This is a genomic window from Candidatus Neomarinimicrobiota bacterium, assembly GCA_021734025.1.
GTDB lineage: Bacteria > Fidelibacterota > JAANXI01 > JAANXI01 > JAANXI01 > JAANXI01.
Genome location: JAIPJS010000007.1, coordinates 1 through 115,343, shown reverse-complemented (window position 1 = coordinate 115,343; position 115,343 = coordinate 1). Strand labels below are relative to the sequence as shown.

85 protein-coding genes (1 of these 85 running past the window's edge) are annotated in these 115,343 nt (G+C 50.6%); 16 read left to right on the top strand and 69 right to left on the bottom strand.

Annotated elements, in window-relative coordinates; all coding sequences use genetic code 11:
* The 10 genes from hypF to K9N57_09620 form a co-directional block, all read right to left on the bottom strand.
* Window positions 1-1,834: the 5' portion of a carbamoyltransferase HypF gene (gene hypF, locus K9N57_09665; GenBank protein ID MCF7804445.1), read on the bottom strand. 464 nt of this gene lie to the left of the window's left edge; the window shows 1,834 of its 2,298 coding nt (coding positions 1-1,834); it begins with the start codon at window positions 1,832-1,834; the stop codon falls past the left edge of the window.
* A gap of 231 nt (window positions 1,835-2,065) precedes the next feature.
* Window positions 2,066-2,893, bottom strand: coding sequence for a hydrogenase nickel incorporation protein HypB (gene hypB, locus K9N57_09660; protein MCF7804444.1), 828 nt, complete (start codon window positions 2,891-2,893; stop codon window positions 2,066-2,068).
* Window positions 2,894-2,915: 22 nt separating this feature from the next.
* Window positions 2,916-3,251, bottom strand: a complete 336-nt coding sequence (locus K9N57_09655) for a hydrogenase maturation nickel metallochaperone HypA (GenBank protein ID MCF7804443.1) — start codon at window positions 3,249-3,251, stop codon at window positions 2,916-2,918.
* 611 nt (window positions 3,252-3,862) lie between these two features.
* Window positions 3,863-4,360, bottom strand: coding sequence for a HyaD/HybD family hydrogenase maturation endopeptidase (locus K9N57_09650; GenBank protein ID MCF7804442.1), 498 nt, complete (start codon window positions 4,358-4,360; stop codon window positions 3,863-3,865).
* Window position 4,361: 1 nt separating this feature from the next.
* The gene (locus K9N57_09645; GenBank protein ID MCF7804441.1) at window positions 4,362-6,077 is read right to left on the bottom strand and encodes a nickel-dependent hydrogenase large subunit; all 1,716 of its coding nucleotides are present in this window, start codon (window positions 6,075-6,077) and stop codon (window positions 4,362-4,364) included.
* A gap of 20 nt (window positions 6,078-6,097) precedes the next feature.
* Window positions 6,098-7,309 (bottom strand): Ni/Fe-hydrogenase cytochrome b subunit, encoded by a 1,212-nt coding sequence (gene hybB, locus K9N57_09640; GenBank protein MCF7804440.1) that lies wholly within the window; start codon window positions 7,307-7,309, stop codon window positions 6,098-6,100.
* Window positions 7,302-8,297: a hydrogenase 2 operon protein HybA gene (gene hybA, locus K9N57_09635; GenBank protein MCF7804439.1), complete on the bottom strand. Its 996-nt coding sequence runs from the start codon at window positions 8,295-8,297 to the stop codon at window positions 7,302-7,304. The genes hybB and hybA overlap by 8 nt, the downstream gene beginning before the upstream one ends.
* Before the next feature lie 21 nt (window positions 8,298-8,318).
* Window positions 8,319-9,488 carry a hydrogenase small subunit gene (locus K9N57_09630; GenBank protein MCF7804438.1) on the bottom strand — a complete coding sequence of 390 codons (1,170 nt, stop codon included), beginning with the start codon at window positions 9,486-9,488 and terminating at the stop codon, window positions 8,319-8,321.
* 224 nt (window positions 9,489-9,712) lie between these two features.
* Window positions 9,713-10,198 carry a MerR family transcriptional regulator gene (locus K9N57_09625; GenBank protein ID MCF7804437.1) on the bottom strand — a complete coding sequence of 162 codons (486 nt, stop codon included), beginning with the start codon at window positions 10,196-10,198 and terminating at the stop codon, window positions 9,713-9,715.
* A gap of 838 nt (window positions 10,199-11,036) precedes the next feature.
* Window positions 11,037-11,876, bottom strand: coding sequence for a sulfite exporter TauE/SafE family protein (locus K9N57_09620; GenBank protein ID MCF7804436.1), 840 nt, complete (start codon window positions 11,874-11,876; stop codon window positions 11,037-11,039).
* A gap of 339 nt (window positions 11,877-12,215) precedes the next feature.
* On the opposite strand from K9N57_09620, the gene otsB reads away from it, so the two are divergent.
* Window positions 12,216-13,013 (top strand): trehalose-phosphatase, encoded by a 798-nt coding sequence (gene otsB / locus K9N57_09615; GenBank protein ID MCF7804435.1) that lies wholly within the window; start codon window positions 12,216-12,218, stop codon window positions 13,011-13,013.
* On the opposite strand, the gene K9N57_09610 is transcribed toward otsB, so the two are convergent.
* The 3 genes from K9N57_09610 to K9N57_09600 all read right to left on the bottom strand — a co-directional run bounded on the left by K9N57_09610 (window position 13,002) and on the right by K9N57_09600 (window position 16,208).
* A complete protein-coding gene (locus tag K9N57_09610; protein ID MCF7804434.1) occupies window positions 13,002-14,183 on the bottom strand; it encodes an inorganic phosphate transporter in 1,182 nt (393 codons plus the stop codon). The genes otsB and K9N57_09610 overlap by 12 nt on opposite strands.
* 176 nt (window positions 14,184-14,359) lie before the next feature.
* Window positions 14,360-15,010: a DUF47 family protein gene (locus tag K9N57_09605; GenBank protein MCF7804433.1), complete on the bottom strand. Its 651-nt coding sequence runs from the start codon at window positions 15,008-15,010 to the stop codon at window positions 14,360-14,362.
* A 196-nt stretch (window positions 15,011-15,206) separates the two neighbouring features.
* Window positions 15,207-16,208 carry a hypothetical protein gene (locus K9N57_09600; protein ID MCF7804432.1) on the bottom strand — a complete coding sequence of 334 codons (1,002 nt, stop codon included), beginning with the start codon at window positions 16,206-16,208 and terminating at the stop codon, window positions 15,207-15,209.
* Between the two features lie 188 nt (window positions 16,209-16,396).
* Here K9N57_09600 and gap point away from each other — a divergent pair, with 188 nt between their 5' ends.
* Complete coding sequence (gene gap, locus K9N57_09595; protein ID MCF7804431.1) at window positions 16,397-17,395, top strand: type I glyceraldehyde-3-phosphate dehydrogenase; 999 nt, start codon at window positions 16,397-16,399, stop codon at window positions 17,393-17,395.
* A 737-nt stretch (window positions 17,396-18,132) separates the two neighbouring features.
* On the opposite strand, the gene K9N57_09590 is transcribed toward gap, so the two are convergent.
* The 12 genes from K9N57_09590 to K9N57_09535 form a co-directional block, all read right to left on the bottom strand.
* Window positions 18,133-19,254, bottom strand: coding sequence for a CNNM domain-containing protein (locus tag K9N57_09590; protein ID MCF7804430.1), 1,122 nt, complete (start codon window positions 19,252-19,254; stop codon window positions 18,133-18,135).
* A gap of 778 nt (window positions 19,255-20,032) precedes the next feature.
* Window positions 20,033-22,039 (bottom strand): cytochrome b/b6 domain-containing protein, encoded by a 2,007-nt coding sequence (locus tag K9N57_09585; protein MCF7804429.1) that lies wholly within the window; start codon window positions 22,037-22,039, stop codon window positions 20,033-20,035.
* Between the two features lie 86 nt (window positions 22,040-22,125).
* A complete protein-coding gene (locus K9N57_09580) occupies window positions 22,126-22,701 on the bottom strand; it encodes a cytochrome C554 (GenBank protein ID MCF7804428.1) in 576 nt (191 codons plus the stop codon).
* Window positions 22,702-22,761: 60 nt separating this feature from the next.
* Window positions 22,762-23,496 (bottom strand): hypothetical protein, encoded by a 735-nt coding sequence (locus K9N57_09575; GenBank protein MCF7804427.1) that lies wholly within the window; start codon window positions 23,494-23,496, stop codon window positions 22,762-22,764.
* Window positions 23,497-23,512: 16 nt separating this feature from the next.
* A complete protein-coding gene (locus tag K9N57_09570) occupies window positions 23,513-24,388 on the bottom strand; it encodes a cytochrome c family protein (protein MCF7804426.1) in 876 nt (291 codons plus the stop codon).
* Window positions 24,389-24,404: 16 nt separating this feature from the next.
* Window positions 24,405-25,601: a hypothetical protein gene (locus K9N57_09565; protein MCF7804425.1), complete on the bottom strand. Its 1,197-nt coding sequence runs from the start codon at window positions 25,599-25,601 to the stop codon at window positions 24,405-24,407.
* 153 nt (window positions 25,602-25,754) lie between these two features.
* Window positions 25,755-27,512 carry a hypothetical protein gene (locus K9N57_09560; GenBank protein MCF7804424.1) on the bottom strand — a complete coding sequence of 586 codons (1,758 nt, stop codon included), beginning with the start codon at window positions 27,510-27,512 and terminating at the stop codon, window positions 25,755-25,757.
* A 415-nt stretch (window positions 27,513-27,927) separates the two neighbouring features.
* On the bottom strand, window positions 27,928-29,577 hold the full coding sequence (locus tag K9N57_09555) for a hypothetical protein (GenBank protein MCF7804423.1): 1,650 nt from the start codon (window positions 29,575-29,577) through the stop codon (window positions 27,928-27,930).
* Between the two features lie 93 nt (window positions 29,578-29,670).
* Window positions 29,671-30,927: a cytochrome c3 family protein gene (locus tag K9N57_09550; GenBank protein ID MCF7804422.1), complete on the bottom strand. Its 1,257-nt coding sequence runs from the start codon at window positions 30,925-30,927 to the stop codon at window positions 29,671-29,673.
* Window positions 30,924-31,988 (bottom strand): cytochrome bc complex cytochrome b subunit, encoded by a 1,065-nt coding sequence (locus K9N57_09545; protein MCF7804421.1) that lies wholly within the window; start codon window positions 31,986-31,988, stop codon window positions 30,924-30,926. Before K9N57_09545 ends, K9N57_09550 begins: the two co-directional genes overlap by 4 nt.
* Window positions 31,989-31,995: 7 nt before the next feature.
* Complete coding sequence (locus K9N57_09540; GenBank protein ID MCF7804420.1) at window positions 31,996-32,433, bottom strand: ubiquinol-cytochrome c reductase iron-sulfur subunit; 438 nt, start codon at window positions 32,431-32,433, stop codon at window positions 31,996-31,998.
* Window positions 32,434-32,699: 266 nt separating this feature from the next.
* On the bottom strand, window positions 32,700-33,734 hold the full coding sequence (locus K9N57_09535; protein ID MCF7804419.1) for an MBL fold metallo-hydrolase: 1,035 nt from the start codon (window positions 33,732-33,734) through the stop codon (window positions 32,700-32,702).
* A 470-nt stretch (window positions 33,735-34,204) separates the two neighbouring features.
* On the opposite strand from K9N57_09535, the gene K9N57_09530 reads away from it, so the two are divergent.
* Window positions 34,205-35,368 (top strand): DUF3524 domain-containing protein, encoded by a 1,164-nt coding sequence (locus K9N57_09530; protein MCF7804418.1) that lies wholly within the window; start codon window positions 34,205-34,207, stop codon window positions 35,366-35,368.
* Between the two features lie 138 nt (window positions 35,369-35,506).
* Here K9N57_09530 and cysK read toward each other — a convergent pair whose 3' ends face one another.
* The 6 genes from cysK to K9N57_09500 form a co-directional block, all read right to left on the bottom strand.
* Window positions 35,507-36,439: a cysteine synthase A gene (cysK, locus tag K9N57_09525; protein MCF7804417.1), complete on the bottom strand. Its 933-nt coding sequence runs from the start codon at window positions 36,437-36,439 to the stop codon at window positions 35,507-35,509.
* A 139-nt stretch (window positions 36,440-36,578) separates the two neighbouring features.
* On the bottom strand, window positions 36,579-37,586 hold the full coding sequence (locus K9N57_09520; GenBank protein ID MCF7804416.1) for a hypothetical protein: 1,008 nt from the start codon (window positions 37,584-37,586) through the stop codon (window positions 36,579-36,581).
* Between the two features lie 196 nt (window positions 37,587-37,782).
* Window positions 37,783-39,270, bottom strand: coding sequence for a glutamate synthase subunit beta (locus tag K9N57_09515; GenBank protein MCF7804415.1), 1,488 nt, complete (start codon window positions 39,268-39,270; stop codon window positions 37,783-37,785).
* Between the two features lie 215 nt (window positions 39,271-39,485).
* A complete protein-coding gene (gene gltB, locus K9N57_09510; GenBank protein MCF7804414.1) occupies window positions 39,486-44,072 on the bottom strand; it encodes a glutamate synthase large subunit in 4,587 nt (1,528 codons plus the stop codon).
* A 345-nt stretch (window positions 44,073-44,417) separates the two neighbouring features.
* A complete protein-coding gene (locus K9N57_09505) occupies window positions 44,418-45,269 on the bottom strand; it encodes a ferredoxin (protein ID MCF7804413.1) in 852 nt (283 codons plus the stop codon).
* Window positions 45,262-45,999 (bottom strand): 5-formyltetrahydrofolate cyclo-ligase, encoded by a 738-nt coding sequence (locus tag K9N57_09500; protein ID MCF7804412.1) that lies wholly within the window; start codon window positions 45,997-45,999, stop codon window positions 45,262-45,264. Before K9N57_09500 ends, K9N57_09505 begins: the two co-directional genes overlap by 8 nt.
* Window positions 46,000-46,353: 354 nt before the next feature.
* Here K9N57_09500 and K9N57_09495 point away from each other — a divergent pair, with 354 nt between their 5' ends.
* Together K9N57_09495 and odhB are read left to right on the top strand one after the other, a co-directional pair.
* Window positions 46,354-49,134 carry a 2-oxoglutarate dehydrogenase E1 component gene (locus K9N57_09495; protein ID MCF7804411.1) on the top strand — a complete coding sequence of 927 codons (2,781 nt, stop codon included), beginning with the start codon at window positions 46,354-46,356 and terminating at the stop codon, window positions 49,132-49,134.
* A 137-nt stretch (window positions 49,135-49,271) separates the two neighbouring features.
* Window positions 49,272-50,576, top strand: a complete 1,305-nt coding sequence (gene odhB / locus K9N57_09490; GenBank protein MCF7804410.1) for a 2-oxoglutarate dehydrogenase complex dihydrolipoyllysine-residue succinyltransferase — start codon at window positions 49,272-49,274, stop codon at window positions 50,574-50,576.
* Window positions 50,577-50,936: 360 nt separating this feature from the next.
* Here odhB and K9N57_09485 read toward each other — a convergent pair whose 3' ends face one another.
* A complete protein-coding gene (locus K9N57_09485) occupies window positions 50,937-51,398 on the bottom strand; it encodes a PaaI family thioesterase (GenBank protein MCF7804409.1) in 462 nt (153 codons plus the stop codon).
* Between the two features lie 125 nt (window positions 51,399-51,523).
* Between K9N57_09485 and K9N57_09480 the strand changes: the two genes are divergently transcribed.
* Window positions 51,524-52,486: a hypothetical protein gene (locus tag K9N57_09480; GenBank protein ID MCF7804408.1), complete on the top strand. Its 963-nt coding sequence runs from the start codon at window positions 51,524-51,526 to the stop codon at window positions 52,484-52,486.
* 94 nt (window positions 52,487-52,580) lie between these two features.
* Here K9N57_09480 and K9N57_09475 read toward each other — a convergent pair whose 3' ends face one another.
* Together K9N57_09475 and K9N57_09470 are read right to left on the bottom strand one after the other, a co-directional pair.
* Window positions 52,581-53,555 carry an aldo/keto reductase gene (locus tag K9N57_09475; protein ID MCF7804407.1) on the bottom strand — a complete coding sequence of 325 codons (975 nt, stop codon included), beginning with the start codon at window positions 53,553-53,555 and terminating at the stop codon, window positions 52,581-52,583.
* Between the two features lie 101 nt (window positions 53,556-53,656).
* Window positions 53,657-54,196 carry a DUF309 domain-containing protein gene (locus K9N57_09470; GenBank protein MCF7804406.1) on the bottom strand — a complete coding sequence of 180 codons (540 nt, stop codon included), beginning with the start codon at window positions 54,194-54,196 and terminating at the stop codon, window positions 53,657-53,659.
* A 216-nt stretch (window positions 54,197-54,412) separates the two neighbouring features.
* Here K9N57_09470 and K9N57_09465 point away from each other — a divergent pair, with 216 nt between their 5' ends.
* The 3 genes from K9N57_09465 to K9N57_09455 all read left to right on the top strand — a co-directional run bounded on the left by K9N57_09465 (window position 54,413) and on the right by K9N57_09455 (window position 61,700).
* Window positions 54,413-55,393, top strand: a complete 981-nt coding sequence (locus K9N57_09465) for a hypothetical protein (protein ID MCF7804405.1) — start codon at window positions 54,413-54,415, stop codon at window positions 55,391-55,393.
* Between the two features lie 49 nt (window positions 55,394-55,442).
* Window positions 55,443-61,073, top strand: coding sequence for a pyridoxal phosphate-dependent aminotransferase (locus K9N57_09460; GenBank protein MCF7804404.1), 5,631 nt, complete (start codon window positions 55,443-55,445; stop codon window positions 61,071-61,073).
* Window positions 61,074-61,181: 108 nt separating this feature from the next.
* A complete protein-coding gene (locus tag K9N57_09455) occupies window positions 61,182-61,700 on the top strand; it encodes a ferritin (GenBank protein ID MCF7804403.1) in 519 nt (172 codons plus the stop codon).
* A gap of 396 nt (window positions 61,701-62,096) precedes the next feature.
* Here the strand turns inward: K9N57_09455 and K9N57_09450 are convergent, their stop codons facing one another.
* The 22 genes from K9N57_09450 to K9N57_09345 all read right to left on the bottom strand — a co-directional run bounded on the left by K9N57_09450 (window position 62,097) and on the right by K9N57_09345 (window position 86,489).
* Window positions 62,097-63,353, bottom strand: a complete 1,257-nt coding sequence (locus tag K9N57_09450) for an aminopeptidase P family protein (protein ID MCF7804402.1) — start codon at window positions 63,351-63,353, stop codon at window positions 62,097-62,099.
* A gap of 380 nt (window positions 63,354-63,733) precedes the next feature.
* Window positions 63,734-64,633, bottom strand: a complete 900-nt coding sequence (locus tag K9N57_09445) for a proline dehydrogenase family protein (protein MCF7804401.1) — start codon at window positions 64,631-64,633, stop codon at window positions 63,734-63,736.
* A 214-nt stretch (window positions 64,634-64,847) separates the two neighbouring features.
* A complete protein-coding gene (locus K9N57_09440) occupies window positions 64,848-68,201 on the bottom strand; it encodes a CPBP family intramembrane metalloprotease (protein MCF7804400.1) in 3,354 nt (1,117 codons plus the stop codon).
* 338 nt (window positions 68,202-68,539) lie between these two features.
* Window positions 68,540-68,773 (bottom strand): Rdx family protein, encoded by a 234-nt coding sequence (locus tag K9N57_09435; GenBank protein ID MCF7804399.1) that lies wholly within the window; start codon window positions 68,771-68,773, stop codon window positions 68,540-68,542.
* Between the two features lie 3 nt (window positions 68,774-68,776).
* The gene (locus K9N57_09430; protein ID MCF7804398.1) at window positions 68,777-71,374 is read right to left on the bottom strand and encodes a M1 family metallopeptidase; all 2,598 of its coding nucleotides are present in this window, start codon (window positions 71,372-71,374) and stop codon (window positions 68,777-68,779) included.
* Between the two features lie 209 nt (window positions 71,375-71,583).
* Window positions 71,584-72,837, bottom strand: a complete 1,254-nt coding sequence (locus K9N57_09425; protein ID MCF7804397.1) for a hypothetical protein — start codon at window positions 72,835-72,837, stop codon at window positions 71,584-71,586.
* A gap of 4 nt (window positions 72,838-72,841) precedes the next feature.
* Entirely contained in the window at window positions 72,842-73,546 is a 705-nt protein-coding gene (locus K9N57_09420; protein ID MCF7804396.1) for an ABC transporter ATP-binding protein, read from the bottom strand.
* 312 nt (window positions 73,547-73,858) lie between these two features.
* Complete coding sequence (locus tag K9N57_09415; protein MCF7804395.1) at window positions 73,859-75,085, bottom strand: FtsX-like permease family protein; 1,227 nt, start codon at window positions 75,083-75,085, stop codon at window positions 73,859-73,861.
* A 10-nt stretch (window positions 75,086-75,095) separates the two neighbouring features.
* Complete coding sequence (locus K9N57_09410; GenBank protein MCF7804394.1) at window positions 75,096-76,307, bottom strand: ABC transporter permease; 1,212 nt, start codon at window positions 76,305-76,307, stop codon at window positions 75,096-75,098.
* 93 nt (window positions 76,308-76,400) lie between these two features.
* Window positions 76,401-76,772, bottom strand: coding sequence for a GxxExxY protein (locus K9N57_09405; GenBank protein MCF7804393.1), 372 nt, complete (start codon window positions 76,770-76,772; stop codon window positions 76,401-76,403).
* A gap of 97 nt (window positions 76,773-76,869) precedes the next feature.
* Window positions 76,870-77,616: an outer membrane lipoprotein-sorting protein gene (locus K9N57_09400; GenBank protein MCF7804392.1), complete on the bottom strand. Its 747-nt coding sequence runs from the start codon at window positions 77,614-77,616 to the stop codon at window positions 76,870-76,872.
* Between the two features lie 71 nt (window positions 77,617-77,687).
* Window positions 77,688-78,317: a TetR/AcrR family transcriptional regulator gene (locus tag K9N57_09395; protein MCF7804391.1), complete on the bottom strand. Its 630-nt coding sequence runs from the start codon at window positions 78,315-78,317 to the stop codon at window positions 77,688-77,690.
* A gap of 122 nt (window positions 78,318-78,439) precedes the next feature.
* Complete coding sequence (locus K9N57_09390; GenBank protein MCF7804390.1) at window positions 78,440-78,805, bottom strand: VOC family protein; 366 nt, start codon at window positions 78,803-78,805, stop codon at window positions 78,440-78,442.
* Window positions 78,806-79,071: 266 nt separating this feature from the next.
* The gene (locus K9N57_09385; protein MCF7804389.1) at window positions 79,072-79,998 is read right to left on the bottom strand and encodes a YihY/virulence factor BrkB family protein; all 927 of its coding nucleotides are present in this window, start codon (window positions 79,996-79,998) and stop codon (window positions 79,072-79,074) included.
* A 196-nt stretch (window positions 79,999-80,194) separates the two neighbouring features.
* The gene (locus tag K9N57_09380; GenBank protein ID MCF7804388.1) at window positions 80,195-81,490 is read right to left on the bottom strand and encodes a citrate (Si)-synthase; all 1,296 of its coding nucleotides are present in this window, start codon (window positions 81,488-81,490) and stop codon (window positions 80,195-80,197) included.
* 436 nt (window positions 81,491-81,926) lie between these two features.
* Window positions 81,927-82,436, bottom strand: coding sequence for a TlpA family protein disulfide reductase (locus tag K9N57_09375; GenBank protein ID MCF7804387.1), 510 nt, complete (start codon window positions 82,434-82,436; stop codon window positions 81,927-81,929).
* 5 nt (window positions 82,437-82,441) lie between these two features.
* Window positions 82,442-82,804, bottom strand: a complete 363-nt coding sequence (locus tag K9N57_09370; protein ID MCF7804386.1) for a hypothetical protein — start codon at window positions 82,802-82,804, stop codon at window positions 82,442-82,444.
* 81 nt (window positions 82,805-82,885) lie between these two features.
* Window positions 82,886-83,086, bottom strand: coding sequence for a DUF2892 domain-containing protein (locus tag K9N57_09365; GenBank protein ID MCF7804385.1), 201 nt, complete (start codon window positions 83,084-83,086; stop codon window positions 82,886-82,888).
* The gene (locus K9N57_09360; protein MCF7804384.1) at window positions 83,083-83,361 is read right to left on the bottom strand and encodes a zf-HC2 domain-containing protein; all 279 of its coding nucleotides are present in this window, start codon (window positions 83,359-83,361) and stop codon (window positions 83,083-83,085) included. The genes K9N57_09365 and K9N57_09360 overlap by 4 nt, the downstream gene beginning before the upstream one ends.
* Window positions 83,354-83,950 (bottom strand): sigma-70 family RNA polymerase sigma factor, encoded by a 597-nt coding sequence (locus tag K9N57_09355; protein ID MCF7804383.1) that lies wholly within the window; start codon window positions 83,948-83,950, stop codon window positions 83,354-83,356. The genes K9N57_09360 and K9N57_09355 overlap by 8 nt, the downstream gene beginning before the upstream one ends.
* Window positions 83,951-84,315: 365 nt before the next feature.
* Complete coding sequence (locus tag K9N57_09350; GenBank protein MCF7804382.1) at window positions 84,316-85,011, bottom strand: hypothetical protein; 696 nt, start codon at window positions 85,009-85,011, stop codon at window positions 84,316-84,318.
* A 152-nt stretch (window positions 85,012-85,163) separates the two neighbouring features.
* Window positions 85,164-86,489 carry a T9SS type A sorting domain-containing protein gene (locus K9N57_09345; GenBank protein MCF7804381.1) on the bottom strand — a complete coding sequence of 442 codons (1,326 nt, stop codon included), beginning with the start codon at window positions 86,487-86,489 and terminating at the stop codon, window positions 85,164-85,166.
* Between the two features lie 515 nt (window positions 86,490-87,004).
* On the opposite strand from K9N57_09345, the gene K9N57_09340 reads away from it, so the two are divergent.
* The 4 genes from K9N57_09340 (at window position 87,005) to msrB (ending at window position 93,748) form a co-directional block, all read left to right on the top strand.
* Entirely contained in the window at window positions 87,005-88,696 is a 1,692-nt protein-coding gene (locus K9N57_09340) for an acetolactate synthase (GenBank protein ID MCF7804380.1), read from the top strand.
* Between the two features lie 919 nt (window positions 88,697-89,615).
* Window positions 89,616-91,238, top strand: a complete 1,623-nt coding sequence (locus K9N57_09335; GenBank protein MCF7804379.1) for a peptide chain release factor 3 — start codon at window positions 89,616-89,618, stop codon at window positions 91,236-91,238.
* Window positions 91,239-91,897: 659 nt separating this feature from the next.
* Window positions 91,898-93,154 carry a hypothetical protein gene (locus K9N57_09330; protein MCF7804378.1) on the top strand — a complete coding sequence of 419 codons (1,257 nt, stop codon included), beginning with the start codon at window positions 91,898-91,900 and terminating at the stop codon, window positions 93,152-93,154.
* Window positions 93,155-93,325: 171 nt separating this feature from the next.
* A complete protein-coding gene (msrB, locus tag K9N57_09325; GenBank protein ID MCF7804377.1) occupies window positions 93,326-93,748 on the top strand; it encodes a peptide-methionine (R)-S-oxide reductase MsrB in 423 nt (140 codons plus the stop codon).
* Here the strand turns inward: msrB and K9N57_09320 are convergent, their stop codons facing one another.
* From K9N57_09320 to K9N57_09285, 8 genes are all read right to left on the bottom strand, one after another.
* Window positions 93,749-94,711 carry a DUF4249 domain-containing protein gene (locus K9N57_09320; GenBank protein MCF7804376.1) on the bottom strand — a complete coding sequence of 321 codons (963 nt, stop codon included), beginning with the start codon at window positions 94,709-94,711 and terminating at the stop codon, window positions 93,749-93,751.
* Window positions 94,701-97,181 carry a TonB-dependent receptor gene (locus K9N57_09315; protein ID MCF7804375.1) on the bottom strand — a complete coding sequence of 827 codons (2,481 nt, stop codon included), beginning with the start codon at window positions 97,179-97,181 and terminating at the stop codon, window positions 94,701-94,703. Before K9N57_09315 ends, K9N57_09320 begins: the two co-directional genes overlap by 11 nt.
* A 108-nt stretch (window positions 97,182-97,289) precedes the next feature.
* Window positions 97,290-98,786 (bottom strand): DASS family sodium-coupled anion symporter, encoded by a 1,497-nt coding sequence (locus tag K9N57_09310; GenBank protein ID MCF7804374.1) that lies wholly within the window; start codon window positions 98,784-98,786, stop codon window positions 97,290-97,292.
* 458 nt (window positions 98,787-99,244) lie between these two features.
* Window positions 99,245-99,526 carry a Ykof family thiamine-binding protein gene (locus K9N57_09305; protein MCF7804373.1) on the bottom strand — a complete coding sequence of 94 codons (282 nt, stop codon included), beginning with the start codon at window positions 99,524-99,526 and terminating at the stop codon, window positions 99,245-99,247.
* 175 nt (window positions 99,527-99,701) lie between these two features.
* Window positions 99,702-100,154 (bottom strand): hypothetical protein, encoded by a 453-nt coding sequence (locus K9N57_09300; protein MCF7804372.1) that lies wholly within the window; start codon window positions 100,152-100,154, stop codon window positions 99,702-99,704.
* The gene (locus K9N57_09295) at window positions 100,144-100,635 is read right to left on the bottom strand and encodes a rhodanese-like domain-containing protein (protein ID MCF7804371.1); all 492 of its coding nucleotides are present in this window, start codon (window positions 100,633-100,635) and stop codon (window positions 100,144-100,146) included. Before K9N57_09295 ends, K9N57_09300 begins: the two co-directional genes overlap by 11 nt.
* Window positions 100,636-100,643: 8 nt before the next feature.
* On the bottom strand, window positions 100,644-102,386 hold the full coding sequence (locus K9N57_09290; protein MCF7804370.1) for a GAF domain-containing protein: 1,743 nt from the start codon (window positions 102,384-102,386) through the stop codon (window positions 100,644-100,646).
* Between the two features lie 138 nt (window positions 102,387-102,524).
* On the bottom strand, window positions 102,525-104,615 hold the full coding sequence (locus K9N57_09285; protein MCF7804369.1) for a chloride channel protein: 2,091 nt from the start codon (window positions 104,613-104,615) through the stop codon (window positions 102,525-102,527).
* 398 nt (window positions 104,616-105,013) lie between these two features.
* Here K9N57_09285 and K9N57_09280 point away from each other — a divergent pair, with 398 nt between their 5' ends.
* Window positions 105,014-107,128 carry a T9SS type A sorting domain-containing protein gene (locus K9N57_09280; protein ID MCF7804368.1) on the top strand — a complete coding sequence of 705 codons (2,115 nt, stop codon included), beginning with the start codon at window positions 105,014-105,016 and terminating at the stop codon, window positions 107,126-107,128.
* Between the two features lie 353 nt (window positions 107,129-107,481).
* On the opposite strand, the gene arsC is transcribed toward K9N57_09280, so the two are convergent.
* Window positions 107,482-107,832: an arsenate reductase (glutaredoxin) gene (gene arsC, locus K9N57_09275; GenBank protein MCF7804367.1), complete on the bottom strand. Its 351-nt coding sequence runs from the start codon at window positions 107,830-107,832 to the stop codon at window positions 107,482-107,484.
* An 83-nt stretch (window positions 107,833-107,915) separates the two neighbouring features.
* On the bottom strand, window positions 107,916-108,638 hold the full coding sequence (locus K9N57_09270) for a DUF72 domain-containing protein (protein MCF7804366.1): 723 nt from the start codon (window positions 108,636-108,638) through the stop codon (window positions 107,916-107,918).
* A 94-nt stretch (window positions 108,639-108,732) separates the two neighbouring features.
* On the opposite strand from K9N57_09270, the gene K9N57_09265 reads away from it, so the two are divergent.
* Both K9N57_09265 and K9N57_09260 read left to right on the top strand, forming a co-directional pair.
* Window positions 108,733-109,518, top strand: coding sequence for a hypothetical protein (locus tag K9N57_09265; GenBank protein MCF7804365.1), 786 nt, complete (start codon window positions 108,733-108,735; stop codon window positions 109,516-109,518).
* Window positions 109,519-109,551: 33 nt separating this feature from the next.
* Window positions 109,552-110,427 (top strand): PhzF family phenazine biosynthesis protein, encoded by an 876-nt coding sequence (locus K9N57_09260; GenBank protein ID MCF7804364.1) that lies wholly within the window; start codon window positions 109,552-109,554, stop codon window positions 110,425-110,427.
* Between the two features lie 539 nt (window positions 110,428-110,966).
* Here the strand turns inward: K9N57_09260 and K9N57_09255 are convergent.
* From K9N57_09255 to K9N57_09245, 3 genes are all read right to left on the bottom strand, one after another.
* Window positions 110,967-113,087, bottom strand: coding sequence for an endonuclease (locus tag K9N57_09255; protein MCF7804363.1), 2,121 nt, complete (start codon window positions 113,085-113,087; stop codon window positions 110,967-110,969).
* A 505-nt stretch (window positions 113,088-113,592) separates the two neighbouring features.
* Window positions 113,593-114,084: a Mut7-C RNAse domain-containing protein gene (locus K9N57_09250; GenBank protein MCF7804362.1), complete on the bottom strand. Its 492-nt coding sequence runs from the start codon at window positions 114,082-114,084 to the stop codon at window positions 113,593-113,595.
* A gap of 17 nt (window positions 114,085-114,101) precedes the next feature.
* On the bottom strand, window positions 114,102-114,686 hold the full coding sequence (locus K9N57_09245; protein ID MCF7804361.1) for a GNAT family N-acetyltransferase: 585 nt from the start codon (window positions 114,684-114,686) through the stop codon (window positions 114,102-114,104).
* Between the last annotated feature and the right edge of the window lie 657 nt (window positions 114,687-115,343).

Genomic DNA, 115,343 nt, shown 5'->3' with positions numbered 1-115,343 from the left:
CACCGGCGATGGCGCCGATGCCGTCGAATAGCCGTCCGCAGCTGGAAGTCATCGGTGCGTTGATTCCTTTGTCCAGCATCTGCTTGACCTGCGGAATCGGAAATCCGCTCCACCGATACGGCGTAAAACTGAGGGCATCTTCGCCAAACGTCTTCCAGAGATACGCCAGTCCCATGCGCCACGGCTCCTGCACGGCTTTATCCCCACCAGGCTCCGGCACATTCTCGATATGTGCGAACCGGTTCACCTTTGTGTAATCGCCGATCAGTACCTCGCCGCCCCAGATCGTCCCGTCCGTCCCGTAGCCGGTGCCGTCCATAATCAGACCGATCACCGGATCGTCCAGACCGTGCTCAACCATCACGCTCGCCATGTGTGCGTGGTGATGTTGAATCCCAAAAGCCGATAAGTCTTGCTCATCTGAGTAGCTCTTCGCCCATTGAGTTGCCAGACATCCCGGATGCAGATCATACGCCACGTAATTGGGCTCAACTTCAAGGATTTTTCCCAGATGTTCCCGGGTATGATTGAAGAAATCCATGGCGCGCGTATTGGACAAATCCCCGATATGCTGGCTCGGGAACGCCCGGTCTTCTTTGATGTAGCAAATTGTATTTTTCAGTGCCCCGCCGACGGCCAGGACAGGATCGGTGGAATGAAGAATATTGATCGGCCGCGGGACGTATCCCCGGCTGCGCCGCACGAATCGTGGCTTATCCGCGAGCATAATAACCACGGAATCGTCCACCCGTTGGAGGATCTCCCGGTTGTGCACTAAGGTATAATCAGCGATGTCACCTAGCCGGTTAAATGCATCATTGTTTTCGATGCAGATCGGCTCCTCGGAATAGTTGCCGCTGGTCATCACCAGGGCATCCAGCGTGCTGGCGAACAACAGATGATGCAGCGGCGTGTACGGCAGCATGATGCCGATCCGGGGGTTGCCAGGCGCGATGTTCGGGCTGATTTCCTCCCGCTTTTTCGCCAGAACAATCGGCGCCTGCGGTGAAGTCAATAACGCCAGTTCATCTTTGGAAAAATGGGCGTACTTTTTGGCGGTTTCCACATCCTTTACCATCACCGCCAGCGGCTTCTCCTCCCGGTTCTTGCGCTGTCGCAACTCACGGACAGCCAACTCGTTGTGAGCGTTACACGCCAGGTGAAATCCTCCCAAGCCTTTGATAGCCATGATGGCCCCCCGCCTGAGTGACTGATTCGCTAAAACTACCGCATATTCCCTGTTCTGAAGGCGTCGTCGATCTGTATCGTACACCTCCACCCACGGCCCGCACTCTTCACACGCATTTGGCTGAGCGTGGAACCGACGGTTACCGGGATTTTCGTATTCAGCCCGGCATTCGGGACACAATTCAAACTTTTTCATGGATGTGTACGGCCGGTCGTACGGAATATCGTAGATGATACTGTACCGCGGCCCGCAGTTGGTGCAGTTGATAAACGGATAGTGATACCGCCGGTCGAAATCGTCTTTGAGTTCTCTGGCACAATCCTTACAGATAGCCATATCCGGCGAGACCAGCGTATCCATCTTCTCGCCTTTCACCGACTCCTCAATATGAAAGCCGTCAAAAGTGATTGAGGCAATCTCCTCAGCTTTTACCGAATCAACCTGAGACAGCGGCGGCGGGGAATTCTCCAGCGCGTCCACAAACTCCGAGAGATTCTCATCAGTGCCCTGCGCCTCCACGAACACGCCGTCGGAATCGTTCCCCACGAACCCGGAGATTCCCTTTTCCTCCGCAAGATTATACACAAACGGACGGAACCCCACCCCCTGGACAATACCCGTGATTCGTATTTTGAGTCGTTTCATAATGACGGCAGTGTTCGCGTGTTAAGGTGTTATTGTGTTATAGTTGGTTTGTTGCGGACTCAATATCCACCATCACCGACGCTGTCAGCGATCGGCGATGGGATTATATCTCGCCTTTGAATGGAATTCAAAGGCTTCCCAATTTAGCCTCGCAATCTCATTGCGAGGCAGGTTCCAGTTTCTATACAAATCATTTCCTCTGCGCTCTTTGCGTCTCTGCGGTGAGGTTTTTTAATCATTCCCAGCTGGCTTCACCCACTCCAACCACGCGTCCATGCCTTCGCTGGTGGTGGCGGAAAGTTCGAAGAAGGTGAGATCCGGGTTCACCTGTCGCGCGTAATCCTTGCAGGCTTCCACGTCGAAGTCTACGTACGGGAGCAGGTCGATCTTGTTGATGACGCAGACGCTGGATTCCGCAAACATGGTCGGGTACTTCACCGGCTTGTCCTGCCCCTCGGTCACCGAGATAATCACCACCTTATGATGCTCGCCGAGGTCGAACAGCGATGGACAGACCAGGTTACCGACGTTTTCGATCATCAGAATGCTCTCGTCAGGCAGTTCCAGCTTCTGGATGGCGTCGTTCACCATTTTTGCGTCCAGGTGACACCCTTTTCCAGTGTTGACCTGTACTACGTCCACGCCTGTTTTATCGATGCGGTCGGCGTCCTGCATGGACTGCTGATCCCCTTCGATGACGGCGATGGAGACGTCATCTCTGAGTGCTTCGACGGTCTTCTCAAGAAGCGTCGTCTTCCCGGAGCCGGGAGAACTCACCAGATTCAGTGCAAATATTTTCCTGGTTTCAAAGATGCCCCGATTTCGCTCGGCCAACAGATTATTCTCCCTGAGTACGTCCGTTTCCACATCAATGGTTGTCGTATGACTGTTTCCGTGATCATGGGAATGGCCGTGCGAATGGTTATGATCATGGTCGTGCTCATGATCATGATTGTGTGAATGTTCGATGCCCTCGGCGTGCATTTTCGCATGCTCCCGGGCTTCTCCGGGAGTCTGAATGGTAGTTGTGCCCTCTCCGCATCCACATGTGTCACACATTTTGGTACTCCTTTTCCTGCAATTATTCGACTTCGATTGACGTGACCCGTAATTCCTGCCCCTGCGACGGCTCTACGGTGTATCCCCCGCATTCCGGGCAGACGGCGAACCTCTCCTTCATCGGAACGGACACACCACATTTCCTACAATTCCCTTTCCCCGGAATTCGCGTGATGTCCAGGGTAAGATCGGGATATCGTGAGGACTGCTTCAGCGCCTCGAAGCAGAACTCCAGCGCCTCGAACTCGATGCCCGCCAGCTCACCGATTTCCACGGAGATGGAGAGCAGCTGATCGTGCCCATCCATGGACTGCTCGGCGATCTCCAGAATATTAGTGGCGATGGACATCTCATGCATGAAAAACAGGCCTCACTTCAATCATTACAAATATACTCTTATTCTGCATATTTCTGCTCTATAGTACTTTTGCAAAACGTGTGCCGGTAGTAACCTTGCGGTTTTTACGGGCAGAAACAGAGACGATTTTCCAGATCTGAGAACCGGAGATGCTAAATGAGAAAAAGGGAATCGGTTTTTTATTCGATTTTATCATCAAAACGGTAATATGGATCGAATAAATTACCTTTATGTAAGTTTTAGTTAATTGTAACTATCAATCTTTACAAAATGCAGTATGGTCAACAGAAAAAGTCTGAGAAAATTTACATGTAGGGACGCGGTTTACCGCGTCCGTCTGTACCATTCAGCCAATTGTTTCGGACGCGATGAACCGCGTCCCTACTTTCTAATTCTTCGTGTAGAGACGTTTCCCCGACATCTCGGGACAGGTATGAAACGTCTCTACCCCAACGGGTAACTGCTTGTTTTATAGTACCGAAAATCCCACAGGTTCAAGAGCAAAGAAGCTATCAACCTGGCATTCTAAAACGACCTCCATGCTACATCTCTGCAATGTTGGTGAATGTATTTTCGCCTCGTTGTAGAAAGATACCAAGGCGCCTATCCACTCAAACCTGAATACCTTCCGTAGCCTCAACCGCTTCAACTCCCCATTCACCCAGCTGCGCGACCACAGCTTCCAGCACCTGCGGAAAGACCGAACGCATTTTCGGCGAGAGTTCCAGGGCAACTTCCATTGAGTCTGGTTGCACTCCAATGAGGTGGATTGCCGGGGGCCGGATGTCCAGGAGTTCCGCAGCGCTGAGGACATCAGTTAATCCCAGGTGATGCAGGGACATTTTCTCCTTCAGTTGAGATTGCACCTGCCCGTTGCCAAGTTTCACAATGCTGCCGGGCGCCAGATCAAAGTCCACCGCGTCGACGATCAGCACTTTTTCCCGGCCGTCCAGCTTGTCGATGAGTTCCAGGCCGGCGGTGCCACCGTCCACCAGATCCACCGCCGGCTCGAATTGGTATCGCTCTTCCAGCGCCCGGATGGCGTGAATTCCGACGCCTTCGTCCTGCATCAACAGGTTGCCGACGCCCAGTACGAGGATATCGTTCATATCAGACGCTGCACGCGTTGTTGGTCTGGACCCGGGCGATATTCTGCTTCTTCTCGTCGTACAGATGGATGGCACACGCCAGGCACGGATCGAAGGAGTGTACCGTCCGGAGTACCTCGAGCGGCTTGTCTTCCTGTGCCACAGGATTCCCGACCAGCGAGGCCTCATACGGCCCCAACTCATCGTTCTGGTTTCGCGGGCCGGCGTTCCAGGTTGACGGTACCACCGCCTGGTAGTTTTCGATCTTTCCGTTGTTAATCACGATCCAGTGGGAGAGGGTTCCGCGCGGCGCTTCGTGGAAGCCGAAACCGGTCTGGGTTCCCTTGGGGAAGGTCGGCTCGTTAAAGGTGTCCATGTCGCCGGAACCGATGTTCTCCACAAGCATGTTGTAGTTTTCCTTGAGCTGGTTGTACAGCACCGCACAGCGGACTGCCCTGGCAGCGTGCCGGCCGATGGATGAATGCAGCGCGCTGATCGGTACCTTCGTCCCGGCGATGGCGCTCACCTTCTCCAGTGCCAGGTTCGTATACTTCTGCGTTGTCGGATCACCTGCCGCATACATCCCGAGTACGTTCGCCAGCGGGCCGACCTGCGCCGGCTTCCCGGCAAAGCTTGGTGATTTCACCCAGGAATATTTCCCGTTATCATCGAAGTCGGTGTACTTCGGCACGGTCTCCTCGTCGTACGGATGCCGCGTCCAGTCACCGTCGTACCAGGCGTGCTTGATGCTCTCCTGCACGTTCTCCCGGAAGAAGTCATCCTGAAACGACTTGATGGCCTGAAACGAGCCAACGTCACCGTTCTTAATATAGCCGCCGGGAGTACCGAACTTCGTCCCCGCCGGGTCGATGGGAAAATCCGGAACACTCAGGTAATTCATGACGCCGGATCCGTAATTCAGCCAATCCTTGTAGAAGGCGCCAACTGCGGCCACATCGATGAGATATACCTGCTCAATAAAAGCCCCGAGTTCATCGATGAGTTTCTTCACATAGGTCAACCGTTCCAGATTCAGCGCGTCCTCGCTGTCGGGATTGATGGGATTCGCCACGCCGCCGACTGCCAGGTTCTGGATGTGCGGCGTCTTGCTCCCAAGGATGGTAACGATCTGGTTGGCCTTGCGCTGGAACTCGAACGCCTGCAGGTAGTGTGCGGCTGCCAGCAGATTCACTTCCGGCGGCAGAATCATGGCCGGATGGCCCCAATATCCATTGGCAAAAATGCCCAGCTGGCCGGAGTCAACAAAGCTCTGCAGTTTCTTCTGGACAGCAGTAAACTCTTCTACGCCGTTCATATGCCAGCCGGACAGACTCTGCGCCAGAGACGATGCCTTCTTCGGCGACGCTTTCAGTGCGGAGACTACGTCCACCCAATCCAGCGCAGACAAATGATAAAAATGCACCATGTGATCGTGGACGCCGTGGGCGGCAATAATCATATTCCGGATGTACTGGGCGTTCACGGGAATTTCCATCTCCAGCGCGTTCTCAACCGCCCGTACCGAGGTGATCGCATGCACCGTGGTACAGACGCCACAAATTCGCTGGGTATAGATCCAGGCTTCTCTGGGATCGCGTCCCTGGAGAATGGTCTCGATGCCGCGCCACATCTGTCCGGACGACCAGGCGTTGGTGACTTCGCCGTTATTTACTTCGCAGTCGATGCGCAGGTGTCCCTCTATGCGGGTGACCGGATCGACAGTTATACGCTTTGCCATAGTATATTCCTCCTGATGGATTATGCTGTTTTGTAGAGAACTTTCGGGAGTATCGGCAGCCTTTTTACCACAATCATGTAAATCATGATTTCAAAGCTGATAAGCCCGATGGTAATAAAAATTTCGGAAAATGCCGGAAAGTAAACCCAGCCCGGCCCCGGATCGAATCCGATGAGATAGGTATTAAACCGGTAAATGCTGCCTGCCAGGACGATCCCCACCCCAGAGATAAACAGGTTGAATCGCTTGGATCTGGCTTCTTTGGAAAACAGGATGAGCATCGGTACGACGAACAACAGGTTTTCCAGAATGAAGGAGGTGCCCTCAAGCGGATCAACGAACAGGGCCCCGAATGCTCCGCGATAAATCAGATCACCGGCGCGGAACAAGAGATAGATCAGAATGAGATACGGTACGAAACCGGTGAGTTTCACCAGGAGCCGCTTCTCCAGGCGCGTTCCAAGGATGGTAGAAGCCGCGAACGATTCCACTACTACGGCAGCGTATCCCATAATCAGCGCGGTGAACAGGAAAAACGCCGGGAGCATCATGGTCTGCCAGAGCGGTGAAAGTTTGTCGCCGGCCGACATCATCATGCTGCCCAGTGAGGACTGATGCAGTGTCGGCAGCAGCACGCCCAGGGCGATGAAAATGAAAATCACTTTTTGTAATCGCTGCCGGAGTTTGCTGGAACCGTATTTCTCCAGGAATGCCGGGGAGATTTCCACGATCAGCACCAGCGTGTATGTGGCCACGCTGAGCGCCACCTCCACCATGATGGAACTGGTGATGTTCGAGTACTGCGGCAGGAACATGTTAATCAGGTTCCAGTACCGGCCGGTATCGATGACAATCGACGCACCGGCGAACAGATAACCCAGAAATGCCGTCAACAGCGCCGATCGCACCAGCGGATCGTATTTGCCTTTATTGAAGATGTAGACCAGCAATGCCATGGCGTATCCGCCGCTGCCTATGGCCGTACCGACTACCACGTCGTAGGCAATCCAGACACCCCAGGGATAGCCGTGGGACAGGTTGGACACCGCGCCGATACCGAAGATGAAGCGCTTCGCCATGAAATAGACACCAATGGCGGCGATGGCCATAATTATTTTGAACGGCGTCGTCATAATCGGCCCGCCCATGGCCACACTCTTGTGCAAATCCGTGTCGGATGAGGTAGTATTCCGAACCCGGATTGTCCGTTTTCCAGATTTATCGTCACTCATTAGTGGCCTCCTCGTCTGAACGGTTGTGATATTTCACGCTCTGATGGGCCGCATAGAGTAATCCCACGAACAGCGCCGCCGGGGCGATCATTCCCCGATACAGCGTGTGCTGTAAACCCGCGGTAACCGATGCATTGGAGTGATCCGGAAGATCAGGGAATCCGAGTTTGCCAAATGGCACTGCCGAGAGTATCAGATACTGGGTACCGCCGCCCTCTTCTTCGCCATACACGTAGTTCACATATTCATGAACCTCGTGAGATGTTGTCTTCCTGGAATCCACCGTACTGACGGGAAAGTCATATTTATCTCCGGGCGTCAATTCCAGGCGTTTGTGAGCTTCGTTCAGCAGTTCATCAACACTCCCATAGATGGATGCGCCGGTGGGACACGCCTCGCAGCAGCCGGGGATTCCGCCTTCGGCGAGCACGTGATTGCAGAGCTGGCACTTCTGTATCTGTCCGAACGGATCGTCGTATTCGAATTTCGGTATTCCATACTGGCACGCGATCTGGCAGTACCGGCAGCCGCAGCAACGCGTCTCATCGTAGCTCACGATGCCAGTGACCGGATCTTTGGTCAATGCCGTCACCGGGCAGACCGATACGCAGTCCGGATCGATGCAGTGCATGCAGTGGCGCTTGATATAGGAAAATCCGTTCTTCTCCCGATCCTTCACAGCGCCGTCACCATCCTTGTACAGTTTAATTTTATTCAGAGTCTTGGAACTGAGATCTTTTGGTGAATCCCAAACCTTCCCGACGTCGAGTTCATCGTTGACGTATGAGGACTCCACCGGCATACTGTTGTTTTCCTTGCAGGCAACTTCACAGGCTTTGCACCCTATGCAAACCGTGGCATCGTACAGAATGCCTACGGCGTCCTGCGACAATGCAGCGCGGGCTTCCGACCGCACGGTTCTGGCCGTGGTCGCAGTTACCGCCCCGGCGGAAATCACCCGGAAGAAGTCTCTTCTTTCAAGTTTCATGGTTGATTCCTTTCGTTGCGGTTATTCATCGGACTGTTCGGCCTGTTCATCCTCAGCATCCTGCTTTCGGAGTTCCTTGGCCATCATGGCCCCCGCTCCGGCGGCCACGCCAGCCGCGCCACCGACTAATGCGGCGGCACCAATGGAAAGCCCGTTACCGCGTTCTTCAGCCACCCTCGGATAAAATGCCGGCGGGACAATCTCCGCCACGCTCGCCTGCTGGTGAAGCGGCTTGGTGAAGGCAACTTCCTCCTCGGTACAGCCGAAGCAGGGATGTCCGGTGCCCACCGGCCAGGCGCCCGAACCGACGTCACCGTAGAGAATCGATGGACAGTTGGCGTGGGTTTCCGGCCCCTTGCAACCCAGCTTGTAGAGGCACCAGCCCTGCCGGTGGCCGGAATCGCCGAACTGCTCGGCGAATCGTCCGGCATCGAAGTGGGCCCGGCGCTCACAATTCTCGTGGATAATTTGTCCGTAGGCGAACTTCGGACGGCCTTTTTTATCGAGTTCAGGGAGCTTTTTCAGGGTGAGATAATGGACGACGGTCTGCGTTAAATTATAGGGACTCGGCGGACATCCCGGCAGGTTGATGACGGGCGTCTTGGCGTCCGGCATTACTTCTGTTACACCCTTGGCGCCTGTGGGATTCGGTCCGGAAGAGGGAATTCCACCCCAGGAGGCACAGGAACCGATGGCGACTGCGGCAGCGGCTTTCGGGAGCGTCTCTTCCAGGATACTGACCGCCGTTTTATTGCCGATCTTGCAATAGATTCCGCCATCTTTGGTGGGAATGGAGCCTTCTACCACCAGCAGAAATTTTCCGGCGTAATTCTCAATGGTCGCCTGTTTGGCAGCTTCCGCCTGGTGACCCGCCGCCGCGAGCAAGGTTTCGGAATAGTCTAAAGAGATAATGTCCAGGACCAAACTCTCCACAGTAGGATGGGTCGCGCGCAACAGACTTTCGGTGCAGCCGGTGCAGTCCTGAAAGTGCAGCCAAATCACCGGCGGTCGCGCCGGATCGGTTACAGCTGCGGCAACCTTATCGGCTAACGTAAACGGAAGTGCCATAGCCGCGGACATTGCGGTGCAAAACTTGATAAACTGGCGCCGGGAGACACCCCGGGCCTCCAGTTCTTCCGTGTGGTGAACGGAAATTCTATCGTGAACTTCTGAGACATTTGGTCTGGCCATGGAGAGCTCCTTCGCGTTGAGTGAAGTTGGCTTTGTTCCGAAACCGGTGTATTACTGCAACTAAACGAATTACGGATCCCGCTTCATCCGGGCAAAACCTCAAGGCGAAAACGGTGCCGATTCAGATATTCGAATCAACGGATACCGATCTGTATCGGAATGCGGCCTGATACCAATGTGCAGCAATCGTCCGGTTTTTCTGTATCTATATCCAAAAATTCTGCTCAGGATGATGCAGAATTTTGAAAGAGCTTTCGCAGGTACGTCTTGCTGTGAACCAGTTCTTTGATGTTTTTACAGTCAAAGTACGTTTGATATACCTGACATGTATAACATTGATCTGAACGACAGATGTCTGGTTTGTTTTCCAACGCCCAGCAGGGGAGTCCGACCTGTTCAAAGGCCTCGCAGTTTTCATATTTTTCCCGGGTGCAATCTTTTTTAATTCCCCAGCACGGGATCATGGAACAAAGCCGCTTTATCCCCTCCAGATTCAGTCCCTTCTCGGTGATCATCCGCCGGATACATTTCAGCTTCTCCACGTCGTTATCGGAGAATCGCCGGTGTCCGGCGGTTGTTTTCCATGTGAGGATCAATCCTTCCCGCTCGTAGAGGCGGATAGTGTGCTCACTTACGTCCAACATTTTTGCCACCACGCCGATGGGATAAAGAGGCTCCAGTGAATTGGATTGCTCAACTGTGTCTTCCATATATTTCTTCGATTTGAAAATAGAACGAAGGTTAGATTTCAAAATATAGATTTACAATTTGTATGCCACGGGATGAGATTTGTGGTTTTCGGACACTCTGACTGGCTGCAAAGCCGCTAAATACGGTTTTCGGAAGGCTTTCTCCGAATAAATCCGGAAAACCCGGATATTGTTTATATTTTCAACACCTCAACTTCACTACTATTAAAAATAAGAACACTTTTTCCGAATTTTTCTCAGATTAAAGAACGATACATTTAATTATTGTAGATTTTTTCAACGTTTTAAATAAGATTATTTAGTCCGAAATATTGACTCAAATTGTTTCGTGATAGAAATTCCGATGACACAGATTATTGTGAGAATTTTATCTCGTCTGCTTAATACATGGATTACTCATCAGCAACAATTTCTGAAGCGTCACACACCAGCCCTGTAGGTGTCTGCCACCCTTCCGACAAGATCTTAGTGACAATCCGGGGCGTCAACCTGGGGCTGTCACCCTCAAGCGATTCCCATAGGGAGAGGTAAACACCGAAACGGGTGCTACCAAAATTCTAGCCTGGATTATTCATAAATTCGAAGAAGAACGAGCGCGCCGTACACTCCAACCTTCCGGGTCGCTGGCTTTTCCCGGAAGGTTACTAGCCTAATAAGCTACCCGCCAGGAAAAACCGAGCTGCCTGGCGGGTAAATCATTGGCTCTCCCCTTTCGGGCCGCCTCTCCTGCCAGGAAGGGGGGCTTCCCTGATTCCGTTCAAATTCATGAATAATCCAGGATAGGATAGTTATCTCGGTTTATGTTGGTCAATTTTTTGAATTTTATGAACTATTCAGGCTAATTAAACGACTTATAGATAATCAGTATTCCCATTGCCATGGTGAGGATGCCGATGATAATCTTCAGGTGGTCTTCATTGGACTTATTGATGGCAAACACGGAAAACGGAACGGAAATCAGCGCCCCGGTGAGCATCGGAATAATTATGCCCAGGTTGATATATCCCCCTTTTAAGAGAAACAGTGTAACTGCGATCAAACAGGTAAACGCCTCGGCAAATGAGGTGATGCCCACTGCAGTTTTCCCCTGCACCCCACTGAGGATCTGCCCGCTGGTGACGAGCGGGCCGTATCCGCCGCCGCTGACTGCCTTGTTGAATGACGCGATACCGGACAGGCTCAACATCTTCCAGTTCCGATAGGCGAGGATCCTGCGGGACAACAAAACAACAAAAAATCCCGACAGTAAAATGATACTGCCGATGACCGGCTTTAAAATGTATGCAGGTAATTGCAGGGCGAAAAGGACGCCGGCAGTTACACCGACTAAACTCCCGCCGGCAAGCAGGAGTGCGGGTTTAAAATCTTTGCCTTTCGGGCCAAAATCGACATTTTTGATCTCGTTATGAAAAAATGAGGCACTGAACCCACTAAGCAATTCCGAAAACAAAATCGTAGGCACAATTTCCGCTGGCTGGTATCCGACAAGCAACAATGTGGGAGTCAAAATCGTGCCATATCCCATCCCCAAACCACTATCAATAAGTTCGCAGGCAAAACAGAGCCCCAACAGCAACATTGTTTCCCTCGGTTTGAATTCACCGTACAGAATTCCGGCAATCACAAAAAATACTATAAGACATCCGATCCACACCATCCCCTTTGACCGATAGCTCATATCTCACTCCCCTTCCATACATTTGGAAGAATACCCTGACATTGTTATGCTGTGTGTAATTTTCCCGGAGAAATATGCTGTAAAATCATCTGTCTCACAACTGTTATTTTTACTAATAACTCTATTTTTTTAAGATGAAATGGGAATTTTTAGAATATTATAATTTTGTAAACTATTTAAACGTTAATAATATTATTTATGTTGATATTATACACAGTCCATCCCTCCCGATTCACTCATAGTACACCAGCTCAAACAATTTCAAATTTTCCCTTTTGCTCTCATCTTTGATTTGTATTTTCAAGAATTGTCAAAAATTTATCTGCGGAGGGAATTGCGATGAAATCGGAAGCCTTACCATCTGCACTTGATCATTTCGAATCAATCGAGTCAAAATTTATCGGAAGCCGTCTCTTCGTTTTTCTTGATTATGACGGGACACTGACACCAATTGTGAACAATCCGGAAGACGCGCAGTTGTCCTCCGAAATGCGACATACATTGAGTGAACTGGCCGAGCTGACTACCGTGGCTATCGTCAGCGGTCGGGATCGCATGGACATCGAAAACTTGATCCGTCTGGAAAACCTGATATATGCAGGAAGTCACGGATTCGATATCTCCGGGCCGGACGGTCTTCAGTTACAATATTCCGGTGGTGAGGCCGCACTTCCCGCTCTGGAGGAGGCTGAAGAATCATTAAAGTCTCAACTCTCCGAAATTTCCGGTGCTCAGGTGGAGCGAAAAAAATATGCCATTGCCGTCCATTACCGGAATGTTGCGGAAGATGATGCTGAGCGGGTTATCGATATTGCCACATCCGAAGCGGAGAGTCATGACACGCTGAAACCAAGTCCCGGTAAAAAGATTTTGGAGCTGAAACCCGCTATCGACTGGGATAAGGGCAAAGCCCTTCTCTGGTTGCAGGATGAACTGGCGTCAGGAACGGGGGACACTGTTCCAATGTATATCGGGGACGACAATACCGACGAAGATGCACTAGCAGTGATACAGGATGAAGGGATCGGAATTTTAGTCGGAAGTCATGGAGCCAGAACTTATGCGAGATACGGATTAAAAAATGTAAAAGAAGTTTACGACTTTCTGCGGTGGTTGAACGAAGCGCTACGGGAATAAGCCGCTTTTGACATCTTTGGGCGGGTTTTCCATCCTTACTGTCAGCGTTGTTATTTCCCCTGGGTAATCTTTGGCAATACTGTTATTGAATTCCGATTCGAGAATTTCAATCTTTCGGGTCTGAGTTACTTCCGCAACCACTTCTTGCTCAAACAGGTTTTGTGCAAAAAAGAGCGCAATAAAGCTGATAACACACGCAATTACCGGCGCCATCACCCAGCCCATGGCAATCCGGCCGAAGACGCGATAGCGGACACCCTGAGCGCCTTTAGCCAGTGCTAACCCGAGCACTGCTCCGATGACGGCCTGCGAACTGGAGAGTGGTACCAGCGGGATGGTCGGCAGCCCATGAGAGGCCAGCCACTGTTCCAATCCCTCGGACGCAAATAAAAACAGAACTACCGACTCGGCCAACACGACGATGAGCGCGGTAATTGGCGTCAGTTTAAACAGATCGTTCCCCACTGTTTTCATCACCTTATCGGAATAGGTATAAATTCCAACACCAATAGCCAGGGCACCCAGCAGAAAGAGTTGTTGGGTTCCGGACAGTGAGATACCGAGTATTTCCATCGACTGAAACGGTGATGCCGGTACAAACACCCCCATCACATTTGCAATATTATTTGCACCCAGACTATACGCACCGAATGCACCGATAACAATGAGGCCAAGCCGGTTGTAGGCATCCCGGCGAACCAGGTGAATTTTGATACGAAAAATGGTCTTCTTTGCGAGAAAAAATAGTCCGAACGAAAACACACCGGCCAGCAGAGGCGATGCCACCCATGCACCCAAAATTTTGGTAAGCGATCCCATATCCGTGGGCCGGCCCGTAAACAGATTCCAGCCAATAATGGCTCCGACAATAGCCTGGGTGGTAGAAACCGGGATGCTTAACCGGGTCATCCAGGTGACGGCAACCGCCGCCGCGACAGCAACGGTAAACGAACCGGCCAAGGCATTCACGGCTCCCAGCCGACCGAGCGTTTCTGTGGCGCCGGCACCGCTGAATACCGCTCCAAGGATCACGAAAATTGCGGCAACAATAGCGGCAACCTTAAACTTGACCATCCGGGTTGCCACGGCAGTACCAAAGATGTTTGCAGCACTGTTGGCACCAAGTGACCATCCCAGAAAAAGTCCGCCCAGCAGATAGAACCAGATCATAACGACAGTGTGAAAGTGTTCATGTGTTCAAGTATTCAAGTTAAAAAATGTGTTACAGTGTTAATGTGTTATAGTGTTATAGTTAAAAACGGTCATGCGTCTGGAGTCCTCAGGGCAGTGTCTGTTTCCCCGGATTCGTATTGCACACGTAGCAATACGTGTCCCCCTCCTGTACCTCATATACTCAGCTTGATGGCAGCGATACCCAAACGATCACTCACGACTTCCGCGGTATCGGAGATGCCTTCGATTTTGACGATAAAATCCCGGATGTGCATTTTCTCTGCCAATTCGGGTATCTCATCGGACTGAAATATCGCCCTTTTGATCTTGTCAGCGATTTTATCTGCTTCCTTTTCGTAGAACAGCACTTTGTTGATACTGTCCCGAACACGACTCACCTCTTTGAAATAAGCACGGATAGCAGAGACAATTTCATCAGATGCCGAGACCGAAGCATCTGCCAGATTACGGATCTGCTGATGGTATTTCTCCGGGAAAGACGGCTGCTCCACAGAAAATTGCATCAGGGATTCAGCCGTCACGTTGATGACTTCATCGGTATTTTCGATGATCCCAAGTACATCTCCGCGGTGTTCCGGAATTAACGTGTGTTCATATAACATATTTTCGATATCCCGGCGCAGGGTATCCGCTTCGCTTTCCAGGTCATCCAGGTCATCCAGGTGCTCCTGAAACGCCTTCCGATCCTCTGTGAGGTAATATTTGATCCCTTCCTTAAACAGTAATCCACCCCGGATGACGAAATCCAGGTAGCTCTCGATCCCTGATTCAAGCTGTTTGGATTTTTTAAAGAGAATCGGCATGGAGTCCTCCTTCCGGCTCACGGTTATTATTTCTCAAAGTTACGTGAAATCCGGGTAATAATCAGATGAAGAATGAAACAGTATGAATATTGAATCACAAATTTCGAATGTGAGATCTCGAAGTTTCAATTCACTCCTTCAGCAGAAGACCGATACTTCAACGGTTGGACTTGGACACTCATCATTTGTTTCTTTCTCACTCCCACGCTTCCGGCAGCACGGTATTCTCAAAAATATCGCTGGCCTGATCCCGGAGATATTCAGGGCCCTGGTCTTGATACCGTTCGGACATGTGTATGAGTACCAGCTGTCCGGCATCCGATTGCCGCGCAATTTCGGCTGCTTGCTTTGATGTCAGATGGTAATTTTGTGCGGCTAATTCTTCGTCCTCAGCAGCATAGGTACTTTCGCAGATCAGCGTATCCACCCCGGCAATCAGACGAACCAATTTTTCTGTGGATTCTCCTTCAAAGACGCAATCAGTGACATAGGCAATAGTTGCGCCCTCTTTCTTTCTGAGCAAGATTTCCCGGAGTTCCCCCAGCGTTCGTTCTTTCCCGCCGGATTCTATTTTTTCGGCATCATCTCTGGAGAAATCTTTCACTTCTTCCAGCCATTCCCCGGGTTGCAACTGAAGGGTGTCGAGTGCATTTTTGTCAATATTCCATCGCGGTGGCTCTTCTACATAGTAGGCAATTGACGGTGTCCTGTGCGACAGATGGACTGCGTGAACCGTGAAGCTACTCTCATCGATAATCGCGGAATCGAACTGTTTGGATTCCATCGGATGCGGACGGCGAAATTCTTCTCTGGCATAAAATTCTGTTGGGTACAGAGAATCTGCAGCGATATCGGTCACGCGCCAGACGGTTGGACTGTCTCCGATCAAATCCCAGGAGACTCCCTGTAATCGGTGGCCGATGATGTCGGCTGCGCCTTCCGGGCCCCATACCCGCACCGGGTTCGACTCCCGGTTATAGTTCATCCGGAGGAACCGATCGAACCCGGCGATATGATCCAGGTGAAAGTGAGAAAAGCAGAGATGATCTATTACCATAATCTCTGATGGTCGAAAAGCATTCAGGCAGCCACCTCCGCAATCAAAAAGGAGATGACGGCGCATTTCCCCTGAATCTACCTCTGCGAACAACGCATTATCCCCAAACGGTTCACCCAACACCCGAAAATTGATACTCATGCTTCTACAGCGCCTTTCAGCTTGTCATTTCATTAACATTCTGAGCGGAAAATTACAGAATGTCCAGTAAATGTTCAGGAAAAGTACAATTTATCAATAAATAATTCCCTTAATAGTTGATGTTCGACCCAAACTCTCGTATTTTTTTCAGATGGAATTTTGAACAGTATAAACAAGGAGGAGGAACAATGCCAAATGTAGCAATTAACGGTATGGGACGGATTGGCCGTGCCCTGCTGAAAAACCTGTTGGACAAGCCGGAATTTGACGTCGTTGCTGTCAACGATATCGCCGATATTGAGAATATCGCTTATCTGTTGAAGTTCGATTCTGTTTATGGTCGGCTTGGCAAATCCGTGGAAACGGGCGACAAAAAACTGATTATCGATGGTGAATCATTTGACTATCTGAGCGAGAGGGACCCGGGTGATCTGCCATGGGCCGACAAAAATGTAGATCTGGTATTCGAATGTACCGGTCTGTTCACTACGAAGAAGGCCTCATCGGCGCATGTGGATGCCGGCGCGAAACATGTTATTATGTCCGCTCCCGCCAAAGATGAAGACACGGCTATGGTCGTCCATGGCGTGAATTCCGAAGCCGGTGACGGGCAGAATGTCATCTCGTGCGCCAGCTGCACAACTAACTGTATTTCGCCGGTCGTTGAAGTCCTGGATCGTCATTTCGGCGTAGAGAAAGCCACAATGACGACTATCCACGCTTACACGTCGAGCCAGGCAATCGTTGACGGTCCGCACAAAAAGTTCCGTCGCGGTCGTGCAGGTGCTGTGAACTTTGTTCCGACATCAACCGGTGCCGCCATTGCAACTACCAAGGCGCTGCCACAGTTGAAGGGCAAATTCGATGGCGCCGCAATTCGCGGTCCGATCCCCGTTGGCTCTATCGCCGATATCGTGTTCCAGCTCAGCAAAGATGTCACGGTTGAGGAAATCAACGATGTCTTTGCCAAAGAAGCCGAATCCGACCGTTACAAAGGAGTACTCGGGGCTTCCGATGAGCATCTGGTTTCCTCAGATATTCTGAAGGATTCCCGCGCATCAATCGTTGACCTGACCATGACTCAGGTTGTGGGTGGCGATCTGGTAAAGGTGATGTCCTGGTACGATAACGAATGGGGTTACGTAAACCAGATGATCCGGGAAGCGTCACGGATTTTGTCCGTATAAACTCTCGGAGCAATTGACGTTTCATCTTCAAAGACGAGGATGAACAAAAAAAGGCGGCTCGGATGAGTCGCCTTTTTTGTTGCAGGTATTAACCTGCCCGGAAAGTAATTGTGAAATGTCACTCGCCGCGACGAAGTGTGACATGAGATAGAACAGTAAATAATCGTTTGCCTGGAACCACCGGACACTAATATTGATTTGTGAAAGGTGGCTCCGATTTAGTTGGTATTCCCCTCTTTAGAGGATATTATGTATATGTCACCTTCGTGATATCTTGCTTTTTAACGAAAGGTGTTTCAGAACACATTTTTTAACCTGAGACAACACAACTCCATCCCTCCCGTAGGGAACCCCTTTGGGTCTGGCCCCTTCCTCTTTGAAAGAGGAAGGGGAACGCGTCTCCACACCTTCGATATCGTGTCTCTCTCTTCCGAAGAGAGCGAGAACAAGTAGGTGAGTTGTGTTGTTTATTTATTAGTGCCGCTGAAAAAAGAGTGCCTTGGAATGATTTATTAGCCGCGCAATCTTCACAGGGGCGGAATTTCGCGCCGGAAGTATATCACCAGCTTTCTTAAAACGGCTAAAGCCGTTACTACCAACAGCTCAGGCCAGAATTATAAATGGAGAATACTTTAGACTGGGGACAATGGATACACGACTCTCGACACCCTGGACCATAACACGTGAACACTGTTTTTCCTTATACCTTATACCCTAATACCCCTATACCTTTTACCTTATTCCCCATCCCCTTTCACTGGTGGTTCTTCGATTTCCGTCAGGTCTTTGGCGTCCCGGCCATCCTCATCAAAATCTTCCGGAACAATGCCCAGACGCTTGGCACGTTTGACCCATTCCTGCCGGGCCAGCACCTGCATATCCTCCACAGAATCTGCCTCGTCAACAATTTCCATTCCCAGCAGAGTCTCTACCACATCTTCCATGGAAACCACGCCAGCAGTACCACCGAACTCGTCCACAACCAGTGCGATATGTTCCAGGTTGTCCAGCAGGCGCTCAAACAGTTCCGGCAGCGGCATCATCTCCGGTACGACAATCATCTCCCGTTTAAATTCTCCCAGTGGAAGGTCTTCTTCATCCCGGGCCGCATGGAGCAAAATTTCATCCTTGAGCACGTAATCGGTGATGTCATCCCGGCTTTCGGCATAGACCGGAATCCGGGAAAACCGCAGTTGGTCATGCTCATCCACCATTTCACCGACGGTCATCGATTCCGGCAGCGCAAACAAAACAATCCGTGGCGTCATCACATCTTTCACCCGCACCGATCGGAACCGAAACAGGTTCTTCAGAATCCTGGATTCCTCCTCGTCGAATAACCCTTCCTCCTCCCCCATCTTCGCCAAGGCGGTAAACTCCTCCCGGCTCATCGACGTTTCCCCGGAATCGCTGGACAGTAGGGCCGTAATCCCCTGGGACACCTTTACCAACGGCAGTAGCACCCAGATGATGGGGATGAGCGTCCGGACCACAGCGGGCGTTAATTTCCGCCAGTACACGGCGCCGATGGTCTTTGGGATAATCTCTGACAGCACCAGTATTAACAGGGTAAGAATCGCAGAAAAGATCCCCACATAGGCGTTCCCGAAAACGATGGCGGCCTGCGCACCTGCGCCGGCAGCGCCAACAGTGTGGGCAATAGTGTTCAGACTTAATATTGCCGATAATGGTCGGTCGATATTTTCCTTTAAATCCCGGAGTCTATCGGCGACGGCGTGTTGTTTCTGTTCCATAGAAGCCATATACGATGGCGTCACACTTAGCAGGACCGCCTCCATGACCGAGCAGAGAAAGGAGACACCAAGCGCCAGCAGGACGTATATTATAAGAAGAGTCATGAACAGTTCGCGTGGGATCGTATTTTTTTATCCGGATTCATGGCATTCCATTGAAAATAGGAAACTCAGAGATGAGTATTAATTAATATTTTTGGGCTTTTTCAAATCTTGCAGCATACGTTTTCCCGTACTTTCTCCCGATATTGGAAAATCGAAACCGGGTACTGTAATTCTAATCTGCTGTCTTTACCCACTTTTCCTTTATGGGCTTGTGTGGACTTGTATGTTTCACCAGAATCATCTCAGATGAGGTAGAATAGTCGGAATTAACACCTGCATCACAAGGCTTTATGGGGAAAACCACTATTTTATACGCATTTCAATATCAGTAAAACTAATTCTTTTAAACACTTTTTTTGATAACCTCGATAAGTTACCTACAGGAGAGGTGAGAAAAAAATCCGGCGATGAAAACTGGTATAAAAACGCAAGTAGTACACTTCAGGTGAGAACTAAAACGGTATCTTATTTACCCGTTTTTTCTTGATATCCCATAGAGATCCCTCTGGGGAAAAAATCAAGCCCCAACGGGATCCCCATGGGGAAAACTCAGAACTCGCACGCGTATGCTAAAAATTGCCTTTCATAAAAAGTATCCTGTATGGAATTCATCTGATCAAATTTTATGTGGGTGCTCAGACACTGAGTTTCCGTTAAAAATATATCCAAACCGTTTCGCGCCTTTTAGTATCCAAGTGTACCACGCGAGTACCTTGATGCAAAACAGGGGGCTTGAAATCAAGCCCCCTGTTACATTCTACCTGGTCGTGAAAATCAATTATTCTCCCGCCGGTGGTTCCTCAGTTCCGTATTTTTCCACGTATGCCTGCGCACCGATCGACAGGTCATCCAGAGATTTCTTCTCGTTTTTATACTCCTGCACTTCCCTGAGCATGGCCTGGTACTTATCCGGATGCTTCTCCCGCCATTCCTCCAACGTCATCTCACCATTGAGCCATATCATACTCATAGGATATTCGTCCGGATGGAAGATCGTGAAGAAGAAGTGCCAAATCACAATAGCCAGAGTGGCCAGAATAGCTTCATAATAATGGATGGTCTCGGACACCTTAATCAGCCACTGCGGCGTATTTTCGCCCAGCATGGTCGGGAACCAAAGAATGAGCCCGGTAGCGGCCATTACCGCTGTCCCCCATATCAGCGCCCAATATTCGGCTTTTTGGGTATAATCGTAGTGTCCATACGAAGGAGGTGTCGGGCGTTTGCCAAAATAGTATTTCATCGCCTGCCAGAACTCCTTCACATCCCTGATACCGAACATCAGTTCCCGGATCTCTTCCCGGCCGCGTTTTGTGAATATCAGGAAATAGAGATGGTACAGTGACAGTGCGATCATAACTACGGCTGCCACCCGGTGAGTTGTTCCCCGGACAGCTTCGTTTATACCGATACTGCTAAAGAGTTGTACCCACCCGGCTTCCGGAAACTTGAGCATAAATCCGGTGATGACCAGCAAGGTAAACGAAATAAACAGAAGCCAGTGCTGATTCATTTCATTACTGGTCATCCGGGTAATGGTCGCTTCTTTCTTCTCATGGCGATATTTTTGCCGGGTTTTCTTAATCCAGATGATCAGGTTATGAAAAAACATGCCGCCGATGACCAGAATGATCAAGGCAATGTAAATCCATTTCACGATATCTTGAACCGGGAACCGCCCCAGCATCACGGATTCGTGGGTATAGGACATACCGAACTGGGTCGTGGCACCTTCGTGACAATCGCCGCAGGTTTCGGCAATGTTCGAGCGGGCAATAGATGATTCTGGATCGTCCTGGGGGAGGATCAAATGGGCGTTGTGACAATCAGCACAGCTAGCCGCATCTTCCGCCCCTCTCAGCACGGCCAACCCGTGATAACTATCCTGGTAGGTACTGACCTGATTGGCCGCACCAAAACCGTATTTTGCCGCCAAATCCGGATCATTATGGCAATCGGCACACGTCTGCTCAGCCTGGCGCTTTTTACTGACACGTGACCCTTCCGTCTCCGTCCGTTGGATGGAGTGTTCTCCATGACAGTCGGTACAGGATGGCGCTTCCCAGTTCCCGTCCGACAGTGATTCGCCATGAATACTTTGTTCGAATTTCGAATAAATTTCCGAATGGCACTGTCCGCACGTCTCCGGAACGTTCATCTTGTGCATTGTTGATTCGATATTCCGGCCGGCCAGAATTTTATGCGAACCGTGACAATCGCTGCAGGATGCCGCCTCCAAATTCCCCTGATCGATGAGCTCCCGGCCATGGACGGTGGTTTTATACATCTCCACTGCTTCCGGCTGCGGGATATCGTATTCCTCGATCAACTCTTCATTTTCATGGCATTTGGCACAGGTTTCCCATTCATTGGATCGGCTGACCGTTGACAGACTGTCTGAAGGCGGGTAGACATAGTGGGCGGTATGGCAACTAGAACAGGTCGCGGCATCTTCGTGGCCGGCCTGGACGGAGAGGCCATGGCTGCTATTCTGCCACTGTTCCTGCGTATCGTAATGGCACATGCCACAATCGACATCAGCCGGATCTTCCGGATGGGGAAATTCGGTGATGTCAGAGTGACAACTCACGCACCCGCCCATTTCAGCATGGGTCGAACCGCCATATTTCTCGCTATCAACAACCAGCGATTCATATTCTTCGACACCCATGGATTCCATCATCGAAGCATCGCCGTGACACATCAAACATTCGTCATCAGTCTGTCCGAAAAGGGGAACAGCCAGGAATAGTAGTCCCAGAATTAGTACTCGTCGGGGTAACATTCGTCTTGTCTCGCTTCTGTATATAAAAGATGCCACCCCGTTAAGACGGGATGGCATCAAAAGTGTTTCAGATTCTACCTTCGCACCTATCCCTGATTTTGCGGGTTCGGATGCGCGATCTTTTTGTACGATTCTTCGTAATTAAATCCGTCAAACGTCGGGCTTTCGTCGTTGTGGCACTGGATGCAAGTCTCTTCATCCGGATATTCCAGCCCGTGTACCGCAGCCTCCATGGTGCCCTTTGAAATACCCATCATCACCGGCATCTTCCAGTAATCACTCCCCGGGCCATGGCAAGATTCACAACTTACGCCCTCGGTCATGTCATATTTTTCGACCTTTCGGTCATCGGATGCTTCGTATCCGGTCACATGACATTTTAAACATTCGGGCGCTTCCTGGGGGTTATCAATTCCTTCAGGCGCAGCTTCCTTGGCCGCTTCGGTTCCGAGAGTTTTGTAGGCATTTGAATGCGGTGAAGACATCCACTGCTTATACTGTGCCCCTTTTGCCGGAGACATATGACACGGCATACATTTCTTTGCACCTACATATTTGAACTGGTTCGCGTCCGTTTCCGCATCATCCTGCGCAAAAACCATACTTCCCAGCACAAACACAGACAGTGCAAATACACCAATTGCTCTGAACTTTTTGCCCATTGATATTAGCTCCTTTCGTCTCATGTATTCAGATAAAATGACTGGATATGAAATCCAATATTAATATGTCCACTGCATTTCTTCAAATTCGCCGTTCACCATATGGCAAACCGCCGTACAGGTTCCTTCTTCCCTATCCCAGGAATTCATAAACGTTGAGTTAATCTCAGCAACCCCATCGCCGTCGATATGGGTATCCTCGTCAAAATGATCTACATCATCGGCATGGCACCCGATACAGGTTAAGCCTTTATCCAAATGGAATTGATGCAGACCGACGCCTGCATACACCGGTCCGGTTTCGCCGCGGAGTGCCGGCGGCGGTGCGATGTCCTGCTTGGTCAGCTCGCCCTCGGCGTCAAAATCACCGTGGCAGGTATTACAGGCTTCAGGTCCTGCCTCCCGAGTATGGCAGGTGGTGCAATCTTCCGTTATCTCGTTGCCAGTGTAATCCGATCCGTGGCAATACGTACAGGTTTCAATTTCCCAGCCTAGTTGCTGAACACGAACATTATGCGTCGCTTTCTGCTCTACCTGACCGGAATTGTGACAATCAGTACAGGCCACGCCGCTTTCGCCCCCTTCATCCAGAGTTTCACCGTGGCAGGTCATACAGTTATCTATACCGTGATTCGCGGCAACTTTCTCGCCGTGAAACACCTCTGAGTTTACGTCATTCCATCCCTGGGGATGCGTTGCAATATCGGTGGGAGATTTCTCTTCGCTGCAGGATAATACCACAGCCACACAGAGGATCCCCGCAATCGCAATCCTAAGAAACCGAAAAATCTTCATGAAGAGCCCTCTCATTCTAATTACTATGGCATTCCAGGCAGGTAGGATCGTCTGCCGGATTCGTGTGGCATGATGCGCAATTATCTATATCCATGGTGGCTTCCTCCGCGTGACGGCCTCCGCCTGCTTTCGTTGCCCAACTCGGTACCGAGTGTGTAATCGGCATCACCAGATTGGCCTGATGGCAATCCGCACAAAATTGTTTGCTCTCGTGGCATGTGCTACAATCCGTGGATTGCCGGCGTGCTTCAATCCCGTGCGTATACTCCCAGTTCGTGGGATGGGTCTGCTGCACCACATTATCGCCAAAATGGCAATCCTGGCAGAACGATTCCTCTACGTGACAGGTAGCGCACTCTCCCCGGTTTCCGGTACTGCTCACCTTCATACCGTGATAATTTTCCCAGGTCGCGGTATGGGTTTTCGGCGTTAACCGCTCTTCCGGACCGTGGCACATTCCACAATCTTCCGGCACCTGCTTCACATCCTCCATATGGCAGGAATAGCAGTCGTTCATCGTTGGCAGATGATCAGCTGTAATTGCCTCATCCTCGAGAATACCTTCATGGCATGAACTGCACTCAATTTCCTCATCTACCGCGTGGCGCTTGTGCGAAAAAATTGTCTGATAATCTGTGATACGCTTGAGATTTGTCGGTGGAGTCACCGCATCGCCATGGCACATGGTGCAGGTTTCTGCGTTGGGGAGTAAATCATCAGTGCCGGTGGTGCTTTCGGTGGCACTCATATGACATGTAGAGCAGTCGCCGAGTCCCATTTCGTTATGGTACTTATGCGAAAATTCAAAATTCGTTGTATCGCCATCGGAGGCGCCGAAGACAAGCGTCAACGGGAAAAGTACCAGCAAGCAAACCTGTACAAGAATTTTCATATGCGCTTTCACCTTCCTAGAACTGGTAACTGAGTTCACCCAACAGCCGGACGTCATTGGAATATTGCGGATTGGTTAAATAATACAGCCGCAGGCCCGTTGTTAAGGCATTCCCAAACCGATACCGTGCAAAAACATTGGAACCGAACGCATTGAGCGGTTCTTCATACGTTTCGTTAAAGACATAATCAAAGTAATCAACGCCAGCGCCCACTAACAGACTTTTTCCGAAGCGATGCTGGATGCTGCCGTAAGCGTTCCATTCTTCTGATGTGCCATCCTCGTTGGCCGCATAGACTACTCCGGCTGTCCAGTCGGAGGCAACCCATCCCAATTTGTATCGCCGGATGGTTTCATCCGTCATCATCCGGGTAAAATATTCCAGAGAAAGACTTCCGGTACGAGTCAGAAACCAATCAAATCCCGCCCTGACATTCGTATAAGGCTCGACGGCAAACTGCCAGTACCATTCCGGCAGGTCGAAATTCGGATCCCGGTATTTATATGCGGCGGAAACCGAGAAATTTTCACCGAACTGACGCCGGAGCTGTCCCTCTGCCTCCTGTACAAAATTTTGTGTGATATTATATTTAAAAAATCCGTACAAATTTATTCCCCAGAGATCGGCATAGCGTCCGTCCATTCCAGCGAAATTTAAAATCCGTCCCTGGCTCACCTGCTGATATCCGGACGCCCGAAGCGTGGAGTTCTCATTCCCGGTGTACCGTAGTCCCATGTAATATCCGTGCTCATCTTCCGGGTTCTCGATTAAACCGGCCCGATCGTACGGAGTGTACAGTCCCCAAATGCCTTCAATCGACCAGTGCGGCATCACCTGCCAATCCAGGCTGAGTCCATCAATTGCCCGCCGGATCATCTTGTTATAGGGATATTGCCGGCCAACCATCACTCCAATATTTTGGGTGACAGCCCAGTCGGCATACGCATAGTACAGATGCGTATTCCCGATACTTTCCTGAAAATAGTCTGCGCGTCTCAGTGCTGTTTTTAATGCAAAATTTTCTGATGGTTCATACTGTAACAGGATACGATTATACAGACGCATTTGCTGTTCTGTTGCCCCGTCATCGGCCCCCCGTTCCTGGGTTGTAAACTTTCCGATATACGCACCGGAAAACCCGGATTGGGCCTGCCCGATTATAGGCAGCAACACCAGCAGCGCCAACACGAATACAAGTCCGTTCTTTCTCATAATTGTCCTCAAATCGTAGTCCCGGATTCCTGTTTACTTATCCTGCCATGGAATTTGTTATTCGTCATCCAAATTAAATTTTAGGGGGGCTCTTAAAAGTGCTGCCCCCCTAAAATTCTTATTTCTCGTTCACTCAGAAACTACAGTATGCCGCTATTGCATCGCTGTGGTAATCCGGTCGGCTGCACCAAGAGTGGTGGCTTTTCCTCCAACCAGCAATCCGCCATCATCAAATGCGTTTGGATCGTAATACAGCACACTCTGCTGCAGCAACTGAATGACATACGCCGGATTATGGATACCCGTGCTTCCGTCGTCATACGCATAGAAGAGGTTGAAACCCCCTTTACGAAGTTCAACGGCACCAGACTCGGTACTGTCTGTGTAGGTATTGTTAATGGAATCCATAACCGTGGTCAGGAAACCGTCAGCGTTCGGGTCAGGATTGTCAAGATATTTCCCGCCGTTATTCGCGTTGTCATATTCCACCAGTTTGACGGCCAGCAGATGGATCAGACCTTCCACTTCATCCTGAACGGGTTCGATGGAATTGTCGTTATCGAAATCGTTCTTGGCCTGAATATCTCTGAAGGAATCGGTGATATCCGATCCGTGACACTGGCTACAGGATTCGACACGCGGTTCAAATGTATGTCCCACATTGGCGAAGTCCGTCGTCTCATCATATTCGGTCATGTAGACGTGACATGCTGCACAAGCGTCTTCCACCAGACCGTGACCGGTGCTGGCGAACTGAAAATCAGGTGCAACTTCTTCATAACCAGTGGTTCCGTAAACAACATCACCCTGGGTCGAACCGTGCGGCCCAAAGTGTTCGTCGCCTGCCGGAATCTGTTCTTCGCCATCATGACGTGCATGGTGACACTGAACACAGAGCTGACCTGCGCCGCCTTCATCGGCAACTTCACCGCCGAGGAATTCGTACGACGCAACCGTTCTCAACTGTCCGACATTGTCGCTATTGTGTGAATCATGGCAAACACCACACGTGATGCCCATCTTGTTTTCGGCGTTTGCATACAGATCGGTGTATTCATCGTCAAACGCTTCGACAAAACCGGTTCCGCTATGGCACGGCTGGCAGTACGAACGTGCACCAGCTCCATGAGCAGCGGTAGCCGGATCAAAGTTGTGAGCCGATTCTGTCCACTGTTCATGATACGGATGGTGCCCGCCTTCATGACAGACCGCACAGGTTTCTTCAGCTAAAATTGCTTCCTGGCTTGTGATGTTATCAGCGGATGGACCGCTAATGTGGTCACTACCGGGTCCGTGACAGCTTTCACACTGCACATCAACGAACTTCGCTGTCGGTACTTCATCGTAGCCGGAATTGCCGTCGGTATCCACCTGATTAACTGTATGGCACGGTTCGCAATACGGTGCGGGATGCCCACTGCTCTGCAGGCTGGCCCACGCATCGGCATGGCCCGTTTCAGCCCAATCCGTGTGCGTATCGCCATGACACTGGCCACAAGCTTCATCGCCGACATAGTAGACATCTGCGGAAGGTGCATATTCGTTTACACCCAGATCCCGCATACCGATGGCGATATTTTCTCCGTCGGTGGCGTGGACAGTCACCCGATAAACGCCATCTTCCGCCGGCGCTTTCCAGGTCACGGTATCACCTTCACTGACGTGTCCTACGAATTCGCCGTTCGCCGCAAACCATTTCAGTTCAATGGATGCCGCGTCGACTTCTTCATCGGTTTCGAGTGTTGCTGTCAGCGTTACCGTCTTACCCTGGGTAACCATGGTATCAGACGCAACAACTTCGGTGACTTTGATGGCCGGTTCAGCTTCAACGATCTTCTCTTTTTCACAGCTGACCAGACCTGCAACCACAAAACCGAGTGCGAGAATTAAAATTAGAGGCAACCTTTTCATTAAAAATCCCCCTTCAAATTGAAAAGATACAAAATTGCCAGAAATCGGATTCCAAACATCAATGGTCAGAACCGATCTCCGGCAAAAATTGGTTGCATTCTTCGAGAGCAACAGCAAGTCTGCCGCCAACAATCCAATATTTGACTGTACTGTTGTCTTCTCATTACGCAATATAATGTTTCAAATAATGTGCCAAGGGCAGAATTCGCAGAACCCCTGTGGGTTCTTATCTTTTTAGGCAGAATTGTTGAAAATATCAACACTATTTTTTACAAATAGGAAATCGGTTTCAAACTTTTCTCAATAATTGGACTTCTTTCCCCTACGTTGACTAATTCAACGAAAATCCGTGACATCACAACAGGGAAAGTAAATTTTTTCAACGAAATCCGATTGATGCTCATTTCCGGGAAAGTCACCCTTTTCGCGTATAAAATATCGCGATAGCCATCAGGCCGGCTCCGATGGCCACAAAGGAGAAAACCCGATAAATCGGCTCAAGTGCGGCCAAATCAATAATAAAGATCCGGAATACAGGTGCAACGATGCTGCTGAAACCAATCCACTTATAATATCGCAGATCCAATACATATCCCACGGCCATGATACCGGCGGACACAATAAACCAAAACATACTCACGTAACCTGGCGGTAAAAGGAGGGCTAAACCGTAAACAAGCATAGCATATCCCGTAAACACGTATATGTAATGGAAGAAAACCGGGGTCTTTTTAATCCGCACCGTTCCTACAGTCAGCAAGCGTTCGCTGAAAAATGCAACAATGGCAAAATGGACATTCACCATCCCTGATTCCGCCGGTACGAACAGATAGGCAAGGAGAACAATCAAATAAATTCCCATATTCGCCCAGATGATTATACCGGATTTGAACCAAATCGCTGTCCCGATAACAATCGCACTTTGCCATACTAAATACAGGAAAATATCGGGAGCTTCGGCTGCGGATAGTATACCGATAGTTAACGCAATGTAACTAAAGCTCGCATAGAAAGAGGTCGAATACTTACTCTGTCGGATTGTCCAGTGAGCTGTGGCGATAGCAAACAGCACTCCAGCAAAAACAAAATTCCAGAACGCTAAATTCTGATGAAAAAAGTGAAAGGTCACTAGCAGCGCCACGAGATAAAATCCACTGGAATTTACGGTAGTAAGGGCAATCCGGGTTACACGGGTTAGATACTCATTGACCCGGGGACGGAAACTGACCAAGGTGAAAACAATCAGTGTAGCCACGAGGTACACTAGCATCCAGTCATGCCGGGGGAGTAATTGAATCTCTTTTCCGAGAATGGGGTTATTTAAGAGATATATCAAGAATGATACATAGGTAAAACCTATGCTAGCAATTCCAAATATCTGCCAATGTTTGATCGAAAAGAGTAGTGCTGCCACAACAGCTGTTGCCACAATCAGGATAAGTGCAAAATGATGAGTATCACTCAACAATGCCGTTAAGAAGCCAAGAAGTACCGGCATAAACGCTAATAACTGTGAATCCTTTTGCCAGGTAATCCGGAGCTGGATGCCAAGAATGATTAACAAGAGCGTAAGGGCGATCGCCTTATTCGATATAATTGGCTCCGCATGGAAAAAATGGAGTCGCAGGGTCACATAGTACAATAAGAGCAAACTGCCCGGAAAAAGGATCTCCGACAAAAAGGTGAACCGCTTTTGCATCAGCCGGGAAAGGCCAAAGATCAAAAACGTGATCCCGTAACCTGTGACTGCTTGCCAAAATGGACGGAACTCGGTAAACGTATAGCTGATCAGAAAAATAAGTCCTAATATGAAGATTACGATCCCGGCCTGGGCAAACCAATATTCTCCGATACGCTGTTCAAGACTAATTTTAGGGGCGGAAGGCGTCCCGGCCAAAGCCTCCGCTTCCGTTGATCTCGGTTGTTCAGGAGTTGTTATCTGCCCTGGCCTGAATCCTGCGGCTCGTTCAAGCCGGCGGACGCGCTCATGCACCTTTTCCACCATCGTACGGAGGGTGGAGAGTTCACGAGCCAGATCCTGATAATCCGGTGCGTCGTCGCCCATGTTTCCTTCATTGTTATTGCCGGTTCGGCTCTTGAGCCGGCATTTTAGAAATGCAGAACAATGCGAGTCCCGGAATCCCGGGTCTATTTAAAATTAATCGGAAGGTTTTTGCTGTTCCATATGTCGTATCTTCAGATAAAGTGCAATCACAACGAGTGTGATGACCAGAGTAAAAATCCCCAACCCTTTTCGTCGGTAGTAAAATTCATCAATAAGCTCCCTGGCTGAACGGATAATTTCTTGTCCCACGGACAGCCCTTCATTTTCTATCTCCTCAACCCTGGATACGTCAAAACTGTGGATCATTGTACGGGTTTGAATCAATGACTGGCGAACTTCCCGCAGGGAATACTCCAGATCGCTGACCCCCATATCTTTCTCTTCAGCTCGCTGAATCATGACTTCAGCCGAATCGTAGACCATTTTCAGGGAGTCGATAGACTCAGACATGGCTGCCGCCATTTTATAGCCGCTGTCTCCTTCGCCGTGACAATTCAGGCAGACAGATTCCTCCCCGGTGCCAATCATCGCATCGGTGGGATGTTGGACCCCGTGATTTCCATGGCACGTTTCGCACTCAGGCAGATCCATCATGTCGAAGATCGGCTCATGCTTACTTTCCTGAAACAGATCCATATTATTGATATGGCATGTTCCGCACACCCGGGATATGGAAACTATCCCCGGAGGAGTAGCGCCGTGATTTCCGTGACAGTCATTACATGCCGGCGCACCGATATCCTTGTTCTCGAGAAGTGCTTGCCCGTGCACACTCCCGGCGAATTCTTCGTACTGGTCCGTTGGAATATTGTATTCAGCCATGTACTGTGAATTGCCGTGGCAGGTGTTGCATGTTTCCGGGACCCGTGTTGGATATACCGGCGAGCGGGGATCGTCTACCGGCAGCACACCATGGGCACCGTGACAGCTCGCGCACTCAGCAACTTTCGCATCCCCCTCCCGGAGTTTCTCTCCGTGACGACTCGTCCAGTATTTCGCGAGCTGGTCGACCGCCAATCCCGGATCAAACTGGCGCATATATTCCGGATCAGCATGACACGATCCACAAAGATCCGGAATTTCCGCGGGATCGGGTTTCCCGCGAAATCTTGTTTCCGGCGCCTTCGCTGCCTCAAAATCCATCGTAGTCGGATCCCCGCCATGACAATCGGCACAGGTCACATCCTTCTGGGCATGGATATCCTGGGATTGCGCATGGACGATACTATCGTAGGGCGCCCCCATCATCTCATGACAGTCAGCGCAGGTATTTATTTCTTCCTCCTGTTGACCGGAAGCGATTGATACAAATAACAGGCTCAATACAGTGACAATGAGTATTCGTTTCATGAGAGCGTATATCCTAAAATTGTCATGACGAGAATGAAGATGACGACAATTATTCCTATGTACGTTAACAGTTTCGATTTATGTCCCCGCTGGGAGGAGCGATCGAAAAACGGAATCAAAATCCAAAAAATACCTGCGATAGCAAACGCCATGACGCCAACGGTTTCTCCTTCGAGCCCAGCGATGTGTGCGGGCAACATCTTGAGCGTTTGGAACATAAACATAAAATACCATTCCGGGCGGATGCCCGCTGGCGCTGGAACGAAGGGATCAGCCTTTGCTCCGAGCTCCCAGGGAAAGAAGACGGCCAGGATGGCCAGTACGTTGAGCACGATGAGCCAGATAAGAAGATCCCGCAAAACAAAATTCGGAAAAAACGGCATCGTTTTCAGCTCTTCCTCTTTGGCACCGATGGGCTTACTCATACCCTGGACCTGGACAAACGCAAGATGTATAACTAGGAAGAGAGTAAAAATTCCCGGAAACAGCGCTACATGAAATCCGAAAAAGCGTGAAAGCGTAGCCCCGGTCACGTCGCTCCCGCCGCGTAACAGGGTGAGCAGAAAATCTCCTACGAACGGCACAGCGCCGACGATATCGGTCCCGACTTTAGTCGCGAAAAAAGCTAACTCATTCCATGGGAGCAGGTAGCCACTAAATCCAAATGCCATAGCCAGCAGGAATAACACCATCCCCGTTATCCAGGTCAGTTCCCGTGGTTTACGATACGCCCGCGTAAAAAAGACGCTGAACATATGGATAAAGGCAGAGAGCACCATCAAATTCGCCGCCCAGCTGTGAATAGAGCGGATCAACCAGCCGAAATGGACTTTTGTCATTAAAAACTTCACACTCTCATACGCCTGGTCGGCACCGGTCCGGTAGTAAAACAGGAGTAAAATGCCGGTCGCAACCTGAATCAGGAACAAAAAGAGGGTGATTCCGCCGAAGTAATACCAGATAGTCCCCTGAAACAGAGGCACCTTTTTCTTTTGGGCAAATTCCGTGACGGAATCAACGGGATATCTGTTTTTTAACCAACTTAGAATTGACTCTTTCATAATATATTTACGTCCTTTTCGATACGTAGACGTCTTTTCCCTGAATATTAACGTCGTATTCTTCCAGCGGTCTGGGTGGCGGTCCGGAGATATTACGCCCCTGCAGATCGTAATGGCCGTTATGACAGGCACACCAGATATGCTCCAGGTCGTCCCGATATTGGACAATGCAATCCAAATGGGTACAGATGGCCGTAAAAGCACGCCACTCTCCTGCAGGCGTCTTGATCAAGAGGCCCGGTTTATTTCCGAATTTGAATATTTTACTGGAGTTATTTGCTAGTTCATTAACAGTTGCAGCCTTGACCGAAGAAACCACCGCTTCCGGAATACTCGGCGGTTGGAGGTATTTTAATACCGGGAAAAATATTGCGCTCAGCCACGCAATTACTCCCCCTCCGAGCAACCAGTTTACTATAGTCCGACGCTTGAAATCCTGGCTCATTGAATCCTCATTTTCACTTGTATGCTTTAACAGAGACTGCCGGGATAAGTATCAAAACCGGCGATAAAAAAAGAAGGTCGTTTAATTATTTTACAAATTTGATGCCAGGAGTGTTGAAATATTTTACAACTACTGATATATGGGCATTATATCAAAATGTGACTTCGGCTCTCATTCATAAAATAAGATGAGAACAACGCTCTCATTTCTCATAATTAAGAGAGATTATCGTGGTGTATTACCGGTTTTGAAAACGCCTGTAACCTTTAGGGGAGGGAAAAATTCCTGAGAGTTTTCTGCGCCTCAGTACCCTGCAGTATACGCCATCCTTCTTCCATCATCCTCCTGGTTTCACCGTGGGCAAACACGGGAAATCGCTCAGAAGGGATCCCCGCAGATTTCAAGGATTCTTTCAGCAGGATTGGTGGTTCGTCCATGGCTTCGTCTGTCAGTTTAATCGTGCCCCAGTGCATGGCAATCGCATATTCTGCCCCCAGGTCGGTAAAAACCTGCACAGCCTGCGACGGATCAAGATGCACTGGCCCCATAAACCACCGGGGCGCATAGGCGCCGATTGGGAGGAGCGCGACATCAATCGCGGGGAAACGATTTGCGATTTCTTTGAATCCTGGAAAATAACCGGTATCCCCGGCGAAGTAGCAGACATGATCAGTCGATTCGATCACCCAACTGGCCCAGAGAACGTCATTCCGGTCGAACGGCGTTCGGGCACAAAAATGCTGTGCCGGAGTCGCATGAAATGTAAGACCATCATTGGAAAAACGCTGCCACCAGTCCAGAGCAGTAACATTCGGCATCCCGTGGCCCCGGAACCATTTATCCATTTCCAGTGGCACGATAAAGTGGCTGCCCCGGTCTGCTAAATATTTGACAGTGTGATAATCCAGGTGATCATAGTGGTTATGGGAAATCACTACAAAATCGATTGGCGGCAGGTCCTCGAGTGGTAAAGCAGGCGGCACCATTCGCTTTGGGCCGGCCCATTGCACCGGACTCGCACGGTCGGAGAAAAACGGATCGGTCAATATCGTCTTACCATCGATTTCGATGAGGAATGTAGCGTGGCCTATCCAGGTATAGGACGGACTACTGTTTTCTCCAAGGAAGGAAAGATTATTTTCAACCCACGGGAGCGTATAGGTTTCCGGAATCTCTGGCTTATCGCTGAAACTCCATTTGAGCATATCCCGGAATCCATGGTCTTCCCAGGTAGAATACGGATTCCGGAAGCCGTTCTCAGTGTGATGGGCCGGTGATGTCGAGTGTACAGTGCTATCCATGGAAATTCCGTTAATCGTAAGATTGAGCAGTAGCATTATGAAAATCATGAGCATGTATTTAATGTTTTATTGGTAAGTAGTACGTAATGCGAAAAGACCGTGTTAGGGTGTTAAGGTGTTATAGTGCTACAGTGTTATCGTTGTACACCTTCTTAATCCTAATCTCCCTTTTAATCCCTTTTGTTTGTTGTTGAGATTTATTGCGAATCCTTAATATTTATAATACTGATGCAATCCCGGGAAGGAAAGTTTCCCACAACAACCAACGACCACCTTTTTCATTCTAAATTTTTCGTTTTTCCCGATCACCCCTCTAAAGAGGGAACCACCAACAGACGATACATTTTGGATATAGGATTGAGTACGCTCGATGCATGTTCTTTTTAACGATAACACAAGTAACACTTTAACACTCCTGTTCTCATACCATATACCCTTATACCCCTATTCCCTCTTCCCGCAGGAAAGGTTTGAATAATACTCCGGAAAATAGTAAGGTTCCAGAGATTTCACTCGCAACGAAATTTCAGGAGCAGAAAGTGTCCCGGCCCATCTATGGACTCGAACCGTTTTTCGGTGGCTCCCACAAGGAGTTTCTCCAGGGGTTGAAAAATCACCTGGATTGGCCCTTCCGGATCCTTCCCATGTCCCCTCACCACTGGAAATGGCGGATGCACAGGTCAGCGCAATACTACGCGGATGTTATCCGGAAGGAGCAGCTGGAGCCGGGGATTATCTTCGCCTCTGATTTCACTCATCTGTCAGCGCTCCGGGGTTTGATGGATTCTCCGTCACAATGGACCTGGCTGCTTTACTTCCATGAAAACCAACTAACCTATCCGTTCCGGGATAAGAGGGAGCGGGATCTCACTTTTGCCCATATGAATATTCAGTCGGCGATGGCGGCGGATCGGGTTTACTTCAATTCCGCATTTCACCTCCGGGATTTCCTGGAAGCCATTCCGGAGTTCTACCAGCGATTCGTGGATTATAAACCGCGGGAGCTCGTCCAGCGAATCCGGTCAAAATCGATTGTGATGCCGCTCGGCCTTGACCTGCAACGCTTTGATTCCGTATCACCTCCATCCAATGAATCCGATGCCGGTACCATTCTCTGGAATCAACGGTGGGAGCACGACAAAAATCCAGAGCTGTTTTTCAGGAGTCTCTTTCAGCTGGCTGAGGACGAGATCCCGTTTAATTTGATTGTTTGCGGAGAACGATTCGAAGATTATCCGGCAATTTTTGATACCGCCAGGGAGCGTCTCTCCGGCCATATCCTTCACTGGGGATACGCCGAAGAATGGGCACGGTACGCCGAACTGCTCCATCACGCCGATATTGTTCTTAGTACTGCACAGCATGAATTTTTCGGCATTGCGGCTTTAGAGGCACTTTACTGCCGGTGCTATCCGCTGTTTCCAAAGCGGCTCGTCTATCCGGAATACGTACCGGAAGCCCGTCAAGGCCAAAACCTGTACACCTCTGATCGTGACTTATATCGCAAGTTGAAATTTGCGCTTACCAGGCTCGAGGGCACCCGGAATATTCACTTCAGAGATATTGCGGGAGAATTCGACTGGACCCGGATGGCCCCCAGATGGGAACAACTTTTCTCTTCCTGGGACAGATAATGCGGAATCCAGACGGTACCGTCGCGCTGGCGTTTTCATCAAATCGTTTTTTAGGTGGAGAGGGATGCAGAGTATTCTTTATCCGCCAGCCATAAAGGCAATACCACGCAAAATATAGTGAATACTACCGGTGAAAACCTATTTGTCGAACAGCGGTGTAGAAAGATAGCGTTCGCCCGAATCGGGGAGAATTGTGACAATGGTTTTGCCGGCATTTCCTTCTCTGGCAGCCACGTTTAGCGCTGCAGCCATAGCGGCGCCGCTGGAAATCCCGACGATAATTCCTTCCTTCTGAGCAAGATCTCTGGCAGTGCTCCAGGCCGTTTCGTCATCAATAGTCACGACTTCATCAACGACATCCACGTCCAGAATCTCCGGCTTGAATCCAGCGCCAATGCCCGGAATCTTATGGGACCCGGGTTCCCCGCCGGACAATACCGGCGATCCGGCCGGCTCCACCGCGACGGACTGGATCTGTTTTCCCTGGTCGTGTTTGATGAATCGGCTGATTCCGGTGATGGTGCCGCCGGTCCCAACACCCGCTATCAGTATATCGATTTCTCCGTCCGTGTCTTCCCAGATTTCCGGCCCGGTGGTTTTTTGGTGAATGTCCGGGTTGGCAGGATTTTCGAACTGATTCGGCATAAAATATTTATCCGGATCGGAATTCAGAATCTCTTCCGCTTTATCAATTGACCCACGCATACCTTGATCGCCGTCCGTTAAAATCAGCTCCGCGCCAAACGCATGCATCATTTTCCGGCGCTCTTCATTCAAAGTTTCCGGCATGGTCAGAATCAGCGGAATTCCTCTTGCGGCGCAAACGTATGCCAGCCCAATCCCGGTATTCCCGCTGGTTGGTTCAATCACAGTCGTTTTATCAGTAATAAGTCCGCGTTCTTCAGCATCCCAAATCATGTTGGCGGCTATACGACACTTCACGGAATAGGCGGGATTCCGGCCTTCCACCTTGCCATAAATTTTTGCGTCCACTCCATCTGCCAATCTGTTGATACGAACCAGTGGCGTGTGTCCGATGCTTAAACTGTTATCCTGATACAACCGTGCCATGATTTTCCTCTGTTTTTATTGAATTCATTATTGTGTTAAAAACCATTCCAACCCATTTCAAAACAAAATATAACGGGTGATATGCAAAATCACATCCCTGGAATCATAACAAAAAAGATTGTTTACCCGGAGAAGGGTGCTACAAATTTCTCAACAACGGGACCCATGGGAGGAAACTGAGAAAAGCACTCCGGGTTTGAAATCCGATGGAAGGAAAAAGCATTTCATGTTCAATCCCGGGGGTATATAGATATCGTACTTGTCCGACCAATTGAATAAAGAGGATATTGACCGAGGCCTCAAATCCGGAGGTATAGGTCGGCCCGACATTTTCATCTTCCATTGCGAAATCACCGTATTGAAAGGTCGTATATTTATAATAGCCCGGGCCGATCCCCCCGAATACTCCAAAACTAAAATCGGGTTCTTCGAACCTGACCTGCAATTCGGCCAAGCCCATATATACATCCTGTTCGTAGCTATTAAACCCGAAGTATTCATTAGTGTGGTCTACCTGTTGTCGAAAATAGCCGAGTGTCACAGCCGGGCGGACTGTAAATGATCCCAAACCAAAAAATCGGGAGAGGTATCGGGTGGTATAAATCAGGTTTTCGCCGGACGGCTCGGTTATATTTTCTTCCAGATTTTTATCCGTTTCCAGCATCACCAACGTTTGCCACGGATAATGCGGGAGTGAACTGGATTTTTGGGGCGTTGCCGTCGGAATCGGCTCCGGTATGGGTTCCGGTTGGGGTGGCTCCACAAATGTCTGGCCGGCAAGTTCATGCGCGACGGCTTTCATCCCGTTTCGGAGCAATCCGTCGATCTGGCCTTCATAATCGTAGGTCGCCACCCCGGTAATTTCAGCCGATTCCACGTTGACAAATCGTGCGGCAATCGAAAACGTATTCCCAACCCGGCTAACACTTCCGCCAACCATCTTCTCCACGCCCAACACGCGACCGACCTCTACCAGGCATTCGGTTGAAGTACAGCCGGACAGTTGAAAATTCTGTTCCTGGAAAATGGTCTCCATCATACCGCGCTCTACCACCTTGAATTCGCCGGTGAGGAACAACTCGGTTCGCAATCGATCTGAGAGGGCACTTGCCTCGGTTGCCGGTACTCCCTTCGCATCGAATTCCATAACAGCAATGTTGGTCTCCGCGCCAAAACACTGCGTAGCAATAGCAACACATATGACAAAACAGATAAAGTTCTTCATGGCTGTGCCTGATTTACGGGTTTACTACATCAAAGATATTTTATCGCCTATCCAAAGAGAAATCCAATGATAAAAGTCACACCTTGAGGTGTATCAGGTAGGTTTTCACAATTTGGGTTTACCGAAATTGCCGGTTCACCGGCGGGTTGGCCGTCCGCAGACTACTCGGCAGATGAGTCTCGCCCATCAAATATTTGTCGATATTTCTGGCGGCATCCCGGCCTTCCCCGATTGCCCACACGACCAGCGATTGTCCGAGATGGGCATCACCAGCAGAAAATACGCCCTCCACCGAGGTCATCATATTGTCGTCGGTAGTGAAGGTGCCGTTATCATTGAATTCGAACCCGCTCTCCGCAAACGGGCCGGACTGCGGTCCCGAAAATCCTATAGCAACCAGAACCAGGTCCGCAGGTATATGGAGATTTGGCTCCAATGTGGTTTTATCGATACGGCGCCGGTTTTCATCGTAGGTCCATTCGACCTTTTCGGCGTGGAGGTGATCCACCCGGCCGTCGTTATCGATATCGGTGAATCCGAGCGTATTCAAACTGAATTCTTCCTTGCCGCCCTCTTCCTGGGCATACGTTTTCCGGTAAATCAGCGGCTGAAACGGCCACGGCGTATCCACGGAGCGATCCAGCGGCCGCCGCGGATTAATACTGATCTGTACCACCTGTTTCGCGCCCTGGCGATGAGCAGTCGCCACACAGTCGGCGCCGGTATCACCGCCGCCGAGTACGACCACGTTCATATCTTTGGCAGAGATGTCCTTATCAACGGCCTTGCCGTTTTGGCGGCGGTTCTCTTCAATGAGATACTCCATGGCGAAATGGATACCGTCCAGCTCCCGGCCGGGGATCCGGACATCCCGTTGCCGTTGGGCGCCGATGGCGATGCATGTGGCGTCGTACTCGTTGAAAACATCCTCTGTGGGTAGATCCACGCCGACTTCTGTATTGATCTTGAACTCGATCCCCTCTTCGATAAGGATATTTACCCGGCGCGCCACGAGTTCTTTGGCAAACTTAAAGTCGGGGATCCCGTAACTCATCAATCCACCGATCACATCATCCCGTTCGTAGACCGTCACATGATGGCCGGCTCGGTTCAACTGCTGAGCCGCGGCAAGGCCAGCCGGCCCGCTGCCTATGACGGCCACGTGTTTCCCGGTCCGGGTCTTCGGCGGCTGCGGTTTAATCCAGCCTTCCTCCCAGCCACGATCATAGATAGCCCGCTCAATATTTTTAATGGTGACCGGATCGTCGTTGATGGCAAGAACACAGCTGTCCTCGCACGGCGCCGGACACGTATAACCGGTAAATTCCGGAAAATTATTCGTGGCATGGAGCATCTTCAGCGCCTGTTTCCAGTCACTCCGGTAAACCAGATCGTTCCAGTCGGGGATCAGGTTTCCAATAGGACACCCGCCCATACAGGTCGGCACACCGCAATCCATGCAGCGCTCCCCCTGATCCCGCAGCTGCTGTTCATCCCAGTCGGGAGCCCAAATGTGGGAGTAATCCTGTTTCCGCTCTTCGGGGTCCCGCTTTTTTATCTTGATCCGCGGATGCTTCAGATATCCATCCGGGTGTTTTTCGCTCATATCAGTTGTTCCGTCCGTCTCTCAATTTTTTCAAATACTTTAGTATTAAAGTGTTCATGTGTTCAAGTGTTTAGGTAAAAGTCGTCAAATGTCGAGTGGCCTGTGTCCTCTGTTCCTAAGTTACCAGTTTCAAGTATCAAGTTTCCTGCCTCCGGTTTCCGGCTCCGGTCTCCAATCATTTTACTCCTTATACCCTATACCTCATATCTCATTTTTCACTCCACAACCTCATCCGCCAGCTTCATCTCTTCGAACTGATCGTCGGAAACATCCCGCTTGGTCATCCGGGAGGCCTGCGGAAGCGGCGGCGGCGTCACCCGAATATCGTTCCCCTTCCGGAGTTCATCCCGGACCACAGCTTCATACGCATCCGGAATTACCTTGATGAATTTCCCGAGAAAATTGTCCCAGTCGTCCAGGATCTCTTTGGCCCGGAGACTGTTGGTATAGATTAAATGATTTTCGATCATCCGCCTCAGGAGTGTGATATCCCGTTCTTCCGTCACGGGCGTAGTATGTACCATTTCGGTGTTCAATTTCTTATCGAAGACTCCGGACTCGTCCAGCACAAATGCTTCTCCCCCACTCATTCCGGCACCAAAGTTCCGTCCCGTATCGCTCAGTATTACAACAACTCCACCTGTCATGTATTCGCAAGCATGGTCGCCAACGCCTTCAACCACGGCTTTCACACCCGAGTTCCTGACGCCAAACCGCTCACCGGCTGTCCCGTTGAAATACGCCTCGCCGCGGATAGCACCGTAGAGCGCCACATTTCCAATGATAATATTTTTGTAACCGCGATACGGAACGTTCGGCGACGTACTGACAACCAATTTTCCGCCTGAGAGGCCTTTACCCACGTAATCGTTGGCATCACCCTCCAGGTGCATTGTGACACCATGCGATAAAAATGCCCCAAAGCTCTGGCCAGCCGATCCGGTCAGTCGGATACTAATAGTATCGTCCGGCAGCCCGTCGAGACCGTATTTCTTGGCGATCCTCGAACTAAGCATGGACCCGACCGTCCGGTGACGGTTGGTTATCCTGGATTCAATAGTCACCGGTTCACCGTGCTCGATGGCCGGCTGAACCTGCTCAAAGAATTCGTTATCCAGCTGCCGTTCCAGATGATGCTCCTGCTCGCGCACCTTCCTGGGGGTATCGGTCGACTCGGGTTGATTCATAACCGGGGAGAGATCCAGTTTTCTCGCCCTGGGGTGGTCGGTTTCCCGCTGCATCAGCATATCTGACCGCCCAATCAGTTCATCCATGGTTCTCAAACCAAGCGATGCCAGGATCTCGCGGACTTCCTGCGCCATAAACGTCATATAGTTGATGACGTGTTCCGGTTTGCCGGGGAAGCGTTTCCGGAGTTCCGGATTCTGCGTTGCAACCCCAACCGAACACGTGTTAGTATGGCATTTCCTGAGCATCACACACCCGGTTACGACCAGTGAAGCCGTTCCGAATCCGTATTCTTCCGCACCCAGCATAGCTGCGATGGCAATGTCCCGACCGGTTTTGAGTCCGCCGTCGACACGGAGTCTGACGCGGGACCGGAGGTTGGTGCTCATCAACATCTGGTGTGCTTCGGACAAACCCAGTTCCCACGGAACACCGGCGGACTTAATCGACGTCTTGGCCGAGGCGCCCGTTCCGCCGGACTGACCGCTGATCAGGATGGCATCGGCTTTCGCCTTGGCCACACCCGCGGCGATGGTACCGACACCGGCCCCGGCCACCAGTTTCACATGAATATTGGCATCCGGATTGGCGCACTTCAGATCGTGAATCAGCTGCGCCAAATCTTCTATGGAATAAATGTCGTGATGCGGCGGCGGTGAGATAAGCCCGACGCCAGGTGTGGTATACCGCACCCTGGCGATCACTTCGTTCACCTTCCGCCCTGGCAGCTGACCGCCTTCGCCAGGCTTGGAACCCTGCGCCATCTTGATTTCGATGTCCGTACCGTGTTGCAGATAATCGATAGTTACGCCAAACCGGCCGCTGGCTACCTGCTTAATCCGGCACTCTCTCTCGGTATCGAATCGCTCGACCTCTTCACCGCCCTCCCCGGATCCGGCGCGACCGCCGATCCGGTTCATGGCAATAGCCAGCGTCTCATGCACCTCTTTGCTCAATGAACCGAAGGACATGGAACTGCTGAAGAACCTGGGGAAAATCGACTCCACCGGCTCCACTTCTTCCAGCGGAATGGACTGCATTTTATCCGGATCAAATCGCAGCATACCGCGGAGCGTCTGGAGCTGGTTCTCCTGCTCGTTGATTTCTCTGGCGAATTGTTTATATACATTATAATTGTTGGAGCGCGCAGAATGCTGTAACCGGCCCAGCGTCATGGGATTCCACTGGTGGTACTCACCGTCCCGCCGCCAGTAGTATTCGCCCTCCTGATCCAGGTCAGTGCTGCCAGCCATCCGGCTGTGATAAGCCATGTCGTGGCGTTCCTGGATATCGCGCTCGATTTCCTTGAAGCCCATACCCTCGATACGGGAAACCGTGCCTTCAAAATATTCGTCCACCACGTAGTTATTAATTCCGACAATCTCGAAAATTTGTGCGCCCTTGTAGCTTTCCAGCGTGGAGATCCCCATCTTGGACATCACTTTCTGGATGCCGTCCTCCACCGCTTTGCGATACTGGTTCAGCGCCAGTTCGCCGGTCATATCGAAAGTCTCATCATGAATGATCTGCCGGATACTGGCGTAGGCCAGATACGGATTAATGGCGTCTGCGCCGTATCCGATGAGCGTACAGAAGTGATGCACATCGGTAGGATCACCGGTTTCGAGCACCAACCCGACCTCCGACCGCAGGCTCTTGCGGATCAGATAATGGTGAATCCCGCCGATGAGAAGCAGACTCGGTACCGGAATTCTGTCCTTATTAATTTGCTTATCCGAGAGGATGAGAATTTCGTATCCGTCCCTGATGGCCTGGACCGCCTCCTCGCGAATATGACGAATTCCTTCACCCAGAGTCATCCCATTGGGATAGGAACAATCGATGGTGTGCGATTTAATCCCATTGGTATTCATATTCCGGATGGTATCGAGCGCCTTATCTGTCAGAATCGGCGAGTTCAGATGCAGCTGCCGACAGTGATCCGGACTTTCGTCCAGGAGGTTGCCCTTTTTCCCGATATGACTCTCAATGGAAGTAACCAGGTTTTCCCGGATATAATCGATAGGCGGATTCGATACCTGGGCGAAGAGCTGCTTAAAATACGAAAAGATCGTCTTGTTCCTGTTGGAGAGCACGCTGAGTGGCGTGTCGTTCCCCATCGCCCCCACGGGATCCTTTCCATCCTGAGCCATTGGGATGATAAACCGGTGGAGATCCTCTTCGGTATAGCCGAATACCCGCTGATACTCAGTCAGTCGATTAAAGTCGAATTCGGGGGTGGGAACCTCCGATTCCTCCATCAGGTTGTGGAGTTTCACCCGGTTCTCATTTAGCCATTGAATGTATTTATCGTCAGTGAGGTTGGCGAACACCTCTTCGTCCGGGATAATCCCACCCTTGTCCGGATCAACCAGAAGCATCTGTCCCGGCTTCAGCCGGCCGGTTTCGGCGATCTTCTCCGGCGGCGTATCCAGCACGCCGGCTTCGCTTGCCATAATAAACTGATCGTCAGTGGTGATGTAATACCGCGCCGGACGCAGCCCGTTTCGATCCAGAATTGAACCGACCAGATTCCCGTCGGTGAACGCCACAAGCGCCGGGCCGTCCCACGGTTCCATCATCGTAGAGTGATAATCGTACCACGCCTTCCGGCTCTCATCCATCAGCGGATCCTTGCTCCAGGCCTCGGGCACTAACAGACGTAACGCGTGCGGCAGGCTTCGGCCGCTCTCAACCAGGAGCTCTAACACATTATCCAGGACCGCAGTATCGCTCTGTTTGTCTGTGGTAATTGGCTTAATCTTTTCGATGTCGTCGCCGAACGTCGGATTACTCAGCGCGTGCTCCCGGGCCCGCATCCAGTTAATGTTGCCGCGCACAGTGTTGATTTCCCCGTTATGCAAGATGGCACGATATGGATGGGCCAGCTTCCATGAGCCCAGCGTATTGGTACTGAACCTGGAATGCACCAGTACTAATTTGGACTTCATTTTTTCGTCCGAAAGTTCGGGATAGTACTGTGACAGCTGGCTGACCGTTAATAATCCTTTATATACGATCTTTCGACGATCCAGCGAACAGATATAAAAATGTTCGCTACTACGGGGCTTGCGCTCCACCGCCGCATTTTCGATGACCCGGCGCAAGACATACAGCCGCGAATCCAATTCTCCGGGCGACAGGTCTTCTTTTGGTTCCACGAAAAATTGTACCACGTGCGGTTCAGTATCCAGCGCACTTTTACCGAGATCCGCATTATCCGTGGGCACCTCCCGCCAGGATATAAGGCGGAGGTTTTCATCTCTGATACAATCCTCGATTAACAGCCGGATTTCCGAGTTCAGATGCGGATCTCTGGGTAAAAAGACCATACCCACGCCGTAGGAGTCGAAGTCACCCAGTCCATCCACTTCGGACTGAAAAAATTCGTGCGGCTTCTGCAACAGGATACCGGCACCGTCGCCTGTTTTCTCTTCCGCACCCCGCGCGCCACGGTGGTCAAGGTTCTCTAAAAGGGTAAATCCATCTTGGATCAGTTGGTGAGTTTTTTCGCCTTTGAGGTTGACAAGGACGCCGACACCACAATTGGAGCGCTCGAACGGCATCTCGTATAAAGGCTTGGAGATACTGGTTTTACCATTTCCAAATTTCATAGACACAATCAATTCTCCATCTATATAGCACCGCCTCCCGGGGAGGCGCACTATGTAATATAGTGTTTCCGCCAAATTTTCAGGGCGGGGTGCCTATGAAATCGATATGTAATCGATCAGTCTTGCACCCATCAGGTTCGTCAGGTTTTCGAATATAACGGCGGTACCCCTAGAAATTCAAATACAAATTGAAAAAACTTTACGGATGTAAATTTTGTTGGATCAGTTTCGGTGAATTACGCAATTATTAAATATAAAATTAAGTATTTCTTGTATTTTTAGGCTACTTTTTAAATGCTGCGCCGCGATTTATCCTCCCAGCGATGGTGCAAGCCGTTTACAACTTCACGAGATTCGATGGATAAGGGATTGGAGCCTGTCCTCCATTTCCTCCGCCGATCGTTTCACCCGATGGCCGTGCGCCGGTAACACATATTCAAACGCCAACGAAGCCAACTGTCCCAGCGATGTGAGAAGCTGTTCATCTCCTGATTGTAGAATATGCTCAGGCACTTTCAATTTTTCCCGATACGGCACCCACCAGAACAGGTCTCCGGTGAACAGATATCGATTCTCCAGGAGCAGCATTTGACGATTGCCGGAAGATGGTATAATACGGAAATCCGGGAGGAATTCGACCGGCTCCTTTCCTCTGATTATCACCTCAGCATCCGGTACATCCGGGTCGTCCCCTGCATATGCGATGCGTTGCGCGTCAAACTCCCTGGCATATTGCGCCGCCGTTTCAGAAAAATCCCAGCTGGATAAAAAGATAAAATCGACCCCGCCGCGTTTTGCGAATTCCCCCACCAGATGCCGGTGGAAACGCGGTGCATCCACCAGCCAGTTGCCGCCGGCATGCTCGATGAAATAGCTATTCCCGCCAGCACTCTCCCTGGAGTTAAAGCCACAATAGTGCACGCCCTCGTCCAGCCGCAACGGAAAATCGCTAATAACTTCCGCGGCATTATTAGGCTGCACAGTCCCGATGGAGCCGGTGGGACAGGAAATCAACGCCCGGAGTGCGCGCCTTTCCTCCTCATCGGTAGAAGGCTGTGCTTTTACATACGCATAGTCTTCCGCCTCGGCAAAGGTCTCAGGCGCTATTTGACGACATGCATCACAGTTTATACAGGTGGAATCCACAAAAAATTCGCCGGGAAAATTCAGAAACAACCGTTTGGATTTGTCAGCCATTGTAGGCCTGATCCTTTAACTCACGCAGTACCGGCATCTCCTCCAAATCCTGCTCAGTCAGGGAAGACCATTCGAGCCTTGCTGGCGCTCCCGGTGGATTCGGAACCTCAATTATTTCCTCAGGAGTAACTAGCAGGGAGAGCGGGATATCGTGAGCCTCGGTGGGGAAATCTTCCGCAATCTGAATCGGATGCACTGTGGTCACCACCGGAACCGGCTTGTGGCCCAGTTCAAGTAAAATAGCATATTCCAGATCGCTGTAACCGTGCCCCTTGCCGCAGCGTTTCCCATCGGCAGTCACCGCCACCGAACCAGCAACGATCAAATCCATCTGCGGTAAGCGTTCCAGGCTGATTGATTCGGCGTATTGTTCCCCTTTGCTCAAGCTGGCAGCCTCGGAATATTTATCTTCGGGGATCGCGTTCGGATCAAACCGCTTGAATCCGGCCCGGAGCCTCGGCGTTGGCATATACACTGTAATGCCGCGACGGAGGGCCATCTCCCGCACATATCGCTGGGGAGCATCCGGATTGATTTTTATGCTCTCGATATCTTCCATCGCCGGAGAATTCATCAGCCGTTGTGCCGCTTCTTTGGCGCCGGCAAAATTCGGAATCCGGTCGTGTGGCGGGAACGGAAATCGCGCGGCTTTCTCATTCTCCAGTGTATCCCAGACGTGCTGGCGGGCGGCATCTTTGGAAGAAAAGGTTTGTTCGGTAGTTGTATTCATCCTTTTGATTATACGAAATAAGTGGACCGGCGCAAAGGGTTCACCTCGCAATGAGGTTGCGAAGCTAAGGTGGACTCGGGAGCTCCTTCCCAGGTGCGACCATTAACAATAGGGAGCCTCATTTCCCTGCAACAATAGGCTTCAGGAATTGACTTTATTGATCCGGAGAGTTAGCTTCATCAGCAACAATAATAAAGACAGATTAAATGAACTTACAACCAGATCGATGGCTGCAACAATTATTCACCCTATTCACCGGTATCAGCCGTTCCAATTTCCCGGTTTCAGTCGAATCCATACCCACTGCAGCCCAATACTTATCATAAACGGTATCGGACAAACCACATGAGTGATATAGAAGATTTTTCATTTTTGCATAACGCCCATCCCGACTATATCGAAGGGCTCTATGACGATTACCGGGAAGATCCCGACTCGGTCAGGGAGGAGTGGCGGGACTTCTTTGCCGGATATGAATTCGCCCAGCAGAGCGGCGAAACGCAGCTCGACATACCGGAAGCGGCGGAAAAAGAACGCCTGGTGCTCAACCTGATCAGCGGCTACCGTCGACGGGGCCATCTGTTCACCAAGACCAATCCGGTCCGGGAGCGGCGGAAATACTCCCCGACCCTGGATATCGAAAATTTCGGCCTCACCGAAGAGGATCTGGATACCACCTTTCAGGCCGGCCACGAAATTGGCATTGGCCCGGCCACGCTCCGGGAAATCATCGACCATCTCAAAACCACCTATTGCCGTTCCATCGGCGCGGAGTATCGCTTCATCCGGGAGCCGGAGAAAGTCCAGTGGCTCCAGGATAAGATGGAGTCCAGCCGAAATCTGCCGGACTTCGCACCGGAAGAAAAACGCCGGATTCTCCACAAATTGAATCAGGCGGTGGTCTTCGAAAACTTTCTCCACACCAAATATGTGGGACAAAAACGATTTGCCCTGTCCGGTGGCGAAACGCTGATTCCCGGGCTGGATGCGGTGCTGGAAAAAGGCGCCGAACTCGGCGTGGAGGAGGTTGTCCTCGGAATGGCACATCGCGGCCGGCTCAACGTGCTCGCTAATATCATGGACAAATCGTACGAGGAGATCTTCAGCGAATTCGAAGGCGCAGCCTATCAGGATTCGGTGTTCGAGGGCGATGTCAAATATCATCTGGGATATACCAGCGATGTCACAACGCAATCCGGCAAAGAAGTCCGGATTAATCTGGCGCCGAATCCGTCGCACCTTGAATCCGTTGATCCCGTGGTAGAAGGCATGTCCCGCTCCAAGATTGACAATCTGTTTAACGATGATATCGACAAAGTAGTCCCGATTCTCATTCACGGTGACGCCGCCATCGCCGGACAAGGTGTGGTGTACGAAGTCATCCAGATGTCGTTGTTGGACGGCTACCGCACTGGCGGCACCATCCATCTGGTAATTAACAACCAGGTCGGCTTCACCACTAATTATCTCCAGGGCCGCTCCAGCACCTATTGCACGGACGTGGCTAAGGTAACACTGTCGCCGGTCTTTCACGTGAACGCCGATGACGCCGAAGCCGTAGTGTTCGCCATCCAGATGGCCATGGAATATCGCCAGAAGTTCAACACGGATGTATTTATCGATCTGCTGGGCTACCGGAAATACGGACACAACGAAGCCGACGAGCCCCGGTTTACCCAGCCGAAACTCTACGAAATCATAGAGCAGCATCCCGATCCCAGAGAAATCTACAACAACAAGCTGCTGGAAGCCGGTACTGTGGAGAAGGGTATCGCCGAGGAGATGGAAGAGGAATTCCGTCAGATGCTGGAAGAGCATCTGAGTGAGGCCAAAGAGGACAAGCAGATTGGTCCACCCTTCACGGACGATGCACTCTCCTCTTGTGAAGATCAGCGGCGTCCCCAGGAGAAGTCACTGACTTCTTCCCCCGAGACAGGTGTGGATGAGTCTACCCTTCTATCGCTGGGAGAAAAGATCTTTACCGTACCGGAGGACATGGATCTCTTCCGGAAAATTAAACGACTGTACGGCTCCGCAAAAGAACGACTGACTGAGAAGAAAACCCTCGACTGGGCGTTGGCTGAACAATTGGCATATGCATCATTGTTAACTGAAAATGTCCCCATCCGGCTGACCGGCCAGGATGCCGAGCGTGGCACCTTTTCACATCGTCACGCCGTATTGTTGAGCCGGGACGCCGAAGAACGCTATGTCCCGCTGAATAACCTGTCGGATGACCAGGCGCCGTTCCGGATTCATAACTCGCCACTCAACGAGTATGGCGTTATGGGATTCGAATACGGATATGCCTGCGCCACACCTGAAGGGCTCACTATCTGGGAGGCACAGTTCGGCGACTTTTATAACGGCGCACAAATTATCGTTGATCAATATATCAGCGCCTCGGAAGCCAAGTGGAATCGCTCCAACGGCTTGGTACTGTATCTCCCCCACGGATATGAGGGGCAGGGCCCCGAACATTCTTCAGCGAGAATCGAGCGCTTCCTGGAACTATCGGCGAACAACAATTGGCAGGTAATTAACCCCACGACGCCAGCGAACCTGTTCCACATGCTCCGCCGACATATGGCATATCCCTTCCGGATTCCGCTTGTTGTGTATACCCCGAAAAGTTTGCTGAGGCATCCGAAATGCATCAGTCCATTGGAAGACCTCACAACCGGCGGCTTCAAGGAAGTCATCGACGACAAATTCGCCGATCCCAGTGAAGTAAAATCGCTGCTCCTCTGCTCGGGTAAGGTCTATTACGATCTCCTGGAGCGTCAGGAAGAAGAAAGCCGGAACGACGTGGCAATAATCCGGATGGAGCAACTCTATCCGTTGCCGGAGAAGCAGCTCACCAAAATCTTTGACAAATACAAGAATGTCGAACGCTACATCTGGGTCCAGGAGGAGCCGGAAAATATGGGCGCGTGGGCCTATCTTTGTCGAAAGTTTGATCTGGTGGAGCTCGGCCTGGTGGCCCGGCGGAACAGCGCCTCCCCTGCCACAGGATTTCACAAGCAGCATGCAAAGGAACAGGAGAGCATCATCAACCGGGCGTTCAACACCGAAAACGAAGGGGTGAAAGCCCCCGGGAACGGCAACGGGAAAGTTGTGGCGGAGAAAACATAATAAAACAGTGCTAGAGTGTTATAGTGTTCAGGTGTTAAAGTATGCAGGACCTCTTTAATATCGAATGAGAATTATGAGCACATGACACGCAACTACTTGAACACTCTAACACTTCAACACTTAAACACTGGTAAAGAATGAAACACGAGATTACGGTACCGGAAGTTGGCGAATCCATCAGCGAAGTCGTAGTAGCCGAGTGGCTGAAGCAAGATGGCGAATATGTAGACGTGGACGATGTGATCTGCGAGATCGAGTCCGACAAAGCCTCGTTCGAGGTCCCTTCGGATAAAGCGGGTACGCTCCAAATCAAGGCGCAGACCGATGACACCGTCTCAGTCGGGGATGTCCTCGCCGTCATAGATACGGAGGGAGAAGGCGAAGACACCGCCGAAGAAGAACCTGAGCCAGAAAAAACCGAGGAGCCTCAAGAGGCGGAAGAAGAATCACCGAAAGAGCCTGAGGAGGAACCACAGGAAGCTGAGGAAGAGACAGAAGAACCGACCTCTGAAGGAGTCCGCGTTTCACCCGTTGCCTCCAATGTTCTGAAAGAGGCCGGGATCGATCCCAGCGGCGTGAAGGGTACCGGTATCGGCGGGAAAATTACCAAGGCCGATGCACAGCGCGCAGTAAAAGATTCGGAAAAGGCACAACCTTCAGAGGAAAAAGAGACTCAGAAGAAATCGAAGCCCGCCAAAGAAACAGCATCAAAGGCTGTCCGGCCTGAACAGTTCACCGGTGAGCGGGAAGTGGAACGTAAGCGGATGTCCACGCTGCGCCGCACTATCGCTGATCGCCTGGTCAATGCCCAGAATGACGCGGCCATGCTCACGACCTTCAATGAAGTTGACATGTCGGCGGTAAAACAGGTGCGCGCCGAGCACAAGGAGCAATTCGAGGAGAAACACGGCGTGCGACTCGGCTTTATGTCGTTTTTTACCAGGGCGTGCGCTCTGGCACTGCAGGAGTTCCCGGTGGTGAACGCCAAAATCGACGGCAACGAAATCGTCTACCACAAATACGCCGACATCGCCATGGCCGTCTCCACTGATCGTGGGTTAGTAGTGCCGGTCATAAGGAATGCAGACAAACTCTCGTTTGCTCAGATTGAGCAGAAGGTCAACGAGTTGGCGGATCGGGCGCGCAACAACAAATTGGACATCGAAGAGATGCGCGGCGGTACGTTCACCATTTCCAACGGCGGCGTCTTCGGATCACTCATGTCTACACCGATTATCAACGCACCGCAGTCGGCCATCCTTGGCCTCCATAAGATCGAAGATCGTCCGGTAGCCATCGACGGTGAAGTGGTTGTCCGCCCGATGATGTATGTGGCGATGTCCTATGATCACCGCCTGATCGACGGCAAGGACTCCGTGCAATTCCTGGTGCGGGTGAAGGAACTCATCGAGGCTCCGTCGAGGATGCTGCTGGACGTGTGACACGTATTGAGTATTGCATATTACGTACTGCGTAAATAATACCCGCCTTGGAATAAGATTCCAAGGCTATGAGATAAATATTTAAGCCTCGCAATCTCATTGCGAGGCAAAACTAATCTCCCGTCGGTGATCCCCGCCGTAGCAGGGTCGCCGACGGTTTTGTTTCCCATAGATTAGAATACCAGTCGTATTAAGAATTCATAGAGGGTGAATTACCAGATTCCTCCGCTCACTGACGCTCGGTCGGAATGACTAGTTTTACCCGGGTAATAGAGCCATCCCTTTCCTCCCTAAACGACTTGTATCCTGTCGGAATGACTGGTATTCTAGTCCGTCGTTTTTGTGAAATTCTGTGTTCTATTACATCTTCTTATACAAATTCGTCATCCGCACCGTCGACAGGACCTTCCCCGTCTCCTCGTGAATAATTTCTACGTGATGATGTACCAGCGTCCGGCTCTTCCTGATAACCTCTCCCACCACCCGGACAGCGCCTTCGGTAGCCGGCCGCAGATGCGAACCGTTGATCTCGATGCCAACGGGTACCCGTTTCCGGAGGTCCACATCCCAGCAGGCGTGGATGCTTGCCGCCGATTCTGCCAGCATCATACTCATGCCCCCGTGGAGCAGACCGTACGGCTGTAGCGCGTGGTCCCCGATTTCCATGCGCAGGACTATTCGGTCGGCGCTGATCTCCTCCAGGGTCACATCGTGCGGTTCAAGCGCCGTCTTCGAACGGAACTGATTGTACCAGTCGTGCCACTGCTCGCTGGTATGCGGCTGGTCGCCTAAATCGTGAATTAACTTTTTCAGATCGGTCATACTTTTCTCCCAACTGGAATTTGGAGAATATACAAAAGAGAGCAGGTTTCTTTCACTGGGAAATCACTGTGTCAAAGTTGCGGGAAACCGCGCTAACATCTACATTGCACCAAAAACAGGAAAATATGGACGTCATATATACTAAATCCTCCAGAGAATACAAGGGCAACGAAGTCCCTGAGGGCCCATATCGGCTCGAGGGCGTTCGTCGAATTGGACGGAAAGTCGTTCCTGAATTGGATGCCGAATCTTTGGCAAAATTAGTGCATTCTTCGGATCACCTGGAAAAGATTGAGTCGGCTGGAAAGCACAACCGGATGCTTGCGGAAGTCTTCACCGACAGCGTTACCTATCCGGCGGCGCTCAAGTCTGTGATGCTGGCCGCCAAAGCCGCTCGTGAGGGGCACTTCGCGTGTACCCGGCCGCCGGGACACCATGCCACTGAAGACACTGCCAAGGGATTCTGCTTTCTCAACAACATCGCAATCGTCTCCCGTATGCTGTCCAATGATGGTAAGCGGGTCTGTATTTTCGATATCGACGGACACCAGGGCGACGGCACTGATCACATCTTTTTCAATGCCGGCGAAATCCTGTTCATCTCAATCCATCAGGAATTCGCCTATCCGTATTTTTACCTCGGACACGATCCCGCCGCCGGATACGACGTGACAGTGGACCATCGGGGTGAAAACACTGCCGAAGGCCTTCATTACAATATGCCAGTCCCTGAGAACAGCGGGGACGACGTTTTGCTGGATTTTACCGACCGGATGCTGCCGGTAATTGAATCGTTCGATCCGGATGTCATCGGCATCTCAGCCGGATTCGATGGCTACCATCAAGATTCGCTGCTGAATCTCAATTATTCACAATCGGGTTACCATGAATTCGGAAAGCGGATCGCGTCGCTGGGAAACGAACTGTTTGGTCTGCTTGAAGGCGGTTATCACTCTGACGTTGTCGAATGTATCGAAGCGATGGTGGCAGGAGTTAATGGAACGGAATATACGCCGGAGGACGAGTTGAGTGAGTCATCGGAAGAGGTGTTTGAACGATATAGGGAATATGCGGAGCGGCGCATATAATACCCCGGGCTGAAGCCCGGGGCTATTCATTATATAGCATGTTAACATAAATTCCGAGAATAGCGCTTCAAGCGGCCATCCGCTGTCTTTGTCGTTACCACGCATACGCTTCCGGTGCAGTGCCTCCGGGTCCCGGCCAGATCTCGTCCAGTTTTTCGCGGATATCGTCGTTGAATTTAAAATCCAGCGCCCTGGCGGACGACTCCAACTGTTCTAATGTCCGTGGACCGACAATCGGTGCGGTCACGGCAGGCCGATCCTGGAGCCATGCCAGCGCAACTACCGCCGGATGTTCTCCGAGTTCTGCGCAAAAGGTCTCGTACTCTTTCAGTGCCTCTTTATGCGGCTCAAACCAATTTTTCGCGCGATCGGTGGTACGGCGGCCTTCAGAGACTTCCGACATTCCTCCGGCGAGCATACCGCTGTTCAATGGGCTCCACGGGATGAGTCCCAATCCGTATTCCTGACAGGCGGGAATCACTTCCAGTTCGATGTTCCGATTTCCCAGGTTGTAAATACTCTGCTCAGACACCAATCCCATAAAATTGCGTTTGGATGCCAGTTCCTGTGCTTTGGCGATGTTCCATCCCGGGAAATTGCTGCTGCCAACGTACAACACCTTGCCTTCCCGTACCAACTGTTCCATGGCCTGCCAGATCTCCTCCCACGGCGTGTTTCGATCGATGTGGTGCATCTGGTACAAATCCAGGTGGTCCGTCCGGAGCCGCCGGAGACTGTCCTCGCATGCTTTTTTGATATGATATGCGGAAAGTCCCCCATCGTTGGGGCCGCCGTCCGCCATGGATCCGTATACCTTGGAAGCGAGCACAATTTCATCACGTCGGGAAGAATCTTCCGCCAACCATTTACCAATAATCCTTTCCGTGGTGCCTTTCCCTTTGCTCCAGCCGTAAACATTAGCGGTATCGAAAAAGTTGATTCCCAGTTCCCGCGCCCGGTTCATAATGGCAAAGCTGTCTTCTTCGCTGGTATGTGGTCCAAAATTCATTGTGCCAAGACAGAGTCGGCTGACCTGCAATCCGGTACGACCTAAATAAGTGTACTCCATAAATCCTCCTTCATCTTCACTTTCGATCAATTAATGAAACAAAGTAGACATCATTTCGCATTGCAATCAAGGAAACAGTCCGGAATTGTATTCCGGAAAACTCATTGCGGGAGCAATCGCTCTGTAAAGATTGGTTTCGGCTCCCAGGGATCCGGCTGGCTGTCAAGGTCCGGATGTCCGCCAATATCTCTGGCAAACTCCACTAATGTTTGCAGTGAAAGTCCGACGTACTTTTCGATGCCCCTCTCCTGGAAATTCCTGAAAATTTCACCCGCATCACCGGAATGCTTCGTTTTGCCATGTTCATTCCGCTGGCGCATCTTTACACCGGCCGCTGCGAGTTTAATGAGTCCCTTCAGGAAATCCCCGGCGCCGGTGGTATGCCCTGTCGCATGCCACAATCCCTCCCACTCCTCGTGTGCTTCCCAGTAAAAGCCATGGTTGAACAGATCGATCCCAAAGAGATAAGAACCGGATTGTTTCCAATTTCCGGGATCAAGTGATGCCGGTGAGGGTTCCGGCTTCCCATAGGAATGTCCTTCAGGATCATTTATGGGGTGGGGAGCCTCTCCCGGTATAAAGGTATATTCAGGTAGATTTCGGTCCGGTACAAATCTCGGAATACTTAATTTTTCGCGCATCGGTTGGATTTGTTTCTATCTTGACTTTTCACTAGAAAAAACGTTATCCGTCGTGGAGGAGACAATCAACTCCTAATATCTCCGGAATCTTTGGAAACTTCCGCAAAAATCGGTGGAAAAACTGTGTACAAATAACAGAAATATCGGTAGTTTCAAGCGGATTTTGATTTTGCGTAATTATTTTTGAAGCATGTTTAATGGTGAGGAGAATTTTCCATGGAATTGAGCATTGCGATAGTTGTTGCGATTATCCTTATTGTGGTGCTGTTCGAATACCGGATTCGTCGTCCGGATCAAATTGTGCTCGGGGAATCCGACGGTGACATAAGTCGTCGCCGTATGCCGATTTATCCACGGCACTTTTCGCTTGCACTACCAACGCATGTCCACTCATCCGTTCTGGAGATTGAAGCCGAAGCCACCGGAAAACTGGCGGTGTTTGTCAAGTTATCTGCCTCGGTAGCTGCCGACCAGGATCACCTGCCGGCGCTGGTGCGTGCCGGCGGATGGCAGGAAGATGCCGTGTCCCAGGCGGCGGGTGAGTTCGAATTGCTCTTGCAGTCCAAAGTGCGGGCATTTACCGAGAACCACGAAATCGAAGAGCTTACCACGGAAAAACTGTTCCGCTATCTGGATGAACAGATTGGAGACCGGGTCGAAGAACTGGGGCTGGAGGTGATCTCCGTCACCGTGCAGGCCATTGAACCGGTCGATGAGGAGATAGCCACGGCCATGCGTCAGCGCGAGTCCGCCCGCATCAAGGAACAGACCGAAGTTACGGAACAGGAAGCGCGTATCACCGCCGCCCAGTCGCGGATCAAAGCGGACGAGGAAATTGCCCGTTCGGAGCACAAACTTTCCATGGAAAAACTCGACTTGCAGGAGCAGAAGGAAGATCGGGAATCGGCGCTGGAGACCAAGCGCGTGAAGGAAGACATCGAGCGCCGGAAGATGCAGTTCGAGCTGGACGCGAAGGAAGTTGAACTGTTCAGGGAGAATCCGGAGCTGCTGATGCTGACGCCGCAAATCGCCCGGCTCGCGGAAGCCAGCCAGAACCTAAAGAACGCCAAAACCGTGGTTTCGCTCTCCTCCAAGGATTTTGACGAAGAGACACCGCTCATGCAAACCCTGCGGAATCTCATGCAGAATCTCGGGCAATCCGTGGGAAAGGACAAAACTTCCGATACGGCCGAATAATGTCGGCTCGGTCTGAACCTCTTTAAACCAAATTACTTAGTAAAGTCAGATGAACCAACCATCCACTACACCCGGTTCGTTGGAATATTTTCGCCTTCGGCCGCTCAAGGCCGTCAAGGTCTCGGATATCAGTGAGACCACAGCAAACGCGCCCGTCCCGGCGGAGAAAAAGGTCAATTTCCATATCGGTCATCCGGTATACGACAGCCGACTTCTGGATATATATGCCTCATTGGTGTCCGGTTTACCGAAAAATGTCCGGCATCAGAACGGTGATGCGCTCAGGGGATCACTAGAAAATACTCTGTGGGAAGAGACCGATGAATCCACACTCCGGCTTCTGTATGAGGCGATGGAACAGAGCGTCCAATATATCCCCAGAGGTGGCTACTCCGGAAAAAAACCCAACCGGCTCGCCGAACTGGTCCGGGGCTGGCTTGAGGACCACCAGCGAGAAGGACTGGATTACGGTCTGGGCGGAGAATCCGAACCCCGGGAAATCGTATTCAGCGCCGGTGGGCAACAGGAAAATATGCGGGTGCTGTTTCATGCGCTTTCGCGCACACTCATCCAGACGCCAGCGTACATATTTGCCCATGGCAATACCATACCGAAACATCTGACAAGCTTTGATAATCTGGTATTCCCGCAAACGCCAGCGGATGAGTTAAAACTCCTCGATACTCTCTCTGCACACTTTAACTCACTTCCGGAATCACCGCACTTTCTGGTGCTATTCAGGATTCATAGCGAAAGCGTCCGCCGGGAACTTCGCCGGATGAGCCTCGACTATCCTCTGTTTTTCATCGAGATGAACGATGCGCTGAATCATCATTCTTTGGCCAGAGAAGCGGGTATGCTGAACCAGGTGCTGCGGTTCATCTCTCCATCTGCCATTCATTCTTCCATAACCGCGGATTCTCTCAACATCGTCGCCGGCTACGCGGAATTTGTGAAACTGTTCGAGACCATTCACTTCCAGCTCAAGGGCACGCCCTCCGGAGCGGAAATCGTCCTCCTCACCACACAGATTGAACGAGCTTTTTCAGGAGATTCCGGAGGACCTGAATCAGAGGAAAATAGTCAAAAGCAAGTCGCTGATCCGTCATCGATCACAGAATTTGAATATACAGCAGAAGTGGCAGAACGATTTGGTAGCAGGATTCAAGACATAGTAGAAAGTCGAGCGGCAAAGGCGGAATCGCTTGTTGAGCGGCTGGCTGATACCAGCGATCGTTTGGGACGCTCCGTACTCCCGGAGGATGCAGGTATTTCCGATCCGCTCATGGGAATGGATCGACATGAAATCGTTGAAAAATATGTTCACGGTAACCCCGGTTTCAGCGCCGGAGAGATCACCGAAAGTCTGCTGAGTCAGTTCTTACGGCATCATCCGGAATACGAATCCGAATCAGCCGCTGTCGTCAGCGGCTCTGCGAGGACAGCGTTGAGTCTCCTGGGATTCCACTGCGGAATTCGTGAAGCCGTGGTACCGGACCTGAGCTGGACGTACGAGCACTGCTTCCCCTCTGTGGAGGCGGTATCTCTGGGTGAAAATCTGACATTGGATGCCCGCGCCATCATCGATCATATCAGAGGAAAACTGGAAGCTGATCCGGAATGGCGGGAGTACGGCGCATTTGTCCTTAACAATCCGCATAACGCCAGCGGCAGGGTATTCGAATCCTCAGAAGTCAAACTTCTGCTCCGGTGGCTACTCAGCCACGATATCACCGTGATTGACGACCTGGCTTACGAAAATCTTGGCCCGATGGAATCTCTCAACGGTCCGCCAACGATGCGTGCCCTGGCGAAGGATCTTAAACGGAGCGGTCATATCCGGGCGAGCCAGCTCCGGAACCTGATAACCGTTCACTCCCTTTCCAAAACCGACTGCTTTGCCGGTGCGCGGTTGGCCGTAGCACATATCCCTGACAAAGAGATTCTCGCGCGGTTTAGCACAATGAATGCCGGCATCGTACCGAACACATTTGCCGTGCTCATCGCTTCCCTGTTTTACCGGAATCACGAGGAAGATATACGTCAATTCTGGCAAATGAGGAATACTATTTTACACGATCGCCTCCAGGCGCTGTTGGATGCTCATGAAGCGCTGCCGGAAGAACGGAATCCGTTTGGCATTCGTATCCGTGCACCGCAGGGCGCCATGTACCCGCACCTCACCATCGACGAATTGCCCGCGGGCATCTCGCTGGACTGGCTGGGTATCGGTCTGGCCACCCGCGGTATCGGCCTGGTTCCGCTCACCACTTTTGCGAGAACATCCGAAGGGTTCGATCTGGCGCGCAAGAGCTTCCGCCTCACCCTGGGCGGCGCTGATCCTGCGGAAGAACTCCGGCATAAAGCCCGGCGGGTACTGATCGACCTCAACCGGCTTATCAGCGAAGAAGCCGCCAATTATAGCAGGGAACCGCTTCCGCCGCCGGTTCGGAAATCTCCCGGTTCCAATCATTTCGATCATGCTGCAAACCGCTGGAATGAACTATCCGCGAGACTCGCCACGCTTTCCAAAGAAAAAATAGCCGGAGAGCTTCGGAAATTTTCCAGAGAAATCGATACCGAGCGGTACGCGGCTATTTTTTCCCGGTCTCATCTCCCGGAGCGACTTGAAACGCTGACGACACAATTCAAAGACAGAATGGAGATGGCCCAATCGCTGGTGTCACAAACAACCAGTCGGAATAAGGAATCCGTTCTCAAACAACTCGAACGTGAGTTAATCCCGACATCTCTGGATTCCAAAGAAGAAAATTTCAGGAATCGGATGTTCGACCGGACCGTCCATCCCACGCAGATGAACTCGCTGAAGGTGGATATACTGGCGAACAAACTGTTTCAAAGTCTACTCAACGGGGAGCGGATTCCTGAGCACCGACCGGACGAAATTTCGGACGAACTCATCGAAGAATATCTGGGCACAAATGTGCCGCTGCTTTCCAGGGAGGAGATGAGCGAACTGGTGAACGATCTGCGCATGATGGTCGGCACTGAGGAGTATGCCCGGCTCCGGTATAACCTGGATATGCCGCTGTTGCTCTCCTTCTGGGGTGACTGGGACGGCAGTACCCGGCCATCGGGACAGGGACACCGTCTGGCGGCGGCCGCCCTGCTGGAGAACGTTTCCCAACTTTCGGGGATATTACAATCTCTTTCGGAACGGGATAAAACCATAGAAATTTCCACAGAACTCCTGGATGACATCCGGAGGCTGGATGCCAGTAAGCGCGAATTCTGGGACCTGCTGAATGAAATCACATCGCTGACCAATCAGTTGGAAAAGCGCTACCAGCAGGTGTTACCGTTCGGCGTGCAACCGGGCAAACTCCGGAAACTCGGAATGCGACTCCGGCTGGCCAGGGATCCGGTCAGGGCGCTCTGGCAACATAATGATCGGTTAGAGCGCAAGATGCGTAAACTCCGGGATCAGCGCCGGGAAAACCTGGAATACTATTTTGCGCTGAACCAGCGATTGCGGAAGACGCTACGGAAAAATCTCGACGTATTGGAGCAACACCTCGAGGATCCGGCGGTGGCTCTTAAGGCCGGTACATACCGGGATATCCTGAAACGCTTCGTGTTAACCCCGCGCATTCACCAAAAAATGATCCTGGCACAGGACCAGTTTGCCATCGATGCCACGGTGCACAACATCACCGAAATCAACGAGATCGCCGGGAAGTACGGGCATCCCGGCCTGGTGATGGCGTTGCAGATCAGCATGTCCGACGAACCGGAGGCGTTCATATCTTTGGAACGAAAGCTCCGGTCCCGTCGCGATGAAGTCCTGCGGGACAATCCCGGACTCGACCTTCCGCGAATTAAGGTGGTGCCGCTTTTCGAGGATGTGGATACAGTGCACAATCTGGAGTCGTATCTGGACAGCGTGTGGGATTACGCCGGACACAGCCGGAAGCTCGACCAGTCTCAAATTCAGCGATTCAGCGAGATGGTCTGCGAGCTGTTCGTGGCCGGGTCGGATCTGAGCCAGCAGATGAGCCAATTGGCCGGAGCCGAGCTGTACAAGGAGGCCAAGCACCGCGCCATGCGCTGGCTTACAAACCACGGCCTGGTCGGGAACATCCGGATGAAACTGGGCAGCGGCGAACCGATGCAACGCCAGGGTGGCTATTTCGACGGCAATGCCGGATTGCCATCAACTGAGATATCGCGCCCGGATGCGCTACAGCTCAAACGCAACCTCTCGGAAGCCGGGCGCCGGAGTCTCGCGTATGCGCGGAGTCCACTCCGGGGTGTCTGGGCCGGTGGCGAGTTTCGGACGTTCCAAAGTAATGTATTTGAACGGCTGCGGTCACTGACCAATAACCAGCGAATCGAGCTCTTTCACCACGTGACGAAATCCCAGCAGTCATACGAAGAAAAACTGGCGCGTGCCTCCGAGCCACTCGTCAATACCCGCCTGGAATTCAAAGAACGCGGCGCCCAGGATCTGGAGATGCTGACGCGGGGCCACCAGAATCCGGTGTACGAGGAATTAACGGATCTCATGACCAATAACTTCCGGCAGATCCTGTACGGACGGCCGGAAGATGTGGTCGGCATTCACGTAATCTCCTATTTCATCGCGCGAACCACGCCCTCACTCAGGGATCGCCCGGTGGTTCGTCCCAGCCGTGACAGCGACGAAAACGTGGGACAGCAGATCGTTCAAAAGATTGCTCAAACCCTCCCGCTTTCGCAACACGGCAGCCTGCTCCGTGCTATCGGGCACAATCGTTCCCAGACTATGGTACTGGGCATTAATCAGCTGACTACCGGACTCTTCCGGGCACTCCGGGAATTCCAGGACTCCCGCACAAGTGACAACGAGGGACTGGCGCAAATCCGGAAACATATCCTCCCGCAACTGCCGGTGTACGATATTCTTCACACGCTCCGAATTTATCAGGATACCGAACTCAAATACATCGGCCAGATGGAGCCACTCTTTCCGGCCAGCAATTCGGCATTCTCCGCTCTGCATGAGGATTACGCGGCCATGCAGCAGTATATCAGACCGCTGCAAAAAGAGTTGTTACGGCGTCAGGGACTCGATCCGGATGAATTTTTCACCGGGAACGGCTTTAATCTGGAACTCCTCCAGTTCTTCCGCCCGGATCTCGCCGTACTTCTCCAGCCTGACCTGTTCAACACTTCTCTGGAATCACTTATTCCAAAGAGGAAATCAGCCGGGCGCTCCAACGGAAAGTGGCAGGTTCACATGGAAGACCTGCTCCGGATGCCAGGCCGTATCAGGGAATGGCGCGCGAAAACATGGAACCTGGTTGGCGAACCGATCCGCGAGCAGGTGGAACGATTTGTGGAGCTGGCACATGCCATCCAGACACTGACCCAGCACGAGGACGCCGGTGGATCCCGGTTTACCAGCGATCCCACTCAAGCGGTCCGTCTGGGCTCACAGGTGACCGATCTGCTGAAAAATGTGCAGGACGACTCCATGCGACAATTTTTACACACCGTGGTGCAATATCTCACCCAGATCCCGGAAAACGTTTCCGAGGTACCGGTGGATGTAATCCGCGCGCTCCGGGACGTGGAGCGCCTGGTCAAAATTGAAGAGCAGGCGCTGGACCAGGAGGAACAGACACTGCTCCGGTTTTATTTGCTGCAGATGGCACGGCTCGCCGGAGAGAATGGCTGATCTCCATCTCCCTGGGGTAATCTTACTCCACCTTTCAACTGATATTCAAATTTCTGTTAATTATATTAAGACCGTTGGAAGATAATCTTTACCAAGAGGAGGAAATTGATGATTTCTGATAAAATTGAAGCGTTGCTCAATGATCAAATCGCAAAGGAATTTTATGCTTCGCATTATTATCTCGCGCTGGCGTCCTGGTGCGATACCCAGGGCTACGAAGGCGCTGCCCACTTCTTTGTCGCACAGTCCAATGAAGAGCGGGAACACGGCATGCGGATTTTCCACTACGTGAACGACATGGACGGACATGCCGTTGCGCCTGAGATTGAAAAGCCGCCGGTGAAATTTGAATCGTTCGGCTCGACTTTTGAGAATGCCCTGGAGCAGGAAAGGCAAAACACCAAAGCTATTCACGAAATTGTGGATGTCTCCCTGGAAGAGAAGGACTACAGCACCTATAACTTTATGCATTGGTATCTGGACGAGCAGGTGGAAGAGGAAACATTGTTTAAGGGCATTCTTGACAAACTGAACATCATCGGTGATGACAAAAGCGGCTTGTACATGCTGGACAAGGAACTTGGACAACGTCAGGGCGCTCCGGCTGCCGGCGAGGGTGAAGAATAACCTCTAAAGAATAGCACGCAGCCCCCGACAGGCCGGAGTTCGCGAAAAAACGGATGAACGCAGAGTGATTCTGCGATCACTAAGCAACATTGGGGGCTGAAGCCCCCAAATAGAAACGGCATTCCATTCCCCGCCATGAATGGCGGGGCTACTCATATTTATTGACACCAGACTGTTCAGGATATGCTGTTGCAGGTGGATATCCTGTTGTACATACTTTTTTTGTCACAAACCCGCTATAGAGATTGCCGGAATTCCAGGCGCTCGCCCCGGGAATTTGCAAGTAAAAAGAATAATGCCAAAACCAACTTCATCTGTTCAGGTTTATTCTTATCAGAAAACTTAGTTTTATCTGTGATAATCCGTTTTTTCAGCGTGTATCTGCGTGCTATTCTTTTATCCTGCCTGTGACTCAACCGCCTCCACATCTTTGGGGATGTCTTCAGACAGTACACGGCAACCGTCTTCGGTAACAAGTACGTCGTCCTCGATACGAACACCGAGTTGTTCTTCCTGGACATAAATCCCCGGCTCAATAGTGAGTATATTGCCCGGCTCCAGCGGTGGCTTGGTGCTGCCTACGTCATGAGTATCCAAGCCCAGGAAATGGCCAATGGAGTGCATATAATATTTCCCGGTCTCCTCCTTATCACCGATGAGTTCCAAATCCATTAACCGATCGCCAAGCATATCTTTGGCCTCCGCGTTTAGTTCCTTCATCTTCACGCCAGGCTTCACCGATTCAATGATTGTCTTTTCAACCGATAATACGGCTTCATAGATCTCCCGTTGCCGATCGGTAAAAGTACCGTTCACCGGAACTGTTCTCGTGATATCTGCACAGTAGTGGGAGTACTCTGCTCCTACGTCAGTCAGGAGCAGTTCGCCATCATTTACCTGTTTGGAGTTGTCGATGTAGTGGAGTGTAGCCGCGTTAATCCCTGACGCGATAATCGGCTCGTACGCATACCGGCGGGCGTTGTTTGCGATGCAATGATAGGCTAGTTCCGCTTCCAGCTCATATTCCATGACTCCCGGAGATAACCGTTTCCAGATAGCTTCCAGCGCCTTCCCAGTGATTTCTATGGCCTGCTCGATCAGCTGGATCTCTTCCGGCTGCTTAATCCGACGGAGATCGTGAGTGATTTTACCCACCTTTACGATATCCAGCGCCGGGAGAGATTTGCGGACTTTCCCGACAAAGGCGACATTTTTTGACGTCCCATATTTGAACCCCAGGTCATCGTAATCCGCGTAGAGTACCTCCCTGTCCCGCTGAGCGTGGATGAACGTATCTTCAAAACTTTTTTCCCATTGGATGTATTTGGCGTCGATACCACTGATTTCTTCGGCGGTCTCCTTGTCCAGCATGGTGCCTTCCCAGACCTCTTTGGACGGGTCCGGTTGCGGAATAAACAATGTTGTCGTCTTTCCTTTGGCATCCTCCGGATGCATCATCAGGATACAACCCGGCTTTTCCAGTCCGGTAAAATAAAAGAAGTCGCTGGACTGCCGGAATTGATGGAACTGGTCCACGCTGTTTACGACCGGCGTCGCTGCATGGAAGACAGCAATGCTCTGCTCTTCCATCCTGGCGATGAACTTCTCTCGATTGCGTTCGAAAAATGTGGGGGTTAGGATGGGATCACGCATGTTACTCCGGTGTTATAGAGTTTAAGTTATGGTATTATCGTTGGTAGTCGCGGCTCGTTCGACCAAGCTCACGACTGGTTTAGCCGCGCTTTTGTTCGTTGTTTTCATTCTATGCTCTTCATTCAAAACGAAAAACCGCTGAAGCGGTTACTACCAACAACTTTCTCCTATTGTGTTGTGAACTAGAAAATTGGATATTCAATCTGTTCCGTTCTCCCTTCTCCCTGCACCTTTCTCCCATTTCCATTCAGCTTTTCAAGGTAGAATCGAGTAAGAGTAAGATTATGATTATCCCAAAGGGATCCCTATGGGAAGATTAAGAAAAACCCTACTCTCTATACCCTTATACCCCTATACCTTATACCCCGTTACCGGTTTCATCACTTAAAAAAGTCCTTCACCACGTATCCGGCAATGTCGGGATTTTCCTTTAGGCGGCGGGAACTGTATGCGTACCAATCCTCGCCGAACGGTACGTAAATCCGAACGGTTTTCCCTTCATCCACCAGCGGCTCGAGGATATGCTCGACCGGCACTCCTAACAATGCCTGGTATTCGTATTTATCCTCAGAAATATCTTTATTATCGATATAGGTCCGGAAATGATCGATCAAAAACTCATCATGGGTGGCAAGCCCGATATATCCACCATTGTCCAGATAGATCTTCCCGAGTTTAATGAAGTTTTGTCGAACCTCTTCTTTTCCCTGGAATGCGATTGACGGGGGTTCCTTATAAATCCCCTTGCAGAGCCGGACGTTGATATCCTGCTCCAGCAGCCGATGCATGTCTTCCGCTGAGCGGTGAAGATAGGCCTGAATGACGGCTCCGATTTTTTTGTATTCCGCATGCGCCCGTTCCACGATTTGTAGCGTATCCTCGGTGACGCTGGAATCTTCCATATCTATTCGGATGAAGAGATCGCTCTCCCGGCCCAGCTCCATAATCTGATGAAAATTTTCCCAGCAGAACTCCGGATCGATACTCAATCCCAGCTGGGTCAGTTTCACCGAAATCCCGGTGCGGATCTCCGGGTGCTGCCCCAACTCCCGGATTAACTCCTTGTATAGTCGCAACGGTTTTTCGGTCTCCGCTTTATTCGTGATGCTCTCACCGAGTACATCCATTGTTCCGAGAAAACCGCGATTATTCAGATCATAGACCTGCTGGATTCCATCCTCCAGCGTCTCTCCGGCCATATAGCGTTTTGCCACCTGGCCTATCAGGAAATTCGGCGCCAGGGGCATCATACCAACAATCAGTTTATTCAACCAATTCACAGGTGCACCTCCGGGGGGATTTGGACATTCACGATGTCATAAACTTCTTTGGAAATCTGAGTGCAACTTTTATTCCCGCTTGGGAACATATCATTTCAGATATGAAAATCTAAGAAAATTAACTAGTTATATCGGGAAAAATATGTATAGAAAAATTAAAAGCCCCTCGAGGTTTCCCATCTCTGGCAAAATCGTTCTTTGCATGATGATTGGACTACCCGTTTTCATCCCGGTGCCTGAGGGCGTCAGCAAGTGTCCAGAACCACAGTATCGAAAATATCGCAAACACCACTATTCCATGAATGATATAGGCCGAACCATTCTGCATGTAGAGTTCATATCCGAATCTTAGTCCCAGCAAATAGAGGGGAATCATGAGATAGGAGAGGTAATTATCGCGCATATAATACCACCAGATTGCGCCACTCCACAGAAGTGGGAGCAGCGTTAACAGTGCTTGTAGCCCCCATTCGCTCCACGTCAACATCCGGGGTGGCACCAGTGCGAGGAAAACCAACACCACCAACAGGAAACGTAGCAATCCGTGGTTAAAATATTTATTCCAGATGATGGTGAATAGTCCAAGTCCTACTGCATACAATAACCCCTGGGTGAATGCGCTGCCAATGGCACCGAATGCCGGTATCGTTGAGCTCAGAAACGTCGGAATAGTGTCCGTCGAAAAAAGTGCCAGTGCCGGAAACTGGAGTTTTATCCAGGATTGAATTTCGGTCAACCCAACAAATCCCAAAAGCGCGATCAGCACCGTGAACAGGGAATCTCTGGCAAACACATACCGTTCCGGCGCCTTCCACGCCAGGAGGCTCCCGGGGTAGTACAAACGGGCCAGGGCCGTACCAAGCAGAATTATCCCCCCGTACACGATCCCTGCCAGAATCAGCGAAATAACCAGTCCGATCTGAAACTGAGACCACGGTATAGTCGTGGTATATTCACTCACCAGTACGCTCCAGCGGTTCAGCTGAGTCAGCACCACCAGGAGAGCGACGATAATTCCGATAACAATTGTTGGCCGCCACTGAAAAGAGTCCGTATTTCTGAGTTTGACAATGAGCAGTACAATGCCGCTGATGCCAAAAAGTATCAGCACCACGATCCGGCCGATGTTATGGAACGTCCGCCCCAGTGTTTGCGCTGTCCGGGTTCGGAGCCACTCTTCCGGCAGTTTATAATCCCGGATAAATTTACCGACTTCACCGCCGGTGACGGACATCCGTAAGAGTGCTTTTCCCTGCCCGATATTGGCCCAAAACGAATCGCGCCCCTCGAAGGTTATTTCGTAGTCCAGCCGATTTGGCCGGGCGTTTTGCTCCACGCTACGGATCGTGTACATACTCGTATCCACATCATTGGAAACAAGCCAGGCAAATGCCCGATCCCGCGCCTCCAGTTCCGTAAGCGAATCGCCCGGTGTCGATTCTGAGACAATGTGCTGAAACGCCAGCAACTCGCCGGTATCCGGGTGGTAATGCAGCCGGTACTCTTCCTTTTCCAGCGGGTGGAAATAACGAATCCGCCAGTACTCGGGATAGAGGAGATCCTCCAGCACCATCTGTGCAGAATCGACGGTGGTATTCTCCAGAAGATACTTCAACACCTGGGCGCGATTTCCTGAGGACATGGTTACGGCTCGCCGGAAGGCCTCAGCCGAATCGGTACGGGACTTGAGCCACTGGTGTCCGTCCTCGATAATTTCCTGTTTGCTGATTTTTACGTTCACGAAATCGGTGGGGCTCTTGCTGGACAGAAAAATACCGGAAAACAGAATTAACCCGGCGACAATTCCGATGCCGATTTTGCGATACGAGAGTTTGTTATACCGTATTTCGAATTGTTTTGGCTCACTGGGTGGTCTGGGTGGGGCCGATCCTTCGTCCTGGTTTGTCAGCGATTGTGACGGCAGGAATCCGCCGTTACGAAGATAAAAAATTCCTGCTATGACCAACGGAATCAGGAAGATCCCGGTGGAGATGGCGCCAGAGGCGATAAAGTACGGATCGCCGCTTCTGAACAGGAGGAATGCCGTATAAAGGGCATCGACGGTATAGTGCCAGATGAGCGCAGCGACAATACCGAATCGGAGCATTACATATCCGATAATGACGCCGGCCACACCGACCTCCAGCCCGCGGATATAAAATGGCTGATTCGGGTAAGCGGCGTGTCCGAACCCCCAGATGAGCGCCGGAATAAGCACCGCCAGCCAGCGGACCTTTAAATATTTTTCCAGAAATGGGATGGAAAACATCCGGGAGATAAATTCTTCTGATACAGCGGGAAAAAATCCCATCAGCAGGACAAAGATCCAGGGGATTGCCGTGTTCAACAGCTCCGAATACGGAATATCTGCCGGTGACCAGGCGCCGAGATTTGCAGATATGAGGTAGAATACCGTCTGGTACGCCATAAAGAAACAGGTCAGCACCAGTCCGACGACGATAGCGATGAAGAATTTTTTCGTTTTGATACCGCGAAGGGTGAAGGCCTTGCTTACAGAGAGTTTATCACCGTAGCGCTCCCGGTAGAGTGGTTCGGCCGCCGCAGTCAGGAAGAATATCCCACCGCCAGCCAAAAGTGCCTGTAACAGACTGAGCAGGATCTCCTGTGTGAGAAAATCACCGTATGCATCGGTTGTGGAATAATTGTATAGCGTGATCGGCAGGGAATTCAGCTGGCTGGCCAGCATGAGCACAAACGCCACCACGCCGAATTTCAGGCCGGTTTTCCATTTGATGTCGCCAAGGCGGGACTTCTGGATTAAGACCACGAGCATTACGAGGACGGTCAATAATAAAAAGAACGACGCCACCTGTCCGGTGGTGTTATTTGCCGATCGAAGCTGCTGGTATTCTCTCGACCATGCCTCCGGGACTTTCAGGTACTCCCGGTATCCCCCGAATTCATCTCCCTTGATGGTGACTTCGTATCGGTAATCGGCATTTGAGTCACCAGAAATGAGATCGGTACGTCGCCAGGTAAAGGTATGATCCGTTCGGTTCGGCAGTTTTTCGGAGGCGTGCTCCAAAAAGGTCAAATTCGTCAGCGATCTGCTCAGCGTTGAGGTCATCGTCTCTTCAGCCAGTGCACGGGCCTCCCGCTCACTCAGATGCGCGTCTCCGGCATCTTCCGGTAACACATGGTCGTACCGTATAATCGCACCCCGCGGGCTGACGGCAACCTGAAATTCTTCCTTTTCTTTGGACTGATACCAGCGATGATTCCACCGCCAGATTCGTATAGACCCGGAAAGCAAGTCGTTGGTCTCTTCCAGTCCCTGGGTACGCTCCAAATAGATTTTGGCCTGGTTATCGTAATCGAAAATCGAAGCATGTTTATAGGGAGATATTGTAAAGCCCAGCGTTTCGAGAAATTGCTGCCCGATAGTCTCCGACGCCTCTTTATCGACCTCAAATCGGATACTTGCCTCAGGAAATGCGTCGTCGAAATAGACCCAGGTGACCACAATGGAAACCAGAGCTATGGCGACAGCCACAAATAGTATGCGGACATCTTTACGCTGGAACTGTTCTAACTGTTGTTGATCCATGAAATAGTATTGATCGGTAAGAATTTAGAAAAGTGTCCCCTCGGCTCCAGAATATAATGCGTCGTGAGGTTGGAGTGAACAGCTTTTTTCTGCCTGGGGAGGAAACAGGTTTTTATTGCGATGAATTATTCGGGACAAAATAATATAGAGTGCTATCCCCCCTGAACAGCGGGTTCAACAGGAATTATGAGTTCCATCTTGAACCGGATTACTCCGGTGAATCTTCGATAATCTTCCGCTTAAACCCGCTTCGCGGCCTTTAAGCGGAAGACTATACCCATACCCTTTATCTCTCTGTACCATGCATTGTATACTCACTTTTTTCGGATTCCGATCAGTTACAACCGCTGGCGGATCATATCAATGATTGCATCTTCTCCTGGGAACGATCCGGTCTGTTTCTTGGAATATTCCAGGCTTCCGTTCAATTCGATTTCGAAGACGCCTCCCCCGGAAGGCAGCAAGGTCAGTTCCTGAATCCGGGTGCCGAAGGTTTGTAATATGTTTTCCGCCAGACCGGCGGCTTTTGGGAGATAGTTTCACTCGTTACAATATTCGATGCTGATGCGCATAAACTATTTCTCCTTTTCATTGTTTAATTGTGATTCAATTTTTTCCAGCCGATCAACCAGTGACATCCGTTCCGTCCGCAATTTCTCCACCTCATCCTGAAGCTCCTTAACGGCTTTGCTCTGTTGTTGGCCCTTTTGAATGGTCCGGGCGGCTAACAATGCCGTCCGCTTCAGCATCCCGTTACCCTCCTGTTCGGCGTAATCCTTCAGTTTGGTTACGGTTCCAAGATCACTTAAATGCTGTAATCCAGCCAGGACACTCATTTTCACCCTGAAGTGCTCTTCGGGTGTCAACAGGTCCAACAGGCGCCGCTTTGCCGTGTCGTCGTCCTCGCCCATTTTTCCCAGAGTAACTGCAGCGGCTGCGCGGGCGAGTGGAGATTTACCTCGCTGAGTGAAGGATACTAATTCGCCGATCGCCTCATCATTTTTGAGTTCGGCGAACCCATTGAAGACGCCGGAGCGAATAACTTCATTAAAAGATTCTTTTCCAAGGGATGACTTCAGTATTTCATACACGCCATCCGCTCTGGTTTTTCCCAGTGATGTATTGGCCGACGATTCGACGAAATAACTGGGATCGGATTTCGCCAGCGGACTCAAGGCCTCTGCCGTCTCTGCATCATGGTAATTCCCCAGCGCCTGAACTACCGCCCGACGGGTCTTAGGGTGCTCGAGATCTAAGGCGGAGATGAGATGGTCTCGTGCTCTGGTCGTTTTTACTCCTCCCAGAACCTTGGCGATTTCCGCCTGCACCCCCCAAAATTCTTCCTCCTGCAATGCCTTCCCCAACGCATCCACGACCTTTGCCGACGGATCCTTTTTCAACGCCTGCGCTGCATCTATCCGGGCCATTACATCGGTGGCGTTCATCAACTGGGAAAGCAGCAGTTCCTGCGGCACCTGGAGTTTTGTCTGCTTAAGTATCCAGTACTCCGGATCGAACAGAAACTGCTCCGGCTTCTGCTCAAGATTAAAATAGAAAACCTGTTCTTTTTCATTGATCCTGAGAGACTCGGAGACTTCATCCTTTGGCAGCACAAACCGTATCTCCACCGGAAAGTCGAATAGCGGGGTGTCATCCTCGATTTCATGTGTCTGTTTCACAATGACCTTTGCCGTCCCCGAATCGCCATTTTCATCCGGATTCCAGGTGTAATTCACCTCCAGCTCAGGATAGCCGGCGCCGAATACCCACTGGTCGAAAAATTTCTTCATATTACGGCCGGTTACATCCTCAATCGCCCGGATGAGATCAATGGTCTCCACATTCTGCTGTTGGTGCTTTGTAACGTAATGGTGCATTACATCCCAAAAGGTCTCGTCACCCAGTTCGCATCGAAGCATGTGAAGCACCAGCGAACCTTTTTCATAGAGATGCCGATCAAACACATCGATGGGTTCCCGGTATTTATCAACCACAATTGGCCGGCGATATTTTTTGGAATCCTCACCAAAATACCGGGTGGCGTTCTCATGCAGGGCGTACCGAAACTCATCATCGCCCTTATCGTGCTCTCGATAGAGCGCCTCGAAATAGGTAGCAAAACCCTCATTTAGCCAGGCATGGTTCCATTCTTTACAGGTGAGCAGGTCGCCGAACCACTGATGCGCCAGTTCGTGCGCTACAAGCGGCTCACTCTCAAAATCCAGGTGTGCCCGCTCGTCATGGAGCGTCAGCGCGGTCTGGGTGGTCGCCGTGGTGTTTTCCATCCCGCCGAAAACAAAGTCTTCCACAGCGATCTGGGCATATTTTTCGTACGGATATTTAAAATTCAGCTTCTCCGAGAAAAATTTGACCATATCCGGCGTCTTCCCGAACGAGCGTGCACCCTCTTCTTCCATGCCGGGTGCCACATAATAAGAAACAGGAATATCCTCGTAATAATCGGTGTGTTCCACGTACTCGCCCACCACCAGACTGATGAGGTATGACACGTGAGGAATTTCCTGCTTCCAGTGATAGGTTTTCTCGCCGGATTCCTTATTATGAGTCGTCTCCAGGAGTTTTCCGTTGGAGAGCGCGAAATATTTTTCGTCCACGGTGACAATGATTTCGCTGGAGGCCTTTTCATTGGGATAATCGAAGCACGGGAACCAGTACTTGGAGTCTTCATCCTGACCCTGGGTCCAGACCTGCACCGGCTTGTCCGGATAATCATCATCCGGGAGGACGAAATAGAGTCCCAGCCGGGGTTCAACCACTTTGTATTCGACGAGAACTGTGGACTCGCCTCCGGCCTCTAACTTCTCTGGCAGATTAATAATAAGTTTGGATCCGGTGTGCTCAAATTCCAGAGATGTTCCGGCGGAATCGCGGACCGACCGGATTTCCATTTCCGCCGCGTCGAGCGTTAACCGCGACAAATCGTCCCGGATGGCGGTAAATTGTGTTTCGCATTCGCCGAACATGATTTGGTTGTTGATTTCAAAGGACAGAGTGAGTTTAATGTGGGTAACATCCACCTCCCGGTCCGGCGCATACTGCCTTGGTGTCCCGGGCAGTTCGAAGGGCTGCCGCCCGGAGCTATTTTGGTCATTTAGCATCTCCGACAGCATTTGCTCTAGGTGCTGATCGTACTTGGAATAATTGCAGGCCATAGTCTCTCTCAGTTGTTAAATGCGTGGAAAATTCAGGAAACAGAAATAGGGAAAATCCGGGAAAATGGCAAGGTGAAAACGGCAAAATAGCACGCAGTCCCCGACAAGTCGGTGAACGCAGAAACAACGGATGACCACAGAGTTAAAATTACGGGTAAGATCAAGAAATAACTCGAACACCAAAACACTTGAACACTCTAGCACTGAAGTCAGAAATACACCCGAAACGACGTATAATACATATCCGGGTAGGCGCCGAATTCGGAGCGGAGAAGAGGTATGCGTTCTGTGGAAATTTCAGGTCGGCGACCAAGGCCAAAGAAGGCGCCGGCGCCGAGGTAGACATTCTGTGAAATATTATATTCCAGAGATGGTGCCAGAAAAACAGAGCGATCACCGGTGTTGTACAGTGCCTGGCCCGTTAGTGAGATAAGTGGTGTGTATTGATAGGTGAAACCCGGCGCTATATAACTTTTCCCCAGGAGATAAACTGCGCCATCCCGATACGCAGGAGTTGAGAAGAGATCCAGGTAATTCTGCTCAGCGTTAATACCGGCTTCGCTGTAATGGTATTCGATAAAGCCGTAGGATTTCCCGGTAAAGCTGTAATCCAATCCCATGGAACCGCGAAAATAGTTATCCACATTCTGAAAGGTGAGATCATCGAAAGGGCTGTTCAGCACATACGCCGCTTCTAACCAGAAACCGGCATCGCCCAGCGATCTGGCGAAATCCGTGCCGAGCAGGAGATGTTCCTGAAACTCCAGCAGGAGCAGAGAGACATCAGTCTCCATGGCATAAAATTTCGTCCTGGCAAACAGGGCACTTTCGTCGAAGGCAAAATCTTCGCCGGCAACATACCCGAAGTCAAATTCTCCCATGAACCCGATGGGAATCCGAACCCGGATGGCATCCACACCAGTGCGTTCCTCGGTGTCTAATTCCTCGTAGGTAAACGGTGCAATAATATCGGTGGGATTAATCACCCGTGCGCTGCCCCAGGCAATGGCCTGGCGTCCGATGTAGACGTCGGCGTTCTCCAGCGCGACGCTCACGAATACCCGATCCAGGTTCTGATACAGGCCGACGCTTTGCGATTGCCCCCGGTGCGGATAGACCTTCCGGTTCAAATCGAACGCGCGATACTGTTCCGGATTCACGTTAGAGGAGAGTAACATTGACTGATTGAAGAGTCCCGGATCCTGAACCCGGGGGACGAAATTGTACGCGCCATGAAATCCGACACCGTCGGTGAACTGATACGACAATTTCAACCGTACCCGGTTGGTCACCATGCCCCGGACTTTTTGCTCCGGAACCCCTGGTGGAGCACTGTAGTACTCAGGCGGATTGAAAATCACGAAAAAATTTTTATAGTATCCGCTGAACTCCAGGCCATCGACAGCTCCTCCCATCGCTGGGAAAAGAATTGTTAGCAGCAGAAGGAGCGGTCTGCGCATCATAGTTTTAACTCCGGACTTCATCACTGTCCACCTGGCCATCCTTGAGCCTGACCAGCCGCCGGGCCCGCTCCATAATGAGTTCGTCGTGGGTTGAAAAGACGAAGGTCATGCCGGTCTGTTCGTTCAGGTCACGCATCATGTCCAGCAGTTCGGAGCCTGTCTCGCTATCCAGGTTGGCGGTCGGCTCGTCAGCGAGAATCATGGAGGGCTGCGCCACCATCGCCCGGGCTACTGCCACGCGCTGTTGCTGTCCACCGGAGAGTTTTGTGGGGAGTCGATCTTCGAAGCCGGACAGCCCGACCTGGCCGAGGATATCCAGGACCCGGTGATGGCGTTTCTCCTTGGGCACGCCCTGAAGCAACATGATATACTCGACGTTCTCCTCCACAGAGAGGACCGGAATCAGATTGTACGCCTGGAAGATAAACCCGATGTGATCCCGGCGGAAGTCGGAGAGCTCTTTCCCGCTCATCTCTGAAACCAGATTCCCGTCCAGCCAGATTTTGCCCTTCGAAGCGGTATCCAGACCGGAGACGACATTCAAAAAAGTGGTCTTCCCGGAACCGGATGGACCGACGATGGCGGTGAATTCGCCCTTTTTTATAGTCAGATCGATCCCCCGTACAGCGTGAACAGCCACGCCGTTATCTTCGTAGGTCTTCTCCACGCCATCTGTGACGATGACGTTGTCGGTTTGTGATGAGGTCATGAGCCTTACATCCTTTACTTAGTGTCAAAGTGCTCAAGGGTTGTTATAGTTTTAGTGTTGGTAGTCGCGGCTTCAGCCGCTTTTTGTTAGTTGTTAGTTGTTTTGAGGCAAATCATTAATAAGCATTCAATTTCCTTTCAAAGCACTGCTATTTTTTCCTACAACCAACAACCGACTACAAACAACAAACAAGTTTCCCCTTCTACATACTGCCTTTCCCTCTTAAACAATTCTGATTAAGAGTAAGATTATGATTAAGATTAGGATTAGGAATCGACATAATCCTATACCATATACCCTTATACCCGTTTTTCAGAAGCTTTTCCGCATCGCCTCCGCCGGCTGCATCCGGGCAGCATACCAAGCCGGATAGAGTCCGGTTATTGACGTGAACAGGAATACGTAAACCGGGTATTCCACGAACTGGCGCCAAGTCATCACCGGATAGAGCATCTTCCGGAAGGTGACGCCGGCAAACTGGATTCCGGTATAGTCGATGCCGTTTACCATGGTAATCCACGTAATAAGATAACCAAGTACTATACCGACTATAATACTTACCACCGAGAGCGCCGCCGCCTCGTACACGATAAGTTTTCCCATTTCGACCGGTTTGGTGCCAACAGCCCTGAGAACGCCAAACTCAAACATCCGTTCATGGAGCGACATAAACAGCGTATTGATGATGCCGAGCACCACCACGCCGAACAGGATTATTCCAACGAAGAACGTACTGAACCGGGAATATTCCATCATGGATGCCAGTTGCGGCTGCAGTTCGATCCATCCAAGGGCTTCGTTGCCGTATTTCGAGAACTGCCTCCAGAACGGATTATCCTGATCCTGCCCGATACCCTGCTGCGAAAATTTAATAGCAATTTCGTGTGCTTCACCCTGGAGTCCCAACATTGATTGCGCCTTGGGCAGACGGATAAACGCCATCCCACGGTCCATTTCATCGATGCCGAACCGGAAGATCCCGGAAATGCGAAACATCTCCTGGACCAGGTCACCGGTTTCCGCCTCCGCCAGGGTTACCACCAGGCGCTTGCCCAGCTCAACCTTCAGAATTTCCGCCAGCTCTTTACCGATCAGGATATCTCTGGAATTATTTCCTATAAAATAATTACCCTCCACAACAGCTTCATCAATTTGTGAGAGGGGCTGTTCCTGCGCAGGATCCACCCCCACAATGTTGACAGCCTGCACATTGGACGGCGAGGTCGCCATACCGAAAGACATCATTCGCCTGGTGTATTCTGCCACGATATCCGAATTGTCCAGCTGCCGGATGACCGTGTCCAGGTTGGCGATGGTCATTTCCACTTCCTGGGTTTTGCGGTAGCCTTCCCGGTGGATTTGTCCCTCGCCGAGAAACGATGCAGTGGCGGACTGGATCATATTGTCTTCCATGCCTTTGACCAGCGCATCGGTGAAGATTAGCGCCGCCAGTCCCACCCCGATGGCCAGACTCGCCAGGATGGTCCGGCGACTATTCCGAAAGAGATTACGCCACGCCAGTTTGATAAATATGCCCATATCCGATTCCCTAGTGCATTCTCATGGCTTGCGCCGGTGCAATTCTCGCCGCCTTAATTGCGGGAAAAACGCTGACGATCAGCGCAGTGATGATCACGGTGATTGTCGGTAGCGTAATACTTCGCAGACTGTTCTCCGTATACATCCAATTGATCTGGATGCCACCCCAGTCCAGCGGCGTGGGCAGCGGGATGCCGTGAATGGAGAAATAGGAGTTCAGTCCTATAGCCAGCAATGCGCCGAGTATCACACTAAACACGGCCATTATGGACACTTCGTACAGGACCATTCTGAATACCTCATTGGGCCGGGTGCCCATGGCTTTTAGCACGCCGTACTCACGGGTCCGTTCCAGTACGGACATCAGTACCGTATTCAATACACCAATGGCCACGATGAGGATGATAACGAAGAGCATAATCCACATCCCCTGCTGGTCGGCCATCATGGTTTTATAAAAGGTTCTGGCGATCTCCATCCACGGTTTGACCTGCAGGTTTTCGTTGTTGAGTGCGCCGTCGATGGTTCTGGCTATCTCCCGGACGCCATGGATACTGTTGGCGACTACGATGATCTCATGTACCTGGTTCGGCAGGACAAACAGCTCCTGCGCATCCTTCAAATGGAGAAAATAGCCCGTCCGATTTTCCATCTGGTCGCCCCGGTCGACAATGCCCACAACGTGGTACAGATCGTTGGCGATGGAACCGTCAGCTCCCTGGGATACGATGACTGTGGTATCGCCGACTTCAGCGTTTAGTATATCCGCGAGACCTGTACCCAACATCACCTCGTGGGAGGGTTCGTCCGAGAGGTAGCGCCCCTGTTTGACCTTATCCCGGAAATCCGTGGCCGCATGCTCCAGCTGCGGATCAACGCCGATCGCGCGTACACCGGCGGTTTTATCTCCGACTGACGCCAGCCCCGAGGAATAGAGTCGCGGCGCCCATTCCTGCACCCGATCAACGGCCTGAACAGTATCGCCTACGTTTACGTAATCTTCGATGGTTTTATACAGGGAAGGCCGGTCCAGGTAATTGCCCTGATGAATCTGGACGTGTCCCATCTGATTCCGGGTAAACAGATCGATGATATAGGAATAGGTCCCGTCGGCATATCCGATAGAAAACGCCGACAGCACAAAACCACCGAACATGGTCAACATGGTCAGAATCGTGCGGCGCTTCTGCCGGAAAATATTTCTGAAGGCAATTTTAAACATGTTTAGAGTACCCTCATATTAAACACCGAAATACACCGAAAACACTGAGAAAAGCACAAAACAAACAATAAAACTTTGTAAAAACCGCCCGATTCATAAGACCACTCGTTTGAACTGTAACTTACTGCTACCGAAATTGATCAATAATCCCAGTTTGAACTGCGTAGCCTTCAAATAGTTCTTCAATTGCGCCAAATGGATTTTTTGGATATCTGCAACCGTCTTTAATTCGATTATAATTTTGCGCTCGACTAAAATATCGGCATAATATTCTCCGACGATTTTGTCCTCGTAATATACGTCTATCTTTCTCTGAGATATGCAGGATACTCCCGACTTTTTCAACTCGTAAACCAATGCATTTTCGTACACCTTTTCCAGAAAACCGGCGCCAAAATATGAGTGGACGTCGTACGCCGCCTGCCGAATTTTCTTCGTTAAATCCTGATAGAGCAATTCAGTCATATTCAGTGCTTTTCGGTGGTTTTCTCGGTGTCTCTCAGTGTTTAATTTTTTTTCAGTGACTTCGGTGTTTAATCATTATTTATCCGTATTCTATCAATTAGTAGGAGCGCAGGTTGCGGAGGGTAAAAATATTGTCATCGATGTCGGTGTTGAACTCGGCGTCCAGATACCGCAGCTCGGTTCTTTTGCCTTCTTCCTCCTGCGGAATTAGTTCCATCACTGCCGGAATTTGCCTCCCGTCGAAAGTAGTAATATCCTTAAAGTTCATCACCCGCATCAAAGTGCCGCCCTCGTCGTAATATTCCTCCCGAACCGGGATATAATCTTCCGCCCGGATTTTGATTATCTGTTTGCCCCAGATGATGGGGGTACCGTCCTTCGGTTCGGCCTGAATGTAGAGGTACCCGTCTTCCGCATCTTCAGGGTCAATAAGTTCGAAGGTATAATCTTCCAGCAACGAAAACTCCTTCACCAGGTCATCATTGGTAAAATCCGATCCCATCCAGGAGCCCATCATCATCGACGGCGGAATTTTCATCACCTTGTTCGTGTTCGGCAAGAAATTCCACATCTCGTTCCCGATGCGTAGTGTCGCCGTACCCGCTTCCTTTTTCGGTGCGGTAATCCGGATAAACGTCTTCTCCGTTCCCTGGGTCCAGGTTTTCATCCGCAGCGTCCGTTCCCAGTGCGGCGTGACGATATGCATCTCCATCTCCGCATAACTGGACTCGCTCCGGTACAGCCGATCTATTTTCCGGACAATCTCCCGGGCATCCGGCTGCTGGGCGGTCACCGTTGCCACCATAACCAGTGTTACCACAATTCCCAACAAAACTCGTTGCATAATCGAACTCCAGTTCCAAAAATTACATTTTCTCCCAGCGATGGGAAGCCCATCGAATCTCTGGAAATCCCTCATTGCGCTTGTACCCCCTTCAACACCATATCCACGTACGATTCAGCAATATTTTCCAACGGAAAATCCTTCTGGTAGATCACCCACTGCAGCATTAACCCATCCAGCGAACCGATAATAGCGGCCGCCAGATGTTCGCTGTTAACGTCAGACCGGAAATCGCCGGTTCGTTTTCCCTCTTTGATAATGTCCGTTAGAATGGCACTGTACTCGGTGTATATCGATTCCAGATCAAAACTCCCGGGTACCGCCCCTGCGTTATTCACCGGACTTTCCAGAATACCCTCAGCCCAGAAGACAAGCAGCATTTCAGCGACATCACCGTGGGTGCTTCCCATAAATTGTGTCATACCCTGGAAAAAACTCCGGAGCTTTTCTTCCGGTGACATATCGCCCCGGATTTCCCGAACAAAAAATGAACTCATTTCCTCCATAAGATAATCGAAGGCGCCAGCGAGGATAGCATCCTTACTGTCGAAGTATTCGTAGACGGTTCCCTTGCCTATCTCGGCCTGCTCAGCAATTTCCTGGATAGTTGTACCCGCAAGCCCTTTCTTTGAGAAAATCTCCATAGCCGCGTTGAGGATAGTACGTCTTCGGGCTTCTTTATCGACTCGTTTGGGCACCATAACGATAGCAATATAAATTTGACTGACTGGTCGGTCAAGTAAAAAATCAATAAAAATCCCGCCAACCGGATTCGAGTGATTGGCGGGATACGATCGCTACAAATTACACATGCCCGGAAGATTTATTCGGAATCGGCCTCTTCCTTTGCCTCCCAAATACCCATGACGACACCGGACGGATCGGCAAAGTGCGCCTCCCATCCCATATCAGCGACGGCATCCTTCTCCTTGAGAATTTCTCCACCATGCTGAGCGATTTTATCCAACATTTCCTCTATTTCTTCCACCTGGATATACACCAGCACACCCTTGGAGTCATCAATGGAGTCGACAGTCCGAAATCCGCCGGCCGGCCCATCCTCAGGCGTAAACGTCGTATAATTCATATCCGGTATGCTTTCGGTATCCCACCCGAAGACCTGCTCATAAAACTGTTTTGACTTTTCGACATTTGTGGTAGGAATCTCGATATGACAAAATCCGTACATGGTCGTTCTCCTCCCGGGTTCTCCTCTTTTCATGCAATATATAAAAACGTTTCCAGATTGACATCGGAAAAAACCAGGAATTTGGGTATAAGGGTATATAGGGGAGATCGGAGACAGGAGACCGGAAAGAGCCATGAACGATTACATACAGGATAGCTCCATTCTGCTTTCTCCCTTCTCCTTTCTCTGCTTTAACTGAACATCACGATCAAATTTTTAATCCCTATGAAAGCGTCCCGTGACCATATAGGAATGTATCACCACACTCACTCTGGATCAAAATAGCCGTAATCGTCCTCCCGGCCTTCCTCAACCAGCTGCCAGTTGTACGCCACTTCGGCGCCGAAGAGGAGGATCATGCACGACAGGTACACCCAGATGACAAACACTGCCAGAGTCCCCAGTCCACCAAAAATCGCGCTGACTTGCCAGATATTGGAAACCCAATAGTCGTAACCGCGCTTAATGATTTCCCAGAGAAGCCCAGCCGTCAGCGCTCCGATGAGGGCATCTTTGGGATGCACTTTTGCCGCGGCAATCAACCGGTATACGATATAAAATCCCATCACACTCACGATAATCGGAATAAGATTGCCGATTAAATTCCAGAACACCGGAATATCTTCCAGCCGAACATCCAGCCATGGGATCTCAAATTTTTGCGAAATACTGTAAAGCGTGGATAATCCCAGTGATGCCCCAAGGAACAGCGCCATCCCCGGCACGAGCACCAGGGCTAAGCCGGTCTTCTTCAGGAACGGACGATCTTCTCTCAGGGTCCAGACCCGGTTCAGCGAAGATTCCAGGATATCAAACACCCGGCTGCCGGCCCAGAGCAACACCAATGCACCAATCCACCCGGCCGTAAACCGGAGGGAGATGAGTTCGTTAATCATTGGAAAGGTACTGGAGACGGAATGCGGTGCGATTTGGGTCAACAGGTCCAACACCTGTTGATATGCCACTTCAGAGCTCTCCATCACATACCCGAAACTTGCGGTTATCAGTACGACAAGCGGGATAAACGAGAGCAGCGTAAAAAACGCCAGACTGGCAGCCAGGTTCGGCACCCGGTCGGTGATGAAAAAATCTTTCAACGCATAGCCGAATGCCGGGAACAACTGGTGTCGGAACCAGAGGCTGAGTTTTTCGGCAGGCTGCCGGAGGCTGGTAAGAAAGGAATTCCTGTTCATTTTAAACCATATATGAGCTTTGGCACAGAGCACATAATTCTGTTATCCCAGTTTCATTGAAAACGTATAGAAGTTAGGATTTAATTTTCATGAAATAAAACAGAAGGATGGATTTTCTATAAATCCTGCCCCGCAAACATAAAAAAAAGGCCGCCTTGCGACGGCCTTTTTTCGTACCAGCGTATTTCGATTTCGGTCAGACGTTATTCTTGATGTAATTTGTCCCAACCGATTTCGGACGGGTAATCGGAACCCCGAGTGCACGGTTTAGCACGAGCTGCGAGAGCATCCCCATGGCCCGGCTGATCCCGAACAGTACGGTGTAGTACGAGAATTCCGTTAATCCGTAATGATAGAGCAGTGATCCGGATCCGGCGTCCACGTTTGGCCATGGATTACCGATCGGATTTTTGCCGGCTTTCACGCGCTCTTCGGAGAATTCCTTAAGCACATCAGGCACCACGTTATAGACGTGATGCACTGTTTTAAATACCGGATCTTCGGGCAGATGTTCTTTACCGAATTCCAGAAAACCCTTGAATCGTGGGTCGGTTACGCGTAATACGGCATGTCCGTATCCGGGAATTACTTTACCCGATTTCAGAGTTTCCCAGGCGAAATCGCGCAGCTGATCTTCACTGGGTGTACCGTCGAACTTATCCATGACTTCCAGTATCCAGCCCAGGCATTCCTGGTTGGCCATCCCGTGGAGGAAACCAGCCAAACCGTTTAATCCTGCGGAAACAGAGTAATACGCGTTCGACAGCGCTGATCCGACCGTGTGGCACGTATTCGCCGACACGTTACCGCCTTCATGGTCACAGTGGAACATCAGGTAGAGGCGCATAAGTTCCGTAAAGTCTTCCTTGTCCGACACGCCAAGCATCTTGGCATAATTGGCGCCCCAGTCTAGCCCTTTTGTCCAGCCAACCGGCTCACCTTTGTCAAATCGGATTTTATAAATGCCCGCAGCCAGGCCGGGTAGTTTCGCCAGAAGATTCAACGCATCTTCCAGGTAGTACTTCCAGTAATCGGTCTTTTCCACGCCTTCGTTATACTTCTCGTCAAACACGCTCTCATTTTCCAGTGCCATAATTCCGGTGCTGAGCATGGTCATCGGATGGCTGTCTTTTGCCATCCCGCGCAGAACATCCCAGACGTGATCGGGTATCTCGGCGCGCTTATCATATTCCTTCAGCAGATCCGCCCGATCTTCCTCCGTCGGCTTTTCCCCGGTCAATAACAGGAGAAAAACATCTTCCGGCCAGAGATCTTTAATCTCCAGGAGTGGGTAGCCCCGGATTATCAATCCCTTGTCCGGCTCCACTAGCGATGTATCACAGATCATCGCTTTTACGCCGCGCATACCGCCGTGCGCTTGCTTCACGGTGACGGTATCCAGTTGTTCATCGCCCTTTTCCGTTAGTAACAGGCTTCGTTCGCTGCAAATATCTGATCGGATGGCTGCCATCTTGTCAAATATATTTGCCATAACTTGCTCCTTTCATCATGGCGTTGAATGTATTACATCTCGAAAATTTCAGGCCCGGTGATAAAGACTCCGGAATAAAAATGGTCTGAATTGTGTAAATAAAACTTCAAATTTTGTACCAACCCTTTTTAAATAACGCTTTTTGATTCCGAAGCAATCTCATTGTAATCCAAATCCTATCTCCGGGCCCAGCCTCCTCTTTAAACCGTTTTAGGACGGGTGCTCAGTTCTCAGCTGTTGAAAATATAAACAATTTCCCGGAAATATCCTTCCGGCGATCCGGTGGATTGGGGTTCTGTTTAATTATACCCAAAGAGAAAAAGACAAAAATTATTATTAAAAATGAGAACAGGCGTAAATGTTTTCAACATCTACGCCTGTCGTTCGTTTACTGCCGTTGAATTGTTATATAAATCGTCTCAAGAGCGTTCACATTTCATTCGGAAACAAATTCGCGGTAATCCTGCTCAAATACTACATCCTCCCGGAAGCCCACATATTTCCGCCGGATTTCCCCGTCTTTTCCAATGACAAACGTTGTAGGTATACTCCGAATATTCCCGTACTGCTCCACCAATTGCTGATTGCCTAACGCCACCGGATAGTTCACGTCGTATTCCTCCAGGAAAGGACGAACCGCGTTCCAGCCATCCCGGTCCAGAGATATCCCGATGATCTCCAGATTTTCGTCTCCGTATTTTTCGTACAGGTCCACAAAGCCGGGAATCTCGGCCTTACACGGTGGACACCAGGTTGCCCAAAAGTCCAGGATGACGACCTCGCCCCGGTAATCGCTGAGACTAATCTCTTCGCCATGCTGGTTCGTCAGGGTAAAATCCGCCGCGCTGGCTGCGTCCGACGTTTTCCCCGTTACCTGCCAGAGGAATAATCCGGCCACTACAATGACAAGGGAAAATTTAATCCATGGATTTTGCAAGTATTTCACTGTATTCAGTTCCTTTTGGTTTGACCCGGTAACAATTCCCCGTTTTTGATCTGTTCCAACACATGATCCAGTTTCCCCGGCTTCACTTCTATCAATACGTGTCCCGAATTGGTGAGTTTTTGTTGAATTTGCTCCTCAAACCCGTGCCCCATCAGATAGGGAACTTCGCTGAGCAACCCGTGCAGATGTTCGGCACGCCCCTGGATGTCACAAGCCTGCATAAATAATACATTTTCCAGGGTATCGACCAGCGTCACCTCGTCGTTACCGGTTATCCGATAGACCTGAAAGTAATGGCTCTGGCCAAACGAATCATTGGACAGATTTTTATAGTCGTTTGTGCTTAGCGCAAAGCGTGTCTCTTCCACTATCTCAGAAATCCCGATGCTTTGTCGATGTTAGTTTTGCGTCGCCTGCAGTCTGGTCAGTTGCTTCAACATTCAGCGGTCCTACTTTTCGGTGGCCTTTTTTGTAGAGATCCCGAGCAGCTTATACAGCAGGCAAAAACCGGTGAGTCCGGTCACCGCAAGGATACCACCGACAATTCCAAGAATCCATGCCAGCGTACCCTGTAATCCAAATATGCCAATCGCTAAAAGAACCAGTCCAATAATGACACGAAGTACGCGATCAGTTGTGTTTTCATTCATAGTGAGTCTCCTTTTATGTCTTCACGGATTTTATCAAGTTTCAGCACCTTGAACAGCCGATCCGATACGTCGTCCGGGATACCTTCATCCTCGTCCTGTTTTGCTGCACCACGGTAGAGATACACCGTCTCACGGAGCGTATCCACATACACCTGACAATCGGGACAGTCCTTCAGATGTTCTTTCACCTCATCGCAGAGTTCGGCATCGATATCGGTGCTGATATCGTCGCATAATTTCTGGAACGTCTGTTGGTGATTGTGGGATTTATTCATAATGCACCCCCTCTTCCAATGATGTGGAGAGCTGTTCACGCAGATAGTTTCTGGCCCGCATCAGGCGGACCTTCACATTACTCTCGGAGATGTCCAGGATGTTCTGTGTCTCTTTGATGGAGAGCCCCTGGATGTCCCGGAGTACAAAGATCGTCCGGTACTTTTCCGGCAATTCGTTGAGGGCATCGGCCAGCACGTCACGAATCCATTCCCGCTCACCTAACAGTTCGCCCGTCTCCGGCCACTCGCTCAGGTTTTGACCGTGGATCTGCTGCACGTCCGGATCGTCGATATCCATGGCTTCGTGTTTTTGGGTTGTCCGGGTTCGCTTGTACACATTGTTGACCGCAATGCGGTAGAGCCATGTATACAGGCGGGCATCGGCCCGAAATTGATACAACTTTTCCACCATGGTCAGAAACGTCTCCTGTAAAACATCCTCTGCATCTTCTTCGTTTTTGGTCATCTTGAGCGCCGTGTGATAAATCGGCTCCTGGTAGGCATCCACGAGCTTTGCCAGCGCCTTCTTGTCGCCTTCTTTGGCGCGGGAAACCAACTCCCGTTCTTCCTCAATCGATAGTTCATTCATCCCTGTATCCCGATTTGGTTATATTTTATCCCAATCTCATCTATGGTATAAATATAACCATTTCCATGGGATTCACCATACGATTGAGTCATTCAACTTCCACACCAATTTGCTTTGCTTTATTTATTAGAGAGAAAAACCGGATATGGGTTACAAACGACCTGGGAATTGTAAATAGGTTGTGCGGAAACCGGAGGCTGGAAAAGTGTTACAGTGTTATAGTTAAGACCTTTACTCCATAGTTAAGCCGATTAGAGGGTTAACCACGGACCACGAGCTGAAAACGCTAAACTCATGATATTATCAATAATACCTCTAAAACGCTGTACTAAGGCCTTTTACGCAATACGCAGTACGAAATACACTTACGGTTCCAGATCTTCGTCGTCGAAATAATGAGAGTGCCGGCTCAGGATAATCCGGGTGGCGGGCAGAAAATCGGTGTCGATGCGCTCCTCAATCTCATGGCTAAGCTGAAGCGCCTGTGTAAATTCGGTATTGTATCCCGGCATAAAGGCACGCAGTGTTGCGATTCCGCTCCGAAGGTTCCAGAGAAACGCCTTTACCGCCATCAGAATCTTTTCGGCATCCATATATTTAAATACTTCCATCTCTGAGATATGGACCCCGGTGTCAAAGCTGATGTTATGGATCGCGCGGTAGTATTTCACCGAAATCAACAGATAGTTTTCCAGCACCAATTCGATGGCTTTTGTCATTTCCTCCGGATAACGATTCGAGGCAGCCAGGTTCTCCATAATCGGATCAAGAATTTCAATTATCTCATAGGCCGGCGCCACCACACCGTGCGTCCGGTGGTACCTCCCCGGCGGTTCAAAATCCTCCAGAGCATCGGCAGGATCCGGATTCCGGAACACATTTTCGTCGAACTCATCCATGAACTCTTCCAGATCGGTAGCGCTCAGTTCAATTTCCTCATCAGCGGCTTCCGGATCATTTTCTGACCAGTAGAGATAACATCGATTGGTAAATACACATTTTTCGCAGATATAGTCGCAATAATTATATATACCGGGAATAAAGTTTTGCGGACTGGACATGAAACGCTACCTGTACGAGTTTTGGTTCAAAAGAATGATAAGTAATACCATATGATAGCCGTGATAAATTTCATACTAATGTACAAAATTTTTATCGATATGAAATAGCGGAGTCGGTTTTTTTCGCAGAGAACGTTTCCGGAATTCCCCGCCTATCGAACCAACGAAATCTTCTGGTGAATCCGGAATCCTTCCGTCCGCACCCGGATAAAATAGATACCGGATCCGACGGCGGTTCCATCAGCGGCCTTCCCATCCCAGCGAAGTGATAACGCATCATTGTCCGGATTCCCAGTGAAGATGGTGCGTATCCGTTGCCCCAATAGATTATACACGCGAACGTCATAATCCGTGTTCGGATCCAGGTTCTGCAACCGGAATGTCACCGAACTGTTAAACGGGTTGGGATAGGCGTTGATCTCAATTGATCGCGGCAATGAATTGTTCTTTAAATTTTCGACACGATTTGGCCCATACCACATTTGATAGACACGCCCGGAATCCGCTCCAATCCAATAGTAAACCGGACTCGACGGCGCAAATGCTTTCCCTCCTGAAATTGAAGTTAATTCAGTCCACCATCCCCCCTGGTTTCTGGATTGATAAACCTGGAGGGTACTCCCAATATCAGCAATCCAGGTATACCTTGTTTGACTGAACGATGTAAATCGGCGTCCTTCCAGGACAAATGACCAGGTTTTACCGCCATCGGTACTGCGAAAAAGAGAATCAGGTTCGTCCGGGCTATCCCGCCACCATGTTGACCCGATTAATATATCGTCGCCGGCATATTCAAGGAGTCTAAAAAGCGGAGAGCGGTTTCGCGGACTTTTCAGATCGGTTTCCACAAACCACAGACTATCGTTCGAAATTGAGTAAAATGCTAGCGAGTCAGTAAACGTTGTAAAAACAACAGTATCAGAATTGATAGGCGTAAAACCTCCGGAATAAATATCGTGGAAATCCCTCCAATCGCCCTGTTCACCATATATATCGAGGATATATAAACCCATACTTCCCACGACATCACTCGTGATAGTAAAGAACAACAGACTATCACCCACAGCATAATATTCACCGGGATAATCCAGTCCGCTGAAATACGCAACCTCCTGCCACGTTCTTCCCGTATCCTGGCTCATTTTGAGATACTTATCTCCACCGACGCCTTCGTATGTCGTAATAAAGACCGTTGAATCATTCAACCAAACCGGATTTTCAATCAGAGAGGCGAAATCCGGGTATGCCATATTCAGTACATTGACCGGTGTGAATCTCACGGAATCCTGGTTCTGAACATTTACGAGATACACCAATGAATCAGCTGTTGTGATGATTCCGTGGTTTCTATTGTGAAAATCAATGCCAGTGATCACCGCGTTGGCTGGGAGCCGATGCTCTCCCAACTGGGCAAAACTTACCGAAGAGATGAGCACACCACACAATGCTAGTACGAAAACGACAAATCGCTTCACCATGTGTACCTCCGAAAAGGATCGAACGACAAACTAAATACAATAGCAGTCTACTTGTGTCCATTTCAAAAGTCAATGGGGAAAATATACGAAGTCTGCAAATGTTCGAGTAACAACGTGTTAGGGTGTCATCGTGTTACCGTGTAATCGTTTGTTGTCGCAGCTTTCGCTGCGCTTTTGTTAGTTGATTTTTTTCATTCTTCCTTCTGCACTTTTCATTCTTCCTTCAAGGCGGGTATAGGCCGGGCACGTCATCATTGGACATGCGATATTCATCGGTTGGATATTCAATCTGTTCCTTTCTCCTTTCTCCCATTTCCTTTCTGCTTTTCAAGGTAGAATCGAGTAAGAGTAAGATTATCCCGCAGGGATCCCTCTGGGATGATTAAGATTAATGCTACTCGCTATACCTTTATACCCCTATTCCCCTATACCTTGAACCCTCCCTTCTTTTTCAATTCTGGGTGAAAATCGCTACCTTTATATAATATCTTATAATCCAGATCCGGAGATAATTCATGTCCCTGAAACAAAAATTTGCCCAAAAAGCGATCCAGTTCACCCTCAAATATTCGTCCAAGATCCACGGCGGCCAACAGATTGCGCCGATTCTGAAGTCTATGGGCGTAGAGCATGTTTTTACGCTGTGCGGCGGGCACATTGCTCCCATTTACCTGGCGTGCGAGGACGAGGACATGCAGGTCATCGATACCCGGCACGAGCAGGCGGCCGTCCGCGCCGCAGATGGGTACGCGCGGCTCACCCGAAATATCGGCGTGGCCATCGTCACCGCCGGTCCGGGCGTCACTGATGCGATCACCGGTATCACTAATGCATATTTCGCCAATTCACCGGTAGTTATCTTCGCCGGACTGGCGCCGTTCGACGAGTGGGATCGCGGCTCCCTCCAGGAGATGCACCAACTGGATCTGGTGAAACCGGTGACCAAATGGGCTCGTACGGTTACGGATCCTGCGCGTATCGCCGAGTACACCCAGTCCGCGATCCGACAGGCGCTGACGCCGCCCATGGGGCCGACCTACCTGGAAATTCCCATCGATATCCTGATGGAAATGATCTCCCCGGGAGATGTAAAAAGCTACAGCCCATTCTTCGCGGAGACCGCCCCAGAGCCAGCGAATGACGCTCTGGAGTCCCTCAAGTCCATGCTGAGGCAGGCGAAGAAGCCGGTCATGCTGGCCGGCAGTAATATCTGGTGGGATGGAGCCGAAGAAGCGCTCAAAGAATTTGCTACACACACCAATCTGCCTACCTTCCTGAACGGGATGGCGCGCGGGACGCTGCCGGCCGATCATCCGGCGTTCTTCCAGTATACACGAAAGCACGCTTTCGAAAACGCCGATCTCATCATAATCGCCGGCACGCCACTTGACTTCCGCCTCAAGTTCGGCAAATTCAATAACGACGCTCCCCTGGTCATGTTGGATAACGACGGGAGTCATATTGGGAATAACCGCAAGGTGGATCTCGGCGTCATTGGTGATCTGGAGAAGGCGTTCACATATCTCAGCGAAAATATTAATGTCGATTTTTCCGGGTGGGCTGGCGAAATCCGGCCCAAAGAAGAGGAAAAACAGGCGACCTTCCGAAGCAAAGGAAAATCCGCAAACACTCCGATCACTCATCACCGGTTCTGCGCGGAGCTGGCGGAGTTCATCGATGAGGATCCGATTATTATCGGCGACGGTGGAGATATAGTAGCGGTCGGCTCCAAGATGATTCCGCTCTCTCACGCCGGCCAGTGGATGGATCCGGGGCCGTTCGGCTGTCTGGGCGTCGGGCCGTCCTTTGCCATCGCAGCGCACCTGGTGTACCCGGACAAGCGAGTCATCATTCTGCACGGAGATGGCGCGTTCGGTTTAAACGGATTCGAGTTCGACACCGCCGTCCGGTTCGGCCTGCCAATTGTCTCTGTTATCGGGAACGACGCCGGCTGGGGGCAGATCCGGAATCCACAGGTAGCCATCATGGGCGAAAACAAATCCACAGGAACCGATCTCGCTCCCACGCGATATGATCAGTTCGTTGAATCGTTGGGAGGTCACGGGGAGTTCGTGGAATCTCCGGATGAAATTGCCCCGGCCATCCGACGGGCACTGGATTCCGGAAAGCCGGCCTGCGTGAACGTGATGCTGGATCCGGATACATTGAAGGGCGGCGTGAATGTGATGCGGGGGTTGAGTATTTGAATTACCCGGTTTTTCGACGGAAACTCCTCACGGAAACTGGAGATTCTTCTTTGTGCAAAACCTTGAGTCATTCCGACCGAGTTCGGCAGTTGTCGAACGAGCGGAGGAATCTCGTAATTTAAACTCCGAGGGTCGGATGACGAGATCCTTCCCCGGAGGGATCCCCTTGGGACGACTCGCTCCGCTCACTCAGGATGACTGGTTATTTTCCCATGGTATGCACATGCCCCATTCCGATTAGGCGCTTCGAACTAACGGGGGAGGCACCGAGGAAGAGGGTGAAGTAAAATTCTACCGGTAATAAAACTCTCTGGTATGCAATTAACGGATTCTCACGCTTATACATAAACACCACTCCATCCCTCCCACAGGGAACCCTTTGGGTCTAACCCGTTCCTCTTCAGAAAAGGAACGGGAACGCATCTCTGAAATTTTGAAATTGCGTTTCTCCCTCTCTTCGAAGAGAGGGAGAACAAGAGGGTGAGTTGTATTGGGGTAGGAGGGTCAAGTCTTTCCAATCGACCCAGATTCATCGGGGAGTGTCCCATCAGTGAATCTTTCCGGAGGAGGAATTTCGTGAATTTTACCTCCTATGCAGAAATGACCAGATCCCTCGACTCTCCCGCCGCCGCGGGATCGCTCGGGATGACTGGCGAATGGAACTCAATTCATTTAGCGTGGAAAAAAATCACGGACGTAACTCTAAATGACCGTCGGCGACGCCGGAAGCGGTCACCGACGGAGAGGTTTTTTCTGAACAAGTGCCTGTGCAAATTCAGAACAATCGTTGACTCTCGCGAACAACAGTAGTACTTTTTTTATTATGATTTTCGCGACACAATTTCAGTAGCAGTTTCACATTACTTTTTTATCTCTGAAAACTGTTTAAATACGTTAATACCATACGAAAAGAACTTTTATGTCGACAGATACACTGACAAAAACCACCAAAAAACCGAATCAGCTTGAGCGCGAGGTGAACCGCCGCCGGACGTTCGCGATAATCTCCCACCCGGATGCCGGGAAGACGACCCTCACGGAGAAATTTCTCCTCTACGGTGGTGCTATCCATGAGGCTGGCTCCATCAAGAGCCGAAAGGCCCGGAAATACGCCGCCTCCGACTGGATGACCATCGAGCAGGAGCGTGGGATTTCCGTTACCTCCTCTGTCATGCGGTTCGAGTATAGAGATATTAAATACAACCTGCTGGATACGCCCGGACATAAGGATTTTTCCGAGGATACGCTTCGGACGCTCATTGCCGCGGACAACGCCCTGATGGTCATCGACGTGGCCAAGGGTGTGGAGGAGCAGACCGAGAAACTGTTCGAGGTCTGTAAGATGCGACATATCCCGATTATCACCTTCGTGAACAAGTGCGATCGAGTCGGACTGGAGCCGCTGGAAGTCCTGAGCGACATCGAGAGCAACCTCGGCATTCAGGCGGTACCGGCCACCTGGCCCATGGGACGCGGGAAGCATTTCCAGGGCATCTACGTTGTGTCGGAAGATGCCGTCCACCTCTATGATAAGGCAGAACACGGTACTCAGAAGGCTGCTACGGAGATTGTATCTCTGGAAGAAGCGGTTGCACAATCCACAATTCCGGCCTCCGAACTGGAGCAATTTGAGGAAGAAGTGTTGCTCATTCAGGATGAATTAGAGCAGATTGAGAAGGACGCCTTCCTCAATGGCGAAGTGACACCGGTCTTTTTCGGTTCGGCACTGAACAATTTCGGCGTGGATCTGTTCCTGGATCACTTTTCCGGATGGGCCCAATCGCCGCAACCGTATAAGACAGCCGATGATAATATTCGCGACCTGGACAGGAGTTTCTCCGGATTTATCTTTAAGCTCCAGGCCAACATGAATCCGGATCACCGGGACTGTGCGGCGTTTGTCCGCGTCACCTCCGGCAAGTTCGAACGCGGGAAGGAAGTGACCCATGATCGCACCGGCAAAACCGTGCGACTCTCTACACCGCATACGCTGATGGGTGACGAGCGGGACATCCTGGAAGAGGCGTATCCCGGCGATGTCATAGCGTTGTTTAATCCCGGCGAATTCCAGATTGGGGATGCGCTCTATACAAATGATCCGGCCGAATTCAACGTAATTCCGCTGTTCTCGCCGGAACATTTTCTCCGGGTCTCCACCAAGGAACCGTTCAAGCGGAAGCAACTCCGGGAAGGCCTGAAACAGCTCTCGGAAGAGGGCGTAGTCCACGTCTTTGAAGTACCGGACGGCGTTGGGAATGAATTGCTGCTGGGAACCGTCGGCGTCTTACAGTTCGACGTGGTGAAACACCGCATGAAAACCGAATACAACACAGAATTGAACACCACGGCAGTCCCGTATACCTTTGCCCGGTGGCTGCCAAGCGATGAAAAAGTCATCGGAGACCTGAAGTCGAGTTACTTTACCCATGTCACCAAAGATATGGAAGGGAATCCGATTGTGTTGTTCGAGAGCCGGTACGCCCTTGAAAAGGCCGAAGATAAAGTGGGCGCGGAAAACCTCTACAAGTATAAGCAGCACTGATTATCCAAAATTTTATCCTGAATTTAAAGAGGCCATCTTTCCGAAAGATGGCATCTTTTTATCGCCTGCCTGTTGATTTTCTGCTATCCTGGATTATTCGTAAAAAGACCTTTGGAATTGGTATTGAAGTACTGACCGCGTGTATGGCATGAACTGGCAGTACTCCGCTCCCAAAATATTCTTGGGTAGAGACACTCAATGGAGGCTGTGTGAGAATGCTGTGTCAAGGATTTTTTTCTTATGACTTTTCATATTACTACCCAGTATAAAATACAAGATAACCCATTGATATTATTGACTGTAGAGACGTGCCATGGCACGTCTCTACTCGGAAGAAAATGGGATGATTACTCACAATTTTTCCCTTGTTTCTTTGTTTTCACACAGCCTCCATGGCGTGTCTCTGCAAATCGATGTTTCTCGACAACAGAGACCGAATTTTTCTATTACAAGTCCACGAGTTTATGAATAATCCAGGCCATCAATTATTATTTGTAAAAAATCAATTTCTTAGTCTATCTTATATTTTGTGATGTCTCCCTGCGATAAGCAGGGCTAATTCTCCCTCCACTGCCGTAATGCTATTAATGTGTGCGTAACACCACGGCGAAGTATATTTGGGGAGAACGAAGATAAACAACCGACCGTGAGTACAATCTATGAAAAAATACATAATTCTGTTCTGTATCGGACTGATGAGTGCCGGCGGATTATTCGCCCAGTCAGACGCCTACAAAAATGCGTACCAGGAAGCCATGCGCGATAGCGTGATCACGTCCGACGAGCGGGCGATGCTGAATTCGCTGCAAAAATCGCTGGGATTAACCGAAGACCAGGTGCTGGAATACCAGCGGCAGTACGCCGAGTCTCCGGACACCACACGACAGGTATCCCACGAAGGCCGGGCGTATGCCATTGGTTTAACCATGTTTTACGGCAACGTTTTATACGGATGGGGGATCCCGTTCGTACTCGGCGTTGAAAACAGCCAAATATACGTCGGACTACAGGGAATCGCTGCCGCCGGGGGATTTTATTACAGCTGGAAGAAAACCGAAACCATGGATCTGCCACAATCGCGGGTGACCATGCTGGCGGCCGGGAGTTCCATGGGATGGCTCTCCACGTTTCCGCTCATTTCCACCGTAGGCTGGGAACGGTGGTTCGATTTTGATCCGGATGGAAAACTCATGGTCACCTATATGATGTTTGCCGTCCCGTATGGCGTGTATCAGGGTGAAAAACTGTACCAAAGATGGCAGCCCAGCGATGGACAGGCCAATTTAATAACGTCGAATCTCGGATATGGCGCACTCAACGGTTACACCGCTTTTGCTCTGCTGGTAAAATCTCCCTCGAAAATCGACAATCCGGAAGCCTATCTTCGAACGGCATCGCTCATTACCTACGGCAGCGCTTTGGCCGGTGGCTATCTGAGCCATAAGTATTTCAAAGAGGAACGGGTAACCACTGGCGACGCAGCTTTTTATAATCTCGGCGGCCTTGCCGGTACTTTCACCGCATTTCGCCTTATGTATTATTTTGAAATAGACGAATATAAAAGTGTCCTTGGATTATTAACCGGATCAATCGATTTGGGGTTATATGCTGCCCATCGGTTGAATGCAAGCCGCGACCTCACCCTTGGGGATGCCGGGATCGTCGGACTGGGCGGCCTTGCCGGCATGGCGCTGGTTCGCGGCATCAGTTTCCTCGGAGATTTCAACGATGCGGACTTTATGACGCTGGTGGATATCCCCGCCGGACTCGGTGGAGCGTACTATACCTACCAACTCATCGCGCCGAAAACGAATACCAATCGTCCGAATCAGGGAGCACACTTTCAACTAACCCCCACCATGATCGCCGACAGGAACCAACTTTATCCGGGGATGAACTTCTCGGCACAATGGTAATTAAAATTACGGCGTCGAAACAATACCACGCATATTTTCGTTGTAGGATCTAATTAGATTAACAGAACAGAGGCACCTATGCCCCGCACAATAATTATCTTTGGGCTAATTTTACTGGGATTAATCCAGTGGTGCGGCGGACAGGAAATGACGAAGGAGAATAACGTATCTATGAAGGTCGAAATCCAGAAATCGGAACAGGAATGGAAATCGGAGCTGTCACCGGAAGAGTATAAAATCCTCCGGGAAGCGGACACGGAGCCGGCGGGCACCGGGAAATTACTCCACAATAAAGAAGACGGTGTCTACGAATGCGCCGCGTGCGGCAATCCGTTGTTCAGCTCGGAGACCAAGTACGAGTCCGGCTCCGGCTGGCCCAGCTACTGGGAGCCAATTAATGAAGATGCCGTGATCACCCGCCAGGATAATAAACTGCTGATGCGCCGGACGGAAGTCCTCTGCGCCAGGTGCGGCTCGCACCTCGGCCACGTCTTCGAAGACGGCCCGGAACCGACGGGCTTGCGCTACTGCATTAATTCTGTGGCGCTGGATTTTGAGGGGGAAGAAGCGGATACTCCACAGGATACAGATTAATTAGTTGCCCCAATACCGTTTTACCGGAATTGAATCCCGGGCGACCACAACCGATCCAAAGATACCATACCCTCCCTGGATACCAACCTGGTATCCAGACTGTACGTTTTCCATGACGAACGATTCAAAATCGTCTCCCTCCTCCGGGAGTTCGTTGAAATAGCGGTGATAATTGGCATCCATCGTGACCAAATCAACCATCAGGTAGGTCACCGAATCAATGGCCATTTCTTTCCCTGCACAGGAAGGCGCCGGAATCATAAGCACGGTCGTATCTTCATCGACTAAATACAAATTATGTGCTCCGCAGAACCCATCTGCCTGGGGAACTGTACTCAATTGATAGTAAGGAGTACTACCTGGAAACCATATCATTCGAAATGTCCGATCTCCACGAAAAGAGTCCGGCATAGCATTATGATGCAGTCGCCCTGGTTCCGGCATAGTTGTTTGCCCTGTTACAGAAAGGTCCAGCGACGGAGAGTATACAGAAAGAGAGTAGGTTTGGCCGGGTTGCGGAGTGAATACACCAGTGGTATCTTTGTAAATTGCCCGTGGATTAAAACTGCTGGGATAATACACATGAATTGAATCGTCGAGCCGTCGGTATTCGTGGGGTTCCGGCTCCTGATCTTTTAACTGAAATGTGAATGTCCTGTTGGCTCCTGATATCCTTACTTCTGCGTCCATCACTTCATAATATGACGTGCGTACAATAAGATCCTCATCCACACCATACTCGCTCCAGTAATTTTCAATAGTATCTACTTGCATAGTCGGCCCCGATAACGGCATAGTCCGCATCACTCTAATTAACGTGGTATCGGGTGAGATAACAGCCATCACGTTAAGAGCGGGTTCGTAATTCGGCGTCGTAATGGATTCTTCCTGCCATCCCCAGCAGGAGATCAACAGGAATATTGCCGCGATAGCCAATCCCTGGAATACATCTTTAAAATTCATAGATAAATCCTACACTCGGAAAAAAGGGAAACATCGGTATTGGGCGACGCTGAACACCCTTATCTCTGATACCCCGGTAATCCCATTCTTCGTTATAAGAATACAAGAAAACATTCATGTGGTTGTAAACGTTTTGCACCTGAAAATACCAGGTACGATATCCATTCCACCACTCCTTTGTGTTTCGAAATCCAATATCGAGCCGATGATATGCCGGATAGCGATCGGAATGAAACTCCCCACTGATATAAGCATTGTCCGTAAAAAAATAACTGTCATACCTATCCCATCCATAGTTACTTGCGGTATGGTATCGCGCCAGCAACGGGGTATACGGATTCCCTGAAGCATAGGTAAAGGCTCCGTTCATCTGCCATTGGTCAGTGAGCTGGTAACTCAGTACTAAATTCACGGTGTGGGTTCTATCGTACTTTGGCACATACCAACCGTGTTCTTCATCATACCATTGCGTCCGGGAAAAAGTGTATCCCAGCCACCCCCGAACTTTCCCAAACCGCTTTTTACCCAGTAATTCCAACCCCAAAGCGGTTGCATCCGAATCCAAAAAGTCATTCAACGATGTATCTATTGGTACATCATCCGCAAACAGGTTCACGCCCCGCAGCTTGACGAGGTTATCAAAGGTCTTCCAGTAGACATCCGCCGAGAGCAGGTAACCTTTGCCAGAAATCCACTCACTGCCAATCACGTAATGCTCAGCCACCGGGGCAACTCTGTCTTGTGGAATCGGCAACCAGATATCGATAAAACGGAGCAGTTCATCTGGCGGATTCGCGGTAGTGAGAAACTGATGGTATCTGCCCCAGGCGATTTCCAGTGATAAATCGTCCCGGAGGAAATATTTAGCGCTCAGTCGAGGATCTATGTAATATTCGTCATGAAATGAATACCGGTATCCCCGGAGGCCTCCTTGTATTTGAAATAGCGGAGAGATCTTCCAGTGATCCTGCAGATATACGGAAAATTCGTTCGGCGTTTCGTGGATCCAGAGCAACGTATCTGAGTCAACCAGTGTCTCCCCGTTATTCATATCCTCACCGCCAAATACCATTCCAAGCAGAAATCCAAGTTGTTTATACTGAACTCCTGAGGTGACAACGTGAGCCGGTGTCGGTTGCCAGGTAAACTCTACCTTCCCGCTGCGGTTTTTCACGATATCTCCTATATCCATGGTAAAACTGTTTTTCCAGGTATAGGACCAAGTGCTGTCATCTTCGGTGACCGTCTCCCAACCTTCACTCTGTTCGTCAAAATCAATCCAAAAACGAAACCGACTGCCCGCGAGATAAGTCTTCATCACCAGTTTCGGTGAGAGGATCCAGCGCCAGGTTGCGGAATTAGTTCTGTTTCCCCAACGCCAGTCAAACCTGTACATATTACTATACTGATACTGGTTATCCGGATTATTTGCTGAATCATCCGAATCAGAATAGATATGAAAAACGTCGTCACCATAAAAGGAGCTGAGTGTCAACCGGTGATCCGGTGAAAAATCCAGATTCACTTTTCCCTGGAAATCATAGAAATAGTACGGGAAACGGATATTGGCAAGATCACCCTGATCCTGGTTGTTCCGGCGAACGAAATAAAATATTGGCTCCATCAGAATATCATAATACGTCCGCCGGCCGGCCACCATCCAGGATCCTTTTACCCAGGGATTCTTCTTGAGCGGGCCTTCCAGGAACAGTTTCGACGAAATTAGTGAAACGTCGGCTTGCCCGGAAAACTCCTGGCTGTTGCCTTCTTTGTTGGTGATGTCCAGCACCGCGCCCATCCGGCTGCCGTACTTCGCCGGGAATCCGCCGGCATGGAACTCAGCCGTTTTGATCGCCTCCGTGTTAAAGGTGGAAAACAATCCGCCCAGATGATACGGATTGTAGACGGTGATGCCGTCCAGCAGAATCAGATTCTGATCCGGTGTGCTGCCGCGGACGTACAGCGCGCTGGAGAAGTCGCTGATAGATTTTACGCCCGGGAGGTGTTGGACTGTCCGGAAAATATCAGCCTCGAACACGGTGGGCGCCGTTTTGATCTCCCGCATGTCCAGCGACGTCATACTCACATTGATTTCGTTCCGGAACCGCTGCTGCTCCGCTGTGATTTCCACTTCTTCTCCGGAAATCGGCTTGACCGCCAGCTGAAAATTAATACGCAACCGTTCTCCGGGGTGCACCAGCACCGGCCGGACACCGGTCTCGTATCCGATATACCGGGCAATGACGGTCAGCGAATCCACCGGAACCTGCGGGATGACGTAATAGCCATCCCGGTTAGTAATCGTGCCCAGGGTGGTATCCTCGATGAATACGTTGACATACGGAATCCCCTCTCCGGTCTCGGCGTTCCGCACATATCCGTGGATGGACTCTCCAAAAACGGCTGTCCCGGTCACCAGTAAAATCCCGGCGAAGAAAAACAGCATCCAGTACCGTTGCTGAATTGTCATAGAGTACCTGTTTTGATACGACGTTTGATACAAAAAAATTGATTTTACAGCGCCCAACTATACTTACAACAAATCCTTGGACACAAAAACTACAACAAAAGTTCCATACTATATCTGAAAAATTGCGCTGCCCAGAAAAAAGACGGCCAACAGAATAAGCCCGACGCCGAGAAAATTCATCAAAAGACCAACTCTGGCCATTTCGTACACCTTCAGCCTCCGGGAACCGAACACCACGGCGTTGGGCGGCGTGGCCACCGGGAGCATAAACGCATAGGACGCCGCCAGCGTCGCCGGAATCATCAGCAGCAGTGGCGCAATGCCCGTGGCGCCGGCCACCGCAGCCAGGATCGGGAGGATCATCTGAGTGGTGGCGGTGTTGGACGTCAACTCCGTGAGAAATACCACCAAAATCGCAACAGTCAAAATAATGATTACCGGGGAAACGTTGGCGAGTCCGTGGAGATGGCTCCCGATCCATTCGGAAAGTCCGGAGACTTTCATACCCTCGGCCAGGGCAAAGCCGCCGCCAAAGAGCAAAATAATACTCCACGGGAGGTTCCGGGCGTCCCGCCAGTGCATGATACGCCCGGACTCTTCCGACTTTGCCGGAATGAGAAACAGCACAAATGCCATGGCGATTGCGATGGTACTGTCATCGATGAATGACGGATCCGGGAACAGATTCGACCAGCCGGGAATAGTCACTGAGCCGATTTGGAGTTCGGCACGGGTAATCCAGAGCAGCGCCATGAGCGAAAAAACGACCATCACAACTTTCTCTTCATAAGCAACCGGCCCGAGTCTGCGGTACTCACCTCGGAAATATTCTCTATCCAGGTTTATTTTTTGTTTGAATACGCCGGACAACCCCAGAATCACTCCCCACGCAATTAGCAAGAAAACCACGGCCACCGGCAGCGCAAAGACCATCCACTGGGAAAAAGAAATAATTTCGGCGTCCGGGTAGTAAATGTTATAGATCTTGATAAATGCCAGGTTCGGTGGCGTGCCTATGATGGTAGCCGTTCCTCCGATGGAGGCGGCATACGCAATGGCCAGCAACAGCGCTATGGTGAATCCGTGGATGTTGTCGCTGCCGATATCGTCCTCCAGTTTGGAAATCACCGCCAGGGCGATAGGTACCATGATCATGGCGGTGGCGGTGTTAGAGATCCACATGGAGAGAAAGGCGGTGGTCACCATGAATCCGAAGATGATGCCGGGGCCGCTGTTACCCAGGAGCGCCAAAATTCGCAGACCAAGACGCCGGTGGAGTTCCCACTTCTCCATGGCCAGCGCCACAATGAACGCCCCCATAAACAGCAGGATGACGTTATTGAAGTAGACAGGCGCGACTTCCTTGCCGGGCATGATATGAAACAGCGGAAACAGCACCAGCGGCAGCAGCGCGGTGACGCCGAGATTAATAACTTCCGTAATCCACCAGAGTGCCATGAGGAGTGCAATGGCAGCAGTGTAAGTCACCTCCGGGCGACCTGGTTCCAGGTCAAATATCAGGATAAACAGAACGCTGAGTACCGGACCGCCTACGAGGACAATGTTGCGCCAGTTGAGGTTGGGAAGGTTCACGGAATCAAACATTCGGTTTGTCCTGTAAGGTCTGCCCCTGCATGTCTCTGCCCGGTTGGGCAATTATAAAAACCAGCCAATCCGACCGAACGCCAGTGAGTGGAGGAATCTCGTGAAGGAACCTCCGGCGTTTCAATAACGAGATCCTTCGACTCCTCCGCTTGCGCGGAGTCGCTCAGGATGACTAGTGGGGTTTCGTATATTATGGAGCCCCCGGGCTTTGACTTCGCCATTCAGCGGAGTCTGGGCGGAATCCCACCCAGAAAACCATTCATCCCGCCACGACGGGATGGCGGGATAAATGTGAAAAACAAGTCATTCCGACCGAACGCCAGTGAGTGAAGGAACCTGTTAAAGAAACCTCCGAGGTGAACCTGACCAGATCCTTCCCCAGAAGGATCCCTTCGGGGTGACTCCCTTCGGTCGCTCAGGATGACTATTTTTATCACCCATCGAAAAAGGATAGAGAACTACTCCCGCAACTCCTCCAGATCCTTCTCCGTGGGGACGGCATTGGACATAGTACAGACCAGCACAAATCGATTATCCTCAGCCGCCATCCTATAGGCATCCTCCAGTGCTCTGAAGACGACGGACGTCTTCCCGGAAATCACTGTGCTCATGCTACCCAGATCGTAATCCAACCCGTGGGATCTGAAGATGTCCAGAAAGTTGAAGATTGCCTCGGTAATATCCGTATCCTCCAGCGGATACAGACTTACCTGAATTGATATATCGTCGCCTTTGCTCATGTTACCCCAGTGTCGAAGTGTTTATGTGTTCAGGTGTTCGAGTTAAAAAGCGTGTTAAAGTGTATTTGTTACAAACGGTCATGCGTCTCACGTCCTCAGTCCAGTGTCCGTTCCCTCGGATTCGTTTTGCTCACGTAATACACAGTTCACAATACGTGTCCCCCTACCCTATACCTTATTCCCCAATACCGCCGTTCGCTTTTTCCTGAAAATTCGACCAGCTGACCAGAAATGTCGCCAGCATGAGCAGCACTACATCACCAAAAACGTGCCACCAGGTCACCTGTCCGCTGGCGCTGCCGAAACAGCCACAATCGGCGGTAATACCGCGTACCAATGTTACGGTCAGTAGTACCACGAAAAAGGCCAGGACCCCCTGAAAAATCCGCAGACTAGCGAGATACCAGATGCTGAAGATCACTCCGAGGGCTGCCAGCAGTTCGATCCACGGGAGCCAGAGAGCCGTAAACTTCGCCAGTGTTCCGGCGACAATATCGTACCCGAGGATGTCCAGGTAGAACACGTTCGGGGATAAAATTTTTGGAATGGCCGCATAGATGAAAATACCGCCCAACAAAATCCGGAGCACCAGCTGAAACCAATCCCGCTGCGGAGTATCAGCCATCATCGCCCTCCGCAGTATCCGTAACCGGATGACCGGCCGATTCCCAGCCTTCGATGCCCTCGTACATGAGATGAACATTCGTAAATTCAGCGAACTGCAAATACTCGTACAACTGATGTCCCAGCGGACACTCCGGATTATTACAGTAGACAACGTATTTCACCGATTTTTCCAGAGATGATGTGAGCTGCATTTTCTGTTCGATGCTGGCGCCTGCAGGGATATTTATGGCGCCAGAAATATGGGATGTTTTGAATTCCGCCGGACTCCGGGCGTCGATGAACCGGACGCTGTCCTGATACAGGCGGAACGCCTGATCCACTTCAATCTCCAGTCCGAGCGTATCTTCGGAAGCGCGGGTTTGCTCCCTCGTCCCGAATTCAATGCCCCGCGGAAACAATGAATTCCGCAACAAGCCAAGTACTGCACTGAGTAGAATGACGGCAAGGATGCGACCGATTTTCTGTGCAGAGAATTTTGCCATTGATGGAATTATGCGTTTTCAGTTTCAGGAATCGGCTTGCCTTCTTCATCGTATTCCAGATAGTCGATCTGCTTGGGTTTCACGTGCTCCAGCGCGTACTCTTTTACCAGGCCGGAGTCAATGAAGAGCCGGAACAACCGGTCATCGATGTGATGGTCCTTCACCATAAATCCGAGAATTTTCATAGCTTCGGAGAGCTGCTTCCCGGGCTTGTACGGGCGATCCTCCGCAGTGAGCGCCTCAAACACATCGGCAAGCGCCATAATCCTCGCCTGCATCGGAAGTTCGTCTTCCGTCAACCCGTCCGGATACCCCGATCCGTCCAGTTTTTCGTGGTGGGCGCCGGCATACTCGGGGATCCGCCGCAACTTCTTTGGATACGGGAGTTTTTCCAGCATCTTCTTGCTCACCGCCGCGTGATTCTGGATAATCTGGCGCTCTTCTTCGTTCAACGTGCCCCGTCCGATCTTCAGGTTTTTCACCTCAACGGGTTCCAATAAGGGGTACTCTTCCCCTTCCAGTTCATAGGTTTGCTTTGCAATTTGTTCGATACGTTCTTTCTTCTCATCGGTGATGTATTCCCCGCCGATATTCGCCACCTTGATCCATTCGCGCTGTTTCTCGAGTGTTTTTTTCCGCTCATCGATTTGCTCATCAATGGTATCCGGCGCCTGTTCAGCCTGACCGTTTGCCGTCTCCAGTTTTTTCTTCAGCCGTTCGATTTCGGCATCACGCTGTTTGATCTCATACCGCAGGCGGACAGCGTTTACCTTGTCGTAAATCGTCTCGAGTTTGGTGGATTTATCCACAACATATTCCGGGGTAGTAATCTTACCGAGATCGTGCAACCATGCGGCGATCCGTAGCTCCTTCATTTCGTCCTCGTCAAAGTGGACTTGGCCCAGTTCGCCCTCGTCAGTTTCGTTAATGACCTCGGCTATCCGCATGGTGAGGTTCGCCACCCGTTCGATATGCCCGCCGGTATAAGGCGATTTCTCGTCTACTGCTGCCGCAATGACCTGGATTAACGATTCGAACAGGTTTTCCAGATCCTGAATAAGCCGCGTATTGGTGATGGCCACCGCCGCCTGGGATGCCAGAGATGCCGTGAGCTCCTGGGCTTCGTTGGAAAATGCGACGAATTCCCCGGTGTCCGGATCCTGAGCATTGATGAGCTGTAACACGCCGATAATTTCGTTCTCGTGGTTCCGGAACGGCACACTCAGCTGGGATCTGGTGCGGTAATCGTTCGCCTCGTCGAAACGCTTCGGACCGGAAAAGTCGAACTCCCCGTCCTCGGCGTAGACATCCGGAATATTGACAATTTCGCCGGTCAGGGCACAATGTGTGGAGGTGTTGGAATGATTCGGAGTACCGTCATCATTGTACAACGGAATCGGCGGGAACGACATCTTGCCGCTGGTACCGCCCATGCGAATCCCCAGCGAGGTGGTCTGTGCAATCTCGAAGTAGAGTTCGGTCTCATCATCGCTCATCAGGTAGATGGAACCGCCGTCCGCATTCGTCAGATTGCGGGCCTCATCGACGATCTTTTCCAGCAGTCGGGGGAGGTTCCGCTCGGCGGAGAGCGCCGTCCCGATTTCGCTGAGCTTTTGAACCCGCTCCGCCAACGTGATGATACATTCCTGGATAGCCGGGGAGGCGTCATTCAAAATTTCATCAAGATGGTCCTCCGGATACGGAACCCATCCGGATTTCAGCACCTTTTTTATCTCCGATTTTCTAGTCATCTATGCATACCTCGTTACAGTCTTTTTCTCAGGTGAAATCCCAAGGAAATAAGATTTTTAAGATATAATCCGGCGAATTCATCCACAACATAATTTGTTTCCCGGGCGATATAGGTGACGCCTCCCGAAAACCTGGTTTTACAGCCGGGCAAATTTACGGATATTTTCCGTTTCGCCGAAGACCAGGACAGAATCCTGAGGGTGCAGCCGGTATCCGGCGTGCGGCATGACTTCTCTGGCGGAATCTTTTCCGGTATCCTTCTCCAATACCAAGATAATATCCACGCCGTACTTATCCCGGAGATGGGTGCTCCGGATGGTTTGACCCGCCAGAAATTTCGGGACTTCCCGTTCCAGGATGGAAAAGCCCGTGAGGATCTCCACCGGCTCAGCTGATGATCGGGACGATGTGAGCTTGCTCGCCATGGCGGACGGCATATCCCGGCGAAAGATCTCGCGATTATAGGCTTCGATAACATCCTGACGCCAAAGTGTTCCCACCGGATCAAAGACGTCGTCATTGTCCACCACCGGCAGCTCGTCAATCCCCTCCTGGACGAACAGCTCCATAGCGCGATCCAGGGTATCATCCGGCTTCAGGACGTACTCCACAGGATGAGCAATATCTCCTGCAATAACCAAATGACTGAGAATATCCGCCTCCTGCATCAATTTCCGCAAATCGTTCAGGGTGACATATCCGGTGAGTTTATCCTCGTTATTCACCGTAAAGAACACCGTGTGCTGACTGTTGGACATGAGATCCATCAGCTCCCGCAGCGTTGTGGAGTCGTGCACCCGCTCCACCGTTCGCCGCATAGCCGAATTCACCGGGAGCTGTCGCAGTACGTTCAGGTCCCGCCCCTGGTTGATGTTCACGCCACGCCGCACCAACTTCAGCGTATAAATGGATTCCCGGTTCAGCGCCATAGCAAACACCGTAGCGATGATGGTCGTCAGCATCACCGGGAGGATAATCTGGTATTCGTTGGTCAGTTCGAAGATAATCAGGATCGCCGTTAGCGGTGCATGGGTAGCCGCCCCCACCACGCCGGCCATTCCGACCAGCGCATACGCCCCCGGCGATGCCGTAATCTCCGGAAACAGGGTATGTACGATGCCTCCAATCACACCCCCGGTCATGGCGCCGAGGAACAGCGATGGCGCGAAGATCCCGCCGGATGCTCCGGCACTCAGCGTAATACTCGTAGCCAGAATCTTCCATGCGATTAAAACTAGCGCCACCTTCCAGACGATCCCATCAAGGAACACACTGTTGATGGCCTCGTACCCATTCCCCAGTACCTGAGGAAATACCAAAGCCATCGCACCAACTGCGAGCCCACCTAGGAACGCTTTTCCGTAAAACGGGACAGGATACTTATTGAAAATATCCTCGGTTTTATACAGAGTTTTAATAAATGCAATCGCCACCAGGCCGGTGATCAGACCAAGGATCGCGTACGGAATCAGTTCCCACGGACTCACCAGGTGATAGGCCGGTACATCAAACCCACTGAACGCTTCGAGATGCTGGTGCGAAATGACAGTGCCGACGACTGCACTGACAACTATCGGACTAAACTGCGCCACGCCGAAATCCCCGAGAATAATTTCGAGGGCAAAGAGGGTTCCGGCAATCGGCGCATTAAAGGTCGCGGCAATCCCCGCGGCAGCGCCACACCCGACAAAGGTTTTCATCTTCCGGGTGGTTACCTGGGTTACCTGTCCAAAGACGGAGCCGAGGGTTGCGCCGATTTGCACCATAGGCCCCTCTCGCCCGACCGATCCACCGGAGGCGATGCTAAACACCGAGGCTAACGTTTTCACAATTACGACCCGCGGCCGGATAATACCGCCTTTAACAGCCACATTCTCCATAACCTCAGCCACGCCACGTCCCTGGGCTTCCGGTGCGAGGTATTTGACCACGATTGCCGCCCCCAGAATCCCAACCGCCGGTATCAATAGGATCCAGTACCAGGCGTACTTCTCAACAAGCAAAACGGGATCAACCCATCCGCCCCAGACGACATCTTGTACCGTGTTCAATAACCATTTAAATCCAACCGAACCGTATCCGCCGAGCACGGCGATAACCAGCCCGCCAAGCAGCATGAAGATATGCTCGGAGAGCTTCAGCCGTTGAAGGAAAGACTGGATGGTATTCTTCCAGAAAATCCGTCGCCGGACCCGGCGCCTTAACTGGCTAATCTTGGATCTGTCCACAAGGCAGTCTCTTGTATCCTGTAATTATCTGATAAATGTAGCCATTTTCCCCAGGGATTGAAATTAATTCTAAATTAAGCACCAATCCAAAATTTCCTTGCATGTAACATTTGGGCTACAGAAGTTAGAATAACGTAACGATTTTAGTTAGTTACAGTTGTTGCAGAGTACCGACAGGTAGTTTTTGATTACACAAATGTAAAACAGTTCAAGCCCGTAGGTTTTGTATTGCGGGCGGATTCATTTTTATTGGAGAAACCAATGCGGAGGAGTACTTCACTTCTGCCGGTTGTTCGTATAATTCCTATAACCGTTCCAATACGTACACGCACTATCAGGTATATTCCAGTTCGTCTGTCATTAGTCCACCGTTACCCCAAAACGAAAGGATTTTTCCAATGAATTACTTATCAGTCATCCATTGGTTTAAACTAGTGACCATTATTTTGTTTGGCTTCAGCAGCGCATTTGGACAGACTACGATTACCTTACTGGATTTCGAAACGACAGGAGGTTACACAACCAGTATTACTGAATTTACTGATGGTGACTACGACTATTTTCTTAGGACAGACGGGAGTGATATTACCGGAGAATCCTTCTCAAATATCCAGGGTTCCTACTACTTCGCAGCACAGGATATCGATGGTGAGAATGCGCCTCTTCCAGTAAACTTGACTATCGATAACGTAGACATCACCGGATATTCAAGTTTACAAATAAAAATTTATCTTGCTGAAGATGATGATGGAACGGAACAAGATTGGGACGGCAACGATTACGTCCATATTGATTATGATCTTGATAATTCTGGAACGTATAATAGTCTTCTCTGGATAGAAAATGAAGGTGATACAACCAATGCCGCTCCTTTAATTGATACAAACTTTGACGGAAGCGGAGACGGGACTGAAATCACAGATACCTTCACTCAGTTTACCGCCGATATTTCAGGTATTGGCAGCCTTCTTGACATACAAATCACCTTCAATCTGGACAGTGGTGGTGAAGATATCGCCATCGATAATATTGAAATTGTCGGTTCATCTTCAGTAAAACCCGAACCTACAAACCACGCCACCTCCTTTACTGCCAACGCGTCAGGGTACCACCAGATCGATCTCTCCTGGAATGACAATAACGGCGCTCAAGCCGCAGACGGATTCCTTATCGTTGGAAAAACAGGCAGCGGTTCATTCTACACGCCTGCCGACGGTATCGATCCGGACGAAGATACCGACTGGAGTGACGGGGATTTTAAGGTGCAGGTGGATCAGGGTGCGCAAAGTTATAATTTAAACTATGTTGATGACGCAATCGCATACGACTTCCGAATTTATCCGTATACCAATTACGGTGCCGACATCGATTTCAAAACCGACGGAACCGTCCCGTCAGCAAATGTAACAATGCATACTGCCCCGAACGCGTGGATAAATGAAATTCACTACGACAATGTTAGTACGGATACAAGCGAAGGCGTTGAAGCCATTATTGAATATCCCGGTGATTATTCATTGTCTGATTTCTCCATCACCTTCTATAATGGGGGAGACCAAAAAGCGGATGACTCTCATGCCTTGGATACATTCACAGAAGGCAGTTCTGCCAATAATTTCGTCATTTATTCCAAAATGATTTCCGGTATACAAAACGGAGCGCCGGACGGGCTGGCCTTAAGCCATGACGGCAACCTGATTCAATTCCTCAGCTACGAAGGCACCTTTACCGCCGCAGACGGCGTCGCCAGCGGGCATACCTCCATCGATATCGGAGTAAGTGAAGACGGCTCAAGGCCTGCGACATCATCATTACAACTCGTCGGCGACGGCACCCAATACTCCGACTTCATCTGGGACGGCCCGCTCCCGGCGACATTCGGGTATCCGAATAATGACGGGAATGTGGATCAGTCGCTGCCGGTGTCACTCGTCTCATTCACAGCAGAGGTGAAAAACGATGAGGTCATACTGACCTGGATCACGGAGTCGGAAATAGAAAACCAGGGATTTATCCTGGAGCGAAAAGAGACCGAACCCGGCACGTATCTCGAACTGGACTCCTTCCGTGATAATCCGGCTCTCCAGGGCGCCGGTTCGACGGCGGAACGCCATTCGTATACCTATACAGACAGGGATATCAAAATCGATAAAACGTACTGGTACCGGTTGACGGATGTGTCGTTTGATGGAGTGAAAACGGTTCACGATGACTGGGTACTGCAGGTGAAGGTAACGCGGCCGGACCTCAACCGGATTGATCTGGAGCCCGCCTATCCGAACCCGTTTAATGCACAGACCCGGCTCACGTACCATCTCCCAAAACCGACTGAAGTACGGTTCGAGTTATACAATCCGCTGGGAATGAAACTCGCAACCTTGCTGGAGGAAAATAAAACGGCTGGCACTCACAACTTATACGTCAGCCTGCCGGAGTATCCCAGTGGAATTTACTTCGTACAGATGTCGGCGGTCCGTTTTCGAAAGACACAGAAACTGCTCCTGCTTAGATAAAATACTCAAAAAAATACACCCCTTACTAATGAGGGGGGCTCCCAATCGAAACATGCCAATCGTCCCTGAAGGGACTCTTCATTTTCGGGCGCCAGACAACCCAGGGATAAATCCCTGGGCTAATTGCACTTCGTCCCTGTCGGGACGAATTTCTATTTTCCTTATACCTAAATTGAGCGATTGTTGTGGATGAGATGTGCCAAGATGCTGAGATGAAAAGGATTTGCGTCCCAACGGGATCCCTCCGGGGAAACCGGAGGCATACCCGGAGGGTCTGTCGAGGATTTCGCGGAGCCTTGGCGCGCAACAGATTGGTGCAGCTCGCCACATAAAATCGCTTTATTTAGGTTATATCAGAACAGCGCTTTAATATTCTCCGGCGGGCGTCCGAGCGCAGCCCGATCTCCGGAAACGACAATCGGCCGCTGAATCAGCCGCGGATGCTCCGCCATAGCCCGGATCAGCGCCTCTTCATCGTCCTTCTTCTCCTTCAGGTTCAGATCCTTATACTCCTGTTCCCGGCGGCGGACGATATCTATGGCATCCATGTCCAGTTTTTCCAGGATCTCCCGGAGCTCATTCACCGACGGTGGATCGTCGAGATATTTGATTATTTCGGGCTCAATACCGGCCTCCTGCAGAATTTTCAGGCCCTCCCGGCTCTTGCTGCAGCGCGGATTATGATAAATCGTATAGTCAGCCATTGTGCATCCTATTCTTTTAATTTGCTTACAGTCCCAAAAAGATACTCGCCGGCCATAATTTATTCAAGCAGGAGAAACCCTGTTTACTCCGTTAATATTTCCCGTAACTGTCCGGCGTTTTGGATGGCATTTCCCTGGTAATCGTTGTTGAAGAAGCCATAGATCGTCTCCGCCTCCAGTCTCCGGATTTTATCCGCCCACGCTGTGAGCTCCTTTTCCGAGTAGAGGTACCGATACCACTCCTCTTTCCCGTGGAAGCGGATATACGAGGTGTCCGTGGTAGCAATGCAATCCTCAGGCATCCCCTTCACCGAGACGCAACAAAATCCGACGTTCTTGTCCCGGAGAAATTCGTACACCGGCTTATCAAACCAGGAGGCATGCCGGAATTCTAAAAAATTGGTCTGTCTTAAACTCAGCTGGTCGGCGATGGATTCCAGCAAACCCATGTCTTTCTCCACCGACGGCGGAAGCTGAAACAGGATTCCACCGAGTTTTTCTCCTAAATATTTTGCCAGTCCATAGAAACGCGCAATTAAATCCCCGGTCTCGCTGAATCGCTGCCGGTGCGTAATCTGCCGGTTGGCCTTCAGGATAAACCGAAAGTCGTCCGGTGTCCGCTCGTACCATCCCCGGAGCGTTTTCTTCTTTTGGAAGTGATAAAAAGTACTTTTGACCTCCACCACCGGGAACCGTTCCGCGTAAAACGACAGCCATTCCCGCTTGTCCATATCACCGGGATAAAACCGGTCGATCCAATCGTCATAATACCACCCGGAGCACCCGATTCGAAGATCGGAATCCATGGCATTCCTCCATCTTCCTGTTGAACCAATCAGGCTTGTTACGTATTCTAAGAATGAAACCAGGTTACGGTCAACACGGAAACCGGAGGCATCCATGCCGGAACTGCCGGACGTCGAAGTATTCCGGGAGTATTTTCAATCGACAGCGCTGCACCAGGAGATCGCGGGGGTGGAAATCCTTGATGATCGCATTCTGGAAGGAATTTCCGCCGGGAAACTCAGGGAAAAACTCGCCGGGCAGTCTTTCGCCGATACGCACCGGCACGGCAAACACCTCTTTGCCAAACTCTCTTCCCAGGGATGGCTTATGCTGCACTTCGGTATGACCGGCTATCTGAAATATGCCAAAAATACGGTAGAAGAGCCGTCACACACCCGCGTGCTGTTAAAATTTGCTAACGGCAATGCCCTGGCCTACAGTTGTATGCGACTCCTCGGCAAAGTCGGCTGGACACCGGAAATGGCAGAATATATCTCGCACCATGATCTCGGTCCGGACGCCCTTGCGCTGGACGAAAATCAATTCACTGAATTAATGGGTCAAAAGCGCGGCATGATCAAGAGCGCCCTGATGGACCAAAGCCATATTGCCGGACTCGGCAATATCTATGTGGACGAAATCCTGTTCCAGGCGGAGTTTCATCCGAAGCGGCAGGTCCCAGAGATGTCCGGAGCTGATTTCCGCCATATCTTCGGACACATGCGGGAGGTGCTCAATACGGCCGTTGCCTGTCAGGTCGATGTGGACAGGTTTCCGGAGAATTACCTGATCCATTACCGCGATCCGGAAAAACAATGCCCCAAATGCGGCGCTCAAATTCAGAAAATCAAGGTCGCCTCACGTTCCACCTATTTCTGCCCGAACCACCAGTCGTTATAAATACAATTCTCTTAGGGAAAGGACTACACCACTATGAATACCCCATTTTATATCGTGGATGTGTTCGCCAGAGAACAGTTCACCGGAAATCAGCTGGCAGTTTTTCCCGATGCAGGCGGGCTGTCCACGGAGGAGATGCAGAGTCTGGCGCTGGAGATGAACTATTCCGAGACCACATTTATTACCGGCGATATGGAGAACGATGGCGGCTACCCGGTACGGATTTTCACACCCCGGGAAGAAGTGCCGTTCGCCGGGCATCCGACTCTGGGTACTGCTTTTGTCATTCATGAGTACGTCCTACCTGATCGTACTCATGAAATAACCCTAAACCTGAAAGTGGGACAGATCCCGGTGCAGGTGGAACAGGATCCGCCGCTCTACCGGATGACCCAACAACCGCCGGAATTCGGCGACGAACTTGATCCGGAATCTCTGGCAAAAGTGTTAAATATTGATCCCGGGGATATCGAAACCCGGTTCCCCATCCAGTCGGTCTCCACGGGGTTACCGTTCATCATCGTCCCGTTGAAAACATTGAGCGCCGTTAAACAAAGCCAGATTGATCACCGCCACTATCCCGGTTTAATACGGAATTCAGAGACGAAAGCGATCCTCATCTTCGCACCGGAGACGCTCCACCAGGGCAACGATCTGCACGCCAGGGTCTTCGCCGAATATTACGGCGTCCCGGAAGATCCCGCCACCGGAAGCGCGAATGGTTGTCTGGCCGGGTACCTGGCCAAGTATCGTTATTTCCGGAATCCCAACATTGATATCCGGGTGGAGCAGGGGCACGAAATCGGCCGGCCGTCGCTGCTTCACCTCCGGACAGAGTTAACCAGTGAAGGCATCCGGGTGCAAGTTGGTGGACAGGTGATTCCGGTGGCACGGGGGGAAACGATTTAAATCACAACCTCACTCTGAGCAAATTGTCCGGGATAGTGCTCTGAGTCCAGTCTTCCCAGTTATAAAAGATTAGTTATACAAATTTTTATATATTGGGGATTTGCGGTTAACGTTCGATTTTAAACCGTCGGTGACGCTAATAGCGATCACCGACGGAAGGGAATTCATTTACTTATCCTGAATTATTTATGAATTTATTTTTCATCCAGCTATATGATGTGTCATGATGCTCTCAGCCCATGAGCAAGCCACTCTTCGACAATCTCAGAGTGACTCCCCGAGGCGTCATCCCCCAGAAGAGACTCCTTCCGGAGCTGAGCTAGTCGCCCCGCATGTATCCCCAATGTAAAGGGTGAACGCCGGAACAAAGCGCACAGCATTAATACTCAAGCATTCATTCAGGATTTCCTGACACCATTTACGATTCATATAAAATACAGGGTAATACGTATTTATGAGGGTTCTAAAAGAGTCCGATTAACAGTCGACTACTTGAACACTTGAACACTTGAACACTCAAACACTGGAACACTTTTACACTATTTCAACAACATCACCTTTTGCATCCGATACTCACGTGGTGTGGAAATTCGTATGAGATATAATCCGCTGGGTTGGTTCGCCAGGTGGAGGTTAGCCGAATGCCGGCCGACCGGACGGCGGCCCAGATTCTGCGAATAGACATTCTGTCCCCGGAGATTGTAGACACCGATGTGTACAGTTGTCCGCTCTGGCAGCACAAACTCCACGGTTGTCGCCGGATTAAACGGATTCGGATACGCCGGGGAGACCGTAAACCGGTTCGGGAGTCCGGCAATTTCGTGGTCTGTCGTTGTCGTTGGTGAACCGGGGGTCATATCCGCCACCGTCGCCGGCTTCTCGATAATCCACTCCTCGGCGATCCATGAGGCGGAGGGCTCGTCAACCGAATCCACCCGGGAGGCGTGGCCATCGGTGTAATCCCAGGGAGCGCCGGTACCATCCTCGTCTATTACTCCGTACGCATCCACAAGGACGCTGTCTGACTGATCAAAATAATAGTAAAGAAAATAACCGTCGTCACCGTTGCCGCTTACAGCGATACTCCCGACATCCGGGGAAATTTCATAGGCATTTTCAAAGCCGTTGATATCATTTGCAATTAAGTAGTAGCCGCCGGGGTCAACCGTCTCACTGAGATAAATTGTCCCAAATGTATTCCCACCAGCCTGCCGGTACATTTTCCAGCTGCCGGTATCGAAATCAATGAGGTTCTCCGAGGCGTTATACAGCTCCACGAATTTGGCGTCGGAATTATCCGATGGATCAGCCACTTCGGTAATGAGCAATGGCGGTATCGGAGCGCGGGGATAAGAAGCCGTAATCCTGACATCATCGATCCGCCAGAGTGCGGCCTCCCCATCCCCGGTGCCGGTTGACGTGTAGTGAAACGCCAGCGTTACCTGGTCTTCTCCGACGTAATCGGACAGGTCTATCTCCTGCTCCTCCCATCGCCGGGATTCCGCCGGGGAGTTATCATTCAACACTGTCCATGCGATTTCATCGGGGAACTGGGTGCCGTCAAATTCTGTGGAAACGAGAATCTTGAGATCAGGCCCGGCATTATCGTAATAGTGATCGTAACGGAGGATTGGCGCGGCAATATCTGTCAAAGAGAATGACGGAGAAATCAGCCAGTCGTCACTTTGACCATCATCTCCGTATCCGTTCATGTACATGGAATAGACGCCGTCCACCGCAGTGTCGCTATTTCGTTCCCATTGATATGAACCGCCGGCTCTGTATATATGCCAGGAATCTGTACCATCTTCAAAGCTGTCGGCAAATATGAGCGTGTCCGCCTCGGGTGTGACGGTGGTGAACCAAATGCGCCGCGCCAGGGTGGAATCAAGCACAAACGGATTCGGTTTGTCGTCCTGGTATTGAGCGATGGCGTGGGTACGGTCGTATTCCCGTTGATCCACCGGATCCTCATAATTCCAGTCGAACAAAGTTTCCTTCTGGACGGTAAAAAAACTATCCTTAGCAACCGAGTTATAGATGGCATAGAAGTAGAATACTGCCCGGGCAGCGTTACCCTTGTGATCTTCGCGGGGTTCAAAAACTCCATATGTGGAATCCATTAGAATTTTATCATAATCTACTTCAGAATAGGCAGCATGGTTTACAGATGGTTCTACTCCCGTTTGAGAGTCTTTATAATACCACACATCTGTCTCACTATCCGGGATTTCAGCGAACGGCTTGTTGCCCCTGCGTTCATTTACGGATTGCTTTGTCGGGAATAGGTTATGCAGATCACCGCGCTGAGGTACATCACCTGCACCCATACTTTGTGGCCAGGTATGCTCAGCGCTGATTCCGTTTCCGTTATCATATGCTGCTTTACTTGGATCCATGGACGGGTCGATATACATGGTAAATCCGGAATACACGCCTCGGAGACTATCGCCGGATAAAATATCTATCTTGCTGTACAGAGTATCACGTCCACGGTCATAACCCAGGTATTCTGTAGGCGTGTAATGATTAATTACATATTGAAGCAACTCATCGCTACTTAATTCCGGGGCAATTGTGGTATTCGGTGGTTGGGCAAACAATGACTGGAGCAGAAAAAATGATAAGAATATTCCAACAAAGTTTTTATATCCGGACAAGTCGTCTCCCCTGGTTAAGTGACGGAAGCATACAAACGGCCGGCCCGGAAATCCAGTAAAAAGAGGGGGTGTTCGGTGTCGGATTTCGTCCTTTCAGGGCTTTGACCGACTTTGGTTCTGCGATCCCAGGGCGCCGCCCTAGGCTTATTTATTGCGCCCCGTTGGGACTAAAAAACCCGCGGTCAAAATCTTTACAGCCCCGAAGGGATGTTATATTCCAGTCTGGGGTGTTAGCCCCAGGGAAAGAGTAAAGTCGCCATGACAGGAAAGCCCTGAAAGGGCGGGCGATGGAGCCCCCGGCTTCACAACCGGGGTTCCTGTTTTGTCTCCGCCATTCGGCGGAGTCTGGGCGGAATCCCGCCCAGAAAACCATGCATCCGCCCCGCCACAGTGGGATGATTTCTGGATGGCGGAATAAATCCGGTACTGCTTACCTTAAATTAAAGACGAGTAGGATTAAGATTAAGATTAGGATTAAGATTAGGATTAAGAAAAAAAAGAAAATCTACCCTCCGGCATCCTCCAGCAGCCTAGTCAATTTTTCGCGGAGTCTCTTCACGTGATCGCCGTGCCAGAATATCTGGTGGCAGGCGGGACAGTGGTAAAAGGTATCGTGGCGCTTGTACACGCGCGGCGGGACCCGCTTTGTCAAATCATCCCTGGGAATGATGTTGAGAACGGTATTGCACTCCAGGCAGCGCTCCATGAAACGAGACTCATCGAATTCCAGGGGATAGTGCTGCGCGATTAGTCTGAACTGCTGATTGGGATACTGTGAATTCACGTAAAACGAATACGGCGCAGGTGTTCCCTCATACAGTTCTAAATCTCTGGTGAGCAGGACGCGGTTTTCTTCTTTGGAAACCGCCAGCAGTTCGTGGTCTGCCAGGCCCTCATCAAACAGCGTATCATATCCGAGGGCGCGCAGGTATTTTGCAAGACGCTTGAGCATGAGATCGGCGGTAAATTGTAACTGATCGCCCGGAAAGTCCGGCATATGCTTCTCTGACAAATTCAGCCGGCCTGACCATTCGTTTGGATACTCCGTCGGTAGTACTCGAACGTGAGACCAGTGCCGTGCCAGTTATCGAAGGTTTTAATGACTTCGGCTTCACCGTTAAACCGACTCGTTGTGCCGTCCACGACATGGCCGGAGATGTATTCCACTTCCCGCTTGCGCATCCAGTTGTAATAGATGCGTTTCAGCATTTTGGCGTAGCCGGTTTTGTGGAACTGTTTTTTAACGGCGAAAGCGTAAGTATAAATCGTATTTTTCTTACCAAGATTCTTATCGTGCTGGGCCCAGGTATCTGTGGCGAACCGCTCCAGCGGCACTCCAATAATGTATCCGATAATTCGCCCGTTCAGCCGGGCAATAAATGGATAGGTTTGCGGATAGTTAAAATATTTTTTAATAGTCCCCGGATTCAGGCGGGCAGAATCCCCGAACTTATCTGCCAGGCTCTCTGAGACTTCAATGAGGTCCTGGAAGTCCTCTTTTCCAACCTGCTCCAGGATGCCGATATCCAGGTCGTCACTGGTACCGATCACCCGGATAACAGAGTGCTGCGGAACGGTCTTTTGTGTTTTCGTCTGCATGTGTAATGGCTGTTTACTGCTGACAGACAATAAGTTATCGAATTTACCTCTGAAAACAAGTGAAGAGTTGGATGGAATGGGACGGGAATAGGGGGTATAGGGTATAAAAGTTTTCTTCTCCCGCTTAAAGTCCGCGAAACTGGTTTTAATGGGGGAGACGGTAGAATGGAGAAGGGAACCGAATGAACTACTCCGAGGCAAAGACCTCAGAGTATCCATACCAGCCCATAAGACCAACGGAGTTTCTGGAGCCGATTGCGGTGTCTACTTTGGCATGGAAGTCCGCACCCCATTCGAGTGGCAGGTGAGTAGAGACGTGCCATGGCACGTCTCTACAGCAGATCGTGCACCCCGAAGCAAAGACCTCGGAGAATTCTTTGATTAAATTTCAAACCGAAGAATATCGAACTCCGAATTGTCAGGATTTTCCCCTTTCTTTGGTTCAAAATTTGATATTCAACATTCAATATTTTTTATCAACACAACTCACCCCTTTTCGTTCCCCTCTCTTCGAAGAGAGGGGTGGAGTTGCTATGTTTTGGTGGACACCCCAAAAAGAGCGATATTTCTTGTGAGGAGGTTGTCCAATGAAGATATCAAGCACACGCCGGCACTTCACTGCCCAATTCAAGCGGGACGCGGTCGAACTGTCATATC

Excerpts from the sequence above, each read along its gene's own strand:
- K9N57_09555 (MCF7804423.1), bottom strand. The coding sequence starts at position 29,577 with ATGGGCGACGACGCACCGGATTATCAGGATCTGGCTCGTGAACTCTCC.
- K9N57_09450 (MCF7804402.1), bottom strand. The coding sequence starts at position 63,353 with ATGCGTGATCCCATCCTAACCCCCACATTTTTCGAACGCAATCGAGAG.
- K9N57_09345 (MCF7804381.1), bottom strand. The coding sequence starts at position 86,489 with ATGGTGAAGCGATTTGTCGTTTTCGTACTAGCATTGTGTGGTGTGCTC.
- cysK (MCF7804417.1), bottom strand. The coding sequence starts at position 36,439 with ATGGCACGGTTGTATCAGGATAACAGTTTAAGCATCGGACACACGCCA.
- K9N57_09515 (MCF7804415.1), bottom strand. The coding sequence starts at position 39,270 with ATGAGCGAAAAACACCCGGATGGATATCTGAAGCATCCGCGGATCAAG.
- K9N57_09560 (MCF7804424.1), bottom strand. The coding sequence starts at position 27,512 with ATGAAAAGGTTGCCTCTAATTTTAATTCTCGCACTCGGTTTTGTGGTT.
- K9N57_09320 (MCF7804376.1), bottom strand. The coding sequence starts at position 94,711 with ATGAATTTTAAAGATGTATTCCAGGGATTGGCTATCGCGGCAATATTC.
- hybA (MCF7804439.1), bottom strand. The coding sequence starts at position 8,297 with ATGAAACTTGAAAGAAGAGACTTCTTCCGGGTGATTTCCGCCGGGGCG.
- K9N57_09550 (MCF7804422.1), bottom strand. The coding sequence starts at position 30,927 with ATGAAACGAATACTCATTGTCACTGTATTGAGCCTGTTATTTGTATCA.
- hypB (MCF7804444.1), bottom strand. The coding sequence starts at position 2,893 with ATGTGTGACACATGTGGATGCGGAGAGGGCACAACTACCATTCAGACT.
- K9N57_09295 (MCF7804371.1), bottom strand. The coding sequence starts at position 100,635 with ATGGCAAAATTCTCTGCACAGAAAATCGGTCGCATCCTTGCCGTCATT.
- K9N57_09355 (MCF7804383.1), bottom strand. The coding sequence starts at position 83,950 with ATGAATGAACTATCGATTGAGGAAGAACGGGAGTTGGTTTCCCGCGCC.
- K9N57_09340 (MCF7804380.1), top strand. The coding sequence starts at position 87,005 with ATGTCCCTGAAACAAAAATTTGCCCAAAAAGCGATCCAGTTCACCCTC.
- K9N57_09475 (MCF7804407.1), bottom strand. The coding sequence starts at position 53,555 with ATGGAGTACACTTATTTAGGTCGTACCGGATTGCAGGTCAGCCGACTC.
- K9N57_09485 (MCF7804409.1), bottom strand. The coding sequence starts at position 51,398 with ATGACCGATCTGAAAAAGTTAATTCACGATTTAGGCGACCAGCCGCAT.
- K9N57_09570 (MCF7804426.1), bottom strand. The coding sequence starts at position 24,388 with ATGAAAATTCTTGTACAGGTTTGCTTGCTGGTACTTTTCCCGTTGACG.
- K9N57_09465 (MCF7804405.1), top strand. The coding sequence starts at position 54,413 with ATGGAATTGAGCATTGCGATAGTTGTTGCGATTATCCTTATTGTGGTG.
- K9N57_09520 (MCF7804416.1), bottom strand. The coding sequence starts at position 37,586 with ATGGAATTCGATGCGAAGGGAGTACCGGCAACCGAGGCAAGTGCCCTC.
- K9N57_09265 (MCF7804365.1), top strand. The coding sequence starts at position 108,733 with ATGCCGGAACTGCCGGACGTCGAAGTATTCCGGGAGTATTTTCAATCG.
- gltB (MCF7804414.1), bottom strand. The coding sequence starts at position 44,072 with ATGAAATTTGGAAATGGTAAAACCAGTATCTCCAAGCCTTTATACGAG.
- otsB (MCF7804435.1), top strand. The coding sequence starts at position 12,216 with ATGAAATCGGAAGCCTTACCATCTGCACTTGATCATTTCGAATCAATC.
- K9N57_09630 (MCF7804438.1), bottom strand. The coding sequence starts at position 9,488 with ATGGCCAGACCAAATGTCTCAGAAGTTCACGATAGAATTTCCGTTCAC.
- K9N57_09280 (MCF7804368.1), top strand. The coding sequence starts at position 105,014 with ATGAATTACTTATCAGTCATCCATTGGTTTAAACTAGTGACCATTATT.
- K9N57_09460 (MCF7804404.1), top strand. The coding sequence starts at position 55,443 with ATGAACCAACCATCCACTACACCCGGTTCGTTGGAATATTTTCGCCTT.
- K9N57_09600 (MCF7804432.1), bottom strand. The coding sequence starts at position 16,208 with ATGAGTATCAATTTTCGGGTGTTGGGTGAACCGTTTGGGGATAATGCG.
- K9N57_09400 (MCF7804392.1), bottom strand. The coding sequence starts at position 77,616 with ATGCAACGAGTTTTGTTGGGAATTGTGGTAACACTGGTTATGGTGGCA.
- K9N57_09330 (MCF7804378.1), top strand. The coding sequence starts at position 91,898 with ATGAAAAAATACATAATTCTGTTCTGTATCGGACTGATGAGTGCCGGC.
- K9N57_09260 (MCF7804364.1), top strand. The coding sequence starts at position 109,552 with ATGAATACCCCATTTTATATCGTGGATGTGTTCGCCAGAGAACAGTTC.
- K9N57_09565 (MCF7804425.1), bottom strand. The coding sequence starts at position 25,601 with ATGAGAAAGAACGGACTTGTATTCGTGTTGGCGCTGCTGGTGTTGCTG.
- hybB (MCF7804440.1), bottom strand. The coding sequence starts at position 7,309 with ATGAGTGACGATAAATCTGGAAAACGGACAATCCGGGTTCGGAATACT.
- K9N57_09605 (MCF7804433.1), bottom strand. The coding sequence starts at position 15,010 with ATGCCGATTCTCTTTAAAAAATCCAAACAGCTTGAATCAGGGATCGAG.
- gap (MCF7804431.1), top strand. The coding sequence starts at position 16,397 with ATGCCAAATGTAGCAATTAACGGTATGGGACGGATTGGCCGTGCCCTG.
- K9N57_09385 (MCF7804389.1), bottom strand. The coding sequence starts at position 79,998 with ATGAACAGGAATTCCTTTCTTACCAGCCTCCGGCAGCCTGCCGAAAAA.
- K9N57_09425 (MCF7804397.1), bottom strand. The coding sequence starts at position 72,837 with ATGATGCGCAGACCGCTCCTTCTGCTGCTAACAATTCTTTTCCCAGCG.
- K9N57_09655 (MCF7804443.1), bottom strand. The coding sequence starts at position 3,251 with ATGCATGAGATGTCCATCGCCACTAATATTCTGGAGATCGCCGAGCAG.
- odhB (MCF7804410.1), top strand. The coding sequence starts at position 49,272 with ATGAAACACGAGATTACGGTACCGGAAGTTGGCGAATCCATCAGCGAA.
- msrB (MCF7804377.1), top strand. The coding sequence starts at position 93,326 with ATGAAGGTCGAAATCCAGAAATCGGAACAGGAATGGAAATCGGAGCTG.
- K9N57_09310 (MCF7804374.1), bottom strand. The coding sequence starts at position 98,786 with ATGTTTGATTCCGTGAACCTTCCCAACCTCAACTGGCGCAACATTGTC.
- K9N57_09305 (MCF7804373.1), bottom strand. The coding sequence starts at position 99,526 with ATGAGCAAAGGCGACGATATATCAATTCAGGTAAGTCTGTATCCGCTG.
- K9N57_09410 (MCF7804394.1), bottom strand. The coding sequence starts at position 76,307 with ATGTTTAAAATTGCCTTCAGAAATATTTTCCGGCAGAAGCGCCGCACG.
- K9N57_09290 (MCF7804370.1), bottom strand. The coding sequence starts at position 102,386 with ATGACTAGAAAATCGGAGATAAAAAAGGTGCTGAAATCCGGATGGGTT.
- K9N57_09350 (MCF7804382.1), bottom strand. The coding sequence starts at position 85,011 with ATGTCCAGTCCGCAAAACTTTATTCCCGGTATATATAATTATTGCGAC.
- K9N57_09470 (MCF7804406.1), bottom strand. The coding sequence starts at position 54,196 with ATGCGCGAAAAATTAAGTATTCCGAGATTTGTACCGGACCGAAATCTA.
- K9N57_09245 (MCF7804361.1), bottom strand. The coding sequence starts at position 114,686 with ATGCAGACGAAAACACAAAAGACCGTTCCGCAGCACTCTGTTATCCGG.
- K9N57_09540 (MCF7804420.1), bottom strand. The coding sequence starts at position 32,433 with ATGAGCCAGGATTTCAAGCGTCGGACTATAGTAAACTGGTTGCTCGGA.
- K9N57_09395 (MCF7804391.1), bottom strand. The coding sequence starts at position 78,317 with ATGGTGCCCAAACGAGTCGATAAAGAAGCCCGAAGACGTACTATCCTC.
- K9N57_09380 (MCF7804388.1), bottom strand. The coding sequence starts at position 81,490 with ATGGCAAATATATTTGACAAGATGGCAGCCATCCGATCAGATATTTGC.
- K9N57_09625 (MCF7804437.1), bottom strand. The coding sequence starts at position 10,198 with ATGGAAGACACAGTTGAGCAATCCAATTCACTGGAGCCTCTTTATCCC.
- arsC (MCF7804367.1), bottom strand. The coding sequence starts at position 107,832 with ATGGCTGACTATACGATTTATCATAATCCGCGCTGCAGCAAGAGCCGG.
- K9N57_09480 (MCF7804408.1), top strand. The coding sequence starts at position 51,524 with ATGGACGTCATATATACTAAATCCTCCAGAGAATACAAGGGCAACGAA.
- K9N57_09415 (MCF7804395.1), bottom strand. The coding sequence starts at position 75,085 with ATGGGCATATTTATCAAACTGGCGTGGCGTAATCTCTTTCGGAATAGT.
- K9N57_09335 (MCF7804379.1), top strand. The coding sequence starts at position 89,616 with ATGTCGACAGATACACTGACAAAAACCACCAAAAAACCGAATCAGCTT.
- K9N57_09250 (MCF7804362.1), bottom strand. The coding sequence starts at position 114,084 with ATGCCGGACTTTCCGGGCGATCAGTTACAATTTACCGCCGATCTCATG.
- K9N57_09360 (MCF7804384.1), bottom strand. The coding sequence starts at position 83,361 with ATGAATAAATCCCACAATCACCAACAGACGTTCCAGAAATTATGCGAC.
- K9N57_09390 (MCF7804390.1), bottom strand. The coding sequence starts at position 78,805 with ATGTACGGATTTTGTCATATCGAGATTCCTACCACAAATGTCGAAAAG.
- K9N57_09440 (MCF7804400.1), bottom strand. The coding sequence starts at position 68,201 with ATGGATCAACAACAGTTAGAACAGTTCCAGCGTAAAGATGTCCGCATA.
- K9N57_09645 (MCF7804441.1), bottom strand. The coding sequence starts at position 6,077 with ATGGCAAAGCGTATAACTGTCGATCCGGTCACCCGCATAGAGGGACAC.
- K9N57_09455 (MCF7804403.1), top strand. The coding sequence starts at position 61,182 with ATGATTTCTGATAAAATTGAAGCGTTGCTCAATGATCAAATCGCAAAG.
- K9N57_09505 (MCF7804413.1), bottom strand. The coding sequence starts at position 45,269 with ATGGCTGACAAATCCAAACGGTTGTTTCTGAATTTTCCCGGCGAATTT.
- K9N57_09575 (MCF7804427.1), bottom strand. The coding sequence starts at position 23,496 with ATGAAGATTTTTCGGTTTCTTAGGATTGCGATTGCGGGGATCCTCTGT.
- K9N57_09590 (MCF7804430.1), bottom strand. The coding sequence starts at position 19,254 with ATGACTCTTCTTATAATATACGTCCTGCTGGCGCTTGGTGTCTCCTTT.
- K9N57_09270 (MCF7804366.1), bottom strand. The coding sequence starts at position 108,638 with ATGGATTCCGATCTTCGAATCGGGTGCTCCGGGTGGTATTATGACGAT.
- K9N57_09545 (MCF7804421.1), bottom strand. The coding sequence starts at position 31,988 with ATGAAAGAGTCAATTCTAAGTTGGTTAAAAAACAGATATCCCGTTGAT.
- K9N57_09585 (MCF7804429.1), bottom strand. The coding sequence starts at position 22,039 with ATGTTACCCCGACGAGTACTAATTCTGGGACTACTATTCCTGGCTGTT.
- K9N57_09405 (MCF7804393.1), bottom strand. The coding sequence starts at position 76,772 with ATGACTGAATTGCTCTATCAGGATTTAACGAAGAAAATTCGGCAGGCG.
- K9N57_09535 (MCF7804419.1), bottom strand. The coding sequence starts at position 33,734 with ATGGATAGCACTGTACACTCGACATCACCGGCCCATCACACTGAGAAC.
- K9N57_09650 (MCF7804442.1), bottom strand. The coding sequence starts at position 4,360 with ATGAACGATATCCTCGTACTGGGCGTCGGCAACCTGTTGATGCAGGAC.
- K9N57_09500 (MCF7804412.1), bottom strand. The coding sequence starts at position 45,999 with ATGAATACAACTACCGAACAAACCTTTTCTTCCAAAGATGCCGCCCGC.
- K9N57_09620 (MCF7804436.1), bottom strand. The coding sequence starts at position 11,876 with ATGAGCTATCGGTCAAAGGGGATGGTGTGGATCGGATGTCTTATAGTA.
- K9N57_09300 (MCF7804372.1), bottom strand. The coding sequence starts at position 100,154 with ATGATGGCTGATACTCCGCAGCGGGATTGGTTTCAGCTGGTGCTCCGG.
- K9N57_09420 (MCF7804396.1), bottom strand. The coding sequence starts at position 73,546 with ATGACCTCATCACAAACCGACAACGTCATCGTCACAGATGGCGTGGAG.
- K9N57_09365 (MCF7804385.1), bottom strand. The coding sequence starts at position 83,086 with ATGAATGAAAACACAACTGATCGCGTACTTCGTGTCATTATTGGACTG.
- K9N57_09580 (MCF7804428.1), bottom strand. The coding sequence starts at position 22,701 with ATGGGCAAAAAGTTCAGAGCAATTGGTGTATTTGCACTGTCTGTGTTT.
- K9N57_09315 (MCF7804375.1), bottom strand. The coding sequence starts at position 97,181 with ATGACAATTCAGCAACGGTACTGGATGCTGTTTTTCTTCGCCGGGATT.
- K9N57_09610 (MCF7804434.1), bottom strand. The coding sequence starts at position 14,183 with ATGATCTGGTTCTATCTGCTGGGCGGACTTTTTCTGGGATGGTCACTT.
- K9N57_09430 (MCF7804398.1), bottom strand. The coding sequence starts at position 71,374 with ATGGCCTGCAATTATTCCAAGTACGATCAGCACCTAGAGCAAATGCTG.